Raw genomic sequence first — 115,343 nt, 5'->3', positions numbered from 1 at the left:
GGGACTGTCAATATTGCCTGCTAGCGCGGCTAGGGTGGTCTTAAGTTGTCTGCGCGAGAACAACGAGCACCTCGATGCGACTGCGCGTTTCCTCAGCATCGGCCGGGATAAGGTCAAGAGCTGCATCGCCTAGGAACGGCGCCCGCATGCTGCACTACCGGGTCGTTGATCGATTGCCAAAAGACAAAGCCCCGCCGGAGCGGGGCTGTATCTGTTAAACAGGGCCTCTGTTTCTGGACGCTTCGGTGTCTGCGAGGCCGAGGTTATCGGCGATGGACGGCGACTGCGGGCGACGCCGCCGATCCAACGACGGATCGGCGGTGAGGTTCGACCTATTCCGGAGCCTGCTCGATCACTACTTGCATCTGCGCGCTGGTCGCGTGCCCATTGATGATCGTCATCGGGTAGTCGCCGCTCGTGGGCGCGTAGTTCAGGTTGAAAGTCGCGGTCTCGTTGCTGTTGCCGCTCGACAACACCAGTTCGCCGGATGGCGTCTGCACGCTGTAGCCGACGACGTTGCCAGTGGGAGCAGTCGATTGACCGGCGACTTTCAGCAGCAGCTTCTGTCCCGCCACCACCGGAAGGGCCAGGCGCATGACTTGGCCGTGGCGCGGAATCGTCACGGTCTGCGGCTGGTCGAGGCTCAAGGTTCCGGAGAGTTCGCGGCTGAGGGTCGCGGTCGTGCTGAAGGGGCTGTAGCGGTCGGGGTCCTGCCAGTACGGCTCCAGGGCGACCAGATAACGGCCGGCCGCGAGGTCCTTCAGACGCATGCTGCAGGGGCCTTGCATGACGCAGTAACCCTGGCGCGTGGGGCCGTCGGCCAGCGGAACCACGAAGATCCTGTAGTCGCCCGAAGAGCCGTCGAGCTGGAACTCGCTCAAACCCAGGTCGAGGTATTCGCCCTGTACCGCATCGAAGGTGAAATACAGCGACTGACCGTGAAGCTGGGTGGCGAAGTTGACCGGATCGCCATCGGCGACGATATGGCCGCTTTCTCCGAGCGCGAGTTCGATCTTGCCGCTCAACTGCATCGCCTTGGATGGATCGACGAACAGCATGTATTCGCCGGTCAACGCAAGCGCGTCCAGGTTGAAGCTGTAACCCTTTTGCGACCTGCCGGTGCGCTGGCTGCCATCGGGCAGATACAATGTGTAATCGACATCCCCGAACGCGGGTGCGGTCGCGACATTCGAAATCGTCAGTGCCAGGTTCTGTCCGGCCACCGCATTGAAACGGTAGCGGCCATTGAGGCCCGGGCGGTTCAAGGTAATCGTGGTCGGGGCATTCACGCCGACGCCGCCTTCCAGGTCCGAGCTCAGTGTCGCGAGCAGCGAGCGGGCCGGCGGCGGTGGAGCGCTATCGGAGATCTTGACCGTGTAGATGCCGGCATCGAGGTTCTTGAAGTTCATGCTGCAGCCCGGCGGTGCGCAGGATTGCGAATGCAGTTGAGTGCCATCCGGTCGGTAAGCCTTGAGCCAGGCCGCCGCCGAAGTCGAGCCGCTCAACTCCGAAATGCCGAGGCCGAGATTGGCGCCTTGTTGCGCTTCGAAACTCAGATGGATTTCCTGGCCCGCGGTCTGGGTGGACATCGGCAGGGAATCGCCGTCGACCGCCAACACACCGGTCTTGGGCGTGTGCAGGATCAGTTGCGCGCTGGCGGTTTCGCCTTCGGTGGGGTCGATTCCGATCGTATAGGCGCCTGCGGCGAGCCCCGGCAGAAAGAGCGATTGGTCGGCATCGACCGAGCGGTGCAGGATCAGGCTCCCATCGGGCTTGTAGATGCGGTAGACGACGCCGCGGCCGACCGGCTGAGTCGCGTGCTGGTAGATGCCCAAGGCCACGTCCTGCGTCTGGGGCAGGTTGAAGCTGAGCAGGGCATCCTGGCCGGGGCGGGCAAGGGCCAGAGCGAACGGGGTTTCCCCGGCCAGCGACCCGCTGAGCTGGGTACTGGCGGTGGCGCGCAGGCTCAGTTTCTGCTGGCCCAGAGGTTCGACGACGATGTTGTAGTTGCCGCTTGCGAGATTCGTCAGGTTGAGGTCGCAACCGCTCAAGGAGATGCGGCACTCTTCCGAAAGCACGCTGGCGCCGCCGCTGGACAGGACGCTGATGCGGACGCGGTCGTTTCCGAGGTCCGGAGCCGACAGTTCGCTGAAGCCGAGGCCGATAGTGCCGGTCTGCGGGTTGGACAAACGGAAGTAGAAATTCTGTCCGGCGTTCTGCGCCGCTGCGTCGACGCTATCGCCGTCGAGCATAAGGCTTTCGTCGACACCGTTCGCGAGCCACAGGTTCATCGACGCGGTGGCGCCGAATTCGGTATCGACCAGCACCGAATAACGTCCGCTCGCCGGCAGGTTGGGCAGATTGAGGGTAGTCGCCGACGAGCGCGAGCTGTTGGTTTTCAAGCTCATTCCGTCGGGCCGGTACACGGTGATCGCGACCGCCCGGTTGGCCGGGGCACTGAGCAACTGCGAATACGCGAGTGCCACGGTCTGGCCGGCGCTGGCATCGAACCACAGGCGCGCATTCTGGCCGCGACGATCCAATGCGAACGGCGTGGGGGTCGAAGGCACGGGACCTGTCTTGTCGTTGCTCAAGGTCGCGGTGACCGAAACCCGGGCCGTGGCCGAATATGCGCCGAGCCGGATGTTGTGCACGCCGGCCGCCAGGCCGCTGAGATTGAAGTCGCAACCGCCGTTGGCGACGAAACAGTTGCCCAGCGTGCTTTGGCTGCCATCGGGCTTGGTCAGCACCGCGATCGCCGGTTCTCCCGCTGGCGCACCGCTAAGGGCCAGGTTGCTGAAGCCCAAGCCCAGCCTGGCGCCCGCGGCGACGTAGAAATCGACTGCTGCAGATTTGCCTTCGGTCGGCGAGGACAGATCCATCGAATCGCCGTCGGCGACGAGCGCGCCGCTGAAACCCTGGGTCAGGGTGATCTCGGTATTCGCGGTTTCGCCGTAGAGCGGGTCGACCAGGAGGGTGTATCGCCCGGTGCTCGGCAGCACGAGGTTGATCGAGGCGGTCGCAGCGGAAATCACGCTGGTCTTGATGGCGGCGCCGGCCGGGTTGTAGACGACGTAGCTGATGTCGCGGCCGGCCGGCAGCGTGGCTTGCCCGGCGATGCGCAGGCTGACTTGCTGATTGGCGCTGCCGTTGAACACCGGACGGCCGTTCTGGCCGCGATAGCTCAGGCTCAGCGGATAGGTGGCGCCGGGCTGTAGCAGCGTTGTCGCGTCGCGACTCAGCGTGGCCTTGAACTTGATCGTTGCGGTACTCGAGGTCGGACGCGCGCTCAATACATAGCTGCCCGTGCTGAGTTTGGCCAGGTTGAGCGCACATCCCGCGTATTGAGCCGTACAGCTGGTGCTGACCACGGTGCTGCCGCTGCGGGTGACTTTCACGGTCGCCGAGGTGCCCGCGCTCAAGTTCAGCTCGCTGACGCCCAGGCCGTAGTCGCCGGTTTGCGAGATCGTGAACGGCACGGTGATTTCTTGCCCTGGCGTCTGCGATTCGACATCCACCGGGGTGCCGTCGGGGGCGAGCGTGCCGCTGACCGATGTCGGCATCGAAGTAGCCGCCGTACGCGTTGCGGTCGCGACCGACGCTGTGGGTTGCGGCGATGGACGCGAGCCGGCGGTCCCGGTTTCGAAGTCGATCAGCGTCGTCGGCAAGGACTTGCCGTTGCGCGCGTGCACGCCGTCGACCAACAGCGAATACGCTGCGTTGGGTTGCATCGGTTGCCGCGGCGTCACGAACAGCAGGCGGCCGGCCTCGGCCGGAGTGACCTGGACGGCGGCGAAGCCGCGCGGGCCGAGCAGGGTGACGCTGGCAGCGTTCAATTCCGCCGTGCGCAGCGGCTGGTCGAAGCGCAGCGACAGGCGCGAGTCCGGAGCGACGTTCTGTGCCAGGTCGTGCGGGAAGGCCGCCATCAATCGCGGCGCCTGCCCGTTGTCGGTGGCGGAGGCTGCGCCGGCGGCATCGAAACTCTGCCGGACCGGGTCGTAGCGCTGGTCCTGGACGATGCGGCGGCCTCGGCCGTCGATGCCGCCGGACAGACGCACGCCACCGTCGTTCTCGATCCGGCTGCGATGGCCGATGCGTGGTGGGGTCGGTAGGCCCGTCGGCACCGATGCCGATGCGCTGCGTTCGTCCCACAGCTCGGCCTGGGCGACGCCGGCGCTGCCTGGTGTCCAACCGCCGGTGACCAGCAGACGGCCGTCGCTGAGTACGGTGGCGGCATGGCCAGCGCGCGGCAAGAGCTTGAGCGGGCCGCTCGCGCTCAAGGTGTGCGACGTCGGGTCGAACCAAAGGCCGCCTTGATGTGCCAGCCCTTTGCCGTCGACGCCGCCCCAGATCAGCACGCGTCCGCTCGGCAGCAGACTGAGGCTGGCCCAGCGCCTAGGCGTCGAAAGCGGCCAGCGACGCACGGCGCTGCCGCCTGCGCGGTCTTCTATCAAGGCCAATGCGGCGCCGCTGCGCTCGAGTACCAGCCAGCGGCCGTCCGGTAGTTGCGCGCGCGCTTCGCGGGCATCGGCCGCCAGACTGTGCGCGAGCGTCTGCGGCAGTGGCTCGGAAGCGGCGCCGGCCCTGCTCGATAGCAATGCCGACGATCCCATCGTCAGAGTCAGAGCCATGGCCACTGCGCTCCAACGCCAATTCCTGCGAACTTCCTGTTGCTTGGGCCTCATGGCGGGTTCCTTGTGTGTAGACGTTTCGATGGAAACGGATGGTCACCTTGGCGATGACGCACGCACGAACCGAGACGGGACACGGTCGGTCCGAATGCGTGCGTGTCGTTGGTGCTCTCCCCAGAGCGGCTCCCGCAAAAAACGGGGCCTTGAAGCGGTGATTGATCGTCGGCCGCCGGCGTTCGGATGCCGAGCGCAGCTTCCTCAGCAAGAACGATCGACGTGTCGTCGAGGCTATTTAACCCGAAGCCCTGGCGCGGCGGTAGACGGCGCAATGTGCTTAGCCTCGGCCGTAGTGTTCAGTTTGGAAAATCCCGCGTCGCAACGCCTGAGATCTTGCCCTGTCAAGCTGCAGGGCAGCACGGAGTCCTGCGTTTCTGTCATCAACTTGCATAGAACTTGAATCCAATATCAGCAACCGGCGGCGCTTCAGCAAATCGCTAATTCCTTCTTCACCTTTTTTTATCGGGCCGATCGACACCATGCGCCGGCTTGCAGCAAATACAGCAAAGGCACTGATGAAAATGCGCGTAGACGTATTCGTGGTGGGTGAGGACGAGGGTTATGTGGTCGCACCTGCCGACAGCTGGTTGCCGCTCGACGAAATGAAGGCCCTCGGCGCCTTGCGCTTCGGTTGGACGATCGACACTTCGATGGCGATGCCGAAGCTGGACTGGCATACGATCGCCAAGGACATCGATGCGCGCGGCTACAGCATCGTCGCCTCGCACGATGTCGGCGGCCTGCTGGCGATCCCGCAGCAGAACCTGCGCGCGATCTATCCCGAGCACCACCCGCCCTTCGCGGCCTGAGCCCTCGGCATGGCGGGGCCGCCTGAGGGCGGCCTTCGGGCGCGTCCGGCGCAGCGACCGCTAGTTCGATCGATTCAAGTGGGGGCGGCGAGACTGCCGGCGCCATCCGGAGCGTCGCGCCTTTGGTTCTGTCGGCTCATCGATCCTCGGCGAATCCGCCGACCGTGGCGCTTGCCCCGGCGAATCAATGAGTTGCGCGGCCAATCTCGCAGCATGCGACGGCGAGCGGCTACAGTGCGGTTTCGTACCGCATCGTTGCCAGTCGTCCGCCCATGTCGAATATGTCCAAATCGCCCGGCAAGTCCGCCGCCAAGGCCGCCCGCACCGCCTACGTCTGTTCGGAGTGCGGCGCGGACTACAACAAATGGCAGGGGCAGTGCGGCGAGTGCGGCGGCTGGAACACCCTCAGCGAATTCATCGTCGAACCGGCGGCCAAGGCCGGCGCGGGCGGCGGCGGAGTCGCCGCCAGCCGCCGTTCGAGTTGGGCCGGACGCGTCGATGCGCCCGCGGTGACCGCATTGAAGGACGTGCGCCATAGCGAGGAGTCGCGGGTCAGCACCGGCATCGGCGAGTTCGACCGTGTCCTCGGCGGCGGCCTGGTGCACGGCGCGGTCGTGCTGGTCGGCGGCGACCCCGGCATCGGCAAGTCGACCCTGTTGCTGCAGGCGATCACGCGCATGGCCCAGACCCTGCCGGGTCTGTACGTCACCGGCGAAGAATCGCTGTCGCAAGTCGCCGGCCGGGCCGCTCGCCTCGGTTTGCCGCTCGACGGCGTGCATGCCCTGGCCGAGACCGGTGTCGAGCGCATCCTCGAACACGCCGCCGCGACCAAGCCGGCGCTGATCGTCGCCGACTCGGTGCAGACCCTGTGGACCGAACAACTGGGCGCCGCGCCGGGATCGGTCAGCCAGGTCCGCGAGAGCGCGGCGCGGCTCGTGCGCTACGCCAAGGAAACCGGCACCGCGGTGTTCCTGGTCGGCCACGTGACCAAGGAGGGCGGCATCGCCGGCCCGCGCGTGCTCGAACACATGGTCGATGCGGTGTTGTATTTCGAAGGCGAGAGCGGCAGCCGTTTCCGCGTGTTGCGCGCGTTCAAGAACCGCTTCGGCGCGGTCAACGAGCTCGGCGTGTTCGCGATGAGCGACAAGGGCCTGCGCGAAGTGCCGAACCCCTCGGCGATCTTCCTGTCCGGTAGCCGTAGCCCGCAGCCGGGCAGCTGCGTCATGGTGACGCGCGAAGGCACGCGGCCGTTGCTGGTCGAGGTGCAGGCGCTGGTCGATTCCTCGCCCTTGTCGAACCCGCGCCGGGTCGCGGTCGGCATGGAGCAGAACCGCCTGGCGATGCTGCTCGCCGTGCTGCATCGCCACGGCGGCATCTCGGTCGGCGACCAGGACGTGTTCGTCAACGTGGTCGGCGGCATCCGCGTGCAGGAAACCGCAGCCGATCTGCCGGTGCTGTTGGCGGTGCTGTCGTCGCTGCGCGATCAGCCCCTGGCCGAGCACACCGTCGCCTTCGGCGAAGTCGGCCTGTCCGGGGAGATCCGGCCGGTGCCGAACGGCGAAGACCGCCTCAAGGAAGCCGCGACCCACGGCTTCAAACGCGCCATCGTGGCCAAGGGTAACGCCCCGCGCGGCGGCCGTATCGGCGAGATGGAGGTGATCGCGGTCGAACGCCTGTCCGAGGCCTTGGACGCGGCGTGAGCGACGCTCGTCGCGAACACGGCGGCACGGGCGGGTTCGCCCGTTGGGTATCGATCGTCCTGCATCCGTTCGCGGTCTTCATCGTATTGACGATGGTCAGCGTGCGGATGCTCGCGCCGCAGGCGTTCTGGTCGGCGCTGTGCGCGGTCGCGGCGGCGGTGTTGGTGAGCTGGGCCTTCGTGGCCCAGCGTCGGCGCAGCGGACAGTGGTCGACCGTGGATGCCTCGCATCCCAGCGAGCGGCCGCTGCTGTATGCGGTGTTGCTCGCGGTGCTGGCGATCTGTTGGTGGTGGATGCGCGAACGCGCGGCACCGATGGGGCAGGGGATACTCGCGGTCGCGGCGATGCTGGTCGTGGCGGCCTTGCTCAATCGCTGGATCAAACTGTCCCTGCACATGGCGAGCCTGGCGTTCGCCGGGGTGTCGCTGTTTTCGCTGCGGCCCGCGCTGGCCGCGGTTGCGATCTTGCTATTGCCGTTGCTGGCCTGGTCGCGCCTGAAACTGGCGCGACACACCCTGGCCGAAGTGATCGGCGGAACGCTGCTCGGCGCAGCGTTCGCCTGCGGCCTGCATGTCCTCGCCGGCTAAGCCCATGGAGGCCGGGCCGGCGAGGTAAGTCGAACCGCGCCGGGCTCAGGCCGCCGGCTTGGCCGCCTTGCCGTGCGCATTGATCAGTTCGACCAGCTTGGCTTCGTCGTAGCCCTGCAGGCTCTGGTCGCCGATGTATAAGGTCGGCACGCTCTTGATCTTCAGGCCGTCGGCCTCGAGCTTGGCATCCTTGTCCTGGTCGATGATGCGTTCGACGAACTTGACGTTCTGTTTTTCGAGCACGGCGCGCGCCTGTTTGCAGAACGGGCAGGTCGACAACGAGTACATCACCACGTCGCCGCCGGCCTTGGCGTAGACCGAGGAGTAATCGCCCTGGGTCACCAGCGCACCGCCGCCTCCGCCGTTGCCGAGCAGGCCGCTGTTGCGGACCAGATAACCGGCACCGACGCCGAGACCGAGCGCCAGCGCCACGACCAGAATCGTCGTCATGATCGATTTGAAGTTCATTCCATGTCCTCGTAGAGCCGGGGCGTGCGCGGGCCGGCGGTGGCTGTGATGGGGTGATCGCGCAGGCCTGCGATCGCGGCCGCAGCAGGGCGGATGCGTTCGCCGACAGGCGATGGGGTATGCGGATGGCGGCCAGTGCGGCGATCCGGGCGGGGGCCGGGCTTCGGGAGCGGTGGTAACGGAGGCGATGCGGCCTGCGGAGATAAGCCGGTGGAGGGCGTCAACGTCACTGTTGCTCCTGGTCCGTCACTGGACGCTCGGAGTTATAGCACCGCCGCGATCCGGCGCCACGACCCGGCCGCTGTGCCGATGTGATCGGCGTTGCTAAACACCGCTCCGGTCGCCTGTTCGAGTGTTCGGCGCGCGCGTGGCGTACGCTCCGGCGGCCGCGTCCGGTCCGCCGGCGGCGGTCTTCGCTGCGATGCATCACGATCTTGCGCATCGAACGCGGCCGGCAGGCGTAGTGGCGCCTGCCGGCCGCGAGAGCGGCTCAGGGGATCTGGCAACCGCAGGAAATGCCGCAGCTGCGCCAGGTGACCCGGCAGTTTTCCGCGGGATAGCCGGCGTCGATGCAGTAGTCGAAATCCGCCTGGCAAGCGTCCCAACAGCTCTGGCAACCGCCGGAGCCGATGGCGCTCAACGAAAACGCCATGCCGAAACAGAACGCGCAGGTGGCGAACAACTTGGTGGTCGTGCGCTTCAACATCAGTCCTCTCCTTGAGCCCGTCATGGGCGATGAGGCCGCGGTCGCGGCCGTTCCTGGACGCTCGACGAGAACAGGCGACGTTGCGTCCCCGACGCCGCGCTTGCAACGGATCCGCCGTCGCCCGGCGAGGATGCCGAATCGGCGCGGCGCGTGCCGGGCCACTGTCAAAACAGACGGTCGTCGCCCGTAGCAAAACGTAGCCTGGCAGCCGCGACGGTCAATGAAAACACTTGTTTTCCGCAGTTCTTCCTGGAACGGCGATGGCCGTCGAGAATTCGCGATCCCGCTGCGGCGCAGCAGAAATTTGTGATCGCCGCTCAGGAATATGAACATGCGATGGCACAAATTCGACGCTTCGTCGTGACATGGAGCGTGCGATGGCGCTGCGTATCCTGTTCCTGTGCACCGCGTACAACGGCCTTGCGCAGCGCGCCTGGGTCGAGCTGACCGATCTCGGCCATGAGGTCAGCGTGCAAGTCGCCGCCGATGCCGACACGATGCGTGCCGCGGTCGCGCGCGAGCGGCCGCAATTGATCGTCGCGCCGATGCTCAAGTCGGCGATTCCCGACGACATCTGGACCCACCACACCTGTCTGATCGTCCATCCCGGCATCGTCGGCGACCGTGGGCCGTCCTCGCTGGACTGGGCGATCCTCGACGGCGAACACGACTGGGGGGCGACGGTGTTGCAGGCGGCGGCCGAGATGGACGCCGGCGATATCTGGGCCAGCGCCGGTTTCGCCATGCGCGGCGCGTCCAAGAGTCAGCTGTACCGGCACGAAGTCACCGATGCCGCGATCCGCGCCTTGCTGCAGGCGGTGGAACGCTACGCCGGGGGCGGCTATCGCCCGCAGCCGCTCGACTACGGCCGCGCCGAGGTGCGCGGCCGCCTGCGCGCGGCGATGCGCCCGTCCGAGCGCGCGATCGACTGGCAACTCGACAGCGCCTCGGTGCTGGCGCGGGTCCGCAGCGCCGATAGCTATCCGGGCGCGCGCGCCGAACTGGCCGGGCTGCGTTGCCAAGTGTTCGGCGCTCATCTCGAGCGTTCCCTGCGCGGCCGCCCGGGCGACTTGCTCGGATGGCGCGAAGGCGCGGTCTGCGTGGCCACCGGCGACGGCGCGGTATGGCTCAGCCATCTGCGCGAGAAGGACGGGATCAAGCTGCCGGCGACCCAGGTGCTGGGCGAGCGGCGCATGCAAGGGGTGATCGAGCGCGCGTCGAGGCCGGCGATGTCGGTCGCCGGTCGCCGCGACCACGGCTACCGGCAGATCCGTTACCGCGAAGTCGGCGCGGTCGGCTATCTGCATTTCGACTTCTATAACGGCGCGATGTCGACCGCGCAGTGCGATCGGTTACGCACCGCCTTCCTGCAGGCGCGGCAACGCCCGACCCGGGCGATCGTGCTGATGGGCGGCGCCGACCTGTGGTCGAACGGCATCCACCTCAACACCATCCAGGCCTCGAACGATCCGGCGCTGGAGTCGTGGCGCAACATCCTGGCGATGAATGCCCTGGTGCGCGAGATCGTGCTGACCGACAGCCATCTGGTGATCTCGGCGATGCAGGGCAATGCCGGCGCCGGCGGGGTGATCCTGGCCTTGGCGGCGGATCAGGTGTGGGCGCGGCGCGGCGTGGTGATGAATCCGCACTACAAGAGCATGGGTGGGCTGTACGGTTCGGAGTATTGGACCTATCTGTTGCCGCGTCGGGTCGGCGACACCCTGGCCCAGGAGCTGACCGAGGGCCTGCGTCCCATCGGCGCCGCCGGTGCCGAGCGCATCGGCTTGATCGATGCGGCCTTCGGCGCCAGCGCCGCCGACTTCGTCGCCCATGTCGAACAGCGCGCCGAACGCGCGGCCGATCCGGCGAGTTGTCGCAAGGCGTTGGCGCTCAAGCGTCGGCGCCGCGCCGCCGACGAACGCCGCAAACCGCTGGAAAGTTACGGTGCCGAAGAACTCGCGCACATGTATCGCAATTTCTTCGGCGCCGATCGCAGCTACCACGAGGCGCGGCAACGCTTCGTATTGAAGTGCGCGGCGGAGGTGTGCGAGGCGGCGCCGGTGGCGCAGCCGGCGGTGCGGGTGCCGGCCTGAGTCGGGCATCGATACGGCTGCGGCCGTTAGGGGACAAGACGCGAAACGCGACAGGCCGGGCGAACCCGGCCTGTCGCGTCGATGGCGTCGATGCCATCGCCGTCGCGTTTCGAATGCGGCAGCGATGCTGAAATCTTGATGTTGAAGCGCTGCGTGGCCCCATCCGTCCCGATCAATGCCCGCCGGCCGCGGCCGCGCCGCCGCCGAGCTTGGCGGTGAACGGCGGCTTGGCGAACCAGACGATCACGATCACCGCCAGGAACAGGATGCCGAGCAGGTGGAAGATCTCGTTGAAGCCGATCTGCGCGGCCTGCTGCGAAATCATCTGATTCAAACTCACCGCGCCGCGTTGCAGGTCGCCGTGGCCGAGCGTATCGACCGTCTGCAGCACCGCCGGGTCGTAGGCGCCGATGTGTTCGGTGAGCTGGGCGTGGTGGACGGTGCTGCGCTGGTTCCAGCCCCAGGTGGTCAGCGAGGCCGCGAAGCTGCCGCCGAGGGTGCGCACGAAGGTGGCCAGGCCGGAGCCGGCGGCGATCTCGTGCGGCTCCAGATCCGACAGCAGGATCGTCAGCACCGGCATGAAGAACAGGGCGACGCCGAGGCCCTGCCACAGCTGCACCATCGCGACGTGGTTGAAATCGACGTCGAGGTTGAAGCCGGAGCGGATGAAGCTGGTGAAGGCCATGGCGATGAAGGCGAAGCTGGCGACCATGCGCAGATCGAAACGGGTCGCGTACATGCCGACGAAAGGCGTCAGCAACACCGGCAGGATGCCGATCGGCGCGGTGGCGAAACCGGCCCAGATCGGCGTATAGCCCAGGTTGCGCTGCAGCCATAGCGGCACCAGCAGGCCGACCGCGAAGAAAGCCGAGTAGGCCAGCACCATCGCCGCGGTGCCGGCGGCGAAGTTGCGATGGCGAAACAGGCGCAGGTTGACGATCGGGTCGCGCTCGGTCAGTTCCCAGATCACGAACACGGTCAGCGCGATCACCGAGACGATCGCCAGGATCACGATCTTGGTCGAGTTGAACCAGTCTTCGTCGTTGCCCAGGTCGAGCAGGACCTGCAGCGCGCCGACGCCGACGATCAGGGTCATCAGGCCCATGTAGTCCATCTTCGGCCGTTCGAGTTTCTCCGGGCGCCCGCGCAACTGGCTGCCGACCACCAGGCTGGCGAAGATGCCGATGGGAATGTTGATGAAGAAGATCCATTCCCAGCTGTAGTTGTCGGTGATCCAGCCGCCCAGGATCGGGCCGGCGATCGGCGCCACCACCGTGACCATCGCCAGCAGCGCGATCGCTTGCCCGCGTTTATGCGGTGGGTAGATCGAGATCAACAACGCCTGGGTGACCGGGTACATCGGGCCGGCGACGAAGCCTTGCAGGGCGCGCGCGGTGACCAACAGCCCCATGCTGCTGGCCAGGCCGCACAGCAGGGATGCGACCACGAACGCAAGCGTCGCCCACATGAACAATTTGCGCTCGCCGAAGCGGCGGGTGAAGAAACCGGTCAGCGGCAGGGCGATCGCATTGCTGACTGCGAACGAGGTGATGACCCAGGTCGCCTGGCTGCTGCTGCCGCCGAGGTTGCCGGCGATGGTCGGCAACGAGACGTTGGCGATGGTGATGTCGAGCACCTGCATGAACGACGCCAGGGCCAGGCCCAGCGTGGTCAGCGATGTTCGGCGGGCGGAAGCCCGCTTGCGTGGGCGCGGCGGGGGCGGCGCCGGCATTGGCCGTGGTGGCGGACATGGATCTGCCTGTCTGATCGGGTGGGCCGCGCGGGCGCGGGACCAAGAGCGGGAACCAACGCTTCCGATTCCCGTCATTCCGGCTTGCGCCGGAATGACGGTCTCGGAGCTCGCGGCGCATCGCCGGGGGAGGGGACGAAGCGGCGCCGATGGCGCGGCTGCTTCGATGCGATGCGTCGCGACAGACGAAGAACGACGTGGGGGAGGCGCTTCGTCTTTGCTGCGGGGTAGTGCGTGACCGGATCGCGCTTGGGATGCGGATCCGGTCGCGCGATCGTCAACCGTGATGGGTGCCGGGCAGGTTGTCGCGGACGATGTTCGCGATCACCGCATCGGCTTCGGACAACTGCTTGGCATAGGCCTGGGTGCTCAGCAGCGGCTTGGCCGGCGGCGCGGCGGCGAGCACGGCGCCGCCGCGTTCGCGGATGCCGACATCGACGTGCATGCTCAGGCCAAGGCGCAACGGGTGTTCGACGAGCTGCTTGGGCTCGACCTCGATCCGCACCGGCACGCGCTGGATGATCTTGATCCAGTTGCCGCTGGCGTTCTGCGCCGGCAGCAGCGAGAAAGCGCTGCCGGTGCCCATGCCGAGGCTGACCAGCTTGCCCTGGTAGGTCACGTCGCTGCCGTACAGGTCCGAGTGCAATTCGACCGGTTGGCCGATGCGCATGTCGGCGAGTTGGGTTTCCTTGAAGTTGGCTTCGATCCAGACCTGCTCCAGCGGCACGATCGTCATCAACGCGGTGCCGGGCTGGACGCGTTGGCCGAGCTGCACGCTGCGCTTGGCGACGTAGCCGTCGACCGGAGCGACGATGGCCGCGCGCTGCAGGTTCAGATAGGCCTGACGCAATTGCGCGGCGGCCGCGGCGACCTGCGGCTGCTTGGCGACGGTGGTGGCGTCGACCAGTGCGCGATTGCGCGCCAGCGAGCCGCGCGAGGACGACAGTGCCGCTTCGGCCGCGGCGAGTTCGTCGCGGGCGTGGGCGAGCTCTTCGGCCGAGACCGCGCCGCCGGCGACCAGGCCTTCGCGACGCTTCACGTCGGCACGCGCCTTCTGCACCGCGACTTGGCGCGCCGACAGATCGGCCTGGCCGGCATCGACCGCGCTGAACAAGCCGCGCACCTGGCGCACGGTATTGGCGAGGTTGGCGGTGGCCTGGTCGTAGGCGACCTGGGCGTCGTTCGGATCGAGCTGGACCAGCACCTGGCCGGCGCTGACCTTCATGCCGTCGTCAGCGCCGATGCTGACCACGGTGCCCAGGGTCTGCGGGGTGATGCTGACGACGTTGCCCTGCACGTAGGCGTCGTCGGTGTCTTGATGCCAACGCAGCACCAGCATGTAGTACAGGCCCCAGGCGATCGCGGCGATGGCGACCACGCTGAGCAGGATCAACAGGGCCTTGCGGCGCTTGCCGTTGGAGGGCGGGGCGGCGGCTGCGGCCGCGGCTTGCGGATTGATTTCGGTGGTCATGGCGTGGAGGCCTTGGCGATAACGCTGGAATCGGAAGTGGTGACGGGGTGCTTCGCGGCGACCGGGTCGGGAGCGCGCAGTTCGAGACCGCCGCCGAGCGCGCGGTCGAGTTCGATCGCCGCGGCCAGGCGTTGCGCGCGCAAGCCGGCGAGCTGTTGGTCGAGCTGCAACAGCGGGCGCTGCGCCGACAGCACGTCGAGCTGCGTACCCAGGCCGGCACGGTAGCGAGTGCTGGCGATTTGCCAGGCCTGCTGCGCGGCATCGCGGGCCTGTTGCGCCGAAACCAACTGCGCATCGAGCGAGCGCGAAGCCTGCAGGGCATCGGCGACTTCGCGCAGGGCCGCGACCAGGTTCTGGTTGTAGTTGGCGACGGCGAGGTCGTACTCGGCATCGCTTTCGGCGAGTTGGTTGCGCAGGCGGCCGCCGTCGAAGATCGGCAGGCTGATCGCCGGGCCGCCCTGGATCAGCACCGCATCGCTGCTGAACAGATCCGACAGGCCGCCGGAGGCCAGTCCGAGCATCGCGCTGAGATTCACGCTCGGATAGAACTCGGCCTTGGCCGCCTTGATGCCGTGCGATGCGGCTTCCACGCGCCAACGCGCGGCGACCACGTCGGGACGATGGCCGAGCAATTCGCTCGAGGTCACCGCCGGCACCGCCGGCGACTTCGCTTTCAGCAGGGACGGGCGCGCGATCTCGAGGCCGCGGTCGGGGCCTTTGCCGAGCAAGGCGGCGATCGCGTTGCGCGTCGCATCGATCTGCTGCTGCGCCGACTGCATCTGTTGATCGGCGGCGGCGCTGGCGCTTTCGGCGTTGCGGATCTGCAGTTGATTGTCGAGGCCGGCCTTGACTCGCTGGCGGCCGAGGCCGAGCAGATGTTCGGAACGTTGCTTCTCGGCCTGGGCGACGTCGAGCCCGGCATAGGCTTGGGCAAGCGAGACGTAGGCGCGGGCGATGTTCGACGACAGGGTCAGGCGCGCGGCCTGCGATTCGACTTCGGCGGCGCGGGCCTGGCCGAGTGCGGCATGCCAGCGCGCGCGTTTGCCGCCCCAAAGATCGGGGCTGTACTTGAAGCTCAGCGACAGCACTTCCACGCCGCTGTATTTACCGCCGAGCGGTTCCGGGGCGACCGTCTCGGGCAGTTGCAGGCCGGAATACTGGGCGCTGCCGCCGAGGGTGGCTTTACGCGCGGCATCGGCGAGGCCGGCCTGGGCGACGGCCTGGCGCACGCGCGCGTCGGCGGCGTCCAGGCCCGGCGTGCCCGCCAGGGCTTCGTCGATCAAGCCGTTCAATTGCGTATCACCGAGCGAGGTCCACCAGTCGCGCTTCGGGAACGTGGCTTCCGACAAGGTGGCGTCGGCGAAGCTGAGCTGGGTCGCCAGGTCGTCGGCGTCGAGCGCGCGGCCTTCGGGGACCAGGCCGCGGGTGCTGGCGCAGCCGGCGAGGATCAAGGCCGCGGCGAGCGGCGCGAGCACGAGGAGCAGCCCGCGGCGCGGGCGAGTGTCGATGGGTGACATGGCTCAGGAACCGGTAAGGGAGAGGTTGTCGCGAACCTGTTCGAGCAGACGGTAGAGCTGGTCGCGGTCGTCTTCGCTGAGGCCGGCCATCGCGCGTTCGCGCACGCGTCGGCCGCATTGGTCGATGTCGCTCCAGATCGCCGAACCGGCCTCGGTCAGGTGGATGTTGATGGCGCGGCGATCGTCGGGATCGGCGACGCGCGCGACCAGGCCGCGGCTTTCCAGCTTGTCGAGCAAGCGCGTCATCGCCCCGGGATTGAGCTGGGCGGCGCGCGCCAGCTCGGTCACGCCGGCGGTGCCGATCGCCAGTTCCTTGAGGGTGATGAACTGGCTGAAGGTCAGGTCGTGGCCGGCCTGGGCCAGCTCGCGTTCCATTTGCGCCCACATCGCATCGCGGACCTGGCGGAACAGCAGGCCGAGGTTCGAGGTCGAGCAGGGCTGGTTCGGATTGGGGGTGGTCATGGCGCCGAATAATCTGCGCCCAGGCAATAGTTGTTAAGGCAAATATTGTTCCGGCAATAGCCTGTTCAGCCAAGTCGACGAATCGTGCACAGGCGCTGCCCGCCTCATGCTCGCCGGCAGATAGTTGATTTGTATGGTTATTGCCTGGTCAGGGCAGATTCGACGGCACGAGGCGGGGGCGCCGGCTGCTGTCGGGAACACTCAGCTCGGAAGGCTCAGTGCCCAAAAATCCAGGACGATGTGAGCCACCACCAATGGCCAGAGCCGGCCGGTGCGGGCATACAGCCAGGCGTACAGCAAGCCCATCGGCACGATCGAGATCACCCCGACGCTGCCCTGGTAGAGGTGGTAGGCGGTGCGGATCGCGGTGCTCAGGTGGATCGCGGTCCAGGTGCTGCGGCGGTCGCGCATCGCGGTGATCAGATAACCGCAGACCAGGGCTTCCTCGTAGAAGCCGTTCACCGCCGAGGCCGCGAGCCGCATCGGCCAGCCGATGTCGCTGGCGATCGGTACCGCCTCGTCGACCGACGGCAGGCTCAGGCCGAACGCGAGCGCCAGGGCCTGCAGCAGCCAGAACAGCATCGCGGTCAGCACGGCCAGGGCCAGGCCCAGCGGCAGGTCGGTCTTCGTCGGCGCCGGGCCGAGCCTGGCCAGGTTCCAGCCGCGCAGCGACAGAAACACCGCGAGCACCGCCAACACCGGGATTTCCAGGCTCAGGATCGAAGCCAGCCCGGCGCCGTCGATCGGTGTCGGCGGCTGCGGGTAGGCGACTGCGGTCAGGCTGCCGAGGACCGGCCAGGCGAACGCCAGCGCCAGCACGAAGACGAATTCATTGCGCGCCGAAAGCGACTTGATCCAGCGGTCCATGCCTGTGCCGGGGAGAGTGGTGCGGTCCCGCCGCCGGCGGGTCCTCAGGTCCTGCGCAGGACCAGTTCGAGTACGAACTTACTGCCGAAAAAGGCCAGCACCAACAGGATCATCGCGGCCAGGGTCCAGCGTACCGCGGTGGTCCCGCGCCAGCCGTAGCGCCAGCGCCCCAGCAGCAGGCCGCCGAAGGCCAGCCAGGACAGCACGCTGAGCACGGTCTTGTGCACCAGGTGCTGGGCGAACAGGTTTTCGACGAACAGCACTCCGGTCAGCAGGGTCGCGGTCAGCAGGGCGAAGCCGACCGCGATGGTGCGGAACAACAGGCTTTCCAGCTCCACCAGCGGCGGCAGGGCGCGTAGCCAACCGTGGAATTCGCGCCGGCGCAGGGCGCGTTCCTGCAGCCACAGCATCAGCGCGAACAGGGCCGCGACGGCCAGGGTGGCGTAGGCGAGCAGGGCGAACCAGGCGTGCAATTGCAGTCGCCAGTCCAGCGGCGCGGGGTGCTGGACGTGGCCGGTGAACTGATAGGCGCCGAGCATCAGCGCGGCGAGCGGGAACACCACCACCCCGAGCGCGGCCATGCGCCCGGAGGCGCCGACGATCGCGGTCAGCGCGGCCATGCCCAGGCCGACCAGGGACAGCGCGGCGAAGAAATGCAGGTCGGCGCCGCCGGCGGCGCGCCAGGCGAAGAAGTGGGCGGCGCCATGCAGCAGCACCGCCAGATTGGCCGGCAACAGCCACACCCGCGCCTGGCGGCCGGCGTCGTGGCGCACCGCCGCGATCAGCAGTCCGCTGGCGACGAGATACAGCGCGACGGCGATGAGAACGATTGTCATCGCGGCAGTGTGGCATAGCGGCATGGCGATCTGCAGCGACCGGATGGCGGATTCGCGCGCCGGGCTATACTTCGCGGTCTTATCAGACCCATACGGCAAGGCCGCCCGGCATCGTCCCGGTCGCGCCGGCCCCAACGCAGGTAGCGCGCGCATGTTCGAATCCCTGACCCAACGTCTCTCCGGCACCATCGAGCGCCTGCGTGGCCGCGGCCGTCTGACCGAGGAAAACATCCGCGAATCGCTGCGTGAGGTCCGCATCGCCCTGCTCGAGGCCGACGTCGCCCTGCCGGTCGTGCAGGCCCTGATCGAGCGCATCAAGATCCGCGCGGTCGGCCAGGAAGTGCTCAAGAGCCTGACCCCGGGCCAGGCCCTGATCAAGGTGGTGCGCGACGAGCTGACCACGGTCATGGGCTCGCAGGCCGCCGACCTGAACCTCAACGTGCCGGCGCCGGCGGTGATCCTGATGGCCGGCCTGCAAGGCGCCGGCAAGACCACCACCGTCGGCAAGCTCGCCAAGCATCTGCGCGAGCGCCGCAAGAAGAAGGTCATGGTGGTCTCGGCCGACGTCTACCGTCCGGCCGCGATCGAGCAGCTCAAGCAGCTCGCCGAACAGGTCGAGGTGTTGTTCTTCCCCTCGGACGCGTCGCAGAAGCCCGAGGACATCGTCCGCGCGGCGATCGCCGACGCGCGCAAGTCCTACGTCGACGTGCTGCTGGTCGACACCGCCGGCCGCCTCGCCATCGACGAGGCGATGATGAGCGAGATCAAGGCGCTGCACGCCGCTGCCGCGCCGGTCGAGACCCTGTTCGTGGTCGACTCGATGACCGGCCAGGACGCCGCGATCACCGCCAAGGCTTTCAGCGAAGCCCTGCCGCTGACCGGTGTGGTGCTGACCAAGACCGACGGCGACGCCCGCGGCGGCGCGGCCCTGTCGGTGCGTTACGTGACCGGCCGCCCGATCAAGTTTATCGGCGTCGGCGAGAAGCCCGACGGCCTCGACGTGTTCCACCCCGACCGCGTCGCCAGCCGCATCCTCGACATGGGCGACGTGCTGTCGCTGGTCGAGCAAGTCGAGCAGCAGGTCGACAAGGACAAGGCGCAGAAGCTCGCCGAGAAGGTCGCCAAGGGCAAGAAGTTCGACCTCAACGACATGAAGGACCAGCTCGAGCAGATGCAGAACATGGGCGGCCTGCACGGCCTCATGGACAAGCTGCCGGGCATGGGCCAGATCCCGGAATCGGTCAAGAACCAGGTCACCGGCAAGGAAGTGCCGCGCATGGTCGCGATCATCAATTCGATGACCAAGAAAGAGCGCCGCAACCCGGGCCTGCTCAACGGCTCGCGCCGCGCCCGCATCGCCAAGGGCGCCGGCCTGACCCCGGCCGACGTCAACAAGCTGATGAAGCAGTATCAGCAGATGGAAAAGATGATGAGCAAGCTGTCCGGCGGCGGCATGAAGGGCTTGATGCGCGGCATGAAGGGCATGATGGGCGGCCGCGGCGGCATGCCGTTCCGCTGAGCGCACGCCGCGCACTGCGGCTCCGTCATCGCAGGTGGAAAACGGCGGCCGTTCGGCCGCCGTTTTTGTTTGTGCGAATCGGCCGTGCATAGGCCGCGCGCAATGAGCGGCGACCTGCCGCTGGGTCCGGACGAACGGCGCGCGGGATTCTCGAAAGGAGAGACGGCCTCGGCCCAAGATGATCTTCGTCGCGGCGCGTAGCGCCGGCGGCGAAGAGTCGTATGACTCGGCGGCGACGCATTCGTGTCGCCGCAACAGCGAACGGGCGCGCGCCGAGCCGGCGCGCGTTGGGGAGTCGATCATCATGGAGCGAGGAATGAAGCAGTTACCTGTCCGTTGTGCCGGTATCGCGCTGGCGGCGGCCGCGGCACTGGCCGCACCGGCCGCGTCGGCGGCCACGGTGTTTTCGTTCACCAGCCAGGCAGGGGATTCGGTCGGGCTGGGAGAATCGAAGGTCTATACCGAAGCCGACTCGACGATTTCGTTGAGCGGCGACTCCCGGCACATCATCGTCCGGGTCGAGGACGGCAGCGACAATTGGTATGTCTCCCTGGGCGCGCCGGTGGATCAGAAATTCGAGGTTCGGCGTTTCCTCGATGCGGAAAATCCGACGCGTCGGACGGGGCGCGCGCCCTACGTCTACCTGGCGAACAACGGGCGGCGGTGCGACGACGCCTGGGGCGAGATCCGCATCCAGCAGTTCGAGACCGATGCCGACGACAACATCACCGCTTTGGAAGCTACCGTCCTGCAGCATTGCGATTCGGCCGCCGCGCCGGTGCTCGCCGCGGTGATCCGCCACAACGTCGAGCCGCTGTCGCTGAAGCTGGACGGCGACCCGGGCGATTTCGTCGGCGAGGGCATCGACAAGACCTATTACGGCGATACGACGTTGTTCCAGCTGTGGGGCGATGCGCAGGGGGCGGGGTATACCGCCAGCGGCTCGCGTGATCGCTGGAGCGCGGAGTTGTATCCGCCGGTCGGCCAGGCCTTGCATGTCGGGACCTATGCGATCGCCGAGATGGCCGATGCCAGCCATGCCGGTTTCCGCTTCGAGCGGCCGACCCGGCGTTGCCCGCAGATCTCCGGCGGCACGCTCGAGATCAAGGCGGTCGAATTCGACCCGGCGACGGGCGCGATGACCGGCCTGCATGCCGAGTTCGTCCAGCGTTGCGACGGCTCGAGCGAGGCCTTGCGCGGCACGATCCGTTACCAGGCTTGATGCCGATGGCCGCTCGCAGGGGGCGAGCGGCATGACCGATCCGTAGGGCGGTTGCGGGGGCGGAACCGTTCGGGCCGCGGCGGTGCGGCCCATGATCGGGGCCTCAGGGAAGAGGCCTCGTTCAGGGATGGAGGCAGGGAAGCCCGGCGATCCGGGCCCGATCCGACCCGATCCTGGGTTCGGGCAGGGCCCGGGTTTGCCCAAGCCGCGGAATCGGTTAAACTTTCCGGCTTACCCCGTCATTCCGACGGCTGGGCAACACAGGAAAGCAGACCCCATGGTCAAGATTCGACTGACCCGCGGCGGCGCCAAGAAGCGTCCGTTCTACCACATCATCGTCACCGACAGCCGCAGCGCCCGCGACGGCCGCAACATCGAGCGCGTCGGTTTCTACAACCCGGTGGCCAACGGCGCCGAAAAGCGCGTCGAGCTCAACGTCGAGCGCGTGAAGCACTGGGTTTCACAGGGCGCGCAGCTGACCGAAAAGGTCGCCGACCTGTACAAGCAGGCCGTCAAGGCCGCTCCGGCCGCCTGAGCCGGCGGGCCGCGCGTTTGGCGCGCGGCCCGATTACCGCACCGATGACAGATTCTACGCGCCGCATCCTGCTGGGCAGGGTGCTTGGCGCTTTCGGTCTTCGCGGCGAAGCCAAGCTCGAGTCCTGGACCGAGCCGCGCGTTGCGATCTTCCGCTACCAGCCCTGGATCGTGCGCGACCCGCAGGGCCGCGAGCGCGAGCTTTCGGGCGTGCGCGGTCGCGAAAGCGGCAAGTACCTGATCGCCAATTTCCCCGAGGTCACCGACCGCGACACGGTCGAGGCCATGCACGGCACCGAGATCTACGTGCCGCGTTCGGCGCTGCCGCCGCCCAAGGCCGGCGAATATTACTGGGTCGACCTGGAAGGCCTGCGCGTGGTCACCACCGAGGGCGTTTCGCTCGGCACGGTCTCGCACCTGTTTTCCACCGGCGCCAACGACGTGCTGGTCGCCCGCGACGACACCCGCGAGCGCATGATTCCGTTCGTGCTGCCGCAGTACGTGGTTTCGGTCGATTTCGAGGCCAATCTGGTTACGGTCGACTGGGATCCGGAGTTCTAAGAACGAGCGAAGAGGAACGAGGAACGAGCGCGTTCCCGTCTCTCTCGCGGCGTTCCGGCAGTTCCCGCATCGTCACTCGTTTTTCTTTACTGAGCACTCGTTCCTCGCTCCCATGCGTATCGACGTCATCAGCCTGTTCCCCGAATTCGTCGCCCAGTGCGCCGCGTTCGGCGTGGTCGGCCGCGCCGGCGAGCGCGGGCTGCTGTCGCTGCACGGCTGGAATCCGCGCGACTACGCCGAGGGCAACTACCGCCGCGTCGACGAGCGTCCGTTCGGCGGCGGTCCCGGCATGGTGATGTTGATCGAACCGCTGCGTGCGGCGATCCGCGCCGCGCGCGCGGCCGACCCGGCCCCTGCGCGGGTGGTCTATATGAGCCCGCAGGGCGTGCGCCTGGGCCAGGCCAAGGTCCGCGAACTGGCCGCCCACGAGCGCCTGATCTTGCTGTGCGGCCGCTACGAAGGCGTCGACGAGCGCCTGATCCAGGCCGAGGTCGACGAGGAGGTCTCAATCGGCGACTACGTCCTGTCCGGCGGCGAACTCGCCGCGGCGGTGATCGTCGACGCGGTCGCCCGGCTCCAGGAGGGCGCCCTCAACGATGCCGAGTCGGCGGTCCAGGACAGCTTCGAGGACGGTTTGCTCGACTGCCCGCATTACACCCGCCCGGTCGAACACGAGCTCGGCGGCGTGCCGGCGGTGCTGATGTCGGGCAACCACGCCCATATCGCGCGCTGGCGCCGCCAGCAGTCGCTGGGCCGGACCTGGCAGCGCCGGCCCGACCTGCTCGACGAGGCGGGCCTGTCCAAGGCCGACCGCAAGCTGCTGGAGGCCTATCGGGCCGAGCTGGCGGCCGCCGAGGCCGCCGCAGAGCCGGGCGAGGGCGGGGCTGGAAGCGTTTCCAGCGCCGATCAGGGCCCGGCCGAGGGCCCCGGCCCGGGCCGGCCGTCCTGAGACGGGCAGCCCAAGCTGGCAACCCGGTAAAAAATGCCGCTATAATTAGCCGCTTAGCCGTACCCATTTGCTGTACCGATGCCATGACGCGGGTCCACGTGCACTCGCGCAACAACTAATCCAACAGGCCGCACCCATGAACAAGCCCTCTATCCACACCCTGCTGCAGAACTTCGAAGCCGAACAGATCCAGCGCAAGCTGCCCGACTTCAGCCCCGGCGACACCGTCGTGGTCAACGTCAAGGTCAAGGAAGGCAACCGCGAGCGCGTCCAGGCCTATGAAGGCGTGGTCATCGCCAAGAAGAACGGCGGCCTGAACTCCTCGTTCACCGTCCGCAAGATTTCGCACGGCTTCGGCGTCGAGCGCGTCTTCCAGACCCACAGCGCGATCATCGACTCGGTCGACGTCAAGCGCCGCGGTAAGGTTCGCGCCGGCAAGCTGTACTACCTGCGCGGCCTGGAAGGCAAGAAGGCCCGCATCAAGGAAGACCTCGCTGCCTACGCGCGCGCCAAGAGCGCTGCCGCGGCTGCCGCAGCCGAGTAATCCCGTCGCCGCGCCTCACCGCGCAGCGCATCGAACGGCCGCCGCAAGGCGGCCGTTTTCGTTTCCGGCGATCAGCCCGGAGCGAACCATCGGCGGTTGCAACGAGCCGGTTCGCGTGGGCCTTCGACCTCGCCGCCGCGCTGCTGGCGCAGCGGACGCACATGGCTCCGCCATTGGCCGCAACGGCCCCGCTTTTCGGCCGCCGCGGGAATATACGCCGGGGCCGGTTCGCGCTAGATTCCCGACGCGGCGCCGTCCGCACGGTGCCGCCCCCGCGGCAGGAGAGCGCAACGTGAATCCCGGTTTGTCCGAAGGCGATATCTGCACCTATCTGCGCAGCGACGGGGCCTGGGGATTCTTCTGGGTGCAGCGGATCGATGCCTTGCCCGACGGCCGCGACGCCCTGTCGCTGCGAAAGTTCGACACGCACACCGCCGAAGAAGTGCTGCGCGAGCACGTCGAGGAGGTCGCCGAACTCAAGAGCCTGCGTCTGCTCGGCCATTTCCCCATCGTCGGCACGCGCGTGGCCGAGGTCGAGCCGCGGGTGATCGGCCATCTTCCGGTACGCGAGAGCGACCTGGAGGGCTACCGCATCTGGCGCGAGGCTTTCGACAAGGGCGAGGCCGGGGTGTTCACGCTGCCGCTGCAGGACATCTGACTAGACCTGCGCCAACCGGCGACGACGGCATGGCGAAGTACGAATCTTCGAGCGTCTGCATGCCGCAATCAGCCTGACTTGCACGCCGCAGAACAGACATCGAGCCGGGCAAGGCTGCGAAGGCGTATTCGCGTTGTCGCTCGTTCGATCTGGCGTGACCGGTACGTCGCAGCGTGTTCACGGCTCGCGCCGCTCCTACCCAAGGGGCTATCGCCGGTATCGGTGCGAGCTTGAGAGGTCGCAGTCGCGGCTCACGCCGCTCCTGCAAGAGCGATTTCGGCATCAGCGCGCAGGGCGCTCGGGCAAGTCCGTCCCGGCATCGGCCATCGCCACGATCTCGTCGCTCTCTTCTGGGCTGGCATCGGCCACCGGCGCCGGCGGCGGCGCGGCGATTTCGGCCGGCGTGGCGATGGTCCGGGTGGCGATCGGCGCGACGACGCGTTCGGGCGCGGCCATCATCCGCGAACGTCGCCAGCCGCCCCAGCGGTAGTAGGCCATCGACATCAGCATCGAGCACAGCGCGCTGACCGGAAAACTCCACCACAGCGCATCGGTGCCGATCACCGGTTGCAGCAAGGTCGCGAACGGCACGCGGATGCCCCACAGCGCGAAACCGAGGATCAACAGCGGCGGCACCACCGCGCCGGTCGCGCGGACCACGCCGGAAATCACGAAGGTCACGCCGAAGAACAGGAACGACCAGATCGCGATGTGGTTGAGATGGCGCGCGATCTCGAACGATGCGCTGCCTTCCGGCAGGAACAGCGCCAGGGTGTAACGGTCGAACAGAATCAGCGGCACGATCAATGCGCCGGTCATGAGGAAATTGAAACCGGTGCCGGTGCGCGCGGTCGCGTCGACCCGGTCCCAGCGCCCGGCGCCGACGCTTTGCGCGGCGATCGACGAACACGCCGATCGCCATCGCCGGCATCTGCACATAGGTCCACAACTGCAGCGCGGCGCCGTAGCCGGCGGCGGTGCCGGTGCCGTGGGCGTTGACCAGGCTGATCATCGCGATCATCGCCAACGAGATCAGCACCATCTGCAGACCCATCGGCACGCCCTTGACGATCAGCGCGCGCAGCACGGTCGGGTCGATCTTGAGCAGGTGCGCGTCCTGGCGTCCGAGCCAGAGCACGTGGCGCTTGCGCCGCAAGTACAGCAGCATCGCCGTCAGGCCCAGGCCCTGGGCGAAGAAAGTCGAGGCCGCCGAGCCGGCGATGCCGAGCGCGGGGATCGGCCCCCAGCCGAAGATCAGCAAGGGGTTGAAGGCGATGTCGAGCACCACCGCCATCAACAGGAAGCGGAACGGCGTGCGCGAATCGCCGGCGCCGCGCAGGGCCGCGGAGATGAAGGCGAAGGCGTACAGGAACGGCATCGACAGGAAGATCACCCGCAGGTAGTCCTCGGCCAACGGCAGTGCCGCCGCGGGCGTGCCCATCGCGCGCAACACCGGATCGGCCATGAACCAACCGGCCGCGGCGATCAGCGCCGACAAGCCGATGAAGAAGGTCGCGCTGGTGCCCATGACCCGGCGCGCGCGCGCCGTGTCCTTGGCGCCGATCGCCTGGCCGATCAGGATCGTCGCGGCCATGCCGATGCCGAAGATCGAACCGATCAGGAAGAACATGATGTTGTTGGCGTTCGCGGTCGCGGTGAGCGCGGCTTCGCCGAGATAGCGGCCGACCCAGATCGAGTTGATCGAACCGTTGAGCGACTGCGCGGCATTGCCGGCCATGATCGGCAAGGCGAAGCCGATCATCGTGCGTCCGATCGGACCTTCGGTCAGCAGATGGCTGCCGCGTGAGGGGCTGGGGGCCATGACGGAATCCGTGCGGAGTCGGGGCAGTATGCCGGCTGATCGGTCAGCGGGTGGTCGCCATGCCCGAGTCGGCGGGTGCGGGAACGTCGGCCCGCGGCCCTCAGTTGCCGTGTAGGACGGCAGTGGTATCTTTCGCGCCGATGAGCAAGCAAGAGATTCCTTCGCCGCCGCCGCAGGCCTCGGTCCGTCTGGATCTGTGGCTGTGGGCGGCGCGTTTCTTCAAGACCCGCAGCCTGGCGCGGCAGGCGGTCGAGACCGGCAAGGTCGAGATCGGCGGTCAGCGCGGCAAGGCCTCGCGCGCCTTGCGTGTCGGCGACGCGCTGCGCATAGCGCGCGGCGAGGAAATATTCGAGATCGCGGTGCTCGGGCTCAGCGATACGCGCGGGCCGGCGAGCGTCGCCCAGAGCTTGTACGCGGAAACCGAGGCCTCGCGTCTCGCACGCGAGCAGGCCCGGGCGATGCGCGTGGCCGAACGCAACGGCTATCGCGCGCCGGAGACCAAGCCCGACAAGCGCGCGCGGCGGTTGATCAAAGCCCTGGGCGATATCGACGCGTTGTGAGTCGCGCGCGCGTCGCCGGTCGACAGCAGCGAATCGATGGCGGCGAAAACGAAAACGGCTGCGCCTGGGCGCAGCCGTCGTCGTTACATCGGGAAAACCCGCCTGGATTCAGCGCTGGCCGCCGCCGAGCAGGCCGCCGCCGATCTTGAGCAGATCGCCCAGGCCCAACTGGCCGTCGCCGTCCTGGTCGAGCACCGCGCCGAGCAGGCCGCCGCCGAGGCCGCCCTGCTGGGAAATGCGCTGTTCTTCCTGGCCGAGGACCTGGCCGAGCGCTTGCGGCGATGCCGCCTGGTTACCGCCCGACATCATGCGTTGGGCGAGGTAAGACAGCACGATCGGCGCCAGCACCTTCAACAGCGTATTGGCCTGGCTGCCGCCGAGACCGGTGGCCTGGCCGAGACCTTCCGCCGCGGTTTCCTGGCGGCCGCCGAAGATGTGGCCGAGGATGCCGGCGCCGTCGGTCTGCCGGCTTGCGCCGCCGCCGAGCACAGTACCGAGCACGCTGCCGATGTCGAGACCGCTGCCGGCGCCGGCATGGTCGCGTTGCAGTGCGCCGAACAACGCCTCGGCGCCCTGCGGCTGGCTGGCGTTGCGGCCGAGCGCGCCGAGCAGCAGGGGCAGGGCGGCGCTCACGGCATTCTGCGTCTGCGGTTGCGATAGCCCGAGTTGGCTGCCCAGTTGCGCCAGCGGCTGGCCCTGGAGTTGGTTGAGAAGGTCGTCGGTCAGCGAAGCGCTCATCGGGGTCGGTCCATTGCAAGGAACCCAGATGCTAGCGCCGGCCGGTGAGCTTGGGGTGAGATTCGCGGGTTTTTTTCGATAGCACACTTGCCCGCCGATAAGCGGGCGATACAAGGGCAATAAACGACGATCCATGCAATCCATGGCGATCCGTCGCTCGGACCGCAAGGTGCCGACTCGCGCAACTGCCGGCTCGGAAACAGAACGGGCCGGCCAACCGGCCGGCCCGTTCGCGTCGAAGCCGAGCTGGTCAGGCTCAGGCGAGGTCGAAGCGATCCGCGTTCATCACCTTGTTCCAGGCGGCGACGAAGTCGTGGACGAATTTCTCCTGCGCGTCCGAGCTCGCATACACCTCGGCCAGCGCGCGCAACTGCGAGTGCGAACCGAACACCAGGTCGACGCGGGTCGCCGTCCACTTCGGTTCGCCGGTCTTGCGGTCGCGCCCTTCGAACACGTCCTTGGCGTCCGAGACCGGCCTCCACACCGTGCCCATGTCGAGCAGGTTGACGAAGAAGTCGTTGCTCAGCGCATCGGCGCGATGAGTGAACACGCCGTGCCGGCTCGGGCCGACGTTGGTGCCGAGCATGCGCAAGCCGCCGACCAGCACGGTGAGTTCCGGTGCGCTGAGATCGAGCAACTGGGCCTTGTCGATCAACAACGATTCGGCGCTGACCTCGTACTTGCCCTTGAGGTAGTTGCGGAAGCCGTCGGCGATGGGTTCGAGCACGGCGAAGGAATCGACGTCGGTCTGCGCGGCCGTGGCGTCGGTGCGACCCGGAGCGAACGGCACCTTGACCGGATGGCCGGCGTTCTTCGCCGCCTGTTCGACGCCGGCGGCGCCGGCCAGCACGATCAGGTCGGCCAGCGAGACTTTCTTGCCGCCTGACTGTCCGGCGTTGAAATCCTGCTGGATCGCTTCCAGGACCGACAGCACCTTGGCCAACTGCGCTGGCTGATTGACCTCCCAATCCTTCTGCGGGGCCAGGCGGATGCGCGCGCCGTTGGCGCCGCCGCGCTTGTCGGAGCCGCGGAAGGTCGAAGCCGAGGCCCAGGCGGTCGAAACCAACTGCGAGACCGGCAGGCCGGAAGCCAGGATCTTGCTCTTGAGCGCGGCGATGTCCTGCTCGTCGATCAGCGGGTGGTCGACGGCCGGGACCGGGTCCTGCCAGATCAGCGCTTCGGCCGGAACTTCCGGTCCGAGGTAGCGCACGCGCGGCCCCATGTCGCGATGGGTCAGCTTGAACCAAGCGCGGGCGAAGGCGTCGGCGAGTTGATCCGGGTTTTCGAGGAAGCGGCGCGAGATTTTTTCGTAGGCCGGGTCGAAGCGCAGCGACAGGTCGGTGGTCAGCATGGTCGGCGCGCGGCGCTTGTTGGGGTCGAACGCGTCGGGAATGCTGTCGGCGCCGGCGCCGTCCTTCGCGATCCACTGGTGCGCGCCGGCCGGGCTCTTGCTCAGTTCCCATTCGTAGCCGAACAGGTTCTCGAAGAACTGGTTGCTCCACTGCGTCGGCGTGCTGGTCCAGGTGACTTCCAGGCCGCTGGTGATCGAATCGCCGCCGAGACCGCTGCCGAAGCTGCTGGCCCAACCCAGGCCCTGTTGTTCGAGTTCGCCGCCTTCGGGTTCGCGGCCGACATGCGATTCGGGGCCGGCGCCGTGGGTCTTGCCGAAGCTGTGGCCGCCGGCGATCAAGGCGACGGTTTCCTCATCGTCCATGGCCATGCGCGCGAAGGTCTCGCGGATGTCGCGGGCCGCCGCGAGCGGGTCGGGATTGCCGTTCGGGCCCTGCGGATTGACGTAGATCAGGCCCATCTGCACCGCACCGAGCGGGTTCTCCAGGACGCGGTCGCCGGAGTAGCGCTTGTCGCCGAGCCAGGTGGTTTCGGTGCCCCAATAGACGTGTTCTTCCGGCTCCCACACATCGGCGCGGCCGCCGGCGAAGCCGAAGGTCTTGAAGCCCATCGATTCCAGGGCGACGTTGCCGGTGAGGATCATCAGGTCGGCCCAGGAGATCTTGTTGCCGTACTTCTGCTTGATCGGCCACAGCAGGCGGCGGGCCTTGTCGAGGTTGCCGTTGTCCGGCCAGCTGTTGAGCGGGGCGAAACGTTGTTGACCGGCACCGGCGCCGCCGCGACCGTCGAAGGTGCGGTAGGTGCCGGCGCTGTGCCAGGCCATGCGGATGAACAAGGGGCCGTAATGACCGAAGTCGGCCGGCCACCACTCCTGCGAGTCGGTCATCAGCGCGTGCAGATCCTTCTTGACCGCGGCCAGGTCGAGGCTCTTGAAGGCTTCGGCGTAGTCGAAGCCCTCGCTCATCGGATCGGCATGCGGGGTCTGTTGGTGCAGGACCTTGAGGTTGAGCTGGTTAGGCCACCAGTCGCGGTTGGACGTGCCGCCACCGGCGGTGTGATTGAAGGGGCATTTGCTTTCGTTTGACATGGCTACGTGCCTTTGAGGATGTGGATCCGGCGACTGGGGACGTTCGTCTGGGTGGCGCAACGGTATGCGCACGGGCCCGGGAGCGGGCTCGTGCGAGGTTCTTCAGGAAGGGGGCGACGGATCGGTCGGGCGATCGTCGTGCGATGCGAGCGACCCGCGCGAGCGCGCCGAGGCAGGATCCAAACGTTTGCGGACCGGAGCGCTGAAGGCTGCGGATGTCGGAAGTCGTCGATTCTGCTGGCTCATCGGTGGCGCTCCGTGTCACGTGGGGACGAGGGAACGATAGGTCGGGAGCATCCGCATGTGAAATCGATCCTTTCGACGTATCCGATAGGGGGTGACTATGGATAGCGACGCGGGACGACGGCACGAGCGTTCCATCCGGCACGGATCATGGAAGGCTTATCGCTACCAGGCCGTGACCGCCTGAGGGATTCGGAAGGGTCGAGCCGTCGGCCGATTCGATAGCGGCCGACGGCGGGGAGGCCTCGCAACGTTGTGCGGGCGCGGATCAACTGCGTATCAGCCGCCCTGCATCACGTCGAACTCGCCGCCGAGCACGCGGTCGAGGCGGCCGCTGCGCCAGCCGCGCACGCCGTCGCGGACCAGCGGCGAGGGCGACTCGCGGTAACGCCGGCTGATGCGCCGCTCGCCTTCGGCCGCGGCCTGGGCGACGCGCGCGCGTCCCGGCAAGTCCGGCGCGACCTGCACCGACAGCGAAACCCGGCGGGTGACGCCGTCTTCCTGGTCTTCGAGCACGTGCAGGCCGGACTCGGCCTGCAGCAGGTCGAAGGCGCCGAAGCCGCTCACCGCCAGCCAGGCCTTGCAGCGCTCGGCGTCCTGGCGCAGCACTTCGACGCGCATGTTGCGACGCTGGGCCCAGGCCAGATACATCGCCAGCAGACGCTGCCACCACAGGCGCAGGTCGGGGCCGTGGCGCAGGTGCGCGGCCTCGTCGGTATCGATTTCGATCAAGGCGTCCTGCGGGCGTTGTTCGCGCACGGCGTCGACCGCCAGGCCGAGCAGGAACAGCAACTGGGCGATGCGGCCGGCGAATTCGTCGTTGCCGCCGTCCTCGCGCAGCCGCTGGCGCATGCGCTGGGCGGTATCCAGCGCGCTCTCGATGCGGTCGCGGCGCTCGATGCGGTCGAGCACCGGATGGCGGTCGCCCGCGTTCCAGAAATCGGCCTCGGCCATGCGTGCGTAATCGGCTTCGCGCGCCGAGACCCAATCCTGCGCGCTCACGGTCTGGTCGAGCTGTTGCAGCCGCGCATCGAGCCGCGCCACCGCCGCAGCCGCCGCCGATGGCGCATGCACCAGGTCGCGCAGATCGCCGGCGTCGGCGGGCGCGACGACTTCGGCCGCGGCGCCGTCGTTGCGCCGCGACGCGTCGGGATCGATGAACTGCACCTCGAGCTGGTCGCCGGCGCTGCGCACGAACAGAAATTGGTCGCCCTGCGGCGCGCGGTGCTCGACGATGCTGCGCGCCAGCGGCGCCAACAGGTAATGCTCGATCGCGCGGCGCAGCGGCCGCGCGCCGAGGTCTGGGGTGAAGCCGCGGTCGAGCAGGAACTCGATCGCCGAGGGCTCCCATTCCACCGCCCAGTCGCGGTTGCGCAGGCCGCGCCGGGTCAGCACGCGCTTGAGTTCCTTGTGCAGGATCTCGCGCATCAGGCTGCGGTCGAGCGGATTGAACAGCACGATCCGATCGAGGCGGTTGAGGAACTCGCGGCGGAAGGTCTCGAACAGCGCCTTCTCGACCGCGTCGCGCGAATAGCCGCCGCGCGCCGAGGTGAAACCCGGGCCGGCGCTGCGCGAGATGGTCGAGCCGACGTTGCTGGTCAGGATGATGATGCTGTGGCGGAAATCGGCGGTGTGACCGCTGCGGTCGCTCAGGCGCGCATCGTCGAACACCTGCAGGAACAGGTCCCAGACTTTCGGATGGGCCTTCTCGAACTCGTCCAGCAACACCACCGAGAACGGCTGCTCGCGGATGCGCGAGGTCAGCGAACGCACGCCGCTCTGGCCGCCTTCGTCGGCGGTCAGGCGCCAGGCCGAGTCCTCCGACTGGAACTCGCTCATGTCCAGGCGCAGCAGGCGTTCGTCGCTGCCGAACAAGAGCTCGCCGAGCGCCTTCGCCAGCTCGGTCTTGCCGGTGCCGGTGGGGCCGGCGAACAGGAACACGCCGATCGGCCGACTGCTGTCGATCAGGCCGGCCTTGAGCATGGCGATGCGATCGAGCAGGGCGTCGACGGCTTCGTCCTGGCCGATCACGCGCTGGCGGAAAAAGGCGCGCAGGCGGTCGAGGTCGAGGCTCTGGCGGTCGTCGATGACGTCGAGCGGCAAGCCGCTGCGCTGGGCGATGGTCGCGAGCAGACGTTCGGGGTCGAGCGGCAGCGCCGGCGAAGTTTCCGCCAGCGCGCTCTGCAGCGCGTCGTTGAGCAGGCGCAGCAGACGGCCGGGTTCCTGCTGCTCCGGGAAATACTGGGCGGCCATGCGCGCGCCTTCGGCCAGGGCGCGCGCGTCGGCGACCGGGCGGCCGAGGCGCTCGCCTTCCAAGCGCGCCCACTCGGCGGCGATCGCTTCCAGCGCATCGGTTTCGGTCGGCAGCAGTTGCACGATTTCGACGTGGTGCTTGATGACCGGACGCGCGATCAGCAACTGCGCCAGTTGGCGCGGGGTGATCTCGCCGATCACCCGCAACTGGCCGCGCTCGATCGCGGGCAGCACCAGGTCGAGCAGGCCGCGCGGGTCGCGCGAGTGCGAGCCCTTGGCGAGCAGGTCGAAGAATTCCGGCGCGCGCCACACCGCGCGCTTGCGGTTGAGCACGCCGAGCATCTCGCGCACCCGCTCTTCGAGTTCGCCGATGTAGCTCTGGCCGGACAGGATCTCGGCCGCGGAGGCCTCGAACACCAGCCAGCCCTCGGCTTGCAGACGCTCGGCCAGCAGGTCGATCAGCACGGTCTTGCCGACGCCGTGTTCGCCGGAGACCAGCACCGAGGCGGCATCGTCGCCCGATAGCAGCTCATGCAGGCGTTCGAGCTGGCGGGCGAGGGCGTCGTGGACGATGCGCGTCTGCGCCTTGGCGCTGGCGTTGACCCGGCCGAAGGCGCCGAGCACGCGGCTTTCGCGGCGCGCATTGGTGGCGTGTTCGGCCTGCTCGATCAGCGGTTCCAGCAGCGGCGACTGGAACCGCTTGAGGGTGTCGCGCAACTGCGTGGCCGCGTGTTCCTCGAGTTCGTCCAGCACCGGCGCGGCCGGCGCCGCGCCGAATTGTTCGGCCCATTGCAGGTAGTCGCGCAGTTGCTGGCGCACCGGGGCGAAGTCCCACCACCACGGCTGGGCATGGCGCAGCAGCTTGGGCACGTCGCCGGCGTCGGGACGGGTGCGCAGGTACTCGATCAGGAAGTGCAGGGGATAGCCGCCGAACTGGCCGACGTGTTCGAACACCGGGTCGAGCGCGACGTCGCTGCGTCGCGGCAGGGCCTTGGTGATCATCGATTGCAGCACGTAGCCGGTGCCGCTGAGCTGGCGCACCAGGTCGGCGGCGTTGAAGGCTTCGCTCGCGACCAGATCGACGCCCTGGTGGAATTCGGGCAGGGCAAGCAGGTCCTGCGGGCGCTGGATGCGTTCGTCGAGCGCATCGATGGAACGGACCAACCGAAGTAATCGATCCTCTGGTGCTTCGGCCGTTTCCGAAGTCGATTCAATCGGTGCTTCGGCTTCGTTTTGGATTTGCTCGACGGCCGGTGCGTTTTCCGCATCCGCCCGCGGCGCATCCGCCGCCGCAGCGACGACCGCCGCCTGCGGTCGATAAAGACGCGCGAGAATCAGGCCGGCGATCAGGCCGACGACGAGTAATAAGGCTTCCACATGTGCTCCGGTGTCCGTTCCGGGCATTAGTTTAGCGGTTCGTCCGATAGGGACCGTGCGCTATGCCTGTCGGCGGCGATGTCGTTCGCCGCCGCTATCGGTCAACCAGCGGCCGTCCCCGCGCAGGCGTGAATCCAACGTCCAACCGTCATCCCCGCGAAGGCGGGGATCCAAAGACTTCAGAGCGATGTCGCGGTAAACCCTGGATCCCCGCCTGCGCGGGGATGACGGCTGCGGCGACTGCACTTGTGCGATACGGCCGCCCTGTGCACCGCGTTACCTGCGCTCAGGCCAGCGCCTTGATCCGATACAGCGCTTCCAGGGCCTGCTTCGGCGTCAGTTCGTCCGGATCGACTTTGGCCAGCGCATCCAACGCCGCCGACGAGGTCGCGAACAGGCCGAACTGCTGCGGCTGGTCGAGCGCGGCGGTGGCGAACGAGGGCTTGGGCGTTTCGCGGCCTTGTTGTTCGAGTTCGATCAAACGCCCGCGCGCCTGCTTGACCACCGATTTCGGCAGACCGGCCAACGCGGCGACCTGCAAGCCGAAACTGCGATCGGCCGGGCCGTCCTTGACCGCGTGCATGAACACCAGTTGGTCGCCGTGCTCGACCGCATCGAGGTGGACGTTGGCGATGCCGTTGCCGGGTTCGGCCAGGGCGGTGAGCTCGAAGTAGTGCGTGGCGAACAAGGTGTAGGCGCGGTTGCTGTGGGCCAGGTGGCGCGCGCAGGCCTCGGCCAGGGCCAGGCCGTCGTAGGTCGAGGTGCCGCGGCCGATCTCGTCCATCAACACCAGCGACTGGTCGGTGGCGTGATGCAGGATGTAGCTGGTCTCGCTCATCTCGACCATGAAGGTCGACTGGCCGCGGGCGAGGTCGTCGCCGGCGCCGATGCGGGTCAGGATGCGGTCGATCGGCCCGATCAGCGCGCGCGCCGCCGGCACGAAGCTGCCGATGTGGGCGAGCAACACGATCAGCGCGTTCTGGCGCATGTAGGTCGACTTACCGCCCATGTTCGGGCCGGTGATGACCAGCATGCGGCGGCCATTGTCCTCGTCGAGGATCAGATCGTTGGGCTCGAACGGGTCCTTGCGCACCGCCTCGACCACCGGATGGCGGCCGCGCTCGATGCGCAGGCCGGGCGTGTCGCCGAGTTCCGGCTGCGACCAGTCCAGCGCCTGCGCGCGTTCGGCGAAGCCGCACAGCACGTCGAGCTCGGCCAGGGCCGCGGCGCAATGCTTGAGCGGCTCCAGGCGTTCGTTGAGAGCATCGAGCAGTTGTTCGTAGAGCAGGCGTTCGCGCGCCAGCGAGCGCTCGCGCGCCGACAACACCTTGTCCTCGAACTGCTTGAGTTCCTCGGTGATGTAGCGCTCGGCATTGCTGAGCGTCTGCCGCCGGGTGTAATGGGTCGGCGCCTTGTCGGCCTGGCCCTTGCTGATTTCGAGGTAATAACCGTGGACGCGGTTGTAGCCGACCTTGAGCGTGGCGATGCCGCTGCTGGCGCGTTCGCGCGCTTCCAGGTCGACCAGGAACTGATCGGCATTGGTCGACAGCGTGCGCAATTCGTCGAGTTCGGCGTCGTAGCCGGTGGCGAACACGCCGCCGTCGCGGGCCAACACCGGCGGCTGCGGCACGATCGCTTCGGCCAGCAGATGCGCATGGGCGTCGTGTTCGCCGAGTTCGGCGCCCAGCGCGTTGAGGCGCGGCGCATCGAGCGGCGCCAAGGTGGCGCGCACGTCGGGCAACAGGCCGAGGCCGTCGCGCAGGGTCGACAGGTCGCGCGGGCGCGCGCTGCGCAGGGCGATGCGCGAGAGGATGCGTTCGAGATCGCCGAGCGCGCGGAAGCGTTCGCGCACGTCGTCGCCGGCGCGGCTTTCGATCAAGGTCGCGACCGCCTGGTGGCGATGACGCAGCACGCCGCGGTCGCGCAGCGGGCGGTGCAGCCAACGCCGCAGCAGACGCCCGCCCATCGGCGTCACGGTGCTGTCGAGCACGCCGAGCAGGGTGGTGCGGCTGTCGCCGTCGACGCGGCTGTCGAGCTCGAGGTGGCGGCGGGTGGCCGCGTTCATCGCGATCGCACCGTCGCCGGATTCGATCGCGATCGAGGTCAGGTGCGGCAGGCGCTGTTTCTGGGTTTCCTCGACATAGCCGAGCAAGGCTGCGGCGGCAGCGATCGCCAGCGGCTTGTCTTCCAGGCCGAAGCCGCTGAGATCGTGCAGGCCGAAGAAGCGCAGCAACTGGCGGCGGCCGCTGTCGACGTCGAACAGCCACGGCGGACGACGGCGCATGCCGCTGCGTTCGGCCACGAACGGCGGCCAGCCGTCTTCGTCGGCGACCAGCAGTTCGGCCGGCTCCAGCCGGGCCAGTTCGGCTTCCAACGCGTCTTCGCTGGCCACTTCGTTGACCAGGAAGCGGCCCGAGGCCAGGTCGGCCCAGGCGACGCCGTAAGCGTGCTTGCCGCGCGCCACCGCCAGCAACAAGGTGTCGCGGCGTTCGTTGAGCAGGGCCTCGTCGGTGACCGTACCGGGGGTGATGATGCGCACCACCTTGCGTTCGACGATGCCCTTGGCCAGGGCCGGGTCGCCGATCTGCTCGCAGATCGCCACCGATTCGCCGAGCGCGACCAGGCGCGCCAGATAGCCTTCGGCCGAATGGTGCGGCACGCCGGCCATCGGGATCGGTTGCCCGGCCGAGTTGCCGCGCTGGGTCAGGGTGATGTCGAGCAGTCGCGCCGCCTTGCGGGCGTCGTCGTAGAACAACTCGTAGAAATCGCCCATGCGGAAGAACATCAGTACGTCCGGATGCTCCGCCTTGGCGGCGAAGAACTGGCGCATGAGCGGGGTGTGGGCGTCGAGATTGCGGGCGCTGGAAGAGTCTGGGGCGGACACGAAATACCGGTGTTCTGATGCGGGAGGAGCCTGCGCGCCGGGGGCTGCAGGCGGGGGCACAGTATGCCAGCCGGGCTGCGACCCGCGCCGTGGCTGCGGAGTTGTGGCTGCGGGAGGGGCGCGATGGGTTGCGTCGGCGGGTACGAATTCGCCCGGCTTGCCAGGCGCGCTCAGCGGCCGCCAGTGGCCCGATACAGATGCAAGCGTCCCGCGTCCCCGCCGACCCACCAGCGTCCGTCGTGGGACACCGCGATCGGTTTCGCGGAGGTGCCCGCCGGCGCTACGAATCCTTTCGGGACGGCGCGCGGAGATCGAGTGTCCTTGCCGGCGATGCCGCCCTGGTCGGCGGAGGCATCGGCGACGCCGGCCGGCAACGGCTCGCCGGGGTAGCGGGTGATGCCGCAGTGGGTGTCGATCCAGACCGGATGGCGCAAAGGCCCGACGCCGTCGGAATGGCCGTAGCCGGCGGCGGCGATGCCGTCGCGCGCGGTGCCGAGCACGCGGCTGAGGTCGGCGGCTTCGCTGCGGCAGCTGCGCCGGCCGTCGCGCCAACGTTCGGCACGGTCGCCGACCAGCCACAGGTCGCCGTCGGGCGCGTAGGCGAGGTCGGCGATCTCGCTGTCGCCGGTGAAGTCGGCGACGCGGTCGGTATGCAGATCGAGCACGTGCCAGCGTTTGCCATCGCTCCAGGCGAGCAGCGGCCGGCTCGGGTGAAACGCGACCGCGCCGGTTCCTGCGAGCACGCGCGGCGACGCCGCGGCTTCCGCGGTGGCGGGCGATACAGGGGCAGGGCGCGCGGCGCCGGCCCGGCAGGCCGGCAACAGGGCGATCGCACAGGTGATCGCGAAACACAGGCGGTGCGAGTTCGAGTTCATGCGCAAACCAGTCTAGCCGTCGCGTGGCGAGGCGCCGCGGCCTGGGTCACGGTATCTGGCCGATCCCCATGCGATCCCAGACCGCCTCCAGCCCGCCCTGGCGATGGCTCTGCAGCATGTTGCGCGCATCGCCGGCGTCGAAGCCGGGGTGGTATTCGACGTGCGGACGATCGACCAAGCCTTGCCAGTTGCCGCCCCATTCCAGCCCCTGAGCAACGGCGATCTCGCCGTACCGGTCCCAGTTGTGGGTCTCGGCCCAACTCGGCTGGCCGTTGGCGTTGTTGAACACCAGATCGACCGCGACACCGTAGTTGTGCCAGGACTGGCCGGCGCGCGCATTGGTGACCCGGTTGCCCGGAGCCGTGCGGCCCTGTGCGTACAGCGCGTCCTGTTCGGCGAAGGTGCGGTAGGCAGTGTCCACGCGCATGTTCATGCCTTCGCGGCGCGCCTGTTCGATCACCGCGGTGACCCGGTCGACGACCTCGGGATTCAGATTCGGGTCGGTAAGGCGGCCGCGCGGATCGGCCGCATGCAGGTCGACCAGGGTCCGGTTCTGCGTGCCGATCTGTTCGGTCAGCTGCACGCGGGTGCTGATGTCGCTGTAGACGCTGCGCGCGGCGGTTTCGCTGGCGAGCTGCACGGTGCCGTCGTTGCGGATCGTGCCGACGGTCAGGCCCTGGGCATCGACCAGATTGCCGTGCTGGATGCCGTAGGTGACGCCGTCCAGGGTCAGCGTGCCGGCATCGGGCGTCAGCGAGGACGGGGTCGCTTGCGGGTTCAGGCTGACCTCGGCCGCGCCCTGCAGATAGGTCGCGGTCGCCGCATTCGGCGCGCTCATGAAGGCGTTCAGCGATTCGACTTTCTGTTCTTCGCTGAGCTGGCCGAAATTGCGGTCGGCGACCAACTGGTCGAGCGCGGCGACCGCCTGCGGGTTCTGCGCCAGCTCGGTGCGGATTTCCTCCTCGCGCTCTTCGCTGATGCTCGGCGTGGCCTGGGTCTGGGTGGCCGAGGCGGTGGATTGCGATTCGCTGCTGTGCGATGCGCCGTTGACGCTGTCCATGGGCGTAGTCCTTGTTCGGGGGAACGGCCGGAACTTCGCAGCCTGGGCGAGGTTCCACGGAAGGTTCGCCTGCATTGCACGCCGCGTGCATCGCGGCCGCCACCTGGGACCGACCCTAGCGCCGGCGGACAGACGCCCCAGTTTTCGTGCACGGTTGTGCAGTCGCGTTTGCGCAATCCGACACCGCGGCATCGTGCGTTCGCGCGATGAAAACGCGAACGTTCGTTCGTTTTTAATTCGCAAAGCGCGATATGACGGACTTCTATCCTTCGTGCGTCGTTTGCGGGTACAAAGGTGTTGCATCGCCGCATGACGTTCGTTAACAGCGTGCTAATTTCCGCACGCCGATTCGATTCACGCCTCACAGACTCAGGCCGCAATCGCTCACGGATTACGTATCGAACAAGGATGTGATCCGCGCAGGGGACGGCGCGGTATCGCAGACACGGGTCGGACCCCCGGACGCATGCCTTCATCTTGCGCACCCGCCGCACCGGACATCGAAGTCCAGCACGTCCCGAACGTTTTCAAACTTGGGGGAAACCAGATGATCGCTCGTCAGCCGGGTCGCAAATCCTTGTCTTTGGCCATCGCCTTGGGAGTGGCGTCGCTCGCCGCGACCGCACAGGCGCAACAAACCGCTGCCGCCCCCGCCGAAGAGGAGGCCACGACCTTGGCCGGCCTCACCGTGACCGCGCAAAAGCGCGAGGAGGCCATGCAGGACGTGCCGATCTCGATCACCGCCTTGCCCGAGCAATTGCTGCAGGACACCGGCGTGCGCGACGTCAAGGACCTGCAGGTGCTGGTGCCGGGCCTGACCGTGAGCAGCACCCAGAGCGAAGTGCAGACCGTGGCGCGTATCCGCGGCATCGGCACGGTCGGCGACAACGCCGGCCTGGAGTCCTCGGTCGGCGTGGTCATCGACGGCGTCTACCGCCCGCGCAACGGCGTCGGCTTCGGCGACCTCGGCGAAATCGAACGCATCGAAGTGCTGAAGGGCCCGCAGGGCACGGTGTTCGGCAAGAACACCTCGGCCGGCGTCATCAACGTCATCACCCGCCGGCCGAGCTACGACACCACGGTCGAGGGCGAGTTGACCATCGGCAACTACGGCGCGGTCGGCTTGGCCGGCTCGTTCAATACCGCGCTCGGCGAGAACGCCGCGTTCCGCGTCTACGCCGGCAAGCGCAAGCGCGACGGCTTTACCGACGTCGAGATCGGCCGCGGCCCGCGCGGCGAGCGCGAGGACGGCGACCAGAACTTCCACACCTTGCGCGGCCAACTGCTGCTGGAGCCGACCGAGAACCTCGACATCAACTTCATCGCCGACTACAGCAGCCGCGAAGAGAACTGCTGCGTCGGCCTGACCACGGTGCGCGGCCCGACCTCGGCGATCATCAATGCGCTGGTCGGCGGCACCGGTGTCGCGCCGGTCGCCGATCCGTTCGCGCGCGTGGCGTGGAGCAACCGCCCGACCACCCAGGACATCAAGGACAAGGGCGTCTCGGCCGAGGTCAACTGGATCACGCCGTGGTTCGGCGGTGCCACCCTGACCTCGATCACCGCCTCGCGCGACTGGCAGGCCATGAACGGCCTGGATTTCGATTTCACCACCGCCGACCTGATCTACCGCAATCCGGACCCGGACGAATCCTTCACCGGCTTCAAGCAGTTCAGCCAGGAGTTCCGCCTGACCGGCGCGACCGACAAGCTCGACTGGATGTTCGGCCTGTTCTATGCCGACGAAGACCTCAAGCGCAACGACTCCTACAGCCTCGGCGCGCATTACGAGCCGTATCTGTCGACCGCGGTGCTGAGCCAGATCGCCGCGCGCTTCCCGGCCGGGCTGATCAATACCGCCAATGCCGCCACCTTCCTGTCGCAGGCGTCGGGCCGCCCGTTCGGCAGCAGCTTCGGCGGGCTCGGTGCGCTCGACCGCTACCAGCAGAACAGCAAGAGCGTGGCGCTGTTCACCAACAACACCTGGCACGCGACCGACGCGCTCGATATCACCCTGGGCCTGCGCTACACCAAGGAAAACAAGGAACTCGACTCGGTCTACAGCAATCCCAACGGCGGCCTCGGTTGCGGTGCGGCGCTGGCTAATCCGACCCGGGTCGGCGCGGCCCTGGCCGCACGCGGCGTTCCGGCCGCGGCGCGCGCCGCGCTGGTCCAGCAGGTGGTCGGTTTCATGTGCCTGCCGTGGGCGAACACCCTGCACAACGGTCGGGTGACCAATCAGGAACGCGACGAGAAGGAATGGTCGGGCACGATCAAGGCGGCCTACCGTTGGAACGAGCACGTCATGGGCTACGCCTCGGCCGCGCGCGGCTACAAGGCCGGCGGCTTCAACCTCGACCGCGTGCAGTCCTCCAACGGCCTGTCCTCGGGCACCGCCGGCATCGCCCCGGTCAACGACACCTCGTTCCCGGGCGAGTTCGTCGACAGCTACGAGCTCGGCGCCAAGACCACCTGGGCCGACGGCAACCTGCTGCTCAACGCGACCTTGTTCCACCAGACCTACACCGACTTCCAGCTCAACAGCTTCCTCGGCACCAGCTTCGTCGTGCGTTCGATCCCGGAAGTGGTTTCGCAGGGCATCGACACCGAGATCCTGTGGCAGACCGGGCTCAAGGGCCTGATGTTGCAGGGCGGCCTGATGTACGCCGACACCAAGTACGGCAACGACCCGCTGCCCGATGCCGACCTGGCCAAGCTGCCGGGCGCGCGGGCCAGCTTCGCGCCGTTGTGGTCGGCCTCGGCCTCGGCGACCTATCAGTGGGATTTCGGCGCCTCGCTGATCGGCCGCTTCAACATCGGCGCCAAGTACTCGTCCGACTACAACACCGGTTCCGACCTCGACCCGGAGAAGGGCCAGGAGGCCTACACCGTGGTGAATGCGCGGCTCGGCATCGGCGCCAAGAACCGGCGCTGGATGGTCGAAGCCTGGGCGATGAACCTCACCGACGAGGAGTACAAGCAGGTCGGTTTCGACGCGCCGTTGCAGACCGGTTCCTGGAACGCCTTCCTCGGCGCTCCGCGCACCTACGGCGTGACCTTGCGGGTGATGTACTGAGCGGAGCGGGGAGCGGCGGCGACGCCGCTCCAGTCGCCGAGGCGCCGCTCCGTTCTTTATCCAGGAGCGGCGCAAGCCGCGACCGCGCAGCCGCACCGACGTCGCCACCTCATGCAACCCCGCGTCCTGTGTCGCGGCTCGCGCCGCTCCTACCCCAAAGCGGCGCGGCGCGGCCCAAGGGTAGGAGCGGCGCAAGCCGCGACCGCGCAGCCGCACCGACGTCGCCACCTCATGCAACCCCGCGTCTGCTGTCGCGGCTCGCGCCGCTCCTACCCCAAAGCGGTTGCGGCGCGGCCCAAGGGTAGGAGCGGCGCAAGCCGCGACCGCGCAGCCGCACCGACGTCGCCACCTCATGCAACCCCGCGTCTGCTGTCGCGGCTCGCGCCGCTCTTACCCCAAAGCGGTTGCGGCGCGGCCCAAGAGTAGGAGCGGCGCAAGCCGCGACCGCGCAGCCGCACCGACGTCGCCACCTCATGCAACCCCGCGTCTGCTGTCGCGGCTCGCGCCGCTCTTACCCCAAAGCGGTTGCGGCGCGGCCCAAGGGTAGGAGCGGCGCGAGCCGCGACCGCGCAGCCGCAACGACGTCGGAGCTCACGCAACCCCGCGTCCCCTGTCGCGGCTCGCGCTGCTCGTACAGGGGAGGCCTGCGCGCCAATCGGCCATCCATCCCGACCGTCCAGGCAAAGCCACGCCCGCGACGCCCGCTATAGTGGCGCCATGACGCCCGATACCAGCGACACCGCCCTGCGCGGCCTCGCCGAACGACTCGGCGAGGCGGCACGCATCAACCACCACATGCTGGTCACCGCCGAGAGCTGCACCGGCGGCTGGATCGCAAAGACCCTGACCGATATCGCCGGCTCCTCGGCCTGGTTCGGATGCGGCATCGTCGCCTACAGCTACGAGGCCAAGCAGTCGCTGCTGAGCGTGCGCCCGCAGACCCTGGAGCAATACGGCGCGGTCAGCCGCGAGACGGTGATCGAAATGGTGTCCGGCGCCCTGGCCAATACCGGCGCGACCATCGCGGTCGCGGTGACCGGCATCGCCGGGCCCGGCGGCGGCACCGACGACAAACCGGTCGGCACCGTCTGGATCGCCTGGAAACGCCGCGGCGGTTACCCGATGGCCGAGGTCTTCCATTTCGACGGCGATCGCGAAGCGGTGCGGCGCAAGACCGTCGCCGCGGCGTTGCACGCGATGCAGTCGCTGACGGGCTGATGCGGCCGGCGGTGCCGGGCGCTCGCGGCCTCCAGACGCGACGCGGTCAAGCTCGCGTCGCGAATCCACCGACCTGATCGCCGCGCCGATCACGCCGGCCGGTGATCGGTCTCGACTCGACCCGACCTCTCGATCAATCCAACGCGCGCGTCCACACCTGGCCGACCAGGTCATGGCCGAAGCTGTGGTGCGGCGCCTGTTCGATCAGGCTGAAGCCGCAGCCTTCGTAGATCTTGCGCGCCGAACTCAGCACGTCGTTGGTCCACAGCAGCATCCGCCGATAACCGGCGTCGCGGGCGAAGGCGATGCAGGTCTCGACGAGACGACGGCCGACGCCCAGCCCGCGTGCGCGCGGGTCGACCAACAGGCAGCGCAATTGCGCGGTAGCGGCATCGTCCTCGTTGCGGACCACGAACACGCAGCCGATGCGTTCGCCGTCGAGCTCGGCGACCCAGCAGCGCTCATGCTGCGGGTCGTGGCGGGTCGCGAAGCGCGCGAACAAGGTCGCGACCAGGGCTTCGAACTCGCCGTTCCAGCCGTACTCGTCCGCGTACAACCGTCCGTGGCGTTCGATCGCCCAACCGATGTCGCCGATCCGGTGTTCGCGTACCAGCAGACGCTGCGCAGCCGGCAGCGACGGCGCCGACAAGGCTTGTTCGGCGTCGCGGATCGCCCGCAGCAGGCGGTCGCGATCCAGTGCCGACAAGGCCGATAGCATCGCCGCGGTCGACTCGTGCGAGCTGCGGTCGAGCACGGCGAAGGCTTCGCGGCCCTTCGCCGACAAGGTCAGTACGAAGCTGCGGGCGTCCTGTTCCGAGCGGGCCTTCTCGACCAGGCCGTCGTTGGCGAAGCCCTGCAGGATACGGCTCAGGTAGCCTGGGTCTAGGCCGAGCGCCTCGCCGATTTCGCGCGCGGCGACCGGCTCGCGCTGGGCGAGTTCGAACAACACCCGCGCCTGGGTCAACGGGAACGCGCTGTCGAGCAGGTCTTCCTGCAGCACGCCGATCCGGCGGGTATAGAAACGGTTGAAGGCGCGGACGGCATCGACGTCGGCGGTCTCGGCAACACCGGTCATGAAAGAACTCGCAGAGACGGGTAGGGCGAAGGCCAGATTAGGTAATTGTTTGACTTTGTCAATTAAATGCCTGGCCGAGACACTTGCTCCCATGGTTTGTTAGTAGTAATACTACTAACCATGAGCCTGACCGACACCCAGCAAGCCATCCTCGCGATGATCGCCGAACGCATCGACACCGAGGGTTTCCCGCCGTCGCAGACCGAAATCGCCAAGGCCTTCGGTTTCAAGGGCGTGCGCGCGGCGCAATACCACCTGGATGCGCTCGAGACCGCCGGCGCGATCGAGCGCATGCCGGGCCGGGCGCGCGGCATCCGCGTATTGCAGCCGCCGCCGCAGGCGCAGCACGAATTAGGCCTGGTTTCGGCGAACGAGGAGGCGATCCGCTTGCCGGTGCTGGGCCGCGTCGCCGCCGGGGCGCCGATCGGCGCGGACGCCGGCGCCGACAACTATGTCCTGCTCGACCGCAACATGTTCTTTCCTTCGCCGGACTACCTGCTCAAGGTCAAGGGCGATTCGATGCGCGACGAAGGCATTTTCGACGGCGACCTGATTGGCGTGCACCGCACTCGCGACGCCCGTTCCGGGCAGATCGTGGTCGCGCGCATCGACGACGAAATCACCGTCAAGTTGCTCAAGATCGGCAAGGACCGCATCCGCCTGCTGCCGCGCAACCCCGACTACGCGCCGATCGAGGTCCAGCCCGATCAGGATTTCGCGATCGAGGGCCTGTACTGCGGCCTGGTCCGGCCGAATCGCTGATGGCGCGCGCCAAGCCCGATCCCAACGTCGATCGCTACGGCTCAATGCGCGCCTGCGCCGCCGTGCCGGCCGCACAAGCCGCCCTGCAAGGCCTGGACGAGTCGATTTCCGCGGCGTTTTCGCGGGGAAATCCGACCCTCGCGCAAGCCGCCGCCCGGCTGACCGCCGTCGCGGCGAGCGATAATTTGCTTCCAGGCGACGCGGTCTCAGTCTCTGCGATCCGCCTCCTCTAACTTCCCTCTCACCACGACACGACTTAAGGACACCACCATGGACGAGAACAAAAAGCGCGCCCTTTCCGCCGCTCTTAGCCAGATCGAGAAGCAGTTCGGCAAGGGTTCGGTGATGCGCATGGGCGACCGCGCCGTCGAAGCCGCCGAAGTCATCGGCACCGGCTCGTTGATGCTCGACATCGCCCTCGGCATCGGTGGCCTGCCCAAGGGCCGTGTCGTCGAAATCTATGGTCCGGAATCCTCGGGCAAGACCACGCTGACCCTGCAGGCCATCGCCGAATGCCAGAAGAAGGGCGGCACCGCGGCCTTCATCGACGCCGAGCACGCGCTCGACCCGATCTACGCCGGCAAGCTCGGCGTCAACATCGACGACCTGCTGGTCTCGCAGCCCGATACCGGCGAGCAGGCGCTCGAAATCGCCGACATGCTGGTGCGTTCGGCCGCGGTGGACATGGTGGTGGTCGACTCGGTCGCCGCGCTGACCCCGAAGGCCGAAATCGAAGGCGAAATGGGCGACCAGCTGCCGGGCCTGCAGGCCCGTCTGATGAGCCAGGCGCTGCGCAAGCTGACCGGCAACATCAAGCGCTCCAACACCCTGGTGATCTTCATCAACCAGCTGCGCATGAAGATCGGCGTGATGATGCCGGGCCAGAGCCCGGAAGTAACCACCGGCGGCAACGCGCTCAAGTTCTACGCCTCGGTGCGTCTGGACATCCGCCGCATCGGCGCGATCAAGAAGGGCGATGAGATCATCGGCAACCAGACCAAGATCAAGGTCGTCAAGAACAAGCTGGCGCCTCCGTTCAAGCAGGTCCTGACCGAAATCCTCTACGGCGAAGGCATCTCGCGCGAAGGCGAACTGATCGACATGGGCGTGGAAGCCAAGCTGGTCGAGAAGTCGGGCGCTTGGTACAGCTGCGGTGACGAACGCATCGGCCAGGGCAAGGAAAACGCCCGCCAGTACCTCAAGGAGAACCCCGAGCTGGCCGCCCGCCTCGAAGCGACCCTGCGCGAGAAGTACGTCCCGAGCGACGCCCCGCGCGATGAAGCCGTCGAGGACTGATCGTCCGGCGCTGAATGGTTAAGGCTGTGAACGGTTAAGGCTCCATGACGTCGGATCGATACGACGACGACCGGCGTCGCGAAGGCGGCGCCGAAGATCCGGGCGGGCAGGGCGGACAGCCCAAGTCCAAGTCCGATCGCGACACGCAGCTTCGCGAGGAGCTGCTGGCGCGGATGCGCGCCATCGAGGCCGGCAATGCGGCCCCGAAGTCGGCCCTGGGGCCGGTGGCGCCCCGTCCGCAGCGGCTTTCGTCGCCAGACCAAGCTACGGACGCGGATACGGATACGGATACGGATACGGATGAAAGACCGGCTGACGAGCGCTCCGCCTCTGAAACCGGCCGGCGCGGCGGGTTTTCCGGCGGCTTTGGCTCCAAGCGCTCGGGCTTGAAATCGTCGGCTTCGAAATGGTCGGGCTCCAAGGGCTTCGGCTCGAAACCATTCGCCTCGAAATCGTACGGAAACGGAGGCTTCGGTAGCGGGAGCGACCATCCGGAGCGGTCCGTTCCGGGCGGCTCGGCCTGGCCCGAGGCCGACCGCTTCGAGGCGCAGCTCGCCCTGGGCGGCGCCGATCCGGCCGATCCGGCCTCCGAGGCCTCCGCGGAAGATCGACCCAGTGCACTGTTCGACGAAAGTCTAAGCCGTCCCGACGGCTCGGGCCGGGGCCAGCGCCGGCGGGCGCCGCGCGAGCAAAACCCGACCCAGCGCGCCCTCGGCCTGCTGACCCGCCGCGAGCACTCGCGCAAGGAATTGACCCGCAAACTGACCTCCCGTGGCCTCGACGCCGGCGAGGTGGAAACCGCGGTCGCCCAGCTTGCCGAGGCCGGCTGGCAGAACGATGGCCGGTTCGCCGAAAGCATGGTCAGAAGCCGCGCCGGCAATGGTTATGGGCCTTTGCACATACGTGCCGAATTGGCCACCCACGGCCTCGACAGCCAGACCATCGCCGACGCTCTGGCCAGCTACGAGGGCGACTGGCTGCAGAACGCCCGCGACCTGGTCCGGCGCCGCTACGGCGAGGACTTCGCCGCCGACCCGGCAAGGCGGCGCAAGGCCGCCGATCTGCTGATGCGGCGGGGCTTCGACGGCGATACGGCCCGTAAAGCGAACCGTTCCGGCGCCGACGACTGAACGGTCGGACATATTTGCCATACGGCCTTGCACATAAGGCCCCCGGGCCTGTTAGGCTACGCGGCTTTCGGGTCCCGGGTTGCCTGTTCCAGTCGATGCCTCCATCGTGGTGGCATGGGTTCGGTCGAGCGGCACCGCTCCCGACCAGGCAAATAATCCCAGGCATGAAAACCACCACCGAAATCCGCAGCGATTTCCTCGAGTTCTTTCGGGGCAAAGGTCACACCATCGTGCCGTCGGCACCGTTGGTGCCGGCTAACGACCCGACGTTGTTGTTCACCAACTCGGGCATGGTGCAGTTCAAGAACGTATTCCTCGGCAGCGAAAAGCCGGGTTACGTGCGCGCGGCCGACGTCCAACGTTGCCTGCGTGCCGGCGGCAAGCACAACGACCTCGACCAGGTCGGCTACACCGCGCGTCACCACACCTTCTTCGAGATGCTCGGCAACTGGTCGTTCGGCGACTACTTCAAGGAAGACGCGATCGTCTGGGCTTGGGAGCTGCTGACCAAGGTCTGGGGCCTGGCGCCGGAGCGTTTGCTGGTCACGGTGTATCACACCGACGACGAGGCCTACGCGCTGTGGAACCAGAAGATCGGCGTGCCGGCCGAACGCATCGTCCGCATCGGCGACAACAAGGGTGCGCCGTTCGCCTCGGACAACTTTTGGCAGATGGCCGACACCGGCCCCTGCGGCCCCTGCACTGAAATTTTCTACGACCACGGCGACCACATCGCCGGCGGCCCGCCGGGTTCGCCCGACGAGGACGGCGATCGTTTCATCGAGATCTGGAACCTGGTCTTCATGCAGTTCGACCGCCAGCCCGACGGCAGTCTGCTGCCGTTGCCGGCGCCGTGCGTCGACACCGGCATGGGCCTGGAACGTCTGGCGGCGGTGCTGCAGGGCGTGCACGGCAACTACGACATCGACCTGTTCCGCCATCTGATCGCCGCCGCCGCGCGTTTCACCGGCACCGACGATCTGCAGAACAAGTCGCTGCGGGTGATCGCCGATCACATCCGCGCCTGTTCCTTCCTCATCGTCGACGGCGTGCTGCCGTCCAACGACGGCCGCGGCTACGTGCTGCGCCGGATCATCCGCCGCGCGCTGCGCCATGGCTGGATGCTGGGGCAGAAGAAGCCCTTCTTCCATCTGATGGTGCCGGCGCTGGTCGAAGTGATGGGCGACGGCTATCCGGAGCTGGCGGCCAAGCGCGAATTCGTCGAACGTGCGCTGCTCGCCGAGGAGGAGCGTTTCTCGCAGACCCTCGATTCGGGCATGCGCATCTTCGACGAAGTGGCCGAGCGCTCGACCGGGGTGATTCCCGGCATCGACGTGTTCCGTCTTTACGACACCTACGGCTTCCCGACCGACCTGACCGCCGACATCGCGCGCGAGCGCGGTCTGACCCTGGACATGGAAGGCTACGACGCCGCCATGGCCAAGCAGAAGCAGGGCGGCCGCGAAGGCGCCGACTTCGGCAGCAAGACCACGATGCCGGCGGAACTCGCCGCCAAGCTCGCCCCGACCGAATTCCTCGGCTACGACCGTCTGACCGAGGGCGGCCTGGAAGTCGTCGCCCTGCTGCGCGACGGCATGCCGGTCGACCAGATCGTGGCCGGCGACAGCGCGGTGGTGATCCTCGATCGCAGCCCGTTCTACGCCGAAAGCGGCGGCCAGGTCGGCGACGCCGGCGAGCTCGACGAAGCCGGCACCCGTTTCCTGGTCCGCGACACCCAGAAGTTCGCCGGCCAGTTCCACGGCCACATCGGCGAGCTGACCGCCGGCACCCTGAAGCGCGGCGACCGCGTCCTGGGCGCCGTCGACGAGGCGCGCCGCGCCGCGACCGTGCTCAACCATTCGGCGACCCACCTGCTGCATGCGGCCCTGCGTCGCCTGCTCGGCGACCATGTGACCCAGAAGGGCTCGCTGGTCGCCCCGGACCGCCTGCGTTTCGATTTCTCGCACTTCAACCCGATGACCGACGCCGAGCTCGCCGAGATCGAGCGCCAGGTCAACGCCGACGTGCGCCGCAACTACGAGGCCGAAGTCCACCAGATGGGCATGCAGGAAGCCCTGGAGTTCGGCGCGATGGCGCTGTTCGGCGAGAAATACGGCGACCGAGTGCGTGTCCTGCGCATGGGCGAGGCCTCGACCGAGCTTTGCGGCGGCACTCACGTTTCGCGTACCGGAGACATCGGCCTGTTCAAGATCGTCTCCGAGAGCGGCGTCCAGGCCGGCGTGCGCCGGATCGAGGCGCTGACCGGGCAGGGCGCGCTGGACTATGTGGCCGAAGAAGAGCAGCGTCTGGAGCAGGCCGCGCGCCTGCTCGGCGGCAATGCCGCCGACGTGGCCGACAAGCTGCGGGCCCTGCTGGACCGGCAGAAGAAGCTGGAACGCGAGCTCGAATCGATCAAGGCCAAGGCCGCCTCCGGCGCCGCGACCGACCTGGCGGCCTCGGCGGCGCAGATCGGCGGGGTGCGGGTGGTCTCGACCCGGTTGGAAGGTTTTGACGCCAAGGCGTTGCGCGAGGCGGTAGACAGCCTCAAGCAGCAGCTCGGCGATGCGGTAATCGTGCTGGCGGGAGCCAGCGACGGTAAGGCGGCTTTGGTCGCCGGAGTGAACGGAAGCGCGACTGGCAAGGTCAAGGCGGGGGAACTGCTCGCCCACGTTGCCAGTCAGATCAACGGTAAAGGCGGCGGCCGCCCGGATATGGCGCAGGGCGGCGGTGACGACGGCCCTGCGTTGTCGAAGGCTCTTGCGGGCGTGGCGCAGTGGGTTGAGAGTAGGCTTGTATGAATGGCGAACAGTGACTTCTATCGCTTGCGACCGGGTTTGACCGGTCGCTAAGATGGTTCACGTTTGTGTACAAATTGAAGCATTCTTCCTGATGGAAAAGAATGCCAACGCCGGCGCTGCGGTGCCGGCTCGAGGAGGTTTTCAATGCTGATCCTGACGCGTCGCGTCGGCGAAACCCTGATGATCGGCGACTCGGTGACTGTCACCGTGCTCGGCGTCAAGGGGAACCAGGTGCGTATCGGTATTACCGCACCCAAAGATGTCGCAGTCCATCGCGAAGAGATCTATCAGCGCATCCAGCGCGGCGAGGATGCGTCGGACGACTCGGGCAAGAACACCGGCGGCTGATAAAAAAAGTTTGCTGCGAATCGGGTGAGCCGTTATGCTTCCCGCCCGCACCGCGTTAAGTGATGCGGAGAGTTGCCCGAGAGGCTGAAGGGGCTCCCCTGCTAAGGGAGTATAGGGTCAAAAGCTCTATCGAGGGTTCGAATCCCTCACTCTCCGCCAGTTACAAAAGAGCCGCTTCTGGCGGCTTTTCTTTACGGATCCATCGGGTTTTCGCAATCGATGAGGACGTAAAGAGCAAAACAGAAAATGTTGACGAACAGAAAAACGTCCGTCATAATTTTTCAACTCAGCGCCCGTAGCTCAGCTGGATAGAGCACCAGGCTACGAACTTGGGGGTCGGAGGTTCGAATCCTTCCGGGCGCGCCATACAAAGAAACCCGGCAATCGCGAGATTGCCGGGTTTTTCTTTGCGCGCGATTTTTTGTTCGGCGTCGCGTGTTCACGGCGGCCGGTCGTTGGTTTGCGCACGAGCTTGCGCGCAGAACTATTAACTACGAGCCCATCCGAACATCGCCGATACAGGCCGCCGGCAGTACCGGGGCAGGAGCGGCGCACCCATGAAGCGGCAAGAGGCCCGGCTTCGCTGCAAGGACGGGAGCGGGGTCCCACGGGGATTTCCTACGGTCACAAGCCGGGACCGCACAGCTGCGATCTCGCGTCGTCGATGGCTGAGCGAGGGTAGGAGCGACGCAAGTCGCGACCGCGTCGCCATAATCTCGCGGCGTTATTGGCCGTAGCCCCGTGTAGGAGCGGCATAAGCCGCGACCGCACAACTGCGATCTCGCGTCGTCGATTGCCGAGCGAGGGTAGGAGCGACGCAAGTCGCGACCGCGCCGCCACAATCTCGCGGCGCTATTGGCCGTAGCCCCGTGTAGGAGCGACGCAAGTCGCGACCGCGCCACCACAATCTCGCGGCGCTATTGGCCGTAGCCCCGTGAAGGAGCGGCGTAAGCCGCGACCGCGCCACCACAATCTCGCGGCGTTATTGGCCGTAGCCCCGTGTAGGAGCGGCGTAAGCCGCGACTGCGCCATCGCGCTGACGCCGTAGCTGTGAGGTCGATGTCGCGGCTTGCGCCGCTCCTACCCTTTGAGCGCAACAGCGAGGTGGATTGCCGACGACCGCCGCTTCTTCGAAGGCGGGGACCCTGGCCCGGCTCAACGCTTCTCGATGAAGCGCAGGCCCACGCCGGGTTCGGTCGCGATGTAACGCGGCGCCGCGGCGTCGTCGCCGAGCTTGTGGCGCAATTTGCCGACCAGGATGCGCAGGTAATGGGTGTCTTCCTGATGAGTCGGGCCCCAAAGTTCGCGCAGCAGCTGCGGCTGGGTCACGACGCGGCCGGCGTGTTGCACCAGCATCGCGAGCAGGGCGTATTCCTTGCGCGCCAGCACCACCGCTTCGCCGTCCAGGCTCACCTCGCGGCGGGCGAGGTCGATGTGCAGGCGGCCGTCGTCGAACACCGGCAGGGTTTCGCCTTGCGGGCCGTGCGCGCGCAGCAGGGCGCGTATGCGCGCCATGAGCTCCTGCACGCCGAACGGCTTGGTGACGTAGTCGTTGGCGCCGCTGTCGAGCGCGGCGACCTTCTCGGCCTCGCCAGCGCGCACGGTGAGCAGGATCACCGGCACGCTCGACCACTGGCGCAGCTCGCGCAGCACGTCGTGGCCGTCGCGGTCGGGCAGGCCGAGGTCGAGCACGACCAGGTCGGCGCCGCGCGTGGCCAGGGCTTCCAGGCCGGCGCCGCCGGTGTCGGCCAATTCGACCGCATAGCCCTGCGCGCGCAGGGCGATGTCGAGGAACTTGCGGATCTGCGGCTCGTCGTCGATCACCAGCACGCGCGCCGGCGGTGTCGTGGCGGAAGGCGGAACGCGATCCTCGGTCATGGGGCGGCGGGCACGGCGGGTTCGATGGGCGGCAGGGTAATCCGGATCGTGGTGCCGCGGCGACCCTGCTCGTCGGCCAGGCCGGGCAGGGCGACCACGCTGCCGCCATGCGCGCCGATCATGCCCTGGCAGATGGCCAGGCCCAGGCCGGTGCCCTGGCGGCCGCGATCGCCGCGCTCGACGCTGTAGAACATGTCGAAGATGCGCGCGCGCTCGTCTTCGGGAATGCCGGGGCCGCGGTCGCTGACGTCGATGCGCAGCACTTGCGCCGGCCCCTCCCCGGGTTCGCCGTCGACCCGGCGCGCATCGATCGTCACCGCCGCGTCCGGAGGCGAGAATTTCACCGCGTTCTCGATGACGTTGAACAGGGCCTGCTCGACCAGGGCCGGATGCACCCAGATCGGGCCGAGGCCGGGCTCGACGCGCAGCTCGAAGCGCGCACGCGGCTCGTAGCGCTGCAGGCGCGTCACCGCCGAGCCGATCAATTCGTCGACGCCGATCCAGTCGCGGTTGAGCGCCAGTCCGCCGTGGCCGAGCCGGGTCATGTCGAGCAGGTTCTGGATGTAACGGTCCAGGCGCTCGCCTTCGATGCGGATGGTTTCGAGCAGGCTGTGGCGGTCTTCGCGCGGCATCGCCTCGGCATAACTGTCCAGGCTGCTGGCGGCACCGATGATCGAGGCCAGCGGCGAGCGCAGGTCGTGCGAGACCGAGGACAGCAGGGCCGAGCGCAGGCGCTCGGTCTCGCCGCTGACCCGCGAGTCCTCGAGGTCGGCGACCAGTCGCGTGCGCAGCACCGCCTGGGCGACATCGTCGGTCATCGCTTCGGCCAGGCGCCGTTGCTCGGGCCCGAGCCGCGTCAGCGACGCCGGAAAGCGCAGCCCGATCACGCCCGCGGCCGGCGCGTCGGCGGCGCCGTTGCCCTTAAGCGGCAACAGCCACCATTCCGAGCCGGCCAGGGTGTCGGTATAACGCCCGGCGGATTGGCGATGCTTGAGGCTCCAGTCGGCGGCGGCACGGTCCTTGTCGCCCATCTCCGGCAGCGATTCGCCGCGCAGCGGCGCCGCGCCGATATAGATGAAGGCCTCGACGCCGAGCGAACGCTTGAGCGCATCGCGGCCGGCACGCACGACCTGGCCGACGTCGGCCGCGGTGGCGAGTTCGCGGCCGAGGGTCTGCAATTCGGTGGCGTGCGCGTTGGAGGCGCGCAGTGCCAGCACTTGCATGCGCAGCTTCGAGGCCAGGCGCCCGGCGACCAGCGCCGCGGCGAGGAACAGCAACACCGTCGCCACGCCCTGGCGCGCGCCGATCAGCAAGGTGAAGCGCGGTTCGATGAAGAAGAAGTTGTAGGCGAGGAAACACAGGACCGAGGCGATCACCGCCGCGGTCATGCGGGTGCGCGCGGCGACCACGACCACCGCGACGATGAAGATCAGCGACAAGTCGCCGAGCCCGATCCAGCGCTCGGCGATCCAGGCCAGCGCCGTGGCCACGGTCGCGGCGACCACCGCCAGGCCGGCATCGCTGCGGGTCAGCAGGCTGCGCAGCAAGGTGCTGCTCTGGCGCAACGAACGGCGGGCGCGGGCGCGCGCCTCCGGCGTGCTGACGATGGTCAGTTCGTAATGCGCGCCGCGCTGGATCAACTGCTGGGTCAGGGTGCGGTTGACCATGCGCGCGAGCGGGCGTTCGCGGGTGCGGCCGAGCACGATGGTCGACACACCGGCGCGTTCGCCATGGTCGAGCAGGGCGTCGACGATGCTGTTGCCGTGCAGGACCGCGGTGTCGCCGCCGAGCCGCCGCGCCAAGGCGAAGGCGCGGTCGAGTTCGGACTGGCGCGCTTCCTCGGGCGAGGCGCCTGTTTGCACGGTCACGACCAGCCAGGGGGCATCCCGGCGTTCGGCGAGGCGCCGCGCCACGCGGACCAGGTATTCGGATTGGCCGAGACCGTCGATCGCCACCATCACCGCCCGCCGCAGCGGCACCCCGGGCAGGCCGCGCGCGGTCTGCGCCTCGCGTAGATCGCTGTCGACGCGGTCGGCGGCGGTCTGCATCGCCAGCTCGCGCAGGGCGGTCAGGTTCGACGGCGAGAAGAAGGCCTGCAAGGCGTGCGCGGCCTGCTCGGGCACATAGACCTTGCCCTGTTGCAGGCGCTCGATCAGCTCGCGCGGCGGCAGATCGACCAGGACGATGTCGCGCAGGCGGTCGAACAGCGCGTCCGGGACGGTTTCGCTGACCCGCACGCCGGTGATGCGGTGGATGACGTCGTTGAGACTTTCCAGGTGCTGGATGTTGATCGTGGTGTAGACATCGATCCCGGCGTCGAGCAGTTCCAGCACGTCCTGCCAGCGCCGTTCGTGGCGGCTGCCCGGGGCATTGCGGTGGGCGAGCTCGTCGACCAGCGCGACCGCGGGCTTGCGCGCGAGCACCGCGTCGAGATCCATCTCGTCGAGCGCACGCCCCTGATAGTCCAGGCGCTTGCGCGGCAACACGTCGAGCCCTTCGACCAGCGCGCCGGTTTCGGCGCGGCCGTGGGTTTCGACGATGGCGACGACCACATCGATCCCGCGCCGTTGCAACTCGCGCGCCCGCCCGAGCATGGCGTAGGTCTTGCCGACCCCGGGCGCGGCGCCGAGAAAGATCGTCAAGCGCCCTGCGCCCTGGCGTTGCAGTTCGCCCATCAGGGCATCGGCTTGGGCGCTGCGCGGGTCGGTCATGGGGGGGATTGTGCGCTGGGTGGGTGAGGGAGGTGTAGTGATGGGGAGGCGGTTTGAGGTCTTGGTCGTGTCGTTGCCGTGGGATGCCTCTGCCGGTTGGGATCTCTGATTTTTTGCCTTGCCTTACATTGTTCTTGCATTTGCCTTTGTTGCTGTTGCTGTTGCTGTTGCTGCGAAGAGCTTGGCGTAGTTTCGAACTAGCGATGCGATCGTAGACCCGGAGGGCGCCGCACAGGACGTGCGGCGTTTTCCGATAAGACAGGGACGTCTTATCGGAAAATCCCGGCGCGAGCTGCGTACTCGCAGGGGAGCTTCGTCAAGGAAGGCCTTTTCTTTGGTTACTTTTCTTTTGGGCCAGCAAAAGAAAGTAACCCGGCCGCGTCAGCGGACGGAAGCTCTGCACTTGCTTGAGCTATGCAGTAGTGCGAATCCACCCCTGTAGGAGCGGCGTGAGCCGCGACCGCGCTGTGACGTTCTTGCGGCGGATCGCTTAAGCAAGATCTAGATCTAGATCAAACGCTAAAAGCTTCCGCCACTAAAGCGGCGGGTTACTTTCTTTTGTCATAAGCAACAAAAGAAAGGTAACCAAAGAAAAATGCTTTTCTTTGAATCACAAGCCCGCACGAGCGGTGCCGACGCAGGGATTTTTCATACGGGACATCCCTGTCCCGATGAAAAACGGCGCGCATCCTTGCGCGCCGCCCTCCGGGTCTCCCGTGGCCTTCGCGAGTTCCAAGCGACGCACAGCAACGGCAAAATCTTTACGGCAACGGCAACGGCAACGGCAACGGCAACGGCAACGGCAACGGCAACGGCAACGGCAACGCGGCTCTTGGGTGGGAGCGGCGCAAGCCGCGACCGCGTCGTTTCGGTCTTGCGGCGAACACCACCCCAGACCCATAGGTGCCTCAGCGCGCCGCGTCCAATGCCAGATTGAGCTTCAGCACGTTCACCCGCGGCTCGCCAAGCAAACCGAACTGTGGGGCCTCGGTGTTGGCCACGATCAACTGTTCGACTTGCGCGCTGTCGAGGCCGCGCACGCGGGCCACGCGCGCGGCTTGGACTTGCGCTGCGCGCGGGGACAGGTGCGGGTCGAGGCCGCCGCCGGATTGGGTCGCCAGTTCGGCCGGTACCTGCGCCAGCGCGATGCCTTCGCGCTCGGCCACGACAGCGGTGACCTCGGCGATGCGCTTGCGCAGGTCGGGGTTGGTGCGCGCCATATTGCTGCCGGCGGCAGCCATGGGGTCGTAGTTGGCGGCCGATGGACGCGGCTGGATGTACGCCTCGTCGGCGAACAGCTGGGCGATCAGTTGCGAGCCGACCGCGTGGCCGTCGCGTTCGATCAGGCTGCCGGTGGCCTGCCACGGAAACGCGACGCGGCCCAGCGCGGTGCCGGCGAGCGAATAGAGCAGGCCGAAGCCGAGCAAGGCGACGACGGCGAACAGCAGGGGGGCGCGCAGCGGGACGCGGTCGTCGATGTGGGTGGCTTGAGCGGTGTGGGTGTTCATGTCGGTGTCCTGTGGTGGTCGGTGAGGTGCGCGAGACCCTCACCCCAACCCCTCTCCCGCAGGCGGGAGAGGGGCCTTTAGTGCATGGCGGTTTAGAAGATCGCCACCAGCGCCATGTCGATGAGCTTGATCGCCACGAACGGCAGCAACACGCCGCCGAGGCCGTAGATCAGCATGTTCCGGCGCAGCAGGGCGACCGCGGTGGCCGGTTTGAAGCGCACGCCGGCGAGGGCCAGCGGGATCAGCGCAGGGATGATGATCGCGTTGAAGATCAAGGCGGCCAGCACGGCGTTGCTCGGGCTCGACAGGCGCATGACGTTGAGCGCGGCCATCTGCGGAATCGCCGCGGCGAACAGCGCCGGCAGGATCGCGAAGTATTTGGAGACGTCGTTGGCGAGCGAGAACGTGGTCAGCGCGCCGCGGGTGATCAGCTGTTGCTTGCCGACCTCGACCACCGCCAGCAGCTTGGCCGGGTCGGAATCCAGGTCGACCATGTTGCCGGCTTCCTTCGCCGCCTGGGTGCCGGAGTTCATCGCCAGGCCGACGTCGGCCTGGGCCAGCGCCGGTGCGTCGTTGGTGCCGTCGCCGACCATCGCGACCAAGCGGCCGCCGGCCTGCTCGGCGCGGATGCGGGCGAGCTTGTCTTCCGGGCGGGCTTCGGCGATGTAGTCGTCGACGCCCGCCTCGGCCGCGATCGCGGCGGCGGTGAGCGGGTTGTCGCCGGTGATCATGATCGTCCGTACGCCCATCGCGCGCAGGCGGGCGAAGCGTTCCTTGACGCCGTGCTTGACCACGTCGGAGAGCTCGACCACGCCGAGCACATGACGGCCCTCGGACACCACCAGCGGGGTAGCGCCGCCGCGCGCCACTTGTTCGATGCGCGCGGCGAGTTCCGAGGTCGCCTCGCCGCCGAGCGATCGCACGTATTGGGAGATCGCATCGCCCGCGCCCTTTCGGATCGAACGCGCGCCGCCGGCGGCTTCGGCCGGCAGATCCACGCCGGACATGCGCGTCTGCGCGGTGAACTGGAGGTAGTCGGCGCGTTCGGGCTCGGCCACGGCGCTGTGCAGCTCGCGCGCCAAGCGCACGATGGACTTGCCTTCCGGAGTCGGGTCGGCGAGCGAGGACAGCAGGGCGGCATCGCGCAGCTGCGAGTGATCGATGCCGGCGAGCGGATGGAATGCGGTCGCCTGGCGGTCGCCGTGGGTGATGGTGCCGGTCTTGTCGAGCAGCAGCACGTCGACGTCGCCGGCCACTTCGACCGCCTTGCCGGATTTCGCCAGCACGTTCGCCGACAAAGCGCGGTTCATGCCGGCGATGCCGATCGCCGGCAGCAGGCCGCCGATGGTGGTCGGGATCAAACAGACCAGCAGTGCGATCAGCAACAGCGGGTCGAGCTTGGCGCCGACGAAGCCAGCGAAGAACGGCAGGGTCGCGACCACGATCAGAAAGGTCAGGGTCATCGCTGCGAGCAGCATGGTCAGGGCGATCTCGTTCGGCGTCTTCTGCCGATTGGCGCCCTCGACCAGGGCGATCATGCGGTCGAGGAAGCTGTGGCCCGGTTCGGCGCTGACTTCGATCACGATCTCGTCCGACAGTACCTTGGTGCCGCCGATCACGCCGGAACGGTCGGTGCCGGCCTCGCGCAGCACCGGTGCGGATTCGCCGGTCACCGCCGATTCGTTGATCGTCGCCAGGCCGCGCACGATTTCGCCGTCGGCCGGGATCAGTTCGTTGGCCGAGACGATCACCCGGTCGCCGGGCTTCAGGCTCGATGCCGGCACGCGGGTTTCGTTCTTGCCGATGGTGTCGAGCTTGCGCGCGACCAAGTCGCGTCGTGCCGCACGCAACGAAGCCGCTTGACCGCGGCCGCGCGCTTCGGCCACGGCTTCGGCGAAGTTGGCGAACAACACCGTTATCAGCAGGATGACGGTGACTGCGGCGCCGAAGCCGAGATGGCCGGGGACGAAGATCGTGATCAGCCCGGACAGGACCGTGCCGAGCAGCACCACGGCCATGATCGGGCTGCGCACGGCGTGGCGCGGCGATAGTTTGAGGAAGGATTCGAGCACGGCCGCGCGGACGCCGGCGGCGTCGAGGCCGGCGACCGCAGATTTGCGGCGCTGCACTCCGAGATGGGTTTGTTCGGTCACGATGGCTTACCTCAGGCAGCGGGGCTGCTCAGCGCCGGTGCGGCGCTCGCAGACAGCGTCAGGTGATCGGCGATGGGGCCGAGCACCAGCGCGGGCATGAATTGCAGGACGGTCAGGATCACGATCACCGCGATCAGGGTCAGGGCGAAGGTCGGCGTTTCGGCGTGCAAGGTGCCGGCGCTTTCCGGCGCGACCCGTTTGCGCGACAGCAGGCCGGCGACCGCGAGCGGAATGATCAGCGCCGGGTAGCGGCCGAGGGCGAGCACGGCGGCGCAGCTCAGGTTCCACCAATAGGTCGCATCGCCGAGACCCTCGAAGCCGGAGCCGTTGTTGGCGTAGGCCGAGGTGTACTCGTAGAACACCTGACTGATGCCGTGGAAGCCCGGATTGGAGTTGCCGGTGATCGACGGGATCGCCAGGGCGACCGCGCTGAAGCCCAGCACGACCAACGGCTGCAGCAGGATCAGCAATGCCAGCAAGCGCACTTCCGGCGCTTCGATCTTGCGTCCGAACAGCTCGGGCGTGCGTCCGGTCATCAGCCCGGCGAGGAACACCGACAACAACAGATAGACCAGGAACTGCTGCAAGCCGCAGCCGATGCCGCCCCAGATCGCATTGATCAACATGTTGACCATCGCCATCGCGCCGGTCAGCGGTGCCAGCGAGTCGTGCATGGCGTTGACCGAGCCGTTGCTGCTTTGCGTGGTCAGCGCGGTCCAAAGCGCCGAATCGCTGGCGCCGAAACGGGTTTCCTTGCCTTCCATCAGCGCAGTGTCGGTGCTGCTCGACGAATAGGCTTCCGATCCGACGGTCAGGCCGGTGGAGATCACCGACATCAGCAGCATGCTGCCGAACACCAGGGCAGTGAGGCGGCGGCGACCGGTGAATGGGCCGATCATGAAGGTCACCGCGACCGGGATCAGGATCAGCGCCAGGGTTTCCAGCAGATTGGCGAACGGAGTCGGGTTCTCCAGCGGCACCGCGCTGTTCGGGCCGTACCAGCCGCCGCCGTTGGTGCCGAGTTGCTTGGCCGCAACCATGGAAGCGACAGGCCCCACGGGGATCTTCTGATCTTTCAGCCCGGCGCTTTGGTCGAGCGGCGCTACGCTGACCGCGCCTTGCAACGTCGAGGGCACGCCCTGCGAGGTCAGCAGCACCGCCCACACCAGGCACAGCGGCAGCATGAAGCGCAGGGTGGCGCGGGTCACGTCGACCCAGTAATTGCCGAGGTCGCGCGCCGTGCCTTCGGCCGGCATCGCGCCTTGCACGCCCATCGCCTGACGCCCTCCGAACAGGCCGCGCAAGGTCGCGACCACGATCGCCAGGCCCATCATCGGCGTGACCACCTGCAGGCCGACGATGCCGACCATCTGCGAGAGATAGCTCAGCTGCGCCTGGCCGGAGTAATGCTGCTGGTTGGTGTTGGTGAGGAAGGACACCATCGTGTGCAGCGCGGTGTCCCAACGCAGGTTGGGAATGTTGTCCGGATTGAGCGGCAGCCAGGCCTGGGTCATGAACAACACCCAGACCAGCACGGCCAGCACGAGGTTGCTCAAGGCGAACGCCAGTGCGTAGCCGCGCCAGCTCATGCCGCGCGTGGCGTCGACGCCGATCATGCGATAGATCGAGCGTTCCAGTGGCCCGAACAGTGCGTCCAGGCGCGATCGGTCGCCGCGCATGACTCGCGCCAGGTACTGGCCGAGCGGCCATCCCAGGCCGATCGCCAGCGCGAATACGAGAAAGATTTCGATCATGGTGAAACACCGGGCGGTAATGGGTCCGTCGCGGCGCATCCGGCGCCTTCAGGGACCGCGCCCGAGCGGTGAGTCCGTCCGGGCGCTGAGGAGAGTGATGCGGACCGGTCCTGGTCCGCATTGCGGCTGCGCGGACTAGAAGTCTTCCGGGCGCAGCACGACGTAGAGCAGGTAGGCGCCGGCCACCAGGACCGAAACCGCGCACAACATGGAAAGCCAGCCGGGCATGAGGGTTACTCCTGTCAGAAGGACGCTTGCACGGCCGCTTCGATGCGCGAGCCGGCCAGCGAATCGCCGAAGATGCGTTCGGCGCTGGAATCGGTGGCGTGCGCGGTCAGGCGCAACTCGAAGGGGGCTTTGACGGCCCAGATCGCGCTGAGCTGGCCGTGGGTGTAGCTGTCGTTGTAAACATCGTCGAGGTAGTAGTGGCCGACCGCGGCTTCGAAACGCAGCGCATCGTTGACCGGAAAGCGCGCGCCGATCTGGCTGTAGATGCCGCGTTCCTTGCTGCCGAGCGCTTCGTTCGAGTAACCCAGCGACAGCCAGTAATTGTCGCGGTAGGTCACGGTGCCGTTGAGTTCGGTCCAGTTGAGGTCGCTGGTCGTCGACGGATAGCGGTAGTGCAGGAGGTTGACGTCGAGCGCCCACTCGTCGGCGATCTTGCCGGCCCAGCCGACGGTGAAGTCGAATTCGCTGCTGGCATGCGTTTGCGGCGCGAACTCGACGTTCGAGCCCCACACCGAGCCGTAGAAACCGTTGGCCGCGGCGGCCTTGAAGCCGACCTGCACGGCCGGGTCGCCCTGGGTCTGGCTGCTGCCGCGCCAGACGTAGTCGCTGGTGAGCGCGGCCGTACCGCTGAATTGGACGGCGTCCTGCTCGCCGGCTTGGGCCTGGGTGCCCAGCGCAAGCAGGCCGATACCGGCGCAGACGGCCAGGATCAGCGGGGTGGCGGCTTCGCGGCTGCGAAAGAGATGATGCGACGACATAATGGATTCCGGGTGGGAGAGGCCTGTCTGGCCACATCGCCATTCTCGGAACCGGGGGCGTAAAGCCGCTATTTCGCGACCGCCGTCACTGCGTAAATTCACCGTAAAAAATCGGTGGTTCGGCGTAAATCGCCGCGGAGGGCAAGCCGCTTTCGGGGTAGGAGCGGCGCGAGCCGCGACCGCGATACCGCATCAACGGCGGCACCACACCGGCGACGGCGCGTTATCGGCGTGGTCGCGTGACCGGAGGAAATCCCTGTGGGACGCCGCTCCTCCCCCAAAGCAGGGCTTATCGGCGCAGTAGCGCCTCGACCACCGCCTCGGGCTGCTTCATCCAGGAAAAATGATCGGCGCGGGTGCCGAGCGCGCGCGTTCCGAGCAACAGGCTTTCGCTTTGCGCACGCGGCAGCTTCGACAGCAGATAACGCACCGATCCCGGCGGCACCAGCCAATCGCCGTCCATCGAGACCGCGCGTGCATCGACCGCGACCTGGGCCATGCCCGCTTCGACATCGGCGTCGATACCGGCCGCAGCGTAGCGGCCGCTCAGCGCGGTACGACCCCAATCGCGGATCAGGCTGCGCGCCTCGTTGCCGCCGAAACCGATGCGGCGGCCGGGCAGGGTGCCGTTGACGCGGGCGAGCCAGGGTAGGAATCGGTAGATCGGCGGCATCGCGATCCGCTGCGGCATTGGGAAGGTGCGCCAATACGGCGCGCCGCTGGCGACCAACCACAGCGAACTCGGCAGCGCCGGCTCGTTGCGCAGCGAAGCCAGGCCCAGGCGCATGCAGGCAAGCTGACCGCCCAGGCTGTGGCCGCCGATGATGCGCGGCAGCTGGGGCAGGGCTGCGGCGACCGCGGCATCGCTGACCGGCAGATCGTCGAGCAACAACTCGCGATAGCCCCAGTCGCTGTCGCGGCTGGCGCGCACGCTGCTGCTGCCGTTGCCGCGCCACTCGTGCACGTAAACGGCAATGCCGCGCGCCGCCAGGGCGTCGGCGAAGGGCAGGTAATGGCGGGCGGCGACGCCGAGTGCGGGCAGCCACAACAGGCTCGCCGTCGGTTCGGTCGGGACGCGTGCGTACAGATTCCAGCGATGGCCGTCCCCGGCGCGCAGCGGCAGACCGGTGGGCTCGTGACGATCAGCCATGCGGTGCCGCGCCGAAGTGATCGAGCACCAACACCTCGCTGCGTCCCGGGCGATAGCCCAGGCGCAGCGCGGCGTGCACGTAGTCGGCCGCGGCCACGCAGGCGTCTTCGAGCGAGCGCCCGAGACAAAGATTCGCCGCGACCGCCGATGCCAGGGTGCAGCCGGTGCCATGGGCATCGACTCGCAAGCGCGCGTGCGCGATCTCGCGCACCTGCATGCCGTCGGCGAACAGATCGACGACATCGCCGTGCCCGGGCAGGTGCCCGCCCTTGAGCAGCACCGCACGTGCGCCGAGCGCCGACAAGCCGTCGAGAGCCGCGTGCATGCCGGCGAGATCGTCGATGGCGGTGCCGAGCAGCAGTTCCGCTTCCGGCAGGTTCGGCGTGACCAGGCTCGCCAACGGCAGCAACCGCGTGCGCATGGCGTCCAGGGCCGATGCTTCGAGCAGGCGCGCCCCGGAGGTCGCGACCATGACCGGATCGAGCACCACGTACTCGGGCCGGTAGTGCTCGAGCGCATCGGCGACCGCAAGGATGACCTCGGCGTTGGCGAGCATGCCGAGCTTGACCGCGCGCACGTCGAAATCGTCGAAACAGGCATCGATCTGCGCGCGCAGGAAGCCGGTATCGGGCACATGCACTGCGGTGACCCCGCGGGTGTGCTGGGCGGTCAGCGCCGCGAGCGCGCTGAGCCCGTGCACGCGGTGCGCGGCGAAGGTCTTGAGATCGGCCTGGATACCGGCGCCGCCGCCGGAGTCGGAGCCGGCGATGGTGAGGGCGCTGACGGGAACGGGGGTATTGGCGGGGAGCGGGGAGGTCATGGGCTAAGCGTACCCAACTGGAGGGGATGCCGCATTGGGGCGTTTAGGTGGTTGGGGGTTAGGGGGCTCTCGGCCGAGCCTGCACCTGCACCTGCACCTGCACCTACTTCTGCTTCTGTCTTTTGCTGTTGCTGTTGCTGTTGCTGTTGCTGTTGCTGTGCGCCGTCCCGCACTAGCGAAGGCAGAAGAAGACCCGGAGGGCGGCCCGCATGGACGCGCGCCGTTTTTCATCGGGACAGGGATGTCCCGTATGAAAAATCCCTGCGTTGGCATCGCTCGTGCGGGCCCTTGACTCAAAGAAAAGCATTTTTCTTTGGTTAGCTTTCTTTTGTTGCTTATGACAAAAGAAAGTAACCCGCCGCTTTAGTGGCGGAAGCTTTTGGCGTTTGATCTTGGTCTTGCTTGAGGATGCGCTGCGAGGCCGTTACGGCGCGGTCGCGGCTTGCGCCGCTCCTACCCTGCGACAACACGCGGCTTCGCTGAACAACATCGGCGTTGCAGTCTCTGCGCGTTCCCGCGACCGATGCCGCCACAAACCAAAATGCCGCGCGACTCGCATCGCGCGGCATCCGTTCATCGGTATCGCAACAGGCTTAGAGCACTTCGGACGCGTAATCGGCCAACCTCGAACGCTCGCCGCGGCGCAAGGTCACGTGCGCGCTGTGCGCCCAGCCCTTGAAGCGGTCGACCGCGTAGGTCAAACCCGAGGTGGTCTCGGTCAGATACGGCGTGTCGATCTGTTCGACGTTGCCGAGGCAGACGATCTTGGTGCCGGGGCCGGCACGGGTGATCAGGGTCTTCATCTGCTTCGGGGTCAGGTTCTGCGCTTCATCGAGGATCAGCCAGCGGCTCAGGAAGGTGCGGCCGCGCATGAAGTTCATCGAGCGGATCTTGATGCGCGAGGCGAGCAGGTCGTTGGTCGCCGCGCGGCCCCAGGCGCCGCCTTCCTGGTTGTGGGTCAGCACTTCCAGGTTGTCGGTCAGCGCGCCCATCCACGGCGTCATCTTTTCCTCTTCGGTGCCGGGCAGGAAACCGATGTCCTCGCCGACGCTGACGGTGGCGCGGGTCATGATGATTTCGCGGTAGCGCTGCTGGTCCATGGTCTGCGCCAAACCGGCGGCGAGCGCGAGCAGGGTCTTGCCGGTGCCGGCGGTGCCGAGCAGGGTCACGAAGTCGATCTCCGGGTCCATCAGCGCGTTGAGGGCGAAGTTCTGTTCGCGATTGCGCGCGATGATGCCCCAGACCGCATGCTGGTTATGACGGAAATCGTCGACGATCTGCAACTGCACGCGGTCTTCGCCGACCTTGGTGACCTTGAGTTCGGACTCGTCGTCGCCGGGCAGGTAGAGGAACTGGTTCGGGTACCAGTCGTCGTTCTCGGTGCGGCTGATCTCGTAATAGGTGCGGCCCTTTTCGGTCCAGGACTTGAGGTCCTTGCCGTGAAGCTGCCAGAAGTCGTCCGGCAGCGCGGTCGCGCCGGTGTAGAGCAGGCTGAAATCGTCGAGCGCGCGATCGTTCTCGTAGTCCTCCGACACGATGCCGGCGATCGAGGCCTTGATCCGCAGGTTGATGTCCTTGGACACGAACACCACCGGCACGCCGGGCTCCTGCTCCTGCAGGGCGAGGATCGCGCCGAGGATCTGGTTGTCCGGGATCACCGCGCTGAAGCGCTTGCCGGCGTCGAACGAGCCGGTCTGGAAGCGCAGCTTGCCGATGCTCTGCGCGCCGCGCAGCTGCAGCCCCTGCGGGCGGTTGAGGGTGATGCCGCTGCTGATCTTGTCGGTGCCTTCGGCCTGGATCAGTTCGTTGAGGAAGCGGCTGACCTGGCGCGCGTTGCGGCTGGCTTCGGAGGTGCCTTTCTTGCCGTTGTCCAACTCCTCGATGACTTGCATCGGTAGGTAGACATCGTGTTCCTGGAACTTGAACAGCGCGGTCGGGTCGTGCATGAGCACGTTGGTGTCGAGCACATAGATCCGCTTGCTTCTGGTCATTCGGAAGTCTCGTCGGAGATGATGGGTGGTGCGTTTCGTTGCGACGGCGGAACGGGGTGGCAAGGCCTGCGAAGGCGCTCAGGCGAGTGTCCGCCAGCGGCCCTCGCCGGGGCGGGGCGTAGGTCGCACAAGTGCGGCGAGGGCGGGCGAGCGGCGCGCGCGCACGGCCGCGCCGCCGTGACCCGCGGGGCGGGACAGCGTGCGAGCGTGGAAACGAGGGGCCTCACTGGGCGGCGTGTTCCTTGAGTGCGTCGAGTACGGCCTGGGCATGGCCAGCGACTTTCACCGGTCGCCATGACTGGGCGATGACGCCCTTGGGGTCGATCAGGAAGGTGCTGCGTTCGATGCCCATGTACTTGCGACCGTACAGGTTCTTTTCCTTGATCACACCGAAGGCGTTGCACACCGATTCGTCGGCGTCGCTGACCAGCTCGAACTTGAAGCCCTGCTTGGTGCAGAAGTTCTGGTGCGACTTGATCGAATCGCGCGACACGCCGAGCACGGTCGCGCCGAGTTTCTTGAACTTCGGCAGCAGGGCGTTGAAATCCAGGCCTTCGGTGGTGCAGCCCGGGGTGCTGTCCTTCGGATAGAAGTACAGCACCAGCCATTGGCCGGCATAGTCCTTGAGCTTGACCGTCTCGCCGCCGGACAGGGCCAGGGGGAGGTCGGGGGTTTTCTTGCCGTAAGCGTGGTCGCCGGTATCGAGCATGATCAGAACTTCATCGGGTCCATGATGGCGTCTAGGTTCAGATGGTCGCAGAACTCGAGGAAATCGTCGCGCAGGGCGGCGATGTGCATGCTCGAGGGCACGCCGATGGTGATCTGCGCCGAAAACATGTCGGCGCCGGTCTGCATCGCGCGATAACGCGAGCAATGCAGGCTTTCGATGGTGATGCCTTGGCGGTCGAAGAAGTCGGCGAGCTGGAACAGGATGCCGGGCTTGTCGGCGGCCACGACCTCGACGATGTAGGGCAGCAGGTTGGACTGCACCTGCTTGGCGCCGGTGCGGTACCAGACCAGCTTCAGGCCTTCCTCGCGCTCCAGGCGCGTGAGCATGGCCTCGAGCTTGGCGACCGAGTCCCAGGAGCCGACCGCCAGCGCGGTCACCGAGACGTCGCGGCCCACCGTGGACAGGCGCGCATCGACGAGATTGCAGCCCGAATCGGCGATCCGGCGCGTCACCGACAATAGCGGCGACTCCGGATGCGTCGTATAGGCGTTGATCAGGAGGTGGTTTTCGTTCGGCGACGGCCGGGAAGCGGAATCGGTCAAGGCGGCGCCTGCAAGGGGAGCGTGATGCTCGGATATGAACGGCGGCCCGCGGACGGGCTGCGGCTGAAGGGAGCATACTTGCCCGCGCTTTCGGGCCGCAAGTAACATCGTCCCGTGCGTGGCTGCACCGGCGCACGTTTCCGCACCGGCCCGCCCGCTGGAATAATGGCCCCCGACCGCTCCACAGCACGGCTGCGGACGCGAACTCCACTTAGTAGGTCTTCACTTGCGACTTTCCGGCAGCATCACCGCGCTGGCGACGCCTTTCACCGCGTCCGGCGAAATCGACCTGGACGCCTGGCACAAACTGCTGGCGATGCAGCTGGAAGGCGGCACCCAGGCCGTCGTGGTCGCCGGCTCGACCGGCGAGGCCGCCGCGCTCTACGACGCCGAATACGACGCCGTGCTGCGCGCCGCGGTCGAATTCGTCGCCGGCCGCATTCCGGTGCTGGCCGGCACCGGCTTGTCCAATACCGCCAAAACCATCGAACTGACCCGTCACGTGGCTGCCCTCGGCGCCGACGCGGCGCTGGTCGTGACCCCGCCCTACGTGCGCCCGACCCAGGCCGGCCTGGTCGCGCACTTCCGTGCGATCGCCGACGACGACGCCTTGCCGGTGGTGCTCTACAACGTGCCCGGCCGTACCGGCGGCGACCTGCTGCCGGAGACCGTGGCCGAGCTGGCCGGTCATCCGGGCATCGTCGGCATCAAGGAAGCGGTGTCAGACCCGCAGCGGATGCAGGCCTTGTTGCCGTTCAAGAGCGAGGGCTTCGCGGTGCTCAGCGGCGACGACCCGACCGCCTGCCGGGCCATGCTCGCCGGCGCCGACGGCATCATTTCGGTCGGTTCCAATGTGCTGCCGGCGGCGTTCCGCCGTCTCGCCGACCTGGCCCGCGCCGGTCGCGGCGCCGAGGCCGAGGCTTGGGACGCGCGTCTGCGCCCGGCCTACGATTTCCTCGGTCTGGAACCGAACCCGATTCCGGTCAAGGCCTTGCTCAGCGCCCAGGGCATCGGCCATGGTCTGCGCCTGCCCCTGCAGTCGCTCTCGGCCGCCCATCAGGATGCCGCTCGGCGCACCGCCGGTCTCGTCGTCGAACTCGAACACGTCTGCCGCGACACCCTCGCGGCCTGAATCCCTGTAGGAGATGCTCATGCGTTCCAATGTTTCTCTGTCCCGCGCGGTTGTCGCCGGTCTGTTGCTGGCGATGGTCGCCACGTCGGGTTGCAGCTGGTTCCGCAAGGGCAACAAGCTCTACGCCGAAACGCCTGAGAATCGTCCGCTGGAAGTGCCGCCGGATCTCGACCAGCCGCGCACCGACGGTGCGATGGCCGTGCCGGGCGGTTCGGTGACCGCCTCGGGCCTGGCCGCGTCGCGTCCGACCCAGGCCGCCCCCGGCGCCCCGGCCTCGTCGGCCAACGGTTTCACCGTCAGCGGCAACCGCGACGCGGTGTTCAACCAGGTCGGCGAAGCGCTCGGCAAGGTCGAAGGCCTCAACATCGCCAGCCGTGCGCAGTTGCTCGGCGCCTACGACGTGAACTACGAAGGCAGCAACTTCCTGGTCCGCATCAGCGCGGCCGACGCCGGCGCCTACGTCTCGGCGGTCGACCCGCGCGGTCTGCCGGCGACCGGCGAAGCCCCGGCCAAGCTGATCGCCAACCTCAAGGCAGCGCTCGGCGGCCGTTGATCCGACGCCGCAGTCCTGCTTGCGAAACGGGCGCCGATGGCGCCCGTTTTCGTTATGAAGCCGGCACGCCGAGCGCACTCAGCGCGGCGGCGACCAGCGGGTCAGGCCCTCGTTCAACATCAGGCGCATCGCCGAGGCGCGCTGAGCCCGCGGCATGCCCTTGAGTGCATCGAGCAGCCAACCGAAGGCCTGGCAGCGCGCCTCGCGTCCGCCGGGTTCGCTGGCGTCGGCGTTGAGCGCGCCCATGAAGCCGTCGTGCAGCAGCATCGCGGTGGTGCCGGCGGATTTCAGCGTCTGTTTCGCCGCGCCGGCGTCGTAAGGCTGGCGCGGGTTCTGCAGACCGTTCGCGGCGATGCCGAGCAGGGCGTTGGCGAAACCCTGGCGGCTGGCGTCGCCGAGGTTCTGCGCCGCGGAAGCGAGCGCCTGCGGGCTGCGATCGGCGGCCGGATCGAACAAGGCGCATAGCGTCGCCGCATCGCGCGGATGGCGCGAGGCCTGGTGCAGGGCCTGGAACAATTCGTCGATCGAACCGTCGGGCGCGCGCATCAGGGTGTCGCTGGCGCCGGCGGCGATCGCGCTGGGGTCCAATTGCGACAGGTCGACCTGCGACAGATCCAGCTTCGACAAGTCCAGCTTCGACAGGTCCAGCCGGGACAGATCGAGCTGGGCGAGGGTGAGCGTGCGCGGCTGCGCACCGGCGAGGATCGGTGCGGCGCAAAGCGCGAGGAGCAGATTCAGGCGCAAACGGGCATGCGGCATGGCGTCGTTTCATTCGGTCCGTGACGGGCCGAGTCTAGGTGCGGGCCGATGAATGCCAGGCGGCCATGGCGCGGGCCGAGCCGGGCTTGGGCGGGAGGCGGTGCCGGCGGTCATGCCGGCCACGTCCGGGCGGAGACAGGCCGAGCCAAGCCGGCCAGGCGGCATGCGCCAGCCGGGCCATTGCGGAGGGCGGGGCGAAGCCCGCCGAGTGTTTACGAGGCGATTCGGGCGCGCACGGCCGACGCCGTGCCGGCGGGGCTCAACGCTCGAGCAGGTCGAGCTTGCCGGGCTTGTTTTCCCAGTCCTTGGCGTCGGGCGGGCCGTCCTTACGGGTGGTGATCACCGGCCAGGACTTGGACAGTTCGGCGTTGAGCGCGACGAAGGGCTCCTGGCCGGCCGGCACGTCGTCCTCGGGATAGATCGCATTGATCGGGCATTCCGGCTCGCACAGGGTGCAGTCGATGCACTCGTCCGGGTCGATCACCAGGAAATTCGGGCCTTCGTGGAAACAGTCGACCGGGCACACCTCGACGCAGTCGGTGTACTTGCACTTGATGCAGTTCTCGGTGACGACGAAGGGCATGGCGGGAATCCTGAGCTATGGTCCGGGACGAACAGGCCGGGCAGCGATAGTGTAGCCATTCGCGAGGCGACGACCCAAGGCGGGGCTTGGCCGTTGGCGCAGATCGCGCTTTCGCCCGGCCCCGTAACGCGGCTGGCGCCAAGAAAAAGCCCGCGCATCGCTGCGCGGGCTTCTGGCGACCTGGTCGCGTATTGGCGCTCCCTACGGGATTCGAACCCGTGTTTTAGCCTTGAGAGGGCCACGTCCTAGGCCTCTAGACGAAGGGAGCAGGTTGAAACTCGGCCGGGAACGGGTTCCTGGCAGACCGCACGGACTCTCAACCCGATGCGGCCTGCTAGTATATGCGCCGCCGTTGCCACGGGCAACGGTTGAACCTTACGAACCTATAAGGCGGCACGCCCGCTCGATGCAAGCCGATAACTCTTCATTCCATACCTCGCTGCGCGTGATCCCGCGCGACCAGCACAATGTCTCGCGCAAGGAGATCAGTCCGAACGCGCTTCGCGTGCTGTATCGGCTGCGCGACAGCGGCTTCGGCGCCTTCCTGGTCGGTGGCGCCGTGCGCGACATCCTGGTCGGCGGTCATCCCAAGGACTTCGACGTCGCCACCGACGCCACGCCGGAGCAGGTCAAGGGCCTGTTCCGCAACTGCCGGCTGATCGGCCGCCGGTTCCGCCTGGCGCACGTGGTCTACGGCCGCGAGATCATCGAGGTCGCGACCTTCCGCGCCAACATCGACGACGGCAGCGGCGACCGCGAGACCGACACCGGCGGCCGCCTGGTCCGCGACAACGTCTACGGCAGCATCGAGGACGACGCGGTCCGCCGCGACTTCACCGCCAATGCGCTGTATTACGCGGTCGAGGATTTCTCGGTGCGCGACTACGTCGGCGGCTTCGAGGACGTGCAGAACCGCCTGATGCGCCTGATCGGCGATCCGGAAACACGTTATCGCGAAGACCCGGTGCGGATGCTGCGCGCCGTGCGCCTGGCGGCCAAGCTCGGTTTCGAGATCGAGGCGGCCACTGCCGCGCCGATCCCGCATCTGGCGCCGTTGCTCGCCGATGCCGCGCCGGCGCGGTTGTTCGAGGAATGCCTCAAGCTGTTCCTGTCCGGCCATGCGGTCGAAAGCTTCCTCGGCCTGGAGCGTTTCGGATTGCTGTCGGCGCTGTTGCCGGAAAGTGCGGCGGCCCTGAAGTCCAACCGCAGCGGCGCCCTGCGCCGGATGGTGCTGGAAGGGCTGAAGGGCACCGACGCGCGCGTCGCCAACGACGAGCCGGTCTCGCCCGCGTTCCTGTTCGCGTTGTTGCTGTGGCCGGCGTATTGCCGCGACCTGATGGGTCTGCAGGCGCAGGGCGTGCACACCGCCGAAGCGCAGCGCCGCGCCGCCGACCGGGTCACCTTGCACCAGTTGTCGACGATCGCGCTGCCGCGCCGCTTCTCGCTGCCGATGCAGGAGATCTGGCTGCTGCAGTCGCGTTTCCAGCAGCGTCAGCGCAAGCGCGTGTTCCGGCTGTTGTCGCACCCGCGTTTCCGCGCCGCCTTCGATTTCCTCTCGCTGCGCATGGCCGCATCGGACGAGCACGCCGCCGACGTCGAGTTCTGGCGCGAGGCGCAGCAGCATCCGGGCGAACTGCTCGCGCACCAGGAGGCGCATGCGCACCTGGACGACGAGGAGGGCGGCGAGGATCGCGCCCCGCGCAAACGCCGTCGCCGCCGTCGCGGCGCGCCGACCGCATCGGAGTGATCGGCAGGGGCCTGCGTCGTCGCGACGACAGGCCCGACGATTTCCGGTTGAGGCGATGCTCTGACGAGAAGATCCCGGCTGCGACCGGCTTCCGGTGACCTTGAATCTGCGATGGCCTGAGCATGACCTGGACCGCATCCGCCCCGTCGACGGTCGCTTTCGTCGGCCTCGGCAGCAACCTTGGCGACAGCGCCGAGGTTTTGCGTGCCGCCGCGCGCGCCCTCGACATTGCGCCGCAAACGCGGCTGTTGCGCCTGTCCAGCCTCTACCGCACGCCGGCCTGGGGCGTCACCGAGCAACCCGATTTCGTCAACGCCGTGGCGATGCTCGAAACCGGCTTGAGCGCGCAGCATCTGCTCGCGGCGATGTTCGCCATCGAGCGCGAGGCCGGACGCGCGCGCCGCGCCGACGGCAGCGACCGCTGGGGGCCGCGCACCCTCGACCTCGATCTGCTGCTGTACGGCGATGCGGTGATCGACGAGCCCGGCCTGCACGTGCCGCATCCGCATCTGCACGAGCGCGCATTCGCCCTGGTGCCTTTGCTCGAAATCGCCCCCGACGCCGTCATTGCGCGGCGCGGACCGGCACGCGAGGCCTTGCAGTGCATCGATGCCGGCGCGATTCGCCGGCTCGACGCGGTCGATAGTTGACCGCCACGCTGCGCGCATGAGGCGGCCGGCTTGCCGCGCCGTGGCGGGCCGGCAGCGTTGCGCGCATGGCCGGTCGCGCCCCGGCGCAACCTGTTAAGTTATTGCGCTCTCCCCAGCGGCGTCCGCGCGCCACCGCCCGGACGAACCCAAACCATGTACACATCGGCCCCCACCGACAAACCGGCCGCCAAGGCCTGGACCGTGCCCATGCTCGCCGACGCCAAGCGCGACGGCCGCAAGCTGGTCATGTTGACCGCCTACGACGCCAGTTTCGCCCGCACCATGGACGCGGTCGGCATCGAACTGGTCCTGGTCGGCGATTCGCTCGGCATGGTCGTACAAGGCCAGAACAGCACCTTGCCGGTCACCACCGCCGACATGGCCTATCACACCGCCTGCGTCGCCCGCGGCCTGTCCAAGGCGCTGCTGATCAGCGACCTGCCGTTCCAGTCCGACGCCACGCCCGAGCGCGCGCTCGACGCGGCGACACAGTTGCTCCAGGCCGGTGCGGCGATGGTCAAGCTGGAAGGCGCGGGCCACAAGCTCGAGGTCATCCGTTTCCTGGTCGAGCGCGAGATCCCGGTCTGCGCGCACCTCGGCCTGACCCCGCAATCGGTGCTGCGCCTGGGCGGCTACAAGCTGCAGGGCCGCGACGACGCCACCGCTGCGAAGCTGCGCGCCGACGCGCGCGCGGTCGCCGAGGCCGGCGCGACCTTGCTCGTGCTCGAATGCGTGCCGACCGGGTTGGCCGCGGCGATCACCGCCGACCTCGCCATCCCGACCATCGGCATCGGCGCCGGCCCGCAATGCGACGGCCAAGTGCTGGTGCTGCACGACCTGCTCGGGGTCAACTCGGGCCATCGCCGGCCCAAGTTCGTCAAGGATTTCCTGGCCGAGAGCGGCTCGGTCGCCGGTGCGTTCCAGGCCTATGCCGACGCGGTGCGCAGCGGTGCCTTCCCCGACGCGGCGCACTCCTACGACTGATTCTTACGGCGGGTCCGTTCGGCGATCACCCGTACTTGCGCGGCGCGCTGGAAATCGCCGCCGCGCACCCCGATCTTGCCTTCATCGCGGACCCGGTCCGCGCCGTCCTACCGAGTACCGCATGCTGACTGTCGATCAACTGGGCGCGCTGCGCTCGACCCTGGAAACGTGGCGCCTGGCCGGGCAACGCATCGCCTTCGTGCCGACCATGGGCAACCTGCACGCCGGCCACCATTCGTTGATCCGCCTCGCGCGCGAGCGCGCCGACCGGGTGGTGGCGAGCGTGTTCGTCAACCCGACCCAGTTCGGCCCGAACGAAGACTACGGTCGCTACCCGCGCACGCCCGAGGCCGATGCCGAAGGCTTGCGCGCGTCCGGCTGCGATCTGCTGTGGCTGCCTTCGGTCGAGACCATGTATCCCTTCGGCGCCGAGCACACCGTGCAGGTGCGGGTGCCGCAGGTCACCGAGACCCTCGAAGGCGCGCACCGGCCAGGCCATTTCGACGGCGTCGCCACCGTGGTCGCGCGTTTGTTCAACCAGGTCCGCCCCGACGTCGCCGTGTTCGGCCGCAAGGACTACCAGCAGCTCGCGGTGATCCGCTACATGGTCCGCGACCTCGCGTTCCCGATCGAGATCGTCGGCGCCGACACCCGCCGCGAAGCCGACGGCCTGGCCTTGAGCTCGCGCAACCAATACCTGTCCGAGAGCGAGCGCCCGCAGGCGGTGGCCATTCACGCTTGTCTGCAATGGATGCGCGAAGCCAGTCAGGCCGGGCAGTCGCGCGAGGCGGTCGAGGCCGGGGCGCTCGAGCGCCTGAGCGCGGCCGGCTTCGCGGTCGACTACGCCGTGGTCCGGCGCCCCGACCTCGGCTTGCCCGTGCTTGGTGAGGGCGGGGCTGGCGAGAGCGGGGCACGGGTGGCGCTGATCGCGGCCCGGCTTGGCCGCACCCGGCTTATCGACAACCTCGAATTCGAGACCTGAACAGGCGCCCGGCGCCTCCCGAAACCCGCGCCACTGAACGGGAATACTCCGTTCCGCCGGCTGCGGTCCCGACCCATGTTGCAGCGCGCCATGCGCTGCTAGACTTCTGGCCTTTCGCGCCCGCGCGTCTGCGGACGGAGTAACCGACATGCAACTGAACCTGCTCAAGGCCAAGATCCACCGCGCCACCGTGACCCACGCCGAGCTTCATTACGAAGGCTCCTGCGCCATCGATGGCCGCCTGCTCGATATCTCGGGCATCCGTGAGTACGAACAGGTCCACATCTACAACATCAACAGCGGCCACCGCTTCTCGACCTACGCCATCCGCGGGGAAGAGGGCAGCGGCGTGATCTCGGTCAACGGTGCGGCCGCCCACAAGGCCCAGCCCGGCGATCTGGTCATCATCTGCGCCTACGGTATCTGCGACGAGGCCGAGGCGGCGAAGTACAAGCCGACCCTGGTCTATGTGGACCGCAACAACCAACTCACCCATACCAACACCTCGATGCCGGCGCAGGCCGCCTGAGAACCGAAGACAGATGAGCGATGACGCCCGACTGACTGAGCTGCGCGCCGAAGTCGGGCGCGTCACCCAAACTCCGCTGCCGGCGTTGATCGCCGCCGATCCGGCCCGCGCAACGGACTTCACCGTCAAGGTCGGGCCGGTCTACGCCAGCTTCGCCCGCCAGCATTACGACCGCGCCGCGCTGGAGTGGTTGTTCCGCGCCGCCGAGGCCGCCGACAGCGTCGGCCGTCTGCGCGCCCTGTTCGACGGCGAGATCGTCAACGTCACCGAAGGCCGTCCGGCGCTGCACAGCGCGCTGCGCAGCGACCTGTCCGCGACCGACACCGCGCGCGCTGCGCACGCACAAGCCCTTGAAGCCCGTCAGCGCATGCGCGCGGTGGTCGACGCGCTCGCCGCGAGCGAGGTCACCGACATCGTCAGCGTCGGCATCGGCGGTTCCGATCTCGGCCCGCGCCTGGCCGTGGATGCGTTGACCGGCGCCACCCCGGGCCGCTTCCGCGTGCACTTCCTGTCCAACGTCGACGGCCACGCCGCCCAGCGCGTACTCGCCGGACTCGACCCCAAGCGCACCGCCGCGCTGTTGATCTCCAAGACCTTCGGCACCCAGGAGACCCTGCTCAACGGCGGCATCCTGCGCGACTGGCTCGGCGACGACTCGCGCCTGTACGCGATCAGCGCCAATGTCGGGCGCGCGGCGGACGCCTTCAACATCCCGTCCGAGCGCATCCTGCCGATGTGGGACTGGGTCGGCGGGCGTTATTCGTTGTGGTCGGCGGTCGGCTTGCCGATCGCGCTGGCCATCGGCATGGACGCGTTCGAGCAATTCCTCGACGGCGCCGCCGAGATGGACGCGCACGTGCTGCGCACGCCGCTGCAGAGCAATCTCGCTGCCTGGCACGCGCTGACCGCGATCTGGAACCGCAACGGCCTCGGCTACGCGACCCAGGCCGTGCTCGCCTACGACGACCGCCTCAAGCTGCTGTCGAACTATCTGCAGCAGTTGGTGATGGAAAGCCTCGGCAAGTCGGTGCGTCTGGACGGTTCGGCCGTGGCCGGCGATACCGTGGCGGTGTGGTGGGGCGGCGTCGGCACCGACACCCAGCACAGCTTCTTCCAGGCCCTGCACCAGGGCACCTCGATCGTGCCGGCCGACTTCATCGGCGTGGTCCGTTCCGATGCGCCGTATGCGCAGAACCATCGCGCGCTGCAGTCCAACCTGCTGGCCCAGACCGAGGCCTTCGCCAACGGCCAGGGCAGCGACGACCCGCACCGCGTCTATGCCGGCGGACGCCCGAGCACGACCATCCTGCTCGACGCCTTGACCCCGCATGCGCTCGGCGCCTTGCTGGCGATGTACGAACATAGCGTCTACCTGCAGTCGGTGTTCTGGGGCATCAACGCCTTCGACCAGTTCGGCGTCGAACTCGGCAAGCAGGTCGCCAGCCGTCTGTTGCCGGCCCTGGCCGGCGATGCCGAGGCCGACGACCCGGTCACCCGCGAGCTGATCCGGCGCTTGCGCGGCTGAGGTTGCCGCGCGGTCGCGATGGACGAGAACGGCGCTACGGCGTCGTTTTTCGTTTTAAGGTTGGCTTCGGTGCTCAGGGTAGGAGCGGCGTCCTACTGGATTTCCTTCGGTCACGAGCCGCGACCGCGCTGTGACGGTGTTTCGGGGCGTCTCACAAGCAAGGGCAAAGTTTCCCTGTAGGAGCGACGTGAGTCGCGACCAAGGGACGCGTAGAAATCGCACAGCCGTCGTCATTGATCGTAGGCTCGAACTGTCGCGGTGGGTAGGAGCGACGCGAGTCGCGACCGCGCTGTGGCGGTCTTGCGGCGCATCTCAGAAGCAAGGGTAGAGTTTCCCTGTAGGAGCGACGTGAGTCGCGACCGATTACGCGGAGTTTCTAACAAGCAAGTGCAAAGCTTCCGTCCGCTAACGCGGCCGGGTTACTTTCTTTTGCTGGCCCAAAAGAAAGATAACCAAAGAAAAGGCTTTCCTTGACGAAGCTCCCCTGCGAGTACGCAGCCCGCGCCGGAATTTTCCGATAAGACGTCCCTGTCTTATCGGAAAACGCCGCACGTCCTGTGCGGCGCCCTCCGGGTCTCCAGGCGTTCTCGCGAGTTCGGTGGTGCGCCAAGCTCATCACGGCAACGGCAACGGCAACGGCAACGGCAACGGCAATGGCAATGGCAACGGCAACGGCGTCGTGGTTGAGACGGCGCCTTTCGCGGCAGACGATGGTCGCTGAACGAACGCGGTCGCGGCTCGCGCCGCTCCTACCCAAGAGCAGCTTTGCTGTTGCTGTGCGTCGATTCGCACTCGCGAAGGCCATAGAAGACCCGGAGGGCGGCGCGCAAGGATGCGCGCCGTTTTTCATCGGGACATGGATGTCCCGTATGTAGATCCCCGCGTATGCACCGCTCGTGCGGGCTTGTGATTCAAAAAGAAGCAACTTCTTTGGTTACCTTTGACCGAAGGGAATCCAGACGGACTTTTGTTGCTTTAGACAAAAGAAAGTAACCCGCCGCTTTAGTGGCGGAAGCTTTTGGCGTTTGATCTAGATCTAGATCTTGCTTGAGCGATACGCCGTAAGACCGCTGCAGCGCGGTCGCAGCTTGTGACCGAAGGAAACCCAGTAGGACGCCGCTCCTACCCTGGGTACGCGGTGCATCACACCACCGGGCTACCGCACCCCATGCCGCGCCAGCGCCCATTCGACATGCTCGCGCACGATCTCGCTGGGATGCTCGCGCCGCGAACGCAAGGCGGCGATCACTTCGTCGCTGCCCGGGGCGTTGCCGAGGGCGACGGCGATGTTGCGCAGCCAGCGTTCGTGGCCGCTGCGGCGGATCGCCGAACCTTCGGTGCGGCGCAGGAATTCGGCTTCGTCCCAGGCGAACAACTGCGCCAGGCTGGCGCGGTCGAGGTCGTTGCGGGCGCGGAAATCCGGTTCGTCGTTGCGCTTGGCGAATTTGTTCCAGGGGCAGACGAGTTGGCAGTCGTCGCAGCCGAAGATGCGGTTGCCGATCGGCGCGCGCAGTTCGACCGGTATCGGGCCTTCGTGTTCGATCGTCAGGTAGGAGATGCAACGCCGCGCGTCGAGGCGGTGCGGGGCGACGATGGCCTGGGTCGGGCAGATGTCGATGCAGCGCGTGCAGGTGCCGCAATGGGCGCTGGCCGGGCGGTCGATCGGCAAGGGCAGGTCGACGTAGATCTCGCCGAGGAAGAACCAGGAACCGCCGTCCTTGTCGATCAAACAGGTGTGTTTGCCGATCCAGCCGAGCCCGGCGTTGCGTGCCAACGCGCGTTCGAGCACGGGCGCGGAGTCGACGAATACGCGATGGCCGAACGGGCCGACCAGTTCGGCCAGACGGTCGGCCAGACGCTGCAGGCGCTGGCGCATCAGCTTGTGATAGTCGCGGCCGAGGGCGTAGCGCGCGACATAGGCGCGTTCGCCGTCGGCGAGCGTGACCCAGGCGTCTTCGTCGTCGCGGCGGCCGTAGTCGAGCCCGACCGAGATCACCCGCAAGGTGCCCGGCAGCAGTTCGTCGGGACGCGCGCGCAAACCGCCGTGGCGGGCCATCCAGTCCATCGAACCGTGCAGGCCCTGTTCCAGCCAATCCAGCAGATAGGCCTCGTCCTCGGCCAGCTCGATCCCGGAGATGCCGCAGCGCTGGAAGCCGAATTCGCGGGCGATCTCGCGGATGCGCAGGGCCAGCGCAGCGTAGTCGGGCGCGCTCCCGGGCGCATCGGCGGACGCGGGGAGAGGCGAAGTGGGGCGGGTGTCGGACTGGCTCACGATGCGGCAAGTATAGAATCGCCGCATGTCGCCGACCGCTGAAACTTCATCGCCGATGGCCTTGTTCGACGGCGCCGCGCTGCGCGCGATCGAAGCCGCGGCCGTGGCCGAGCTCGGCGACGCCTATGCGCTGATGGCGCGGGCCGGCGAAGCCGCCTGGCGCGAGCTGCTGGGCCATTGGCCGCAGGCGATGCGCCTGTTGGTGGTCTGCGGCCCGGGCAACAACGGCGGCGACGGTTACGTATTGGCGACGCATGCGCAGCAGGCCGGGCGCAAAGTGCTGGTAATGCGCCTGCCGGGGCACGCGCCGCGTGGTGCGCTCGCCGAGCGGGCCGCGGCCGGCTACATGCAGGCCGGCGGTCGCGTGGTCGAGTTCGAAGGCGCCTTGCCCGAGGCCGACGCGGTCGTCGACGCGGTGTTCGGCATCGGCCTGTCGCGCGCGCCCGATGCCGACGCATCCGCTCTGATCGACGCGATCAACGCCCATCCAGCGCCGGTGCTCGCGCTCGACGCGCCGAGCGGTGTCGATGCCGATCGCGGCCATGCCTACCCATCGGCGGTGACCGCGCAGCGCACGCTCGAATTCATCGCCGGCAAATGCGGACTACGCAGCGGCGCCGCACTCGATCGCGTCGGTGCGCTCGCACTCGCCGACCTCGGTTTGCCGCGCGAACTTTACGGTGTGCCGGCGAGCGCGCACTGGCTGCGCGCCGGCGACGTGCCGCGCTGGTTGTCGCCGCGCCTGCGCGACAGTCACAAAGGTCGCAACGGCCGGGTGCTGTGCATCGGCGGCGATCTCGGCCATGGCGGTGCGCTGTTGCTGTGCGCGCAGGCGGCCTTGCGCAGCGGCGCCGGCTTGCTCGATGCGATCACGCGCGAGGCGCACGTCGCGCCGATGCTGGCGCGATTGCCCGAGGCGATGCCGCGTGCGATCGGCGAGAACGACGATCCGCGCACGGCCTTCGCCGCCGCCGACGTGATCGCGATCGGACCTGGGCTCGGCCAACAAGGATGGGGCCGGAATTTGTATCGCTATGCGCTGGACAGCGGAAAACCCCTGCTTTTCGATGCGGATGCGCTGAATCTGCTCGCCGCCGAGCCACGGCGTTTGCCGGCCGATACGGTGTTGACGCCGCATCCCGGCGAAGCCGCGCGCCTGCTCGGCAGCGACACCGCCAGCGTGCAGGCCGATCGCTTCGCCGCGGTGCGCGCTCTCGTTGAACGTTATGCCTGCACGGTCGTGCTCAAGGGCGCCGGCACCCTGGTCGCCGCAACGGATCGCATCGTGCGCGTGGTCGGCGCGGGCAATCCGGGCATGGCGGTCGGCGGCATGGGCGATGTGCTCAGCGGTGTGATCGCCGCTCTGCGCGCGCAAGGCCTCGATGCTTTCGACGCCGCCAGCTGCGGCGCGCTGCTGCATTCGCTGGCCGGCGACGATGCCGCGCGCGACGGCGGCGAGCGCGGTCTGCTGCCGAGCGACCTGATGCCGTGGTTGCGCCGTCGTGCTAATCCGTAGCGCGGGCCAGTCAGTAGAATCGGCAGGGATGAGCATGCACACGATCAAACTGCACTTGGGCGATGCCGAGGCCACCGACGCGCTCGGCGGCGCCTTGGCGCGGGCACGGCCCGCGCACGACGGCGAGGGCTTGCAGGTGCATCTGCACGGCGACCTCGGCGCCGGCAAATCGACCCTGGCGCGCGCCTTGTTGCGCGCACTCGGTGTTACCGGCGCGATCCGCAGCCCGACCTATACCTTGGTCGAGCGCTATCCGCTGTCCGAAGGCGGCGAGGCCTGGCACCTCGACCTGTACCGGATCGGCGATGCCGGCGAGCTCGAATTCCTCGGTCTCGACGGCGGCGAAGCGGTGTTGTGGCTGGTCGAATGGCCGGAGCGCGGCCGCGGCTGGTTGCCCGCGCCCGACCTGCGGGTCGAACTGGCCGTCGATGGAGAGGGGCGCGAGGTCGAACTCAGTGGGGTTTCTGCGGCGGGGCAGGCCTGGCTTGGTGCCTTGGGAGCGGGGACCGCCGGCTATGGGTTTGCGGCCGACTCCTGAACGATTCCATAGGAAGTGGCCCCAGGTGCCGGATTTGAAAGGGAAAAGTTCTTGCATTTACTGTGTCGCAGTGCTTGACTTACGCCCATGCGAGTCAAAGGGGCCACCGTCCAGAAATTCCTGCTCGGCATAGCGCTGTTGGCGGCGCTGGCCTGGAATCTCGCGCACGCCAGTGAAATCAAGGGCTTGGAGCTGCGCAGCGGGGCTACCGGGACGCGCGCCGAGATCGCCCTCGACAAGAACGCCGATTACAAAGTCCTGAGCCTCAAGGGCCCGGACCGCCTCGTCGTCGACCTGCCGGCCTCCAGCGTCGGCAAGAGCGTCAAGCTCCCGGCCGGCACCGGCATCGTCAAATCCGTCCGCACCGGCGCACCGCAGCCGGGCACGGTCCGCATCGTCTTCGATCTCGCCCAGCCGGTCGCCGCACTCAAGCCGCGCATCGAGCAGGGCGGGTCGGGTCCGCGCCTGGTCCTGGAATGGCCCGGCGACGGCGTCGAACCGAAGGCAGCCGTCGCGGCCGCACCCGCGCCGCAGGCGCCGGCCGCCGCTACGCCGACCGCCAGTGCAGCGGCCGCTACGGTCGATCCTTCGGTCGAATCCGCCGCCGCGACCAGCCGCCTGATCTCCGAACTCGCCGCCCGCAATGCTGCGGCGCCGGCCGCCCCGACTACGGCCCAGGCGCCTGGCGCAGCTCCGCATCTCGCTGCCCCGGCCTCGAACCCGCACGCTGCGAACCCGCAAGCCCCTAATACCCAGGCCGCGGGCGCACAGCTTCCCAACCACCAGGCTCCGGCGCTGGTCGGCGCCGCAGCGCCGCCGCCGGCCGCCAACGCCCAGCAACTAGCCGCCCAGCAGGCTGCGCGCCAGGCCGTGTTCGAGCAGGCCGCGCAGGCGCCGATACCGAGCACGGTCGCCAGCGGCGTGCCGACCCGCATCGCCACCGGCGTCCCGACCCGGGTCGCGACCGGCGTGCCGACGCCGATGCCCGGCGCCGCGACGGCTCCGCCCGCAGCGATGCCCGAAAGCGCGCCGCCGGCCGGCGCGGTCAAGACCCTCAAGGACGTCATGCGCGGCCGCGGCATGCGCCCGCTGGTAATCGCCATCGACCCCGGCCACGGCGGCCAGGACCCCGGTGCGATCGGTCAGTCCGGCAAGCGCGAGAAAGACGTGACCCTGGCGATCGGCCGCGAACTCGCGCGCCAGATCAACGCCACGCCGGGCCTCAAGGCCTACATGACCCGCGACACCGACGTGTTCATCCCCTTGCCGCGCCGCGCTCAGTTGGCGCGCCAGGCCAAGGCCGACATGTTCATCTCCATCCATGCCGACGCCGCCGAAAACCGCGCCGCCAAGGGCTCGTCGGTGTACGTGTTGTCGCTCAAGGGCGCGTCCTCGCAGCGCGCGCGCTGGCTGGCCGACAAGGAAAACGCCTCCGACCTGGTCGGCGGCGTGCGCCTGCAGCAGACCGACAACACCCTGACCTCGGTCTTGCTCGATCTCACTCAGAGCGGCCACATGAAGGCCTCCGAAGACGCGGCCGGGCACGTCCTCAGCGGCCTCAAGCAGGTCGGCCACAACCACAAGCCGCATATCGAGCGAGCCAACTTCGCGGTGCTGCGCACCTCGGACATGCCGGCGATGCTGGTCGAGACCGCCTTCATCTCCAATCCGGAAGAAGAGCGCCGTCTCACCGATCCTTCGCACCAGCGCGCGCTGGCGCGGGCGGTGCTCGATGGCGTCAACACCTATTTCACCCGCCAGCCGCCGCCGGGCACGATGTACGCGGCGCGCGCCGAGGCGCAACTGCCTTCGCCGGGCGGGTTCGGGGGCGGCGGCAGCCCCTGAGGCTCCGACGTTCCTCTCGCGTCGGATATCGATCGACGGCCCTTCGGGGCCGTTTTCGTTTGTCCATGTGGGGTAATCCTTCTCCCGCTTGCGGGAGAAGGTGCCCGCAGGGCGGATGAGGGCGCTCCGCCGCCACTCGCTGAGCGCATCGCAACCCCCCGCCCAAACCGCAAGCTCCGGATCGCGAAAGCCGCACCCCAGCGGCTATCATCGATCCCCATCCCCCGACGGTGCCGCGCGCACCGAATGCCGCCTGTGAGCATCCGCCAACTGCCCGACACCCTGATCAACCAGATCGCCGCCGGCGAAGTGGTCGAACGTCCCGCCTCCGTGGTCAAGGAACTGGTCGAGAACGCCCTCGACGCCGGTGCGCGCCGGGTCGACATCGACCTGGAAGAGGGCGGCGTGCGCCTGATCCGGATCCGCGACGACGGCGCCGGCATCTCGCCGGAAGAACTGCCGCTGGCGATCTCGCGCCACGCCACCAGCAAGATCGCCTCGCTCGACGACCTGGAAGGCGTGACCACGCTCGGGTTCCGCGGCGAAGCCTTGCCCTCGATCGCCTCGGTCAGCCGTTTCGCCTTGTCCTCGCGCCGCATCGGCGAAGACCGCGGCGCCATGCTCGAAGTCGACGGCGGCCGGGTCGGCGAGATCGCCCCGAAGCCGCATCCGCAAGGCACCACGGTCGAAGTGCGCGACCTGTTCTTTAACGTGCCGGCGCGGCGCAAGTTCCTCAAGGCCGAGCGCACCGAGCTGGGCCACATCGAAGAATGGTTGCGCCAGCTCGCGCTGGCCCGTCCCGACGTCGAGCTGCGCGTGTCGCACAACGGCAAGCCGACCCGGCGCTGGAAAGGCGAGGGCGACCTGGTCGACATGGGCCTGTCGGACACCCGCATCAGCGAGGCGCTCGGCGAAGAGTTCGCCAAAAATGCCCTGCGCGTCGAGCACAGCGGCGCCGACCTGCGCTTGCACGGCTGGATCGCGCAGCCGTCGTACAACCGCGCCAGCGCCGACCAGCAATACCTTTACGTCAACGGCCGCGCGGTGCGCGACCGCAGCATCGCCCACGCGGTCAAGCAGGCCTATGCCGACGTGCTGTTTCATGGCCGCCAGCCGGCTTACGTGCTGTTCCTCGAACTGGATCCGCGCCGCGTCGACGTCAACGTGCATCCGGCCAAGCACGAGGTGCGGTTCCGCGATGCGCGCCTGATCCACGATTTCGTCTATCGCACGCTCAACGATGCCCTGGCCGAGACCCGCGCCGGCATGGCCCAGCAGGCGTCGGCAGGCGCGGAGGCGGCCGTTGCCGGTGCCGCAGGCTCGTCGATGTACGCCTGGCGCCCGCAAGCGCCGCTCGGTCTGCAGGTGCAGGAAACCCGTGCCGGTTACGCCGCCCTGTACGGCAACGGCGGTGGCGGTTCCGCCGGCGGTTCTACCTATGCCGGTGGCGGTTACGGCGCGAACGCGGGAGGCGGCAGCGCCTATGCGATGCCGCCGCGCGAAATGAACGATGGCTCGCAGTCGCCGGGCGCGTTGCCGCACAGCGACGACCAGACCTTGCCGCCGCTCGGTTATGCGATCGCGCAGTTGCACGGCATCTACGTGCTGGCCGAAAGCGCCGAAGGCCTGATCGTGGTCGACATGCACGCCGCCCACGAGCGCATCGGCTACGAGAAGCTCAAGACCGCCCACGACGGCGAAGGCCTGCGCACCCAGCCTTTGCTGGTGCCGGCGAGCCTGGCGGTGTCCGAGCGCGAGGCCGAAGTCGCCGAGCGCGAGGAGGCGACGCTGCTCGCGCTCGGCTTCGAAGTCACCCGCAGCGGCCCGCAGTCGCTGACCTTGCGCGCGGTGCCGGCGTTGTTGGCGCACGGCGACGTCGAGGCCTTGCTGCGCGACGTCCTCGCCGACCTGCGCGAGCACGGCGAATCGCGCCGGGTGGCCGCGGCCCGCGACGAATTGCTCTCGACCATGGCCTGCCATGGCGCGGTGCGTGCGAACCGACGTCTCACTTTGCCGGAAATGAATGCCTTGTTGCGCGAGATGGAGGCGACCGAACGCTCCGGTCAATGCAATCATGGCCGCCCCACCTGGGCGCGCTTCAGCCTGCCCGAGATCGATCGCTGGTTCCTGCGAGGCCGTTGAGATGACCGCTGCACGCTCCTTTGCACGCACTTTGTCGGGCACGTTGTCCGCGCCGGCACTGTCGGCCTTGCTGTTGCTCGGCCTGGCCGCTTGCGATTCGCCCGAACAGCAGGTCGCGCAGAAGCGCGAAGTCGCGCGCGCCGCCGCGGTCAGCGACACCTTCGCCCGCGACCAGCAACTGTGGCGCCAGCAACGCAAGGACGAGTTGCTCAAGCCCGACGGCTGGGCCAGCCTGGTCGGCCTGTATCCCATCGACACCGGCTCGCATTATTTCGGCAGCGACCGCGACAACGGCATCCGCCTCGGCGTCGGCCCGGCCCATTTCGGCCTGCTTTCGCTCAACAAGGGCCGCCTGCGTTTCATTCCCGAGCGCGGCCAGCAGCTGACCCTCAACGACCAGCCGCTCAAGGGCGCGGCGAATCTGCTCGCCGACGACTACCCGGCCGGCCCGAGCAAGATCGGTTTCGACGACGGCCAGGGCATCCTGACCGTGATCAAGCGCGGCGACCGCTACCTGTTGCGCGCACGCCATGCGCAGGCGCCGACCCTGACCGGTTTCAAGGGCATCGATTACTGGGAACCGCAGCAGGAGTGGAAGCTCAGCGCGAAGTTCGTCGCTCATCCGGCCGGCAAGACCATCGACATCGTCAACATCATCGGCACCATCGAGGCGACGCCGAACCCGGGTGCGATCGAGTTCGAGCGCGACGGCAAGACCTATCGCATCGAGGCGCTGGACCAGGGCGGCGACGAACTGCTGCTGGTGTTCGCCGATCGCACCAGCGGCCACCAGAGCTACAGCGCCGGGCGTTTCCTCGACGTCGCGCGGCCGAACCTGCAAGGCCTGGTGACGGTCGATTTCAACAAGGCCTACAACCCGCCGTGCGCGTTCACGCCGTTCGCGACCTGTCCGCTGCCGCCGGCGGAAAACCGTCTCGACCTGGAAGTCGCCGCCGGCGAGAAGACCTACAAACACGACGACGTCGCGCCGGCCGCGAGCGCCACCGCGCAAGCCCCGTGACGCGTCCGGCTTTATCGCGGCGCTTCGCCATCCCCCTTCACTCGAGTTCGACGCCTGCGTCGCCGACCCAAGGATCAGTTTGCCCATGCGGTTCCTGAAGCTGTTCGTCCTGCCCTTGTTCACCGCTTCGGTGCTCAGCGCATCGTTGACTTCCGCGACCGCGAGCGCCGCCGGCGACGTGCCCGCGGCGACCGCAAAGGCGCCGCCGGTACCCTTGCTGTGGAAAGTCTCCGACCAGGACAACGCGGTCTATCTGCTGGGCTCGTTCCATCTGCTGCGCGCCGACGACTATCCGTTGTCGTCGGACATCGACCAGGCGTTCGCCGGCGCCGGCAAGCTGGTGTTCGAGGTCGCGCCGGAAGAGATGTTCGACCCGACCGTGCCGCAGCGTTTCATGGCGCGTGCGCGCTACGACGACGGCCGCACCCTGAGCAAGGTGTTGCCGGCCGACCTGCGCGAAAAGCTCAACCGCGTGCTGGCCAAAAACGGCAGTTCGCTGGCCCAGCTCGACGCGCTGGAACCCTGGTTCGTGAATCTGTCGCTGGTGCTCGGCGTATCGCAGTCGATGGGCTTCAGCCCGCAACTGGGGCTGGACCAGTACCTGATGCGGCAGGCGGCCGAAGCCGGCAAGCCGACCTCGGGCCTGGAGACCATGGAGCTGCAGATGCAGGTCATGGATTCGGGCCCGCTGCCCGAGCAGATCACCGCGCTGCGCGAGTTCGTCGACAAGCCCGAGGACGTGCCGGGCATGCTCGACGAAATCCATTCGGCCTGGCGCAATGCAGACTTGGCCATGCTCGACGAGAAGGCGCGCGTGGAGATGGAACAGAAGACCCCGGAGACCTACCGGATGGTCAACGTCGAACGCAACGTAGCCTGGGTGCCGCAGATCCAGAAGATGCTCGACGAGCCCAAGCAGGGCGACGCCCTGGTCGTGGTCGGTTCGCTGCACCTGCTCGGCAACGACGGTCTGGTCGAGCGCCTGCGTGCGAAGGGCTATACGGTCGAGCGCGTGTGCTCGAGCTGCACGCCGGCCGACGGCCCGGTGCCGGTGATCGGCGCCGAGCGCGCCTTCGCCGCCAAGGACGCCGGCAAGCCGGCCGACCCCAAGCGCGGCAAGGACAAACCCGCCAAGGACGCCTCCGGTAAGCACGACAGTGGCAAGCACGAGGCGAGCGAAGCCGAGGCCGCCAAGCCAGGGCAGGCCAAGCACGAGCCGGCCAAGCACGAGCCCGCACGCGCCGAAGCCAAGCCGGCCGGCCCGTCGCGCTGAGCACGAGCCGGCGATGACGGCAGTGGCAGGATTCGACTTCGCGGCCTTGCGCGAGGACATCGTCGTCGCGGCCGCGGCGGCGTTCGCGGAGATCTCCGCCTCGCAAGGCGACGACCCGGTGCGTGCGTTCGCGCTGTACTCCGATGCCGGCGCGATGACGGTGTGCCCGGCGATGGCGACTGCCGATTACCTGCGCCGTATCGACAACGAATATCCCGACGAGCGCCTGTACTACCGTTACTCGCCGTCGGAATGGCCGCTGGAAGGCGTCGGCGCCGACGAGCAGTTCGGGCGTTTGTGCGATCGCCTGCGCGAGCACGTGTTCGCCCTCGAAGAGGGGGACGAGGACGCGCGCTTCGCCGATTTCAAGACGCGCCTGATGGACACGATGGTCGAGAGCGCGGAGTCGTTGCGCAAGCAGTGCTTCGCCGGGCTCGGCGAAGACTTCGTGGTATTGGCGACGATTTCCGACGACGACGAGCCGGCCGCCGAATTGAACCGGCGCGTGGCGCGCTTGAACTCGCCTGCGGTCGCGGCCGAATTCGCCGCATGGTCGCGCAGCTGGCGCGACTAAGCGCCGAGCGTCGCGTCCGCGGCCGGGACCAGCACGATGCAATCCACCGGGCAAGCCGGCACGCACAGCTCGCAGCCGGTGCACAGCGGCTCGATCACCGTGTGCATGTGCTTGGCCGCGCCGATGATGGCGTCGACCGGGCAGGCCTGGATGCATTTGGTGCAGCCGATGCAGTCGGCTTCGACGATCAGCGCCAGCGGCGCGGGCTTGTGCTCGCCGCGGCTGCGGTCGTAGGGCTTCGCCTCGACCCCGAGCAGGCGCGCCAAGCTGCGCGCACCGGCGTCGCCGCCCGGTGGGCAATGGTCGACCCCGGCCTCGCCGCGCGCCATCGCTTCGGCATAGGGGCGGCAGCCGGCGTAGCCGCATTGCCCGCACTGGGTCTGCGGCAGCAGGCGGTCGAGGCGCTCGATCAGATCCATGAGGCTGGAAGTGAGGATAGAGGAGTGAGGAGTGAGTAAAGGCAGCCGTGTATCAGCTTTGCTGAAGCGCGCGGCGGCTTTGAGTCAGCCAGTACTCACTTCTCACTCCTCCAAACTCACTTCTCGCTCGCTCTCACTTGACCGGCATGCCCGGGGCGGCGCCGCTGTCGACGTCGAGCAGGTGCAGGCCGTCGCCGTCGAAACCGGCCGACAGGATCATGCCTTCGCTGATGCCGAAGCGCATCTTGCGCGGGGCGAGGTTGGCGATGAACACCACCTTGCGGCCGACCAGCTTGTCGGGCTCGGCGTAGGAGCCGCGGATGCCGGAGAAAATCTGGCGCGTGCCGAGTTCGCCGGCGTCGAGTTCGAAACGCAGCAGTTTGTCGGAGCCTTCAACGAATTCGCAGACCCGGACCGTGCCGATGCGCAGGTCGAGCTTGGCGAACTCGTCGATGCCAACCGTCGCGACGGCCGCTGCATTCGAGCTCGAGGGCACGACAGCCGGCGTTGAACTCACAGCGGCGACGGCAGCGGCTGGGGTTTTGCCATCGGCGGCGGCTGCCGGTGCGGAGGCGGCGAGGGATTCTTTGCTGGCTTCAATCATGGTGTCGATCAGTTTGGTGTCGATGCGGGTGAAGAGCGGGACGTAGGCGCCGATGCGGTGGTCGAGCAGCGGCTCGGCGAGGTCTTCCCACAGCGTCACCGGCGCGGCGAGGAAGGCCTCGGCCTCGGCCGAGACGCGCGGCAGCACCGGTTTGAGCGCGGCGGCCAGCACGCGGAACAGGTTCAGCCCCTGCGTGCACACGGCCTGCAGATGCGCTTCGGCGCCTTCCTGCTTGGCCAGCACCCAGGGCTTGTGCTCGTCGATGTATTTGTTGGCCTCGTCGGCCAGCGCCATGGTCAGGCGTACCGCGCTCGCGGCTTCGTTGCGCGCGTAGGCTTCGGCGATCGGCGTTAGCTGAGCGACGAAGCGCTGGTACATCGCCGCGTCCGGCAGGGTCGCCGACAGTTGTCCGTCGAAGCGCTTCTCGATGAAGCCGGCGCAGCGGCTGGCGAGGTTGACGAACTTGCCGACCACGTCGGCGTTCACCCGGGCGACGAAGTCGGACAGGTTGAGGTCGATGTCCTCGACGCCGCCGCTGGTCTTGGTGGCGAAGTAGTAGCGCAGCGCTTCCGGGTCGAGGCCGACGTCGAGGTAGGTGCGCGCCTGGATGAAGGTGCCGCGCGACTTCGACATCTTCTCGCCGTTGACCATCAGATAGCCGTTGACGTGCAGCCGGGTCGGCGCGCGGAAGCCGGCGCCGTGCAGCACCGCCGGCCAGAACAGGCCGTGGAAGGTGACGATGTCCTTGCCGATGAAGTGGTGCAGTTCGGCTTCGCTGTCGCGGGCCAGGTAGGACCAGAAATCCAGGCCTTCGCGTTCGCACAGAGCCTGGAAGCTGCTCAGGTAGCCGATCGGCGCGTCCAGCCAGACATACAGGTACTTGCCCGGGTGGCCGGGGATCTCGAAACCGAAGTAGGGCGCATCGCGCGAGATGTCCCAGGCGCGCAAGCCGCCGTCGACGTCGAGCCATTCGTGCAGCTTGGCCTTGATGCCGGGCGTGGCGACGTCGCCGGCCAGCCACTCGCGCAGGAAGGCCTCGAAATGGCCGACCTCGAAGAAGAAGTGTTCGGACTCGCGCAACTCCGGCGTTGCCCCGCTGACCACCGAGCGCGGCTCCTTGAGTTCGGTCGGCGCATAGGTCGCACCGCAGTTCTCGCAGTTGTCGCCGTATTGGTCGGGGGTGCCGCAGTTCGGGCAGATGCCCTTGACGTAGCGATCGGGCAGGAACATGCCCTTGACCGGGTCGTACAACTGCGCGACCGAGCGGCGGGTGATGTGGCCGCTGTTGTCCAGGCGCGCGTAGAAGCCTTCGGTCAAGCTGCGGTTGCCGGCTGAGTGGGTCGAGTCGTAGTGATCGAACTTGACCCCGAAGTCGGCGAAGTCGCGCTCATGGCTCACCTGGACGCCGGCGATGAAGGCTTCCGGGGTCAGGCCGGCCTTTTCGGCGCCGAGCATGATCGGCGTGCCGTGGGTGTCGTCGGCGCAGATGTAGTGCACGCGGTGGCCGCTCATTCGCTGCGCGCGACACCAGATGTCGGCTTGGCCGTAACCGACCAGATGACCGAGGTGCAGCGGCCCGTTGGCATAGGGCAGGGCGTTGGAGACGACGATTTCGCGGGACATGAGTGCGGGTGCCGTGGGTGGTCGTGAATTATGGCATGGGCCTGCGCGCCGGCCGTGGCGGACCGCAGGGTCTGCGGCCGGCGTCGGCGCAAAAAGAAACCCGGCGCACAGGCCGGGTTTCCGTGGATCGCGGACCGGCGCGGGGTTTATTCCTGGCGCATCCAGGTCTGGGTGCGGCCGAGCAGCGAGAAGCCCATGAAGCCGCGGACTTCGAGTTTCTTGCCGTTGTCGATCGGGGTGACCTTGACCGAATAGATCTTGCCGGTGGCCGGGTCGAGGATCTGGCCGCCGTCCCAGGCGCTGCCGTCCTTGCGGATGCCCCACAGGATCACCATGCCCTTGACCGGCTTGTTCTTGCGCTCGCCCGAGCACTTGTCGCAGGTCGGGTTCGGGCCGCGATCGGACTGCAGGACTTCGTTGACACGGCCGGCGAGGCTGCCGTCCTTGGCTTCGTAGATCTCGACGACCGACTTGGGCTTGCCGGTCTTGTCGTCGACGGTGGTCCACTTGCCGACCGGCGTGGCCTGGGCGAACGCGGCCATCGGCAGCGCGAGCAGCAACAGTGCAAACAGTTTGGTACGCATGGGTCCCCTCCCAGGGATTAGGCGTGATCGAACCACATTCGGACCGCGCTCGGACCGCTCGACAGGCCGGCCGCTATTCGCGGTTGCAGCCTTTATACCGCATCCGCCAGGGTATGGAAGTCGACCCGGGCCACCGTTCAGGCGGGCAAAAAGAAGCCCGGCCTGGGCCGGGCTTCCTGGTGACGCAGTCTGGCTTGGAGCGAGGATCAGAACTTGTAGGTGGCGCCGGCGTAGACGTAGCGGCCGATGCTGTCGTAGTTCGCGTTGTCCTCGGTCTCGCCGAAGTAGTTCAACGGCGGGTCCTTGTCGAACACGTTGTCCGCGCCGATGTACAGGTCCAGCCCGGTGTTCGCGACCTTATAGCCGATCTGCAGGTTGTGATAGGTGTAGGACGGGTTGCGGATCGGCGAGATCTGGCCCGGGTTGCTGTTGTAGCTCTCCGGGACCACGCGCAGGTTGCCGTCGATGTAGCGCATGTCCCACGAGCCGCGCCAGTTGCCGTGCTTGTAGCTGGCGTTGAGCGAGGCGCGCCAGCGCGGATCGCTGACGTAGGTCACGTACTCGTCGTACTCGGCCGGGAAGTCCTGGAACGGCCATTCGCGCGAGGAGATCAGGCGGGTGCCGACGAAGCGCAGCGCGGCCTGGCCGCCCAGCATTTCGAAGCGGTAGTCGGCTTCGATGTCGACGCCGGCGCGGCGGGTCTTGGCCAGGTTTTCGTTGATCGCCTTCCAGCTGTAGATCGAATTCGCCGGGAAGGTACGGCCCTGCGAGTCGACATAGCCGGCGGCCGGCGCGCGCTGGATCAGGGCGCAGAAATCGTTGCCGATGCCGCCGGGCGAATCGACGCAACGGGTGGCGATGGTCTGCGCGCTGACGGCGCCGATGGCGTCGGTCAGGGTGACGCGCCAGTAGTCGACCGACAGGCCGAAGCCTTCGATGAACTCCGGCTGCCAGACCAGGCCGTAGGACAGCGAGCGGGCTTGTTCGACGTTCAAGTCCGGGTTGCCGCCGCTGACGCCCGGGCGGTTGCCCGTGTAGGTGTCGCGGTAGTTGGCCGGGATGCCGAGGGTGGCGCAGTTGCTGGCGCGCAGCGCCGGGTCGCCCGCGGTCGAGACGCCGTTGGTGACGCCGGGACGGGTGTCGCAGGGGTCGTAGACGGTGGCGAAGTTCTGCGTCTGCGGGTTGAACAGCTCGCCGATGTTCGGCGCGCGCACCGCCTGGGCGACGCTGCCGCGCAAACGCAGCGAATCGTTGATCGCCCAGTCCAGACCGACGTTCCAGGTCTTGGTCGAACCGACCGTGTCGTAGTCGGAGTAACGGCCGGCCAGGTCCATGCTCAGGCGCTGCACGCCGGGCAGGTCGGCCAGCAGCGGTACGGTCGCTTCGGCGAAGATTTCCTTGACGCTGTACTCGCCCTTGCGGCTGGGGATCGCGTTGAGGAAGGTCAGGCCCTGCGCGGCCAGCGGATCGGTGATTTCCTCGCTGGTTTCCTTGCGGTATTCGATGCCGCCGGCGAAGCCGACGCCGCCGGCCGGCAGCTCGAACAGCGCGCTGTTGGCGACCGAGGCGCTGAACACGCTCTGGGTGATCTTGCTGCGGTTGATCGCGTCGTAGTTGAACCAGGCCGCGGCCTTCGGGTCGACCGCGCCGTTGCCGAACACGCTGAAGGGCACGCAGCCGGCGCGCGAGATGTCGAGGTAGGCGCGGCCGGTGTTCGGGTTGATCGCGTTGGGGTTGACCGAGACGCGGCAGGCGAGGTTGCCGTTGGCGTCGCGCACCACGTCCATGCCGGCCTGCCAGCGGTCGTTGATGCGGTTGTTTAGGTTCAGGCGGTCGATTTCGGTCTTGCCGTAGACGCCGGACACTTCATAGGTCCAGTTCTCCGACAGATAGCCTTCCAGGCCGGCGACGTAGCGCTGGGTCTTGCGGTCGACCTGTTCGCCGCGACGGCCGGCGTCGACGTTGAAGCGGCTGATCTGCAGTTGGCTGGCCGGCGAGGCGAGACCGTTGGCGTCCATCAGCGCGCCGAGTTGCGGCGAGATCAGGGCGTTGTCGCGGCGGATGCGGAACGGCTGGTCGAACGGCGGCTGGCCGAGGAAGTCCGATTCGGTCTTGGTGTATTTGCCTTCGAAGAAGAACTTATGGTTCTCGTTGATCTCGAAGTTGAGCATGGTGTTGACGCTGTAGCGGTCGAAGCCCGGCTGCAGGTCGGCCACGCCGTTGAGGTCGGCGAAGTCGCAGTCGACGCAGTTGTTCGCTCCTTCGCGTGGGCCGTCGTAACGGTTCGGGCGGAAGCTGCCGTCGTCGTTGAACAGATAGCGCTTGCCGCCGAGGTTGAAGGTGCCGCCGTAGGACAGGCTGGAATTGCCGCCCGGGCCCATGAACACGCGCTGCGGGTTGGTCTGGCTCGGCGGCTTGCTCGGGTCGAAGTTCGGGTTCGGCATGTTGATGTTGAACTCGCGGCCGATCTTGCGATCGCCGCGGCCGAAACGATCCTGCTTGCTGTACTCGGCCGAGTACACGATGTTGCCGCGGCCGCCGGCGAATTCGTTGCCGCCGGTGGCGCTGATGAAGGAACGGCTGAAATCGCCTTCGCTGGCGTCGCCGGTCTGGGCGCGGATCTCGTAGCCGTCGAACTTCTTCTTCATGATGAAGTTGACGACGCCGGCGACGGCGTCGGCGCCGTACACGGCCGAGGCGCCGCCGGTGATGACTTCGACGCGCTCGATCAGTTCGACCGGGATGGTGTTGACGTCGACCGCGGTCGAGCCCGAGGTGCCGCCGACGTGGCGGCGGCCGTTGACCAGCACCAGGGTGCGCGCGCTGCCCATGCCGCGCAGGTCGAGCAGACCGAGGCCGGCGGTGCCGATGGCGCGGGTGGAGTTGCCCAGGGTGTAGGTGGCCGACAACTGCGGCAGGGTGGTCATCAGGTCGGCGATGGTCACCGCGCCGGTGGAGCGGATTTCCTCGGCGCTGATGCCGACCACCGGCGAAGGCGTGACGAAGCCGATGCGCTTGATGCGCGAGCCGGTCACGGTGACCGCGTCGATGTCGGTCGCCGCGGTCGCGGTGGCGTCGGCCGGGGCCGCGTCCTGGGCGTAGCCGGTGCCGGCGACCGAGACCAGCATGGCGCTGACCAGCGCCGCCGTCAGCCTGCTGCGTTGCAGGCCCTGCGAGTTGCGTACTGCCATTGAGTTTTCCCCTAACTGAGAACGTAAGTGCATGTTTCGGGTGCCTTCCTGGCGCTTTAACAATCCCTTTACAAACCTGAACTTAACACGCACGTAATATTTCCCGGCTTGCCTGGGGCGGTGTTTGATTTTGCTGAGTGCCAACATTCAAGCGATTGATTGCAATGCGTTTTCGCGCTTGTTGCCGGAATGTAACCATTGCTGCAAGGCGGGTTCCTGCGCGGATGAGCGCAATCGGAACCGCTGGAATCTGTGACAGCGCGCTGGTGTGATATGCAATTTATGGTTGCTTATTGGGCGGCCATGTTGCCGGCGCCGGAGCGGTCTGGCGAGGCCGCCCTCGGCCCCTCGGAGCGGCGTCGAACGCGGCCGCGCGCGCATGCCGGACAGGACGCTGCCAAGCGCAGGCTTTACCATGTGCACAGGCCGCCGAGCGGCCCGCCCCCCATTCAGAGTCCCCATGCGCATCCACACACCCCGTACGGCCGGACGGCCGGTATGAGCGAGACCTTGCAGGCCGCGATCGCGGCGCTTTTCATTCCCGAGACCGACGTGCGCCTGGGCGACAGCGAGGCGCGCATCCGCGCCGGCGTCGGCGAAGGCCGCGCCGCGGTTTCGATCACCGCCGGCTATCCGCTCGAGGGCCTGCGTACCGCGCTGGAAACGGCGATCGGCGAGTTGCTGGCGGGCGAGGGCCTGAGCCTGGCGAGCCTGGAACTCAACACCCGCATCGTGTCGCACGCGGTCCAGCCGAAGTTGGCGCCGTTGCCGAGCGTGCGCAACGTGATCGCGATCGGTTCCGGCAAGGGCGGTGTCGGCAAGTCGACCACCGCGGTGAACCTGGCCCTGGCCCTGGCCGCCGACGGCGCCCGCGTCGGCGTGCTCGATGCCGACATCTACGGCCCCAGCGTGCCGATGATGCTCGGCCTCAGCGGCCGCCCCGATAGCCCGGACGGCAAGAGCATCGAACCGATGCGCGCGCACGGCCTGGAAGCGATGTCGATCGGCCCGCTGGTCGAACAGGACACGCCGATGATCTGGCGCGGCCCGATGGCGACCTCGGCGCTGACCACCTTGCTCAACGACACCCGCTGGGGCGAGCTCGACTATCTGATCGTCGACCTGCCGCCCGGCACCGGCGATATCCAGCTGACCCTGTCGCAGAAGATCCCGGTCGCCGGCGCGGTGATCGTGACCACGCCGCAGGACGTGGCCACGCTCGATGCGAAGAAGGCGCTGCGCATGTTCGAGAAGGTCGAAGTGCCGGTGCTCGGGCTGATCGAGAACATGGCCGTGCACGTGTGTTCGAACTGCGGCCACGCCGAGCACCTGTTCGGCGAAGGCGGCGGCGCGCGCATGGCCAGCCAATACGGCGTGAGCCTGCTCGGCAGCCTGCCGCTGGAAATCGGCATCCGCGAGCAGGGCGACGCCGGCGTGCCGATCGTCGCCTCGGCGCCGGATTCGACCGCCGCGCGCGCCTACCGCGCCGCCGCGCGCCGGCTCGCGGTGCAGCTCGCGCTGCGGCCGCGGGTGACGCCGTCGATCTCGGCTTCGCTGCTCGGCTGAGCGCGGCCCGCACTACCTCCCTTACCATCGGCGGCCTGGCTGCCCTTACTGGAACATCGCAATGAGCATCAAGTCCGACCGTTGGATCCGCCGCATGTCCGAGCAGCACGGCATGATCGAGCCGTTCGAGCCCGGCCAGGTCAAGCACGCCGCCGACGGCCAGCGCATCGTCAGCTACGGCACCTCCAGCTACGGCTACGACGTGCGCTGCTCGCGCGAGTTCAAGGTCTTCACCAACATCAACTCGACCATCGTCGATCCCAAGCACTTCGACCCGGGCAGCTTCGTCGACATCGAGAACGACGTCTGCATCATCCCGCCGAACTCCTTCGCCCTGGCGCGCACCGTCGAGTACTTCCGCATTCCGCGCGACGTGCTGGTGGTCTGCCTGGGCAAGAGCACCTACGCGCGCTGCGGCATCATCGTCAACGTGACGCCGCTGGAGCCGGAGTGGGAAGGCCACGTGACCCTGGAATTCAGCAACACCACGCCGCTGCCGGCGCGCATCTACGCCAACGAAGGCGTGGCGCAGATGCTGTTCTTCCAGTCCGACGAAGTCTGCGAGACCTCCTACAAGGACCGCGGCGGCAAGTACCAGGGCCAGGTCGGCGTGACCCTGCCGCGCACCTGAGCCCGGCCCGCCGCTGCGGCGGAGGCGAGAGCGACAACCGACGGCCTGGCGCGGATGCGTGCCAGGCCGTTCTCGTATGCCTGCGGCCTGTCGCGCCGGTGCGCCGCCGGCCGCGGACGCAAGGCGGCGAATTGGCCGGCAGGATGCGTATTGATGCCGCCGGCCTGTTATCGTTCGCCGTCACAATTCGACAGGCGTCGCGGCAGGGGGCCGTTGGCGTCATCTCAACCAAGGAGCAAAGGAATGGACCCGCAGAACCCGTATCAAAGCCCGCAATCCTCGCTGACCGCGCCCGAGCACGATGGCGAGGAATTGGCCGATCGCGGCATCCGGCTGGTCGCCGCCATCATCGACGCCGTGATCATGCTGGTGTTGCTGATGCCGGTGATGTTCGTCGGCGGTTATTTCGAGCAGGTCATGACCGCGGCCCAGGCCGGCGAGCAGACCTTCGGCCTGCAGATGATGTGGGGCTTGATCGGCATCGTGGTGTTCTTCCTGGTCCAGGCCTACCCGCTGAACGCCAGCGGCCAGACCTGGGGCAAGAAGGTCATGAAGATCAAGATCGTCGACATGGACGGCCTGCAGCCGAGCCTGGCCGAGCTGCTCGGCAAGCGCTACCTGTTCTCGCAGGGCATCGGCCTGATTCCGTGCCTGGGCGCGATCGTCCAGCTGGTCGACGTGCTGATGATCTTCCGCGACGACCGCCGCTGCCTGCACGACCAGATCGCCGGTACCAAGGTCGTGGTCGCGCGCTGATCCCGGCCGCGTCCGCGTCTTCCAAGAAAAGCGCCGATGCGAAAGCATCGGCGCTTTTTTTATGGCCTCCAGACGGCCGGGTCCCTGGGTAGGAGCGGCGCGAGCCGCGACCACGCATCCACCCGACGCCGAGGCTCTTAGGGTAGGAGCGCCGCAAGTCGCGACCGCGCCGCCACGACTACCGGCGCGGCCTTCAGAAAACCCGCGCTCAGCGCCGCTGATAAGTAACGAAAAACCCCTGCAGATCGCCGTTCTCGATATACGGCTCGACGCTGACCACGTCGTAATCGCGGGTGGTGAAAGCCTGGTGCGCGCGGCTCAGCGCGTTGGCCGCGCCCTGGTTGCGGAAACCCCAGCTCGCGTCGACCCACAGGGTCACCGCGATCAGGTTCTTGTTGACGGCCTCGGTGGCGACCTGCTCGGGATTCTTGTCGAACAGGCCGGCGTGCGCGGGGGCGACGATCGAGCCGGCGACGGTGGCGGTGGCGAGCAGGGCGGCGAGCAGCAAGCGATGCATGGGGATACTCCGTCGGAATTGGGTGGGTAGGCGAACGCCCGGTTTAGTGTTCGGCGCCGCCGGCGATGCGTCGGTCGACCTGGGTGGTCAACGCGGTTTCCAGCGCCACCCGCAGGCCTTGCACGACCGTATCGATCGCCAGGCTCGGCGCACCGGCATGGCGCGCAGCCTGTGCCGGAGCATACGGAATGTGGATGAAGCCGCCTCGAACGCCGTCGCGGCCGCGCAGGGCATGCATCAGCCCATAGAACAGGTGATTGCAGACATAGGTGCCGGCGGTCTGGGACACCTCGGCCGGGATGCCGGCCGCGCGCAGCGCCGCCAGCATGGCCTTGATCGGCAGGTCGGTGAAATACGCGGCCGGGCCGTCGGCGACCACCGGTTCGTCGATCGGTTGCGCGCCGCAGTTGTCGGCGATGCGCGCATCGTCGAGGTTGATCGCGATGCGCTCCAGCGACAATTGCGAGCGGCCGCCGGCCTGGCCGACGCACAGCACCAGCGCCGGCCGCAGGCTGTCGATGGCTTCGTTCAATTCGACCAGGCATTGGCCGAACGCGACCGGCAAGCAACGCGCGACGATGCGATGTTCGGCGCCGTCGTTGCCTGCGATCGACGCGCCGTCGAGCCGGCGTACCGCGTCCCAACTCGGGTTGTCAGTCTCGCCGTCGAACGGCACGAAGCCGGTCAACAGGATCGGTGCCCGCAGGATCGGCGCTTGCAGAGCCGGCGCTTGCGTAGTCGGTGCCTGCGCCGTCATCGAAACGCGATCCAGTACATCAGCACCACGTTGCAGGCCAGCAGCACCACGCCGGTCGGCCATTGCGCGCGAATCACGCCGTAGGGGGCCTTGAGTTCGAGCAAGGCCGCAGGCACCAGGTTGTAGTTGGCCGCCATCGGCGTCAGCAAGGTGCCGCAATAGCCCGAGAGCATGCCGATGGCCGCCAGCGAGGCCGGTTCGGCGCCGTGGTGATGGACCAGCAAGGGCAGGGCGATGCCGGCGGTCATGACCGGGAACGCGGCGAAGGCGTTGCCCATGATCACGGTGAACAAAGCCATGCCGAGCGCGTAGGCGACGACCACGACGAAGGCGTTGTCGACCGGGATCACCGCACGCATCACGCCGGCCACGGCCTGGCCGACGCCGCCGGCTTCGAACACGCTGCCGAGCGTGGCCAGCAGCAGCGGCAGCAAGGCCGCCCAGCCGATCGAATCGACCAGGCGCCGCGATTGCTCGACGCCGCTCCACGGCGTCTGCTTGGTCAGGCGACAGGCGGCGGCGAGTGCGATCAGGCAGGCGATGGCGAGTGCGATCAGGGTGACGTTGGCGGTCTGCAGCAAGGGCGTATCGCCGATGCGCACGTACTTCAGGCCGAGCGCGCCGATCAGGGTCACGCTGGGGATCAGCAGGGCCGGCCAGAACAGCCGGTTGCCGAGCCGCTGCGCTTCGTCCTGTTTTTTCTCGGCGGCGGTTTCGTCGTAACCGCCCTTGCCGAGGCCGCCGAAACCGGCGAGCACCGCCAGCGCGACCACGCAGGCGCCGACGATCTTGTTCGGCAGATGCTCGGCGGTGAACATCAGCAAGGCGATCAGACCCCAGAACGAGCCGTTGGCGAGGCGGCGCGGATTGGCGCCGTCGCGTAGGCCGCGCCAGGCGAGGACGCCGAAATAGGCGCCGAGCACCCAATACACGAAGGTCAGGGTGATCATGGCGAAGGCGGCTCCGTAGCCGCGGCCGCCGTGCCTCGTCGCCCCAGCCTGCGTTCGAAGCGCACGATGCGCACCGAGTGGATGAGGAAGGCGCAGATCGCGGTCGGAATGCCCCACAAGGCGATCTGCAGTGGATCGAGCTCGAAACCGTGCTCGGCGAAGAAGCTCTGGATCAACAGCACCGCGCCGAAGGCGATGAAGATGTCCTCGCCGAAGAACATGCCGACGTTGTCGGTGCCGGCGGCCAGGGCGCGGATGCGTTGGCGTTCGTCGTCGTCGAGTTCGCCGTGACGGGTCTGGGCGGCGCCCTCGGCCATCGGTGCGAGCAGCGGACGCACCGTCTGCGGATGCCCGCCGAGGCTGGTCAGGCCGAGCGCCGACGACAACTGGCGCATCAGCAGATAGGCTATCAGCAGCCGCGCCATGGTCGCGCCGCGCAATCGCGCGACCCAGTTCTGCGCGTGTTCCTTCAGGCCGTGGCGTTCGAGCAGGCCGATCACCGGCAGGGTCAGCAGGAACAGCAACAGAAAGCGCTTCTCGGTGAAGGCCTTGCCGAGTACTTCGAGGATGTCCAGCGGCGACAACTGCGCGGCCAGGCCGGTGATGAAGCCGGCGGCGACCACCACCAGCGCCGGGTTGAGCCGCAGTACGAAGCCGATCACGACCGCGGCGACGCCGATCAGGGGCCAATAATTCATGCCACGCCCTCGTTCATGGAATTTCGTTGATGGGGTGTGCCGATGGCGCCGTCTGCGATAGGGCGCGGGGCGCTCATGCGATCGGCAGAATCCGGATGCCGTCGGCTTCCAGTGCGGCGCGCAGCGCGCGCGCGAATGCCGGCGCATCGCTGCGGTCGCCGTGCAGGCACAGGGTGTCGGCGCGCAGCGCGATGCGGCCGCCGTCGGCGGTCGCGACTTCGCCGCGCACGACCAGACCGTGGACCTGGGCGATCGCGTCGTCGAGCGACTCGATCACCGCGCCGGGCTGGCCGCGCGGCAACAGCCGGCCATTGCGGGCATAACCGCGCTCGGCGAAGACCTCGTGAGCGACGCGCAGACCGGCGGCTTCGGCCGCGTCGGTGAGTTGCGATTGCGACAGGCCGTAGACGATCAGGTTCGGATCGAACGCGGCCACCGCGCCGACGATGGCCTCGGCGACGATGCGATCGTCGGCGGCGAGGTTGTAGAGCGCGCCGTGCGGTTTGACGTGGGTCAGGCGCACGCCTTCGTCGGCGGCGACCGCGGCGAGCCGGGCGAGCTGGTTGAGCATCAGCATGCCGATCTCGTCGCGGCTCAGCGGCAGGGTGCGGCGGCCGAAATGCTCGGGATCGTCGTAACCCGGATGCGCGCCGGCGGCGACGCCGTGTTCGCGGCACAGGCGCAGGGTTTCTCGCATCGTCGCCTCGTCGCCGGCATGGCCGCCGCAGGCGATGTTGGCCGAACTGACGTAGGGCAGGATGGCGGCGTCGTCGCCGCAGCCCTCGCCGAGATCGCAATTGAAATCGATGCGGTCCTGCATGAGGCGAAACTCCGCGCGGCTATTTGCCGCGCTTGAACAGCAGACCCAGGCCCACGGCGATCAAGATCGCCGGCCACCAGGTCATCAGCAACCGGGTCAGGCTGACGTTGGTGAGGCCCAGGTTGTTGAGCAGGAACAAGGTGCCGATGACGATCAGGATCAGGGCGCCGACGACATGGGATTTCATTGCTGCGGTCTCGTAAGTGGTGCAGGGCGCCGGGCCCCGGGGACGCAAGGAGTCTAGACGGGTTGGGGCGGGGGAACAAGAGGCGGGCTTGCGGGATGCATCGTGCGAGCGAGGGCGGCCGAGCCTGTGAGTACGAACGAGCTGGAAACTCGCCCCCCTTTGTGAGGGGGCTGGCGCCTGCGCGAACCGAGGTCGCGGTAGAGCGGCTGCGCCGGGGATTTGCTGTTGGAGCGAGAAGCAAATCCCCCTAACCCCCTCATCAAAGGGGGGATCTACAGTCGGGCCTCAAACGGAGGTCTCATGCCGCTCAAACGAGAACGGGGCCGCGTGCGGCCCCGTTCTTGTCGTGGTCAGTCTTTCGAGCGGCTCAGTTCGTCGCGCCGGCCGCGGCTGGCTTTGCCGAGGCCGGTGCGGCGGCATCGGCCGCTGGTGCCGCTGCCGCAGGCTTCGGCGCCTGCCACAGCTTGGTTTCGGCCGGGCCGCCGAGCATCTGCCCGCGCAGCAGCGGGATCGGCGGGCCGCCGTAGCTCAGGAACTGGTCGTGGAAGCCCTTCCACGCGCTGCGGCCGCCGCGCGTGGCGGTCCAGTCTTCGCGCAACTGCATGATCATCAGCTTGCCCAAGGTGTAGTTGAGGTAGGCCGGATCGTAGGTGCCGCGCGCGGCCTGCTGGCGAGCGTTGCCCGGGTCCTGGAAGGCCTTGTCCTTGAACATCTGCTCGGACTGGGCGACGGTCATGCCGCCGGTGTGCAGGCCGATCGCCGACAGATAACGCACGTTGCGCAGCAGCGCGTTGGTGAGCTGGCCGATGTGGATCTCCGGCGTCGCGCCGTCGAGGCCGGCGTCGAACATCATCTCTTCGGTGTAATGCGCCCAGCCTTCTGCATAGGCATAGCCGACGAACAACTGGGCGAACTTCCACTGCGAACGGTTGGCGTGCAAGAACTGCAGGAAATGGCCCGGCCACACTTCGTGCGCCGAGGTGAACAGCAGATCGGCCTTGCCCGGCACGTAGGCGTCCTGTTCGGCCTTCGGCCACTTCGGATCCGGCGGGGCGATGTAATAGACCGACGGCAGATTCTTCTCGTAGGGGCCGGGAATCTCGATGTAAGCGAAGTTGTTGCGGTTGAACGGCGGCGCTTCCTCGACCTTGGCCTGTTCGGTGCCCGGGATCGTCACCAGGTCTTTGTCGACCAGGAACTGGCGCAAACCGACCAACTGCGCGCGCGCGCCTTCGACCGCGCCGCCGACCGGCTTGTCGTCGTTGACCTGGGTGATGCAGTCGTTGAGCGATTTGCCCTTGGCGTACTGCTCGCAGGTGCTCTTGAGCGCGGCGAGGTTGCGTTCGAGGTCGGCTTCGCCGGCGGCCTTGAGTTGGTCCAGCGGCAGGTCGACGCCTTCGGTGGCCTTGAGCATTTTCGCGAACTTGTCCGCGCCCAGGGCGAAATCCTGAGTGGCCTGAGCCTTCTGCGAGGCCATGTGTTCGGCGAGCTCGCGCATGGCGGCCGAGGCGGCGGCATTGGATTGCTTGAAGCGTGCCTGCAGGGCGTCGTCCTTCACTTCGGCGAAGATCTTCGGCACGTCGGCGTCGAAGAACTGGGCGAGGCCGCCGAACACCGCAGTGCCGAGCTGGATATAGGTTTCGGGGAACGGGCCCTTGAGGTTGGCGCGGATCTGCGCGACCGCCTTGGGCAGGTTCTCCTGATAGGTCACGAACGCGGCCATGCGCTGCGGCAACGGCGCATAAGGACGGGTCAGGTACATGCTCGGCGACAGATCGCCGGCGTAGAAGGCCGGGTTCTTGCTGGAGAAGCCGGACTCTTCCAGCCAGAACAACTGGCCGTCGATGACCGCGCGCACGTAGTCGCGCTGATAGCGCTGGCCGGCGTCGAGGCGCTCGTCGCCGAAGGCGTTGATCGCATCGCGCTGCTGGTGCAGCCACTGAATGTTGCGCTGCAGGCCTTCGGCCGAGAAGTCCGGCAGGCGGCCGTCGAACTCGTGCTTGCCGGCGTTCGCGCCCCAGGTCGGGAAGTGTTCGAAGAAACCGCTGAGGAAGCCGTCGACGGCGGCATTCCATTCGGCGCCGGCCGGCTTGGCGGCGGCGGGTGCGGTATCGGCGCCGGCGGCGGGCGTGGCGGTTTCGGATTTGCAGCCGGCGGCGAGCGCGGCGACGACACAGACGGACAGCGACAACAGACGCAGGGAACGCATGCGGGATCTCCAGAAGGCGATGACGGCGAAGCGGTTCGTGTGACGGTCGAACGGGTGCGGACCGCCCGAGCGGCGGCGTGAGTGCGCCGTCGATCGTCGCGGCAACCGGGTCGGAAGCGATAGTGCCTTTTGCCCTAGCTGAGTGCCGAATTCGGCACAGTAGCGAAGGCCCGCGATGCCGCTAGCGCGTGTACGCCAAGCGCGATGCCAGCGCCAAACGCAGGCGCACCATGCGTTCGCGCCGATGCCGCAGCGCAGCAATCGCCGCCGGCGCATCGCAGGCCTGGAAGTACAGCCGCGCATGCGGCGGCGCCTGCGCCAAACGCGGCAGGTCGGCGGCGATCACATGGCCCAGGCGCGCATAACCGCCGACGGTCTGGGCGTCGGCGAGCAGGACGATAGGGCGCCCGTCGGCCGGCAATTGGATGGTGCCGGGCGCGACCGGTTCGGACAGGCCGCTGCCGCTGACTGCGGGCAAGGGCGCACCGTCCAGGCGCAGGCCTTGGCGATTGCTGGCGGTGGCGACGGTCCAGGGCTGGCGGGCGAGCGCGGCGGCGCTGTCCGACTGCGCCGGGTTCGCGCCGGGCAGGTAGCGGATCGGCAGCTCCGGGTCTTCGTCGAAATCGGGGTCGACCCACCAGCGCGCGATCTGCGGCGAGTCGATGCGCAAGCTTGGCGTCGAACCCAACAGCAAACGGTCGCCGGCCTGCAAGGCGCGGCCCTGATGGCCGCCGAAGCCGCCGCGCAGATCGGTGCTGCGGCTGCCGAGCACCGGTTCGATATCGAAACCGCCGGCGATCGCCAGCCAGGCGCGCACGCCGTTGCGCACGCCGCCGAGCTTGAGCGTGCCGGCCGGCAGATCGATCGGCCGCGCCATCGGCAACACCGTGCCCTCGAAGCGGGCATCGACCGGCGCGCCGAGCAGGGCGATGCGTGACGGCCGCGGCAGACGCAGGCTGGGCCCGTGCAGGCTCAATTCGAGCACCGCGTCGTCGTCGCGATTGCCGACCAGATGATTGGCCAGCGCGGCCAGTTCCGGATCGAGCGCGCCGCTGCGGGCGATGCCGAGATGGCGCCAACCGTGCCGGCCCTGGTCCTGCACGCTGGTCAGCGGGCCGGGCGCGATCACCTCGATGAATTCGTTTCGCCTGTTTTCATTTCGCATGTTCATGCCGGCGTCTGCGCTGGCAGGCGCGTCCGTTCGGCGAATTCGGCCGCGTCGATGGCGACGAAGCGCACCCGGTCGCCGGGTTGCAGCAGGCTCGGCTGGGCGCGCGAGACATCGAACAAGGCCAGCGGCGTGCGGCCGAGCAAACGCCAGCCGCCGGGGCCGGGGCGCGGATAAATGCCGGTCTGGGCGCCGCCGATGGCGACGCTGCCGGCGGCGACGTCGGTGCGTGGCGTCGCCAGGCGTGGCAGCGCGAGGGCGGGGTCGAGCCCGGACAGATACGGAAAACCCGGGGCGAAGCCGATCATCGCCACCGTGTAGTCGCCGCCGCTGTGGCGCGCGATCAAGTCGTGCGCGGACAGGCCGAGTTCGGCGGCGGCGCTGTCGAGATCGGGGCCGTAGCCGCCGCCGTAGGCGACCGGGATCTCGACGATGCGCCTCGTTACCTGCGTATCGTTGGCGTCGTCGTCGGGTTGCGCGCACTGCGCCGTGAGCCAGCTCTTCACCGCTAGCGCATCGATCGCGCTTTCGTCGAAAAACACCGCCAGGCTGGCGTAGGCCGGCACCAGGTCGCGCAGCCACGGCGGCGCCTGCGCGCGCAGCCGCGCGGCCAGGCGATGCACACGCGCGTTGACCGCGTCGTCGATCGCATCGCCCAGCCGCAGTAACCATGCATCGTCGGCAAGCGCCTCGAACACGATGGCCGATGGCGCCGACGCCGTAGCCGCGCTCACGCCGGCAACGCGTCCTGCAGGCGGCGGATGCGTTGCACCAGGATCTCGGGGGAATACGGCTGCGCGCTGGCCATGCCCCAGACCGGCCGCGGCCAGGCGATGTCTTCGCGGTAGCGTGCGATCACGTGCACGTGCAACTGCGGCACCAGGTTGCCGAGCGCGGCGACGTTGAGCTTGTAGGGCTTGAACGCGGCCTGCAGGGCGCGGCTGGCGCAGGCGATCTCGCGGGTCAGGGCGAGCTGCTGCGGCTCGTCGAGATCGATCAGTTCGACCGCTCCGTCGACGCGCGGCACCAGGATCAGCCAGGGGTGGTTGGCGTCGTCCATCAGGCGCAGTTCGCTGAGTTCGAACTGGGCGACCGGGTGGGTGTCGTCGGCGAGTTGCGGGTGCAGGTGCCAGGGGTTCATTTGAGGCTGTCCGCTAGAAAATCGAGCGTGCGAGTCCAGGCCAATGCGGCGCTGTCGGCGTCGTAGTCGGCGCGCAGGTTGCAGTTGAAGCCGTGGCCGGCTTCGTAGATATAGATGGGCGCGATCGGCAGCGCCTGCCGGTGCTGTTCGATCGCTTCCGGCGGGATGCTGCCGTCGTGGCGGCCGAAGTGGAACAGGATCGGCGCACGCACCGGTGCGCGCGGCGGTTCGGTCAGGAAGGGCACGGTGCGCGCGCCGTAGTAGCTCACCGCCGGCAGGTCGAGGCGGGTGTTGGCGAGAAAGGCGACCGAGCCGCCCCAGCAGAAGCCGACCGCGCCGGTGCGCAGGCCTTCGCCCTGCAGCAGGTGGGCGGCGGCGCCGACGATCTCGGTGGCGCGGTCGAACCCCACGGCGTTGCGCAATTCGACCCCGCGCGCGGCCGCCGACTGGTCGTAGCCCAGCTCGACCCCGCGTTCGACCGGGTCGAACAGGGCCGGGGCCAGCACCGCGTAGCCGGCCTGGGCGAAGCGTTCGGCGACGTCGCGGATGTGCGCGTTGACCCCGAAAATCTCTTGAATCACCACCAAACCGCCGCGCGGGACCGCGCTGGGGTCGGCGCGCCAGGCGGAGACCGTGCCGGCCGGGGTGTCGAGGTCGATCCAGTGGCCCATGGCCTGCTCCCGAACGAATTCATTCAAACCGCGGCCAGTTTAGCCCCGGAGGCTATAATTCGCGCCCCGGCGGTTCCCGCCCGGGCCCGGCCGCCCCTCGCGGCGTCCGGCTCTCTTGTTCAGGTCTCCTCGTTCATGTCTTCCGCCAGCGTCTCGCCAGCCAATCCCAAAGTCGGTTTCGTCAGTCTCGGTTGCCCCAAGGCGCTGGTCGATTCGGAACGCATCCTCACCCAGTTGCGGGTCGAGGGTTACGACATCGTCCAGACCTACGACGCCGCCGACGTGGTGGTGGTCAACACCTGCGGCTTCATCGACTCGGCGGTGACCGAATCGCTGGACGCGATCGGCGAGGCCATCGCCGAGAACGGCAAGGTCATCGTCACCGGCTGCCTCGGCAAGCGCTCGGAGCTGATCCGCGAAGCGCACCCCGGGGTGCTGTCGATCAGCGGCCCGCAGGACTACGGCAGCGTGATGAGCGCGGTGCACGCGGCGCTGCCGCCGAAGCACGACCCGTTCATCGACCTGGTGCCGCGCCGCGACGACGGCATCGGCGTCAAGCTCACGCCCAAGCACTACGCTTATCTGAAGATTTCCGAAGGCTGCAATCACCGCTGCAGCTTCTGCATCATTCCGTCGATGCGCGGCGATCTGGTCTCGCGTCCGGTCGACGAGGTGTTGCGCGAAGCCGAAAAGTTGGCGATGGGCGGGGTCAAGGAGCTGCTGGTGATCTCGCAGGACACCTCGGCCTACGGCGTCGACGTCAAGTACGCCGAGCGCGAATGGCGCGGCAAGTCCTACCAGACCCGCATGAAGGCGCTGTGCGAAGGCCTCAGCGAACTCGGCATCTGGACGCGTTTGCACTACGTCTATCCGTACCCGCACGTCGACGACATCATCCCCTTGATGGCCGACGGAAAATTGCTGCCGTACCTCGATATCCCGTTCCAGCACGCCAGCCCGCGCGTGCTCAAGCTGATGAAGCGCCCCGGCGCGGTCGACAAGACCCTCGAGCGCATCCAGCGCTGGCGCTCGATCGCCCCGGACATCGCCATCCGCAGCACCTTCATCGTCGGTTTCCCGGGCGAGACTGAGCAGGAGTTCGAGGAACTGCTCGACTTCCTCGACGAGGCCCAGCTCGACCGCGTCGGCGCCTTCGCCTATTCGCCGGTCGACGGCGCCAAGGCCAACGATCTGCCCGACCCGGTCGACGAAGACGTCAAGCAGGAGCGTCTGGCGCGTTTCATGGAGCGCCAGGCCGAGATTTCCGCGGCCAAGCTCGAAGCCAAGGTCGGCAGCATCCAGCGTTGCCTGGTCGACGCCATCGACGGCGACCTCGCCATCGCCCGTTCGATGGCCGATGCCCCCGAGATCGACGGCCTGGTGCAGATCCAGAACGGCCTCGAAGCGCAACTGCGCGTCGGCCAGTTCGTCGACGTCGAGATCATGGGCAGCGACGAACACGACCTGTTCGGCGAAGCCGTCGAACAGGATTGAGGCGGCTCCCTGACAGCCGCACCGTCCCCAGGGTAGGAGCGGCGCAAGCCGCGACCGCGGCAACGAATCCACGACGCAACTGTGGATTCAAGATCGCGGTGTCGCAGCCCCTTGTAGGAGCGGCGCAAGCCGCGACCGCGCCAACGCACCCACGACGCAACTGTGGACTCAAGATCGCGGCGTCGCAGTCCCTGTAGGAGCGGCGCAAGCCGCGACCGCGCCAACGGATCGACGACGCAACTGTGGATTCAAGATCGCGGCGTCGCAGCCCCCTGTAGGAGCGGCGCAAGCCGCGACCGCGCCAACGCACCCACGACGCAACTGTGGACTCAAGATCGCGGCGCCGCAGCCCCTTGTAGGAGCCGCGTAAGCCGCGACCGCGCCAACGAATCCACGACGCAACTGTGGATTTAAGATCGCGGCGTCGCAGCCCCTTGTAGGAGCGGCGCAAGCCGCGACCGCGCCAATGGATCGACGACGCAACTGTGGATTCAAGATCGCGGCGTCGCAGCCCCTGTAGGAGCGGCGCAAGCCGCGACCGCGCCAACAGACCAACGACGCAACCACGCCTCAAACCGCCTGGCCCGCCGCATGCCCCGACGCCCAGGCCCATTGGAAGTTGTAGCCGCCGAGCCAGCCGGTGACGTCGATCGCCTCGCCGATGAAATACAGGCCAGGCACGCGCTTGGACTGCATCGTGCTCGACGACAGCTCGTCGGTGTCGACGCCGCCCAAGGTCACCTCGGCGGTGCGATAACCCTCGGTGCCGCTGGCGATCAGCGGCCACTCGCTCAAGGTCGCGGCGAGCTGCTTCAGCTCCGGCAGGTTGTATTGCTTCATCGGCTTGTTGCCGAGCCAGACCTCGCACAAGCGCTGGGCGAAACGCCGCGGCACTACCTCGCCGAGCACGGTCTTCAACTCGGCGGCGGAACGCTCGCGCTGCTGCGTCTGCAACCAATCGAGCGCATCGAGCCCCGGCAACAAGTCCAGGCGCAGATCGTCGCCTGGCTGCCAATACGACGAGATCTGCAATATCGACGGGCCGCTGATGCCGCGATGGGTGATCAGCATCTGGTTGCTGAAGCTCTGGCCGTTGCAGCTCGCGGTCACCGGTAGGGCGACGCCGCTGAGGTCCTGCAGGCGCTCCTGATGCTTGCCGCTGAGGGTCAAGGGCACCAGCCCGGCGCGGGTGGGCAGCACGTTGTGGCCATAGCGCTTCGCCAACTCGTAGCCGAAACCGGTCGCGCCCATGCTCGGAATCGACAGGCCGCCGCTGGCGACCACCAGCGACCGCGCCGCGAACCCGCCGCGCGCGGTGTGCACGCGGAAACCCGTGTCGCCTTCGTTATGGACGATGCGTTCGACCGCGCAGCCGATCTCGATCCTGACCCCGGCGGCCAGGCATTCGTCGACCAGCATCTGCACGATCAGCTTCGACGACACGTCGCAGAACAGCTGGCCGAGTTCCTTCTCGTGATAGGCGATGCGATGGCGCTCGACCATCGCGATGAAATCCCACGGCGTGTAACGCGCCAGCGCCGACTTGCAGAAATGCGGATTGGCCGAGAGGTAATTGGCCGGCGTGGTGCCGGTATTGGTGAAATTGCAGCGCCCGCCGCCCGACATCAGGATCTTCTTGCCGACCTTGTTGGCGTGTTCGATCACCACCGCGCGCAGGCCGCGACGGCCCGCGGTCAGGGCGCACATCAAGCCGGCGGCGCCGCCGCCGACGATCACCACATCGACCGCTTCGGTCATGCTCAGGCGGCTCGCGCGTCCGCGCTCTGGCGCACGCCCGGGGTCAGCACCAGCGCGCCCTTGTCGGTGCTCAGCGACACTTCGCCGTCCTGGATCTGGCAATCGAGGCGGAAGCTGCGCTCGACCAGGCCGGCCATCGCTTCCACTGCTGCGGGGTCGAGGTCGAGCACGGTCAGGTTCTTGAGCCGGCGCAGGATGGCGACGTTCTTGTCCCACCAGATGTCGGCGGCGCGGCCGCCGTAGTTCACCACCACCACCTGGCGCGCGCGGCCGCAGGCCTTGCGGATGCGCGACTCGTCGGGCTGGCCGACGTCGATCCACAAATCGATGTCGCCGGTGTAGTCGCGCAGGACCACGTCGGGCTCGTCCTCGCTGCTCAGGCCGGGGCCGAATTCCAGCCGATCCTGTGCGTTCAGCGCGAACGCCAGCATCCGCACCATCAGCCGTTGCTGGGTTTCGGAGGGGTGTTGCGCCAGGGTCAGGGCGTGGGCGGCGTAGTAATGCCGGTCCATGTCGCTGATTTGCAACTCGATCTTGACGATGGTGGCATTGGGCGCCATGGGTCGGGCTCGCAGGAAAACAGCGCGCATTCTAGGCGCTGGCGGCTTCCGCGTCCGTTCCGGGATGGCTGGGCTGGTTCAGGCTGATCGGGCCGCCGTCGGGCTGGCTGCGTCTCGGCTGGATCTTGCCGGGATCGGGCGCCTGGCCGACGTGTTTCGGCGTGGGCGAGGGCGGCGAAGTCGGCGATGATGCCGGCATGTCCACGAACGAACCGAATGCGTCCCTCGACGGCGTGGCCCCGAGCCGATTGCAACTGCCGCCGGGCCCGTGGACGAACCTGCTCGACGGCCTGTGCGCACGCTTCCCGGCGATCGCGCGCGAGGGCTGGCTCGACCGCTTCGCGCGCGGCCGCGTGCTCGATGCGCAGGCTCAGCCGCTGGCCGCCGACGCCGCCTATCGGGTCGGCATGGAGATCCTGTACTTCCGCGAAGTCGCCGAGGAACCGCGCATCCCGTTCGAAGAGCGCGTGCTGCATCGCGACGCGCACCTGCTGGTGGTCGACAAGCCGCATTTCCTGCCGGTGACCCCGTCCGGCGGCTTCGTCGCCGAAACCCTGCTGGCGCGGCTGATCCGGCGCTACGACGAACCCGAGCTGGTGCCCTTGCACCGGCTCGACCGCGGCACCGCCGGGGTGATGCTGTTCTCGCGCGACCCGGCTTCGCGCGCGGCCTACCAAGCCCTGTTTCGCGAGCGCCGCATCCACAAGCGCTACGAAGCCTTGGCACCGGCCCTGCCGGATCTCGAATTCCCGCTGGTGAGGCGTTCGCGCATCGTCGCCGGCGAACCCTTCTTCCGCATGTGCGAAGCCGAAGGCGAACCCAACAGCGAGACCCGCATCGACGTCATCGACCGCGACGGCCCGTTCTGGCGCTACGCCCTGGAACCGGTGACCGGCCGCAAGCACCAACTGCGCGTGCACCTGGCCGCGCTCGGCGCGCCGATCCTCAACGACCCGTTCTACCCCTTGTCGCCACAAGCGCTGGCCGACGACTACGCACGGCCGCTGAAACTGCTGGCGCGTTCGCTGCGGTTCGTCGATCCGCTGGAGGGGAGCGAGCGGTGTTTTGAGAGTGGGTTGGGGCTTTAGAGCCGCTGATTAACAGTCAGCCTCGGCGGCCCGAGCTATCACTTACTGTTTCGAGGGAAAAACGCGCTTACAAGCTTGGCATGGCTCGACATATTGGCTTCGAGTCAGATGGTTTAGCGCGTTCTCTCGAACTGCCTTGAGCGTGCAAAAACGTGTCTGCCTCGTGTCCAACAACACGGAGCGATACCCATACGAATCAAGATCACCCAGGCGCTCGCCGAGAACGCGCCGAGGCAGGAGAGCGGCCCGCCGTCCCTGTACGCCGACCCCGAGCTGCGGGGCTTCTACCTGATAGTCACCTCTACCAAGCGTGGCTTCTACATGCAGTCGCAGGTCAACGGCAAGCAGGTGCGGACCAAGATCGGCGACCACCCGGCGATGACCGCCAAGGAGGCACGCGTGCTACTACCTTCGCAGGCCGGAGGGTGCAGCGCTCGTCACCAACTTCCGCGAGTATCCCGGCATCGACTTCAAGTCGTCCGGGCAGGTGGTCGCGCCAGGCTCCGTGCACCCCAATGGCCGACGTTACGAGTCAAACTTCTACGCCTACTCGCCCGGCGAGGCCCCAGACGCGCCGCCCGCGCTGCTCTCCCTGCTCGCACGTAGGCAGACGAAGGGCGGCGACGCAGAACGTGCGGGCGAGCTGACGCCGCGCATGCTCGCCGAGAACCTCGCGCAGCTGGATCCCGCCGAGTTCGACGAGTACTCGGAGTGGCTGAACATCATGATGGCGAGCCATCACGCCACGAACGGCGAGGGCTTGGACGAATTCACCGAGTGGTCCACCGGCGCCCCCGGCCACGCAGACGCGGGCGAGGTCATTGCGGAAAAGTGGAGCGGCTTCAACGTGGACGACGGCGGCGTCACGGTGCAGTACCTCTACAGGCAGCTTCACGACCGCGGCCTCACCGTGCACGACAGGCACGAGCCCGAGGACGACTTCGAGGCAGTCGAGGAGGAACCGTTCGCACCGCGCAAGAAGCGACGCAAGCGCGACTGGCGGGTGCTGTCCATCGAGGACCTGCTCAACATGCCGCCGCCTCGGTGGATCGTCGAGGGCGCACTACAGGAGGAGTCGGCGGCGGTACTGTTCGGCCCTCCATGCGATCGGCGGGGGCGGGACGGGTCGAGGGCAATGCCCGGCAGGACGTATCGGGGAACGGCCGCCAGGTCTCCCCGGCGAGCCCAGAACGACCCCGGAGACAGGTGGAGTGCCAGGGCAAGACGCCCGAGCCGAGGCCATCACGCAGGCCCGAGACTAAACGAAAAAGGCGCCACCTGAACGGGTCAGGTGGCGCCGATGTCGTTGATTTGCTAATATCTTTGGTGCCCACGGCGGGACTTGAACCCGCAATCCCCGCGAAGAGAGGCAGCTTGACAGGCTGCTGCGTATACCGGTTTCGCCACATGGGCTGTGGTTAAGACAACTTTGCAATCCAGACGGCCTGAAGCCTTTGACAAGCTTCGGGCCGTTTCTTTTTCGTCGTCCGCATGGATTGCCCGGGTGTCTACCTCCCGGCCCTGGCTACGGACGACGTCAGCTCTCCTCATCGGGGACCTCCGTCTAGTGCCAGCGTAGTATGGGGGTGGAGGGGGGCGGTGTCAAGCCCTGTCTCGCCCATGTCTCCATTTTTATCTTATTTGAGTTGCAGGCCGTATCTTATAGGCGTATCTTGGATGGCATACACGGAGGACCACTTATGGCCATCAAGAAGCAACGAAGCCCGTCCTACCCCGCAATTACCCTGCAAGAAGCAATTGAACGGGCTAAAGCCTTCTATAAGAAAGAGGGTAAGCACGAGACGCTGGTCTTTACTGCGATGAGCCATTGGGGCTATTCGTCGAAGAGCAGCGGTGGGCTGGTGACGGTCGCTGCCCTGAAGGCCTACGGCTTGATGGGGGATAAGGGAAGCGGTAGCGAGCGCAAGGTTTTCCTGACACCTTTCGGACTTAAGATCATCATGGATGAGCGGATCGTATCTCCCGATCGGGATGCGGCGATAAAGCAGGCCGCAATGACGCCGAAGATATTGGCCGAACTCTGGAACAAGTACGGCTCCGATCTACCGTCACACGACACGTTGCGGCACTTCCTACGCGTTGATAAGGAGTACAGCGACAGCGCAGTTAAGGAGGTAATCAAGGTCTACTTGGCGAATCTCGACTACGCAAAGCTGAACAGTTCTGACGTAGTGGAGACAGCAGATACGGACGAAACCACGGATAGCAACGACGAATCGGATAGCAGCAACAGCAGTGGGGAACAGTCGCAAGAGGCTCCCTACGTGAGCCCCTTCATGCCGTCGATGCCGCCTGCGGCACGTCCAGGTGCGTTCGCCACATATATAGGTGAGGAGATCGCCAACTACCGCGTCTCCAAGACGACCACGATCCGCCTCGTCGCGAACGGGCCCTACTCCCGAAAGAGCATGGAGGGTCTGGTGAAGCAGATTCAGCTCGCCATCGAGCTGGGCAACTTCGACGACCTGCCAGAGGATGAGAGCTGAACGTTGCTGCCGCGTGTTTGACGAGGGGCCCGCCTAGCGCGGGCCCTTTCTTTTCATGGACATAGAAACGCTGGCTCTCTGATACGCGCTCAGGGGGTTACGCGCGCGCAAAGTCGCGACTCTGAGGGGGTTTCGCCGTCCGAGGACCCGCGCCGGTCGAGGACGGCCGGTGCGGGCGCCGAGGTGCGCCGGTGAGCGGCGTCGCGATGCTGCCGATGGGGCAGCGCCAGTACGGCCTGGACATCGTCGAGCCCAGGCGGTGGCCGAAGGACGGCGCAGGAGGGAGCCGATCTACGACCGCAACTTCGACCCGCCGCGCCTGGTGCGCCACGTCGGCTGGCGGCGCTGCATGGCCTGCGGCTGCCAGTTCTTCAGCGAGGACGTGCGGCGGCAGCGGCTGCACCCCGAGGGCTGCGTGCTCCAGTTCCGCTAGCGTGAGGCCCGTTCCATCTATTGACTTCGGATCTCTTGACTAGCTTCGATGCCGCACTCGGCAAGGTAATTCCTTAGCCCTTGATATTGGGCCCTGTAGTTCGCGGCGCGAACAACCACTGGACTAAATTGCAAGCCGACGCCCGACACCCTGCCATCGTCGTTCCTGATGAATAGTGGTGCGAGCAGTCTCAGGATAGCGTCCGCCGACTGCCTCCGACCTGCGTCGTTTCGTGTGAACGCGTTGACTGCGAAGCGGAACGAGCCCAGCACAATGTCAATGATGGACCCGAAGTGCCCCTGGCCGATCGCTGCATAGTGGAATCCCACGATGTTCTGCAGCCTCATGACGGGAGAGAAGGGTAGTCCGCGAACCCCGACAGCGAACCGATCGCGGAGTTGGTCGTCGAGCTGCGCGTCCGTGAACCGGTCGATCAGCACCAGCCCATGTGTGCGTCTAGCGTTTAGGAAGCCATTAAAGTTGTAGGCGATGGTATTGATCGCGAAGCGCCTTGCCTCGTCTGAGCCGCCCGCGATTCGGTGCAGAGTGAGCGTGACGATGAATTGGCACCCATGCTCGATGGCCGCTTGGGTCACCGCCTGCTTGAGGGCCTTGAACCTCTCGTGATCTAGTCCCGCGGGCGTTGGGTTGAACTTGAGCATCGCATCGGGCGGGAGCCCGAACCGCGTCCGCAGGGCGTCTATCGCCTCGCTCAACTGCTTTGCCCGTTCGGCTGGCACAGTCACGCCACCGTAGACAAAGAAGTCAGACTGGGTCGGGTCGAGATTGGTCTCGTCCGTATAGAACAGGTACATGCGCGCCCGCCTCCCGCAGCTACGCTAATGCTAGGTTAGCGCTAAACGTGTCGGTTTCGTGTTTGGCCCAGGCCAGAAACAACAAAGGCCGCGATCGCTCGCGGCCTAAGTGCATGATACGTATGGCGCCCGAAGTTGGACTCGAACCAACGACCCCCTGATTAACAGTCAGATGCTCTAACTATCCGCACAAGACGGTATCTGGGTCGTAATCGACGTCGCGATCGGAATGGACGCGGTCGCGGCTCGCGCCGCTCCTACCCCGAAAGCGTTGCTGGCTTCGACGCGATCGAGGCTCAGATCCACTCGCGCGAGGGCAGGGTGTAGCGCCTCTGCGGCTGGCCGATCAGGTCGAGGAAGTTGTTGAACACCGCGTCGGCGCGGGTCTGCATGGCGTGGATGTGTTCGAGGGTATGCGCGCGGATCGCCGCTTCGCTGGTGTCGTGGCCGAGTTCGGCCAGTTCTTCGCGATAGACCGGGTTGGCCAGCCAGCGCTCGATCAGCGGCACGTCCATTTCGAGATGGAACTGGAAGCCGTAGGCGTTGTCGCCCCAGCGGAAGGCCTGTTGCTCGCAGGTGTCGGTGCGGGCGAGGTGGTGCGCGCCCTGCGGCACTTCGAAGCTGTAGCGATGCCACTGGAATACGGGTGCGGTGCCGGCCAGCGGCGCCAGCACGGGGTCGCCGTGGCCTGCCTCGGTGGTCTGCAGCGGGTACCAGCCGATCTCGGGGCGATGATGCTTGCGCACCGGAGCGCCGAGGACGTGGGCGAGCAGTTGCGCGCCGAGGCAGATGCCGAGCACCGGCTTGCCTTGTTCGAGCATGCGTTCGATCGCGAGCAGTTCGGTGCGCAGATGCGGGCGTTGCGCCTGGTCTTCGACGTTCATCGGTCCGCCGAGCACGATCAGGCCGCGGTAGCGGTCGACGTTCGGCTGCGCCTGCGGGTCGCGGTCGAAGTTGGTGAAACGGATGCGATGACCGCGGCGCCGGATCAGGGGATCGAGCGTGCCCAGCGGTTCGGCGGCGACGTGTTGGAAGACCAGGATGCGGGGCATGTGCGGGGGCGTAGCGACTACGCTGCGACTATGCCAAAGATCGGCGCCGATGCGCGATGGCCGGCTTATGACTTCTGGTGCGGTGCGGCCAGCAGGGCCGCGCGCCCTCATCCGGCCTTCGGCCACCTTCTCCCGCTGGCGGGGTGAGCGAACGCCGCTTACGAGCCACTGGCTCGCGCGTTTGCGAACGCCCGAACGCTGTGCGTTCGGGCCGGGGTGCAGGTTGGGGTGAGGGCATGGGGCCGCGTCGATGCGGCCTGTTGGCCCGCGTGCCCTCATCCGGCCTTCGGCCACCTTCTCCCGTCAGCGGGAGAAGGGGACATCAAGCTCGACTCAGCGAGGCGGGCGCGGCTTGAACGGCTTGCGCGGGCCGCCGTGCGACTTCGGGCCGCCGGGGCCGCCA

The 115,343-nt window shown here is 67.5% G+C and carries 92 protein-coding genes, 4 tRNA genes and 5 pseudogenes; 48 read left to right on the top strand and 53 right to left on the bottom strand.

The features are described from left to right. Positions 1-332 precede the first annotated feature (332 nt). Positions 333-4,631, bottom strand: coding sequence for an Ig-like domain-containing domain (locus tag GLA29479_RS06600; protein WP_057971134.1), 4,299 nt, complete (start codon positions 4,629-4,631; stop codon positions 333-335). Between the two features lie 572 nt (positions 4,632-5,203). Here GLA29479_RS06600 and GLA29479_RS06595 point away from each other — a divergent pair. The 3 genes from GLA29479_RS06595 to GLA29479_RS06585 all read left to right on the top strand — a co-directional run bounded on the left by GLA29479_RS06595 (position 5,204) and on the right by GLA29479_RS06585 (position 7,784). Then, a complete protein-coding gene (locus GLA29479_RS06595) occupies positions 5,204-5,497 on the top strand; it encodes a hypothetical protein (protein WP_144436382.1) in 294 nt (97 codons plus the stop codon). A 281-nt stretch (positions 5,498-5,778) separates the two neighbouring features. Next, the gene (gene radA / locus GLA29479_RS06590; protein WP_057971132.1) at positions 5,779-7,197 is read left to right on the top strand and encodes a DNA repair protein RadA; all 1,419 of its coding nucleotides are present in this window, start codon (positions 5,779-5,781) and stop codon (positions 7,195-7,197) included. Continuing rightward, positions 7,194-7,784, top strand: a complete 591-nt coding sequence (locus GLA29479_RS06585) for a hypothetical protein (RefSeq protein WP_057971131.1) — start codon at positions 7,194-7,196, stop codon at positions 7,782-7,784. Before radA ends, GLA29479_RS06585 begins: the two co-directional genes overlap by 4 nt. 45 nt (positions 7,785-7,829) lie before the next feature. Here GLA29479_RS06585 and GLA29479_RS06580 read toward each other — a convergent pair whose 3' ends face one another. Beyond that, positions 7,830-8,252, bottom strand: coding sequence for a glutaredoxin family protein (locus GLA29479_RS06580; RefSeq protein WP_057971130.1), 423 nt, complete (start codon positions 8,250-8,252; stop codon positions 7,830-7,832). Positions 8,253-8,742: 490 nt separating this feature from the next. Beyond that, positions 8,743-8,958 carry a hypothetical protein gene (locus GLA29479_RS06575; protein ID WP_057917544.1) on the bottom strand — a complete coding sequence of 72 codons (216 nt, stop codon included), beginning with the start codon at positions 8,956-8,958 and terminating at the stop codon, positions 8,743-8,745. 377 nt (positions 8,959-9,335) lie between these two features. Between GLA29479_RS06575 and GLA29479_RS06570 the strand changes: the two genes are divergently transcribed. Then, positions 9,336-11,051 (top strand): hydrogenase maturation protein, encoded by a 1,716-nt coding sequence (locus GLA29479_RS06570; protein ID WP_211265036.1) that lies wholly within the window; start codon positions 9,336-9,338, stop codon positions 11,049-11,051. Between the two features lie 172 nt (positions 11,052-11,223). Here GLA29479_RS06570 and GLA29479_RS06565 read toward each other — a convergent pair. The 6 genes and pseudogenes from GLA29479_RS06565 to GLA29479_RS06540 all read right to left on the bottom strand — a co-directional run bounded on the left by GLA29479_RS06565 (position 11,224) and on the right by GLA29479_RS06540 (position 17,954). Further along, positions 11,224-12,802, bottom strand: a pseudogene (locus GLA29479_RS06565) (DHA2 family efflux MFS transporter permease subunit). A 276-nt stretch (positions 12,803-13,078) separates the two neighbouring features. Further along, positions 13,079-14,272, bottom strand: a complete 1,194-nt coding sequence (locus GLA29479_RS06560) for an HlyD/EmrA/EmrK family protein (RefSeq protein ID WP_057917546.1) — start codon at positions 14,270-14,272, stop codon at positions 13,079-13,081. Further along, entirely contained in the window at positions 14,269-15,789 is a 1,521-nt protein-coding gene (locus GLA29479_RS06555; RefSeq protein ID WP_057971129.1) for an efflux transporter outer membrane subunit, read from the bottom strand. The genes GLA29479_RS06560 and GLA29479_RS06555 overlap by 4 nt, the downstream gene beginning before the upstream one ends. A 3-nt stretch (positions 15,790-15,792) precedes the next feature. Next, complete coding sequence (locus GLA29479_RS06550; protein WP_057917548.1) at positions 15,793-16,251, bottom strand: MarR family winged helix-turn-helix transcriptional regulator; 459 nt, start codon at positions 16,249-16,251, stop codon at positions 15,793-15,795. Between the two features lie 201 nt (positions 16,252-16,452). Then, positions 16,453-17,118, bottom strand: coding sequence for a CPBP family intramembrane glutamic endopeptidase (locus GLA29479_RS06545; protein WP_057917549.1), 666 nt, complete (start codon positions 17,116-17,118; stop codon positions 16,453-16,455). Between the two features lie 44 nt (positions 17,119-17,162). Next, positions 17,163-17,954 (bottom strand): cytochrome C assembly family protein, encoded by a 792-nt coding sequence (locus GLA29479_RS06540; RefSeq protein WP_057971128.1) that lies wholly within the window; start codon positions 17,952-17,954, stop codon positions 17,163-17,165. A gap of 151 nt (positions 17,955-18,105) precedes the next feature. Here GLA29479_RS06540 and ffh point away from each other — a divergent pair, with 151 nt between their 5' ends. From ffh to GLA29479_RS06505, 7 genes are all read left to right on the top strand, one after another. After that, positions 18,106-19,473, top strand: a complete 1,368-nt coding sequence (ffh, locus tag GLA29479_RS06535) for a signal recognition particle protein (protein ID WP_057917550.1) — start codon at positions 18,106-18,108, stop codon at positions 19,471-19,473. A 316-nt stretch (positions 19,474-19,789) separates the two neighbouring features. After that, positions 19,790-20,695 carry a hypothetical protein gene (locus GLA29479_RS06530; protein ID WP_144436380.1) on the top strand — a complete coding sequence of 302 codons (906 nt, stop codon included), beginning with the start codon at positions 19,790-19,792 and terminating at the stop codon, positions 20,693-20,695. A 277-nt stretch (positions 20,696-20,972) separates the two neighbouring features. After that, complete coding sequence (gene rpsP, locus GLA29479_RS06525; RefSeq protein ID WP_057917552.1) at positions 20,973-21,230, top strand: 30S ribosomal protein S16; 258 nt, start codon at positions 20,973-20,975, stop codon at positions 21,228-21,230. A 44-nt stretch (positions 21,231-21,274) separates the two neighbouring features. Beyond that, positions 21,275-21,790: a ribosome maturation factor RimM gene (rimM, locus tag GLA29479_RS06520; RefSeq protein WP_057917553.1), complete on the top strand. Its 516-nt coding sequence runs from the start codon at positions 21,275-21,277 to the stop codon at positions 21,788-21,790. Between the two features lie 112 nt (positions 21,791-21,902). Then, positions 21,903-22,739: a tRNA (guanosine(37)-N1)-methyltransferase TrmD gene (gene trmD / locus GLA29479_RS06515; RefSeq protein WP_082638345.1), complete on the top strand. Its 837-nt coding sequence runs from the start codon at positions 21,903-21,905 to the stop codon at positions 22,737-22,739. Between the two features lie 136 nt (positions 22,740-22,875). Continuing rightward, the gene (gene rplS, locus GLA29479_RS06510; protein ID WP_031371752.1) at positions 22,876-23,283 is read left to right on the top strand and encodes a 50S ribosomal protein L19; all 408 of its coding nucleotides are present in this window, start codon (positions 22,876-22,878) and stop codon (positions 23,281-23,283) included. A 292-nt stretch (positions 23,284-23,575) separates the two neighbouring features. Beyond that, a complete protein-coding gene (locus GLA29479_RS06505; RefSeq protein WP_057917554.1) occupies positions 23,576-23,941 on the top strand; it encodes a hypothetical protein in 366 nt (121 codons plus the stop codon). Positions 23,942-24,223: 282 nt separating this feature from the next. Here GLA29479_RS06505 and GLA29479_RS06500 read toward each other — a convergent pair. Next, positions 24,224-25,763, bottom strand: a pseudogene (locus GLA29479_RS06500) (MATE family efflux transporter). Positions 25,764-25,903: 140 nt separating this feature from the next. Between GLA29479_RS06500 and GLA29479_RS06495 the strand changes: the two are divergent. Continuing rightward, on the top strand, positions 25,904-26,323 hold the full coding sequence (locus GLA29479_RS06495) for an RNA-binding S4 domain-containing protein (RefSeq protein ID WP_057917555.1): 420 nt from the start codon (positions 25,904-25,906) through the stop codon (positions 26,321-26,323). 108 nt (positions 26,324-26,431) lie between these two features. On the opposite strand, the gene GLA29479_RS06490 is transcribed toward GLA29479_RS06495, so the two are convergent. The 3 genes from GLA29479_RS06490 to GLA29479_RS06480 all read right to left on the bottom strand — a co-directional run bounded on the left by GLA29479_RS06490 (position 26,432) and on the right by GLA29479_RS06480 (position 33,158). Further along, positions 26,432-27,061 (bottom strand): DUF937 domain-containing protein, encoded by a 630-nt coding sequence (locus tag GLA29479_RS06490; protein WP_057917556.1) that lies wholly within the window; start codon positions 27,059-27,061, stop codon positions 26,432-26,434. A gap of 256 nt (positions 27,062-27,317) precedes the next feature. Further along, positions 27,318-29,498 (bottom strand): catalase/peroxidase HPI, encoded by a 2,181-nt coding sequence (katG, locus tag GLA29479_RS06485; RefSeq protein ID WP_057917557.1) that lies wholly within the window; start codon positions 29,496-29,498, stop codon positions 27,318-27,320. 522 nt (positions 29,499-30,020) lie between these two features. Next, on the bottom strand, positions 30,021-33,158 hold the full coding sequence (locus tag GLA29479_RS06480; protein ID WP_248842804.1) for an AAA family ATPase: 3,138 nt from the start codon (positions 33,156-33,158) through the stop codon (positions 30,021-30,023). 69 nt (positions 33,159-33,227) lie between these two features. Here GLA29479_RS06480 and GLA29479_RS25940 point away from each other — a divergent pair, with 69 nt between their 5' ends. Beyond that, positions 33,228-33,359: a hypothetical protein gene (locus GLA29479_RS25940; RefSeq protein ID WP_282955878.1), complete on the top strand. Its 132-nt coding sequence runs from the start codon at positions 33,228-33,230 to the stop codon at positions 33,357-33,359. A gap of 298 nt (positions 33,360-33,657) precedes the next feature. Here the strand turns inward: GLA29479_RS25940 and mutS are convergent, their stop codons facing one another. The 3 genes from mutS to GLA29479_RS06465 form a co-directional block, all read right to left on the bottom strand. Next, positions 33,658-36,201 (bottom strand): DNA mismatch repair protein MutS, encoded by a 2,544-nt coding sequence (gene mutS / locus GLA29479_RS06475; protein WP_057971124.1) that lies wholly within the window; start codon positions 36,199-36,201, stop codon positions 33,658-33,660. 224 nt (positions 36,202-36,425) lie between these two features. After that, positions 36,426-37,130 carry a hypothetical protein gene (locus GLA29479_RS06470; protein ID WP_057971123.1) on the bottom strand — a complete coding sequence of 235 codons (705 nt, stop codon included), beginning with the start codon at positions 37,128-37,130 and terminating at the stop codon, positions 36,426-36,428. Positions 37,131-37,176: 46 nt separating this feature from the next. Then, complete coding sequence (locus tag GLA29479_RS06465; protein WP_057917561.1) at positions 37,177-38,190, bottom strand: M15 family metallopeptidase; 1,014 nt, start codon at positions 38,188-38,190, stop codon at positions 37,177-37,179. Between the two features lie 547 nt (positions 38,191-38,737). Between GLA29479_RS06465 and GLA29479_RS06460 the strand changes: the two genes are divergently transcribed. Together GLA29479_RS06460 and GLA29479_RS06455 are read left to right on the top strand one after the other, a co-directional pair. Beyond that, entirely contained in the window at positions 38,738-41,266 is a 2,529-nt protein-coding gene (locus GLA29479_RS06460) for a TonB-dependent receptor (protein WP_057971122.1), read from the top strand. 717 nt (positions 41,267-41,983) lie between these two features. Then, positions 41,984-42,484: a CinA family protein gene (locus tag GLA29479_RS06455; protein WP_057917563.1), complete on the top strand. Its 501-nt coding sequence runs from the start codon at positions 41,984-41,986 to the stop codon at positions 42,482-42,484. A 133-nt stretch (positions 42,485-42,617) separates the two neighbouring features. Here the strand turns inward: GLA29479_RS06455 and GLA29479_RS06450 are convergent, their stop codons facing one another. Further along, complete coding sequence (locus tag GLA29479_RS06450; protein ID WP_057917564.1) at positions 42,618-43,559, bottom strand: bifunctional helix-turn-helix transcriptional regulator/GNAT family N-acetyltransferase; 942 nt, start codon at positions 43,557-43,559, stop codon at positions 42,618-42,620. Positions 43,560-43,679: 120 nt separating this feature from the next. On the opposite strand from GLA29479_RS06450, the gene lexA reads away from it, so the two are divergent. The 8 genes from lexA (at position 43,680) to GLA29479_RS06410 (ending at position 50,259) form a co-directional block, all read left to right on the top strand. Then, on the top strand, positions 43,680-44,321 hold the full coding sequence (gene lexA, locus GLA29479_RS06445) for a transcriptional repressor LexA (RefSeq protein WP_057917565.1): 642 nt from the start codon (positions 43,680-43,682) through the stop codon (positions 44,319-44,321). Continuing rightward, positions 44,321-44,554 carry a hypothetical protein gene (locus tag GLA29479_RS06440; RefSeq protein WP_057971121.1) on the top strand — a complete coding sequence of 78 codons (234 nt, stop codon included), beginning with the start codon at positions 44,321-44,323 and terminating at the stop codon, positions 44,552-44,554. The genes lexA and GLA29479_RS06440 overlap by 1 nt, the downstream gene beginning before the upstream one ends. 37 nt (positions 44,555-44,591) lie before the next feature. Next, positions 44,592-45,617 carry a recombinase RecA gene (gene recA, locus GLA29479_RS06435; RefSeq protein WP_057971120.1) on the top strand — a complete coding sequence of 342 codons (1,026 nt, stop codon included), beginning with the start codon at positions 44,592-44,594 and terminating at the stop codon, positions 45,615-45,617. Positions 45,618-46,237: 620 nt separating this feature from the next. After that, a complete protein-coding gene (gene recX, locus GLA29479_RS25710) occupies positions 46,238-46,747 on the top strand; it encodes a recombination regulator RecX (RefSeq protein WP_057920003.1) in 510 nt (169 codons plus the stop codon). Positions 46,748-46,911: 164 nt separating this feature from the next. Next, positions 46,912-49,545 (top strand): alanine--tRNA ligase, encoded by a 2,634-nt coding sequence (alaS, locus tag GLA29479_RS06425; protein WP_057917567.1) that lies wholly within the window; start codon positions 46,912-46,914, stop codon positions 49,543-49,545. A gap of 144 nt (positions 49,546-49,689) precedes the next feature. Then, a complete protein-coding gene (gene csrA / locus GLA29479_RS06420) occupies positions 49,690-49,893 on the top strand; it encodes a carbon storage regulator CsrA (protein WP_031371770.1) in 204 nt (67 codons plus the stop codon). Between the two features lie 66 nt (positions 49,894-49,959). Then, positions 49,960-50,052: transfer RNA gene (locus tag GLA29479_RS06415), tRNA-Ser, on the top strand. A gap of 130 nt (positions 50,053-50,182) precedes the next feature. Continuing rightward, positions 50,183-50,259: transfer RNA gene (locus tag GLA29479_RS06410), tRNA-Arg, on the top strand. A gap of 789 nt (positions 50,260-51,048) precedes the next feature. Here GLA29479_RS06410 and GLA29479_RS06405 read toward each other — a convergent pair. From GLA29479_RS06405 to GLA29479_RS06350, 12 genes are all read right to left on the bottom strand, one after another. Further along, entirely contained in the window at positions 51,049-51,771 is a 723-nt protein-coding gene (locus GLA29479_RS06405; protein ID WP_057917568.1) for a response regulator, read from the bottom strand. Beyond that, positions 51,768-54,482, bottom strand: a complete 2,715-nt coding sequence (locus tag GLA29479_RS06400; RefSeq protein ID WP_057971119.1) for a sensor histidine kinase — start codon at positions 54,480-54,482, stop codon at positions 51,768-51,770. Before GLA29479_RS06400 ends, GLA29479_RS06405 begins: the two co-directional genes overlap by 4 nt. Positions 54,483-55,390: 908 nt before the next feature. Continuing rightward, a complete protein-coding gene (gene kdpC / locus GLA29479_RS06395; protein WP_057971118.1) occupies positions 55,391-55,990 on the bottom strand; it encodes a potassium-transporting ATPase subunit KdpC in 600 nt (199 codons plus the stop codon). A 92-nt stretch (positions 55,991-56,082) separates the two neighbouring features. Next, the gene (gene kdpB / locus GLA29479_RS06390; protein WP_425478903.1) at positions 56,083-58,143 is read right to left on the bottom strand and encodes a potassium-transporting ATPase subunit KdpB; all 2,061 of its coding nucleotides are present in this window, start codon (positions 58,141-58,143) and stop codon (positions 56,083-56,085) included. An 11-nt stretch (positions 58,144-58,154) separates the two neighbouring features. After that, the gene (kdpA, locus tag GLA29479_RS06385; protein WP_057917572.1) at positions 58,155-59,897 is read right to left on the bottom strand and encodes a potassium-transporting ATPase subunit KdpA; all 1,743 of its coding nucleotides are present in this window, start codon (positions 59,895-59,897) and stop codon (positions 58,155-58,157) included. A gap of 135 nt (positions 59,898-60,032) precedes the next feature. Further along, positions 60,033-60,125, bottom strand: coding sequence for a potassium-transporting ATPase subunit F (locus GLA29479_RS06380; RefSeq protein WP_031373443.1), 93 nt, complete (start codon positions 60,123-60,125; stop codon positions 60,033-60,035). A 14-nt stretch (positions 60,126-60,139) separates the two neighbouring features. Continuing rightward, positions 60,140-60,883 (bottom strand): TorF family putative porin, encoded by a 744-nt coding sequence (locus GLA29479_RS06375; protein ID WP_057971117.1) that lies wholly within the window; start codon positions 60,881-60,883, stop codon positions 60,140-60,142. 289 nt (positions 60,884-61,172) lie between these two features. After that, positions 61,173-62,033 carry an alpha/beta hydrolase family protein gene (locus tag GLA29479_RS06370; RefSeq protein ID WP_057971116.1) on the bottom strand — a complete coding sequence of 287 codons (861 nt, stop codon included), beginning with the start codon at positions 62,031-62,033 and terminating at the stop codon, positions 61,173-61,175. Then, entirely contained in the window at positions 62,026-62,853 is an 828-nt protein-coding gene (thiD, locus tag GLA29479_RS06365; RefSeq protein ID WP_057971115.1) for a bifunctional hydroxymethylpyrimidine kinase/phosphomethylpyrimidine kinase, read from the bottom strand. Before thiD ends, GLA29479_RS06370 begins: the two co-directional genes overlap by 8 nt. 593 nt (positions 62,854-63,446) lie before the next feature. Next, complete coding sequence (locus GLA29479_RS06360) at positions 63,447-64,844, bottom strand: PhoH family protein (protein ID WP_057917576.1); 1,398 nt, start codon at positions 64,842-64,844, stop codon at positions 63,447-63,449. A gap of 223 nt (positions 64,845-65,067) precedes the next feature. After that, positions 65,068-65,553, bottom strand: coding sequence for a peroxiredoxin (locus GLA29479_RS06355; protein ID WP_057971114.1), 486 nt, complete (start codon positions 65,551-65,553; stop codon positions 65,068-65,070). A 2-nt stretch (positions 65,554-65,555) separates the two neighbouring features. Continuing rightward, positions 65,556-66,116 carry a glycine cleavage system transcriptional repressor gene (locus tag GLA29479_RS06350; RefSeq protein WP_031373451.1) on the bottom strand — a complete coding sequence of 187 codons (561 nt, stop codon included), beginning with the start codon at positions 66,114-66,116 and terminating at the stop codon, positions 65,556-65,558. A gap of 226 nt (positions 66,117-66,342) precedes the next feature. On the opposite strand from GLA29479_RS06350, the gene dapA reads away from it, so the two are divergent. Further along, the gene (gene dapA / locus GLA29479_RS06345; RefSeq protein WP_057971113.1) at positions 66,343-67,248 is read left to right on the top strand and encodes a 4-hydroxy-tetrahydrodipicolinate synthase; all 906 of its coding nucleotides are present in this window, start codon (positions 66,343-66,345) and stop codon (positions 67,246-67,248) included. 19 nt (positions 67,249-67,267) lie between these two features. Then, entirely contained in the window at positions 67,268-67,801 is a 534-nt protein-coding gene (locus GLA29479_RS06340; protein ID WP_057917578.1) for a hypothetical protein, read from the top strand. A gap of 78 nt (positions 67,802-67,879) precedes the next feature. Here GLA29479_RS06340 and GLA29479_RS06335 read toward each other — a convergent pair whose 3' ends face one another. From GLA29479_RS06335 to GLA29479_RS06325, 3 genes are all read right to left on the bottom strand, one after another. Beyond that, positions 67,880-68,560, bottom strand: a complete 681-nt coding sequence (locus tag GLA29479_RS06335) for a hypothetical protein (protein ID WP_057971112.1) — start codon at positions 68,558-68,560, stop codon at positions 67,880-67,882. 259 nt (positions 68,561-68,819) lie between these two features. Continuing rightward, on the bottom strand, positions 68,820-69,143 hold the full coding sequence (gene fdxA, locus GLA29479_RS06330) for a ferredoxin FdxA (protein ID WP_031373455.1): 324 nt from the start codon (positions 69,141-69,143) through the stop codon (positions 68,820-68,822). Positions 69,144-69,335: 192 nt separating this feature from the next. Beyond that, positions 69,336-69,411, bottom strand: a tRNA-Glu gene (locus GLA29479_RS06325). A gap of 168 nt (positions 69,412-69,579) precedes the next feature. On the opposite strand from GLA29479_RS06325, the pseudogene pcnB reads away from it, so the two are divergent. From pcnB to pgi, 6 genes and pseudogenes are all read left to right on the top strand, one after another. After that, positions 69,580-70,890, top strand: a pseudogene (gene pcnB / locus GLA29479_RS06320) (polynucleotide adenylyltransferase PcnB); the annotation flags it as partial. A gap of 122 nt (positions 70,891-71,012) precedes the next feature. Next, positions 71,013-71,540, top strand: a complete 528-nt coding sequence (gene folK / locus GLA29479_RS06315) for a 2-amino-4-hydroxy-6-hydroxymethyldihydropteridine diphosphokinase (RefSeq protein ID WP_057971111.1) — start codon at positions 71,013-71,015, stop codon at positions 71,538-71,540. Positions 71,541-71,693: 153 nt separating this feature from the next. Further along, entirely contained in the window at positions 71,694-72,524 is an 831-nt protein-coding gene (gene panB / locus GLA29479_RS06310) for a 3-methyl-2-oxobutanoate hydroxymethyltransferase (protein ID WP_057917582.1), read from the top strand. Positions 72,525-72,645: 121 nt separating this feature from the next. Beyond that, entirely contained in the window at positions 72,646-73,506 is an 861-nt protein-coding gene (gene panC / locus GLA29479_RS06305; RefSeq protein WP_057917583.1) for a pantoate--beta-alanine ligase, read from the top strand. A gap of 148 nt (positions 73,507-73,654) precedes the next feature. Next, a complete protein-coding gene (gene panD, locus GLA29479_RS06300) occupies positions 73,655-74,035 on the top strand; it encodes an aspartate 1-decarboxylase (RefSeq protein WP_031373460.1) in 381 nt (126 codons plus the stop codon). 13 nt (positions 74,036-74,048) lie between these two features. Continuing rightward, positions 74,049-75,560, top strand: coding sequence for a glucose-6-phosphate isomerase (pgi, locus tag GLA29479_RS06295; RefSeq protein ID WP_082638341.1), 1,512 nt, complete (start codon positions 74,049-74,051; stop codon positions 75,558-75,560). A gap of 1,156 nt (positions 75,561-76,716) precedes the next feature. Here pgi and queG read toward each other — a convergent pair. Further along, complete coding sequence (gene queG, locus GLA29479_RS06290) at positions 76,717-77,859, bottom strand: tRNA epoxyqueuosine(34) reductase QueG (protein ID WP_082638340.1); 1,143 nt, start codon at positions 77,857-77,859, stop codon at positions 76,717-76,719. Here queG and GLA29479_RS06285 point away from each other — a divergent pair. The 7 genes from GLA29479_RS06285 (at position 77,858) to GLA29479_RS06255 (ending at position 86,741) form a co-directional block, all read left to right on the top strand. Then, positions 77,858-79,348 carry a bifunctional ADP-dependent NAD(P)H-hydrate dehydratase/NAD(P)H-hydrate epimerase gene (locus GLA29479_RS06285; RefSeq protein WP_057971110.1) on the top strand — a complete coding sequence of 497 codons (1,491 nt, stop codon included), beginning with the start codon at positions 77,858-77,860 and terminating at the stop codon, positions 79,346-79,348. The genes queG and GLA29479_RS06285 overlap by 2 nt on opposite strands. 34 nt (positions 79,349-79,382) lie before the next feature. After that, a complete protein-coding gene (gene tsaE / locus GLA29479_RS06280; protein WP_057973089.1) occupies positions 79,383-79,886 on the top strand; it encodes a tRNA (adenosine(37)-N6)-threonylcarbamoyltransferase complex ATPase subunit type 1 TsaE in 504 nt (167 codons plus the stop codon). An 87-nt stretch (positions 79,887-79,973) separates the two neighbouring features. Further along, positions 79,974-81,731 carry an N-acetylmuramoyl-L-alanine amidase gene (locus GLA29479_RS25935; protein ID WP_057971109.1) on the top strand — a complete coding sequence of 586 codons (1,758 nt, stop codon included), beginning with the start codon at positions 79,974-79,976 and terminating at the stop codon, positions 81,729-81,731. Positions 81,732-81,986: 255 nt separating this feature from the next. After that, a complete protein-coding gene (gene mutL, locus GLA29479_RS06270; RefSeq protein WP_144436379.1) occupies positions 81,987-83,873 on the top strand; it encodes a DNA mismatch repair endonuclease MutL in 1,887 nt (628 codons plus the stop codon). 1 nt (position 83,874) lies between these two features. Continuing rightward, positions 83,875-84,894, top strand: a complete 1,020-nt coding sequence (locus tag GLA29479_RS06265; protein WP_082638339.1) for a DUF1684 domain-containing protein — start codon at positions 83,875-83,877, stop codon at positions 84,892-84,894. A gap of 85 nt (positions 84,895-84,979) precedes the next feature. Beyond that, positions 84,980-86,167, top strand: coding sequence for a TraB/GumN family protein (locus tag GLA29479_RS06260; RefSeq protein ID WP_057971107.1), 1,188 nt, complete (start codon positions 84,980-84,982; stop codon positions 86,165-86,167). 13 nt (positions 86,168-86,180) lie between these two features. Then, positions 86,181-86,741, top strand: a complete 561-nt coding sequence (locus GLA29479_RS06255; RefSeq protein WP_057971106.1) for a DUF4303 domain-containing protein — start codon at positions 86,181-86,183, stop codon at positions 86,739-86,741. Here the strand turns inward: GLA29479_RS06255 and rnfB are convergent. The 4 genes from rnfB to GLA29479_RS06235 form a co-directional block, all read right to left on the bottom strand. Continuing rightward, the gene (gene rnfB, locus GLA29479_RS06250) at positions 86,738-87,160 is read right to left on the bottom strand and encodes an Rnf electron transport complex subunit RnfB (RefSeq protein ID WP_082638338.1); all 423 of its coding nucleotides are present in this window, start codon (positions 87,158-87,160) and stop codon (positions 86,738-86,740) included. The two genes, GLA29479_RS06255 and rnfB, sit on opposite strands and share 4 nt — an antisense overlap. A gap of 133 nt (positions 87,161-87,293) precedes the next feature. Then, the gene (gene metG, locus GLA29479_RS06245; RefSeq protein ID WP_057971104.1) at positions 87,294-89,387 is read right to left on the bottom strand and encodes a methionine--tRNA ligase; all 2,094 of its coding nucleotides are present in this window, start codon (positions 89,385-89,387) and stop codon (positions 87,294-87,296) included. Positions 89,388-89,533: 146 nt separating this feature from the next. Further along, positions 89,534-89,971 carry a DUF2147 domain-containing protein gene (locus tag GLA29479_RS06240; RefSeq protein ID WP_057971103.1) on the bottom strand — a complete coding sequence of 146 codons (438 nt, stop codon included), beginning with the start codon at positions 89,969-89,971 and terminating at the stop codon, positions 89,534-89,536. 206 nt (positions 89,972-90,177) lie between these two features. Next, entirely contained in the window at positions 90,178-93,162 is a 2,985-nt protein-coding gene (locus GLA29479_RS06235) for a TonB-dependent receptor domain-containing protein (RefSeq protein ID WP_057971102.1), read from the bottom strand. 498 nt (positions 93,163-93,660) lie between these two features. On the opposite strand from GLA29479_RS06235, the gene apbC reads away from it, so the two are divergent. From apbC to GLA29479_RS06220, 3 genes are all read left to right on the top strand, one after another. After that, positions 93,661-94,728, top strand: a complete 1,068-nt coding sequence (gene apbC, locus GLA29479_RS06230; protein ID WP_248842803.1) for an iron-sulfur cluster carrier protein ApbC — start codon at positions 93,661-93,663, stop codon at positions 94,726-94,728. Between the two features lie 61 nt (positions 94,729-94,789). Further along, positions 94,790-95,359, top strand: a complete 570-nt coding sequence (gene dcd, locus GLA29479_RS06225; protein WP_031372257.1) for a dCTP deaminase — start codon at positions 94,790-94,792, stop codon at positions 95,357-95,359. A gap of 243 nt (positions 95,360-95,602) precedes the next feature. Beyond that, positions 95,603-96,115: an RDD family protein gene (locus tag GLA29479_RS06220; RefSeq protein ID WP_057917593.1), complete on the top strand. Its 513-nt coding sequence runs from the start codon at positions 95,603-95,605 to the stop codon at positions 96,113-96,115. A 208-nt stretch (positions 96,116-96,323) separates the two neighbouring features. On the opposite strand, the gene GLA29479_RS06215 is transcribed toward GLA29479_RS06220, so the two are convergent. From GLA29479_RS06215 to GLA29479_RS06170, 11 genes are all read right to left on the bottom strand, one after another. Continuing rightward, on the bottom strand, positions 96,324-96,632 hold the full coding sequence (locus GLA29479_RS06215) for a hypothetical protein (protein WP_057917594.1): 309 nt from the start codon (positions 96,630-96,632) through the stop codon (positions 96,324-96,326). Between the two features lie 43 nt (positions 96,633-96,675). Then, complete coding sequence (gene pcp, locus GLA29479_RS06210) at positions 96,676-97,389, bottom strand: pyroglutamyl-peptidase I (RefSeq protein ID WP_082638337.1); 714 nt, start codon at positions 97,387-97,389, stop codon at positions 96,676-96,678. Then, positions 97,386-98,339 carry a DUF979 domain-containing protein gene (locus GLA29479_RS06205; protein WP_057971101.1) on the bottom strand — a complete coding sequence of 318 codons (954 nt, stop codon included), beginning with the start codon at positions 98,337-98,339 and terminating at the stop codon, positions 97,386-97,388. The genes pcp and GLA29479_RS06205 overlap by 4 nt, the downstream gene beginning before the upstream one ends. Beyond that, positions 98,336-99,037 (bottom strand): DUF969 domain-containing protein, encoded by a 702-nt coding sequence (locus GLA29479_RS06200; protein ID WP_057971100.1) that lies wholly within the window; start codon positions 99,035-99,037, stop codon positions 98,336-98,338. Before GLA29479_RS06200 ends, GLA29479_RS06205 begins: the two co-directional genes overlap by 4 nt. A gap of 73 nt (positions 99,038-99,110) precedes the next feature. Beyond that, the gene (locus GLA29479_RS06195; RefSeq protein WP_057971099.1) at positions 99,111-99,857 is read right to left on the bottom strand and encodes a 5-oxoprolinase subunit PxpA; all 747 of its coding nucleotides are present in this window, start codon (positions 99,855-99,857) and stop codon (positions 99,111-99,113) included. A gap of 19 nt (positions 99,858-99,876) precedes the next feature. Further along, positions 99,877-100,044: a LiaI-LiaF-like domain-containing protein gene (locus tag GLA29479_RS25185; protein ID WP_169795620.1), complete on the bottom strand. Its 168-nt coding sequence runs from the start codon at positions 100,042-100,044 to the stop codon at positions 99,877-99,879. 367 nt (positions 100,045-100,411) lie between these two features. After that, positions 100,412-102,253, bottom strand: a complete 1,842-nt coding sequence (locus tag GLA29479_RS06190) for a DUF885 domain-containing protein (protein WP_057971098.1) — start codon at positions 102,251-102,253, stop codon at positions 100,412-100,414. A 181-nt stretch (positions 102,254-102,434) separates the two neighbouring features. Continuing rightward, positions 102,435-103,424 carry a 5-oxoprolinase subunit C family protein gene (locus tag GLA29479_RS06185; RefSeq protein ID WP_057971097.1) on the bottom strand — a complete coding sequence of 330 codons (990 nt, stop codon included), beginning with the start codon at positions 103,422-103,424 and terminating at the stop codon, positions 102,435-102,437. Continuing rightward, complete coding sequence (pxpB, locus tag GLA29479_RS06180; RefSeq protein ID WP_082638335.1) at positions 103,421-104,155, bottom strand: 5-oxoprolinase subunit PxpB; 735 nt, start codon at positions 104,153-104,155, stop codon at positions 103,421-103,423. The genes GLA29479_RS06185 and pxpB overlap by 4 nt, the downstream gene beginning before the upstream one ends. Continuing rightward, entirely contained in the window at positions 104,152-104,562 is a 411-nt protein-coding gene (locus GLA29479_RS06175) for an HIT domain-containing protein (RefSeq protein WP_057917601.1), read from the bottom strand. The genes pxpB and GLA29479_RS06175 overlap by 4 nt, the downstream gene beginning before the upstream one ends. Next, positions 104,559-105,233 carry a dienelactone hydrolase family protein gene (locus GLA29479_RS06170; RefSeq protein WP_057971096.1) on the bottom strand — a complete coding sequence of 225 codons (675 nt, stop codon included), beginning with the start codon at positions 105,231-105,233 and terminating at the stop codon, positions 104,559-104,561. Before GLA29479_RS06170 ends, GLA29479_RS06175 begins: the two co-directional genes overlap by 4 nt. Positions 105,234-105,368: 135 nt before the next feature. On the opposite strand from GLA29479_RS06170, the gene rimO reads away from it, so the two are divergent. After that, positions 105,369-106,727, top strand: a complete 1,359-nt coding sequence (gene rimO, locus GLA29479_RS06165; protein WP_057971095.1) for a 30S ribosomal protein S12 methylthiotransferase RimO — start codon at positions 105,369-105,371, stop codon at positions 106,725-106,727. A gap of 570 nt (positions 106,728-107,297) precedes the next feature. On the opposite strand, the gene GLA29479_RS06160 is transcribed toward rimO, so the two are convergent. Together GLA29479_RS06160 and GLA29479_RS06155 are read right to left on the bottom strand one after the other, a co-directional pair. Further along, entirely contained in the window at positions 107,298-108,485 is a 1,188-nt protein-coding gene (locus GLA29479_RS06160) for a BaiN/RdsA family NAD(P)/FAD-dependent oxidoreductase (protein WP_057971094.1), read from the bottom strand. Positions 108,486-108,487: 2 nt separating this feature from the next. After that, positions 108,488-109,045: a YaeQ family protein gene (locus GLA29479_RS06155; RefSeq protein WP_057971093.1), complete on the bottom strand. Its 558-nt coding sequence runs from the start codon at positions 109,043-109,045 to the stop codon at positions 108,488-108,490. Positions 109,046-109,242: 197 nt separating this feature from the next. On the opposite strand from GLA29479_RS06155, the gene GLA29479_RS06150 reads away from it, so the two are divergent. From GLA29479_RS06150 to GLA29479_RS06145, 4 genes and pseudogenes are all read left to right on the top strand, one after another. After that, entirely contained in the window at positions 109,243-110,133 is an 891-nt protein-coding gene (locus GLA29479_RS06150) for a pseudouridine synthase (protein WP_057973085.1), read from the top strand. Between the two features lie 189 nt (positions 110,134-110,322). Then, positions 110,323-110,532: pseudogene (locus GLA29479_RS23515) on the top strand (Arm DNA-binding domain-containing protein); the annotation flags it as partial. A 52-nt stretch (positions 110,533-110,584) separates the two neighbouring features. After that, positions 110,585-110,644: pseudogene (locus GLA29479_RS25695) on the top strand (hypothetical protein); the annotation flags it as partial. A 144-nt stretch (positions 110,645-110,788) separates the two neighbouring features. After that, complete coding sequence (locus GLA29479_RS06145) at positions 110,789-111,415, top strand: PriCT-2 domain-containing protein (protein ID WP_082638334.1); 627 nt, start codon at positions 110,789-110,791, stop codon at positions 111,413-111,415. A 42-nt stretch (positions 111,416-111,457) separates the two neighbouring features. On the opposite strand, the gene GLA29479_RS06140 is transcribed toward GLA29479_RS06145, so the two are convergent. Then, positions 111,458-111,546: transfer RNA gene (locus GLA29479_RS06140), tRNA-Asp, on the bottom strand. A gap of 287 nt (positions 111,547-111,833) precedes the next feature. On the opposite strand from GLA29479_RS06140, the gene GLA29479_RS06135 reads away from it, so the two are divergent. Continuing rightward, positions 111,834-112,640 carry a hypothetical protein gene (locus GLA29479_RS06135; protein ID WP_144436377.1) on the top strand — a complete coding sequence of 269 codons (807 nt, stop codon included), beginning with the start codon at positions 111,834-111,836 and terminating at the stop codon, positions 112,638-112,640. A 259-nt stretch (positions 112,641-112,899) separates the two neighbouring features. Further along, on the top strand, positions 112,900-113,073 hold the full coding sequence (locus GLA29479_RS25180) for a hypothetical protein (protein WP_169795619.1): 174 nt from the start codon (positions 112,900-112,902) through the stop codon (positions 113,071-113,073). Positions 113,074-113,090: 17 nt separating this feature from the next. Here GLA29479_RS25180 and GLA29479_RS06130 read toward each other — a convergent pair whose 3' ends face one another. Then, a complete protein-coding gene (locus GLA29479_RS06130) occupies positions 113,091-113,888 on the bottom strand; it encodes a DUF3800 domain-containing protein (RefSeq protein WP_057971090.1) in 798 nt (265 codons plus the stop codon). Between the two features lie 296 nt (positions 113,889-114,184). Next, positions 114,185-114,940: a type 1 glutamine amidotransferase gene (locus GLA29479_RS06125; RefSeq protein ID WP_057971089.1), complete on the bottom strand. Its 756-nt coding sequence runs from the start codon at positions 114,938-114,940 to the stop codon at positions 114,185-114,187. Positions 114,941-115,343 lie beyond the last annotated feature (403 nt).

Origin of the sequence: Lysobacter antibioticus, from assembly GCF_001442535.1 — a bacterium.
Classification (GTDB): Bacteria; Pseudomonadota; Gammaproteobacteria; order Xanthomonadales; family Xanthomonadaceae; genus Lysobacter; species Lysobacter antibioticus.
This window is presented reverse-complemented; position numbering and strand designations above follow the sequence as displayed.

Bases quoted from the DNA above. Each gene is read 5' to 3' on its own strand.
- GLA29479_RS06160 (WP_057971094.1), bottom strand. From the start codon at position 108,485: ATGACCGAAGCGGTCGATGTGGTGATCGTCGGCGGCGGCGCCGCCGGC.
- dcd (WP_031372257.1), top strand. From the start codon at position 94,790: ATGAGCATCAAGTCCGACCGTTGGATCCGCCGCATGTCCGAGCAGCAC.
- GLA29479_RS06440 (WP_057971121.1), top strand. From the start codon at position 44,321: ATGGCGCGCGCCAAGCCCGATCCCAACGTCGATCGCTACGGCTCAATG.
- GLA29479_RS06405 (WP_057917568.1), bottom strand. From the start codon at position 51,771: ATGACCGAGGATCGCGTTCCGCCTTCCGCCACGACACCGCCGGCGCGC.
- thiD (WP_057971115.1), bottom strand. From the start codon at position 62,853: ATGACCTCCCCGCTCCCCGCCAATACCCCCGTTCCCGTCAGCGCCCTC.
- GLA29479_RS06190 (WP_057971098.1), bottom strand. From the start codon at position 102,253: ATGCGTTCCCTGCGTCTGTTGTCGCTGTCCGTCTGTGTCGTCGCCGCG.
- kdpA (WP_057917572.1), bottom strand. From the start codon at position 59,897: ATGATCGAAATCTTTCTCGTATTCGCGCTGGCGATCGGCCTGGGATGG.
- GLA29479_RS06370 (WP_057971116.1), bottom strand. From the start codon at position 62,033: ATGGCTGATCGTCACGAGCCCACCGGTCTGCCGCTGCGCGCCGGGGAC.
- GLA29479_RS06450 (WP_057917564.1), bottom strand. From the start codon at position 43,559: ATGACCGGTGTTGCCGAGACCGCCGACGTCGATGCCGTCCGCGCCTTC.
- GLA29479_RS06145 (WP_082638334.1), top strand. From the start codon at position 110,789: ATGCTCGCCGAGAACCTCGCGCAGCTGGATCCCGCCGAGTTCGACGAG.
- panB (WP_057917582.1), top strand. From the start codon at position 71,694: ATGTACACATCGGCCCCCACCGACAAACCGGCCGCCAAGGCCTGGACC.
- GLA29479_RS25935 (WP_057971109.1), top strand. From the start codon at position 79,974: ATGCGAGTCAAAGGGGCCACCGTCCAGAAATTCCTGCTCGGCATAGCG.
- GLA29479_RS06545 (WP_057917549.1), bottom strand. From the start codon at position 17,118: ATGGACCGCTGGATCAAGTCGCTTTCGGCGCGCAATGAATTCGTCTTC.
- GLA29479_RS06130 (WP_057971090.1), bottom strand. From the start codon at position 113,888: ATGTACCTGTTCTATACGGACGAGACCAATCTCGACCCGACCCAGTCT.
- GLA29479_RS06205 (WP_057971101.1), bottom strand. From the start codon at position 98,339: ATGATCACCCTGACCTTCGTGTATTGGGTGCTCGGCGCCTATTTCGGC.
- radA (WP_057971132.1), top strand. From the start codon at position 5,779: ATGTCCAAATCGCCCGGCAAGTCCGCCGCCAAGGCCGCCCGCACCGCC.
- queG (WP_082638340.1), bottom strand. From the start codon at position 77,859: ATGCGGCGATTCTATACTTGCCGCATCGTGAGCCAGTCCGACACCCGC.
- rplS (WP_031371752.1), top strand. From the start codon at position 22,876: ATGAACAAGCCCTCTATCCACACCCTGCTGCAGAACTTCGAAGCCGAA.
- lexA (WP_057917565.1), top strand. From the start codon at position 43,680: ATGAGCCTGACCGACACCCAGCAAGCCATCCTCGCGATGATCGCCGAA.
- GLA29479_RS06470 (WP_057971123.1), bottom strand. From the start codon at position 37,130: ATGAACTCGAACTCGCACCGCCTGTGTTTCGCGATCACCTGTGCGATC.
- GLA29479_RS06265 (WP_082638339.1), top strand. From the start codon at position 83,875: ATGACCGCTGCACGCTCCTTTGCACGCACTTTGTCGGGCACGTTGTCC.
- csrA (WP_031371770.1), top strand. From the start codon at position 49,690: ATGCTGATCCTGACGCGTCGCGTCGGCGAAACCCTGATGATCGGCGAC.
- recA (WP_057971120.1), top strand. From the start codon at position 44,592: ATGGACGAGAACAAAAAGCGCGCCCTTTCCGCCGCTCTTAGCCAGATC.
- panC (WP_057917583.1), top strand. From the start codon at position 72,646: ATGCTGACTGTCGATCAACTGGGCGCGCTGCGCTCGACCCTGGAAACG.
- GLA29479_RS06375 (WP_057971117.1), bottom strand. From the start codon at position 60,883: ATGTCGTCGCATCATCTCTTTCGCAGCCGCGAAGCCGCCACCCCGCTG.
- GLA29479_RS06355 (WP_057971114.1), bottom strand. From the start codon at position 65,553: ATGCTCGATACCGGCGACCACGCTTACGGCAAGAAAACCCCCGACCTC.
- GLA29479_RS06340 (WP_057917578.1), top strand. From the start codon at position 67,268: ATGCGTTCCAATGTTTCTCTGTCCCGCGCGGTTGTCGCCGGTCTGTTG.
- GLA29479_RS06580 (WP_057971130.1), bottom strand. From the start codon at position 8,252: ATGAACTTCAAATCGATCATGACGACGATTCTGGTCGTGGCGCTGGCG.
- GLA29479_RS06220 (WP_057917593.1), top strand. From the start codon at position 95,603: ATGGACCCGCAGAACCCGTATCAAAGCCCGCAATCCTCGCTGACCGCG.
- rnfB (WP_082638338.1), bottom strand. From the start codon at position 87,160: ATGGATCTGATCGAGCGCCTCGACCGCCTGCTGCCGCAGACCCAGTGC.
- alaS (WP_057917567.1), top strand. From the start codon at position 46,912: ATGAAAACCACCACCGAAATCCGCAGCGATTTCCTCGAGTTCTTTCGG.
- GLA29479_RS06575 (WP_057917544.1), bottom strand. From the start codon at position 8,958: ATGTTGAAGCGCACGACCACCAAGTTGTTCGCCACCTGCGCGTTCTGT.
- GLA29479_RS06195 (WP_057971099.1), bottom strand. From the start codon at position 99,857: ATGCAGGACCGCATCGATTTCAATTGCGATCTCGGCGAGGGCTGCGGC.
- GLA29479_RS06360 (WP_057917576.1), bottom strand. From the start codon at position 64,844: ATGACCAGAAGCAAGCGGATCTATGTGCTCGACACCAACGTGCTCATG.
- GLA29479_RS06570 (WP_211265036.1), top strand. From the start codon at position 9,336: ATGGCGCTGCGTATCCTGTTCCTGTGCACCGCGTACAACGGCCTTGCG.
- tsaE (WP_057973089.1), top strand. From the start codon at position 79,383: ATGCACACGATCAAACTGCACTTGGGCGATGCCGAGGCCACCGACGCG.
- ffh (WP_057917550.1), top strand. From the start codon at position 18,106: ATGTTCGAATCCCTGACCCAACGTCTCTCCGGCACCATCGAGCGCCTG.
- GLA29479_RS06185 (WP_057971097.1), bottom strand. From the start codon at position 103,424: ATGAACATGCGAAATGAAAACAGGCGAAACGAATTCATCGAGGTGATC.
- GLA29479_RS06540 (WP_057971128.1), bottom strand. From the start codon at position 17,954: ATGACAATCGTTCTCATCGCCGTCGCGCTGTATCTCGTCGCCAGCGGA.
- GLA29479_RS06495 (WP_057917555.1), top strand. From the start codon at position 25,904: ATGAGCAAGCAAGAGATTCCTTCGCCGCCGCCGCAGGCCTCGGTCCGT.
- GLA29479_RS06595 (WP_144436382.1), top strand. From the start codon at position 5,204: ATGAAAATGCGCGTAGACGTATTCGTGGTGGGTGAGGACGAGGGTTAT.
- GLA29479_RS06285 (WP_057971110.1), top strand. From the start codon at position 77,858: ATGTCGCCGACCGCTGAAACTTCATCGCCGATGGCCTTGTTCGACGGC.
- GLA29479_RS06155 (WP_057971093.1), bottom strand. From the start codon at position 109,045: ATGGCGCCCAATGCCACCATCGTCAAGATCGAGTTGCAAATCAGCGAC.
- GLA29479_RS06465 (WP_057917561.1), bottom strand. From the start codon at position 38,190: ATGGACAGCGTCAACGGCGCATCGCACAGCAGCGAATCGCAATCCACC.
- GLA29479_RS06200 (WP_057971100.1), bottom strand. From the start codon at position 99,037: ATGAATTATTGGCCCCTGATCGGCGTCGCCGCGGTCGTGATCGGCTTC.
- GLA29479_RS06530 (WP_144436380.1), top strand. From the start codon at position 19,790: ATGAAGCAGTTACCTGTCCGTTGTGCCGGTATCGCGCTGGCGGCGGCC.
- GLA29479_RS06380 (WP_031373443.1), bottom strand. From the start codon at position 60,125: ATGCCCGGCTGGCTTTCCATGTTGTGCGCGGTTTCGGTCCTGGTGGCC.
- apbC (WP_248842803.1), top strand. From the start codon at position 93,661: ATGAGCGAGACCTTGCAGGCCGCGATCGCGGCGCTTTTCATTCCCGAG.
- GLA29479_RS06600 (WP_057971134.1), bottom strand. From the start codon at position 4,631: ATGGCTCTGACTCTGACGATGGGATCGTCGGCATTGCTATCGAGCAGG.
- rimM (WP_057917553.1), top strand. From the start codon at position 21,275: ATGACAGATTCTACGCGCCGCATCCTGCTGGGCAGGGTGCTTGGCGCT.
- pcp (WP_082638337.1), bottom strand. From the start codon at position 97,389: ATGACGGCGCAGGCACCGACTACGCAAGCGCCGGCTCTGCAAGCGCCG.
- pgi (WP_082638341.1), top strand. From the start codon at position 74,049: ATGAGCGATGACGCCCGACTGACTGAGCTGCGCGCCGAAGTCGGGCGC.
- kdpC (WP_057971118.1), bottom strand. From the start codon at position 55,990: ATGAACACCCACACCGCTCAAGCCACCCACATCGACGACCGCGTCCCG.
- GLA29479_RS06215 (WP_057917594.1), bottom strand. From the start codon at position 96,632: ATGCATCGCTTGCTGCTCGCCGCCCTGCTCGCCACCGCCACCGTCGCC.
- GLA29479_RS06335 (WP_057971112.1), bottom strand. From the start codon at position 68,560: ATGCCGCATGCCCGTTTGCGCCTGAATCTGCTCCTCGCGCTTTGCGCC.
- mutS (WP_057971124.1), bottom strand. From the start codon at position 36,201: ATGCGCCAGTTCTTCGCCGCCAAGGCGGAGCATCCGGACGTACTGATG.
- GLA29479_RS06135 (WP_144436377.1), top strand. From the start codon at position 111,834: ATGGCCATCAAGAAGCAACGAAGCCCGTCCTACCCCGCAATTACCCTG.
- GLA29479_RS06240 (WP_057971103.1), bottom strand. From the start codon at position 89,971: ATGCGTACCAAACTGTTTGCACTGTTGCTGCTCGCGCTGCCGATGGCC.
- GLA29479_RS06555 (WP_057971129.1), bottom strand. From the start codon at position 15,789: ATGTCACCCATCGACACTCGCCCGCGCCGCGGGCTGCTCCTCGTGCTC.
- panD (WP_031373460.1), top strand. From the start codon at position 73,655: ATGCAACTGAACCTGCTCAAGGCCAAGATCCACCGCGCCACCGTGACC.
- rimO (WP_057971095.1), top strand. From the start codon at position 105,369: ATGTCTTCCGCCAGCGTCTCGCCAGCCAATCCCAAAGTCGGTTTCGTC.
- GLA29479_RS06400 (WP_057971119.1), bottom strand. From the start codon at position 54,482: ATGACCGACCCGCGCAGCGCCCAAGCCGATGCCCTGATGGGCGAACTG.
- GLA29479_RS06175 (WP_057917601.1), bottom strand. From the start codon at position 104,562: ATGAACCCCTGGCACCTGCACCCGCAACTCGCCGACGACACCCACCCG.
- GLA29479_RS06235 (WP_057971102.1), bottom strand. From the start codon at position 93,162: ATGGCAGTACGCAACTCGCAGGGCCTGCAACGCAGCAGGCTGACGGCG.
- GLA29479_RS06150 (WP_057973085.1), top strand. From the start codon at position 109,243: ATGTCCACGAACGAACCGAATGCGTCCCTCGACGGCGTGGCCCCGAGC.
- GLA29479_RS06455 (WP_057917563.1), top strand. From the start codon at position 41,984: ATGACGCCCGATACCAGCGACACCGCCCTGCGCGGCCTCGCCGAACGA.
- GLA29479_RS06560 (WP_057917546.1), bottom strand. From the start codon at position 14,272: ATGACCACCGAAATCAATCCGCAAGCCGCGGCCGCAGCCGCCGCCCCG.
- GLA29479_RS06460 (WP_057971122.1), top strand. From the start codon at position 38,738: ATGATCGCTCGTCAGCCGGGTCGCAAATCCTTGTCTTTGGCCATCGCC.
- trmD (WP_082638345.1), top strand. From the start codon at position 21,903: ATGCGTATCGACGTCATCAGCCTGTTCCCCGAATTCGTCGCCCAGTGC.
- GLA29479_RS06260 (WP_057971107.1), top strand. From the start codon at position 84,980: ATGCGGTTCCTGAAGCTGTTCGTCCTGCCCTTGTTCACCGCTTCGGTG.
- rpsP (WP_057917552.1), top strand. From the start codon at position 20,973: ATGGTCAAGATTCGACTGACCCGCGGCGGCGCCAAGAAGCGTCCGTTC.
- GLA29479_RS06255 (WP_057971106.1), top strand. From the start codon at position 86,181: ATGACGGCAGTGGCAGGATTCGACTTCGCGGCCTTGCGCGAGGACATC.
- GLA29479_RS06550 (WP_057917548.1), bottom strand. From the start codon at position 16,251: ATGACCACCCCCAATCCGAACCAGCCCTGCTCGACCTCGAACCTCGGC.
- GLA29479_RS06490 (WP_057917556.1), bottom strand. From the start codon at position 27,061: ATGAGCGCTTCGCTGACCGACGACCTTCTCAACCAACTCCAGGGCCAG.
- katG (WP_057917557.1), bottom strand. From the start codon at position 29,498: ATGTCAAACGAAAGCAAATGCCCCTTCAATCACACCGCCGGTGGCGGC.
- GLA29479_RS06170 (WP_057971096.1), bottom strand. From the start codon at position 105,233: ATGGGCCACTGGATCGACCTCGACACCCCGGCCGGCACGGTCTCCGCC.
- metG (WP_057971104.1), bottom strand. From the start codon at position 89,387: ATGTCCCGCGAAATCGTCGTCTCCAACGCCCTGCCCTATGCCAACGGG.
- GLA29479_RS06125 (WP_057971089.1), bottom strand. From the start codon at position 114,940: ATGCCCCGCATCCTGGTCTTCCAACACGTCGCCGCCGAACCGCTGGGC.
- GLA29479_RS25185 (WP_169795620.1), bottom strand. From the start codon at position 100,044: ATGAAATCCCATGTCGTCGGCGCCCTGATCCTGATCGTCATCGGCACC.
- folK (WP_057971111.1), top strand. From the start codon at position 71,013: ATGACCTGGACCGCATCCGCCCCGTCGACGGTCGCTTTCGTCGGCCTC.
- fdxA (WP_031373455.1), bottom strand. From the start codon at position 69,143: ATGCCCTTCGTCGTCACCGAGAACTGCATCAAGTGCAAGTACACCGAC.